At 47.6% G+C, this 90,512-nt stretch carries 81 protein-coding genes and 5 tRNA genes (1 of these 86 only partly in view); 16 read left to right on the top strand and 70 right to left on the bottom strand.

Annotated elements, in window-relative coordinates; all coding sequences use genetic code 11:
• Positions 1-177: 177 nt before the first annotated feature.
• The 9 genes from MMIC_RS03860 to MMIC_RS03825 all read right to left on the bottom strand — a co-directional run bounded on the left by MMIC_RS03860 (position 178) and on the right by MMIC_RS03825 (position 8,384).
• On the bottom strand, positions 178-441 hold the full coding sequence (locus MMIC_RS03860) for a DUF4143 domain-containing protein (RefSeq protein WP_507760695.1): 264 nt from the start codon (positions 439-441) through the stop codon (positions 178-180).
• Positions 442-446: 5 nt separating this feature from the next.
• Complete coding sequence (locus MMIC_RS12560; protein ID WP_143144870.1) at positions 447-731, bottom strand: AAA family ATPase; 285 nt, start codon at positions 729-731, stop codon at positions 447-449.
• 100 nt (positions 732-831) lie between these two features.
• Positions 832-1,125, bottom strand: a complete 294-nt coding sequence (locus MMIC_RS03855) for a cyclic nucleotide-binding domain-containing protein (RefSeq protein ID WP_072659129.1) — start codon at positions 1,123-1,125, stop codon at positions 832-834.
• Between the two features lie 43 nt (positions 1,126-1,168).
• Positions 1,169-2,302, bottom strand: coding sequence for an ATP-binding protein (locus tag MMIC_RS03850; RefSeq protein WP_227819338.1), 1,134 nt, complete (start codon positions 2,300-2,302; stop codon positions 1,169-1,171).
• Positions 2,303-2,386: 84 nt separating this feature from the next.
• The gene (locus tag MMIC_RS03845) at positions 2,387-2,851 is read right to left on the bottom strand and encodes a cyclic nucleotide-binding domain-containing protein (protein WP_072659128.1); all 465 of its coding nucleotides are present in this window, start codon (positions 2,849-2,851) and stop codon (positions 2,387-2,389) included.
• Between the two features lie 15 nt (positions 2,852-2,866).
• Positions 2,867-3,988 carry a dihydrolipoyllysine-residue succinyltransferase gene (gene sucB, locus MMIC_RS03840; protein WP_072659127.1) on the bottom strand — a complete coding sequence of 374 codons (1,122 nt, stop codon included), beginning with the start codon at positions 3,986-3,988 and terminating at the stop codon, positions 2,867-2,869.
• Positions 3,989-4,009: 21 nt separating this feature from the next.
• Positions 4,010-6,856, bottom strand: coding sequence for a 2-oxoglutarate dehydrogenase E1 component (locus MMIC_RS03835; protein ID WP_072659126.1), 2,847 nt, complete (start codon positions 6,854-6,856; stop codon positions 4,010-4,012).
• 119 nt (positions 6,857-6,975) lie between these two features.
• Positions 6,976-7,482, bottom strand: a complete 507-nt coding sequence (locus MMIC_RS12880) for an RNA-guided endonuclease InsQ/TnpB family protein (protein WP_072659125.1) — start codon at positions 7,480-7,482, stop codon at positions 6,976-6,978.
• Positions 7,434-8,384: an RNA-guided endonuclease InsQ/TnpB family protein gene (locus MMIC_RS03825; RefSeq protein WP_143144873.1), complete on the bottom strand. Its 951-nt coding sequence runs from the start codon at positions 8,382-8,384 to the stop codon at positions 7,434-7,436. The genes MMIC_RS12880 and MMIC_RS03825 overlap by 49 nt, the downstream gene beginning before the upstream one ends.
• Before the next feature lie 23 nt (positions 8,385-8,407).
• Between MMIC_RS03825 and tnpA the strand changes: the two genes are divergently transcribed.
• Entirely contained in the window at positions 8,408-8,836 is a 429-nt protein-coding gene (gene tnpA, locus MMIC_RS03820) for an IS200/IS605 family transposase (RefSeq protein ID WP_072659123.1), read from the top strand.
• 46 nt (positions 8,837-8,882) lie between these two features.
• Here tnpA and MMIC_RS03815 read toward each other — a convergent pair whose 3' ends face one another.
• Genes MMIC_RS03815 through MMIC_RS03795 form a run of 5 tightly spaced genes read right to left on the bottom strand, consistent with a single transcriptional unit; the run spans position 8,883 to position 12,015 of the window.
• Entirely contained in the window at positions 8,883-9,653 is a 771-nt protein-coding gene (locus tag MMIC_RS03815; RefSeq protein ID WP_072659122.1) for a YdcF family protein, read from the bottom strand.
• Between the two features lie 16 nt (positions 9,654-9,669).
• Positions 9,670-10,080, bottom strand: coding sequence for a CBS domain-containing protein (locus tag MMIC_RS03810; RefSeq protein ID WP_072659121.1), 411 nt, complete (start codon positions 10,078-10,080; stop codon positions 9,670-9,672).
• Positions 10,077-10,427: a P-II family nitrogen regulator gene (locus MMIC_RS03805; RefSeq protein WP_072659120.1), complete on the bottom strand. Its 351-nt coding sequence runs from the start codon at positions 10,425-10,427 to the stop codon at positions 10,077-10,079. The genes MMIC_RS03810 and MMIC_RS03805 overlap by 4 nt, the downstream gene beginning before the upstream one ends.
• Positions 10,428-10,465: 38 nt before the next feature.
• Positions 10,466-11,278, bottom strand: coding sequence for a DUF1538 domain-containing protein (locus MMIC_RS03800; RefSeq protein WP_072659119.1), 813 nt, complete (start codon positions 11,276-11,278; stop codon positions 10,466-10,468).
• The gene (locus MMIC_RS03795; protein ID WP_072659145.1) at positions 11,275-12,015 is read right to left on the bottom strand and encodes a DUF1538 family protein; all 741 of its coding nucleotides are present in this window, start codon (positions 12,013-12,015) and stop codon (positions 11,275-11,277) included. The genes MMIC_RS03800 and MMIC_RS03795 overlap by 4 nt, the downstream gene beginning before the upstream one ends.
• A 17-nt stretch (positions 12,016-12,032) precedes the next feature.
• Here MMIC_RS03795 and MMIC_RS12875 point away from each other — a divergent pair, with 17 nt between their 5' ends.
• The 7 genes from MMIC_RS12875 to MMIC_RS03765 all read left to right on the top strand — a co-directional run bounded on the left by MMIC_RS12875 (position 12,033) and on the right by MMIC_RS03765 (position 16,220).
• Positions 12,033-12,155 (top strand): hypothetical protein, encoded by a 123-nt coding sequence (locus MMIC_RS12875; RefSeq protein ID WP_265331363.1) that lies wholly within the window; start codon positions 12,033-12,035, stop codon positions 12,153-12,155.
• 14 nt (positions 12,156-12,169) lie between these two features.
• On the top strand, positions 12,170-13,249 hold the full coding sequence (gene argC / locus MMIC_RS03790; protein ID WP_227819336.1) for an N-acetyl-gamma-glutamyl-phosphate reductase: 1,080 nt from the start codon (positions 12,170-12,172) through the stop codon (positions 13,247-13,249).
• Positions 13,233-13,946 (top strand): hypothetical protein, encoded by a 714-nt coding sequence (locus MMIC_RS03785; protein ID WP_072659118.1) that lies wholly within the window; start codon positions 13,233-13,235, stop codon positions 13,944-13,946. Before argC ends, MMIC_RS03785 begins: the two co-directional genes overlap by 17 nt.
• A 29-nt stretch (positions 13,947-13,975) precedes the next feature.
• Entirely contained in the window at positions 13,976-14,485 is a 510-nt protein-coding gene (locus tag MMIC_RS03780; RefSeq protein WP_072659117.1) for a gamma carbonic anhydrase family protein, read from the top strand.
• A 1-nt stretch (position 14,486) separates the two neighbouring features.
• Entirely contained in the window at positions 14,487-15,428 is a 942-nt protein-coding gene (locus MMIC_RS03775) for a Ppx/GppA phosphatase family protein (protein ID WP_072659116.1), read from the top strand.
• 218 nt (positions 15,429-15,646) lie between these two features.
• Positions 15,647-15,949: a type II toxin-antitoxin system RelE/ParE family toxin gene (locus tag MMIC_RS03770; protein WP_072659115.1), complete on the top strand. Its 303-nt coding sequence runs from the start codon at positions 15,647-15,649 to the stop codon at positions 15,947-15,949.
• On the top strand, positions 15,942-16,220 hold the full coding sequence (locus MMIC_RS03765; protein WP_072659114.1) for an addiction module antidote protein: 279 nt from the start codon (positions 15,942-15,944) through the stop codon (positions 16,218-16,220). Before MMIC_RS03770 ends, MMIC_RS03765 begins: the two co-directional genes overlap by 8 nt.
• Before the next feature lie 87 nt (positions 16,221-16,307).
• On the opposite strand, the gene MMIC_RS03760 is transcribed toward MMIC_RS03765, so the two are convergent.
• From MMIC_RS03760 to MMIC_RS03700, 12 genes are all read right to left on the bottom strand, one after another.
• On the bottom strand, positions 16,308-16,949 hold the full coding sequence (locus MMIC_RS03760) for a lysophospholipid acyltransferase family protein (RefSeq protein WP_072659143.1): 642 nt from the start codon (positions 16,947-16,949) through the stop codon (positions 16,308-16,310).
• Positions 16,950-16,953: 4 nt separating this feature from the next.
• A complete protein-coding gene (gene msbA / locus MMIC_RS03755; RefSeq protein ID WP_072659113.1) occupies positions 16,954-18,726 on the bottom strand; it encodes a lipid A export permease/ATP-binding protein MsbA in 1,773 nt (590 codons plus the stop codon).
• A gap of 10 nt (positions 18,727-18,736) precedes the next feature.
• Entirely contained in the window at positions 18,737-19,963 is a 1,227-nt protein-coding gene (locus MMIC_RS03750) for an N-acetylmuramoyl-L-alanine amidase (protein ID WP_072659112.1), read from the bottom strand.
• A 73-nt stretch (positions 19,964-20,036) separates the two neighbouring features.
• Positions 20,037-21,449 carry a mannose-1-phosphate guanylyltransferase/mannose-6-phosphate isomerase gene (locus MMIC_RS03745; RefSeq protein WP_072659111.1) on the bottom strand — a complete coding sequence of 471 codons (1,413 nt, stop codon included), beginning with the start codon at positions 21,447-21,449 and terminating at the stop codon, positions 20,037-20,039.
• The gene (locus MMIC_RS03740) at positions 21,446-22,738 is read right to left on the bottom strand and encodes an NTP/NDP exchange transporter (protein WP_227819335.1); all 1,293 of its coding nucleotides are present in this window, start codon (positions 22,736-22,738) and stop codon (positions 21,446-21,448) included. Before MMIC_RS03740 ends, MMIC_RS03745 begins: the two co-directional genes overlap by 4 nt.
• 264 nt (positions 22,739-23,002) lie before the next feature.
• Positions 23,003-27,913, bottom strand: a complete 4,911-nt coding sequence (locus MMIC_RS03735) for a CotH kinase family protein (RefSeq protein WP_072659110.1) — start codon at positions 27,911-27,913, stop codon at positions 23,003-23,005.
• Between the two features lie 3 nt (positions 27,914-27,916).
• A complete protein-coding gene (locus MMIC_RS03730; protein ID WP_072659109.1) occupies positions 27,917-28,849 on the bottom strand; it encodes a hypothetical protein in 933 nt (310 codons plus the stop codon).
• A gap of 13 nt (positions 28,850-28,862) precedes the next feature.
• On the bottom strand, positions 28,863-29,879 hold the full coding sequence (locus MMIC_RS03725; protein WP_227819334.1) for a glycoside hydrolase family 113: 1,017 nt from the start codon (positions 29,877-29,879) through the stop codon (positions 28,863-28,865).
• A complete protein-coding gene (locus MMIC_RS03720; protein WP_227819333.1) occupies positions 29,872-31,374 on the bottom strand; it encodes a hypothetical protein in 1,503 nt (500 codons plus the stop codon). The genes MMIC_RS03725 and MMIC_RS03720 overlap by 8 nt, the downstream gene beginning before the upstream one ends.
• Positions 31,374-33,458: a cyclic di-GMP-binding domain-containing protein, MshE-related gene (locus MMIC_RS03715; protein ID WP_072659106.1), complete on the bottom strand. Its 2,085-nt coding sequence runs from the start codon at positions 33,456-33,458 to the stop codon at positions 31,374-31,376. Before MMIC_RS03715 ends, MMIC_RS03720 begins: the two co-directional genes overlap by 1 nt.
• An 8-nt stretch (positions 33,459-33,466) precedes the next feature.
• The gene (locus MMIC_RS03710; protein WP_072659105.1) at positions 33,467-35,899 is read right to left on the bottom strand and encodes a cellulose biosynthesis cyclic di-GMP-binding regulatory protein BcsB; all 2,433 of its coding nucleotides are present in this window, start codon (positions 35,897-35,899) and stop codon (positions 33,467-33,469) included.
• Between the two features lie 217 nt (positions 35,900-36,116).
• A tRNA-Asn gene (locus MMIC_RS03700) sits at positions 36,117-36,192 on the bottom strand.
• 205 nt (positions 36,193-36,397) lie between these two features.
• On the opposite strand from MMIC_RS03700, the gene MMIC_RS03690 reads away from it, so the two are divergent.
• Both MMIC_RS03690 and MMIC_RS03685 read left to right on the top strand, forming a co-directional pair.
• Positions 36,398-38,788 carry a serine/threonine-protein kinase gene (locus MMIC_RS03690; protein ID WP_072659102.1) on the top strand — a complete coding sequence of 797 codons (2,391 nt, stop codon included), beginning with the start codon at positions 36,398-36,400 and terminating at the stop codon, positions 38,786-38,788.
• Positions 38,785-39,594: a Stp1/IreP family PP2C-type Ser/Thr phosphatase gene (locus MMIC_RS03685; RefSeq protein WP_143144868.1), complete on the top strand. Its 810-nt coding sequence runs from the start codon at positions 38,785-38,787 to the stop codon at positions 39,592-39,594. The genes MMIC_RS03690 and MMIC_RS03685 overlap by 4 nt, the downstream gene beginning before the upstream one ends.
• Positions 39,595-39,763: 169 nt before the next feature.
• Here MMIC_RS03685 and MMIC_RS03680 read toward each other — a convergent pair whose 3' ends face one another.
• The 12 genes from MMIC_RS03680 to uvrA all read right to left on the bottom strand — a co-directional run bounded on the left by MMIC_RS03680 (position 39,764) and on the right by uvrA (position 53,588).
• A complete protein-coding gene (locus MMIC_RS03680) occupies positions 39,764-40,936 on the bottom strand; it encodes a deoxyguanosinetriphosphate triphosphohydrolase (protein ID WP_072659101.1) in 1,173 nt (390 codons plus the stop codon).
• Complete coding sequence (pyrF, locus tag MMIC_RS03675; RefSeq protein WP_227819331.1) at positions 40,936-41,625, bottom strand: orotidine-5'-phosphate decarboxylase; 690 nt, start codon at positions 41,623-41,625, stop codon at positions 40,936-40,938. The genes MMIC_RS03680 and pyrF overlap by 1 nt, the downstream gene beginning before the upstream one ends.
• Positions 41,625-42,764, bottom strand: coding sequence for a heat-shock protein (locus MMIC_RS03670; protein WP_072659100.1), 1,140 nt, complete (start codon positions 42,762-42,764; stop codon positions 41,625-41,627). Before MMIC_RS03670 ends, pyrF begins: the two co-directional genes overlap by 1 nt.
• Positions 42,761-43,072, bottom strand: a complete 312-nt coding sequence (locus tag MMIC_RS03665) for a LapA family protein (RefSeq protein ID WP_143144867.1) — start codon at positions 43,070-43,072, stop codon at positions 42,761-42,763. The genes MMIC_RS03670 and MMIC_RS03665 overlap by 4 nt, the downstream gene beginning before the upstream one ends.
• A gap of 13 nt (positions 43,073-43,085) precedes the next feature.
• Complete coding sequence (locus MMIC_RS03660) at positions 43,086-43,370, bottom strand: integration host factor subunit beta (protein ID WP_072659099.1); 285 nt, start codon at positions 43,368-43,370, stop codon at positions 43,086-43,088.
• A 121-nt stretch (positions 43,371-43,491) separates the two neighbouring features.
• Positions 43,492-45,330, bottom strand: coding sequence for a 30S ribosomal protein S1 (locus MMIC_RS03655; protein WP_072659098.1), 1,839 nt, complete (start codon positions 45,328-45,330; stop codon positions 43,492-43,494).
• A 97-nt stretch (positions 45,331-45,427) separates the two neighbouring features.
• A complete protein-coding gene (gene cmk, locus MMIC_RS03650) occupies positions 45,428-46,120 on the bottom strand; it encodes a (d)CMP kinase (RefSeq protein WP_072659097.1) in 693 nt (230 codons plus the stop codon).
• A 1-nt stretch (position 46,121) separates the two neighbouring features.
• The gene (gene aroA / locus MMIC_RS03645) at positions 46,122-47,465 is read right to left on the bottom strand and encodes a 3-phosphoshikimate 1-carboxyvinyltransferase (RefSeq protein WP_072659096.1); all 1,344 of its coding nucleotides are present in this window, start codon (positions 47,463-47,465) and stop codon (positions 46,122-46,124) included.
• Entirely contained in the window at positions 47,465-48,346 is an 882-nt protein-coding gene (locus MMIC_RS03640) for a prephenate dehydrogenase (protein WP_227819330.1), read from the bottom strand. Before MMIC_RS03640 ends, aroA begins: the two co-directional genes overlap by 1 nt.
• Complete coding sequence (gene hisC / locus MMIC_RS03635) at positions 48,343-49,467, bottom strand: histidinol-phosphate transaminase (RefSeq protein ID WP_072659095.1); 1,125 nt, start codon at positions 49,465-49,467, stop codon at positions 48,343-48,345. The genes MMIC_RS03640 and hisC overlap by 4 nt, the downstream gene beginning before the upstream one ends.
• Positions 49,468-49,484: 17 nt before the next feature.
• On the bottom strand, positions 49,485-50,636 hold the full coding sequence (gene pheA / locus MMIC_RS03630; protein ID WP_072659094.1) for a prephenate dehydratase: 1,152 nt from the start codon (positions 50,634-50,636) through the stop codon (positions 49,485-49,487).
• Positions 50,637-50,777: 141 nt separating this feature from the next.
• Positions 50,778-53,588, bottom strand: coding sequence for an excinuclease ABC subunit UvrA (gene uvrA / locus MMIC_RS03625; protein WP_072659093.1), 2,811 nt, complete (start codon positions 53,586-53,588; stop codon positions 50,778-50,780).
• Between the two features lie 202 nt (positions 53,589-53,790).
• Between uvrA and MMIC_RS03620 the strand changes: the two genes are divergently transcribed.
• Positions 53,791-54,246: a hypothetical protein gene (locus MMIC_RS03620; protein ID WP_072659092.1), complete on the top strand. Its 456-nt coding sequence runs from the start codon at positions 53,791-53,793 to the stop codon at positions 54,244-54,246.
• Positions 54,247-54,430: 184 nt separating this feature from the next.
• On the opposite strand, the gene priA is transcribed toward MMIC_RS03620, so the two are convergent.
• The 26 genes from priA to rfbF form a co-directional block, all read right to left on the bottom strand.
• Complete coding sequence (gene priA / locus MMIC_RS03615) at positions 54,431-56,584, bottom strand: replication restart helicase PriA (RefSeq protein ID WP_072659091.1); 2,154 nt, start codon at positions 56,582-56,584, stop codon at positions 54,431-54,433.
• Positions 56,585-56,594: 10 nt separating this feature from the next.
• Positions 56,595-58,517 (bottom strand): polysaccharide biosynthesis protein, encoded by a 1,923-nt coding sequence (locus MMIC_RS03610; RefSeq protein ID WP_227819329.1) that lies wholly within the window; start codon positions 58,515-58,517, stop codon positions 56,595-56,597.
• Between the two features lie 52 nt (positions 58,518-58,569).
• Complete coding sequence (locus MMIC_RS03605) at positions 58,570-58,851, bottom strand: ComEA family DNA-binding protein (protein WP_072659089.1); 282 nt, start codon at positions 58,849-58,851, stop codon at positions 58,570-58,572.
• Entirely contained in the window at positions 58,841-59,863 is a 1,023-nt protein-coding gene (locus tag MMIC_RS03600) for an O-antigen ligase family protein (protein WP_227819340.1), read from the bottom strand. Before MMIC_RS03600 ends, MMIC_RS03605 begins: the two co-directional genes overlap by 11 nt.
• Before the next feature lie 242 nt (positions 59,864-60,105).
• Positions 60,106-61,083, bottom strand: coding sequence for an MraY family glycosyltransferase (locus MMIC_RS03595; RefSeq protein ID WP_072659087.1), 978 nt, complete (start codon positions 61,081-61,083; stop codon positions 60,106-60,108).
• Positions 61,080-62,039, bottom strand: a complete 960-nt coding sequence (locus MMIC_RS03590) for an NAD-dependent epimerase/dehydratase family protein (RefSeq protein ID WP_083530419.1) — start codon at positions 62,037-62,039, stop codon at positions 61,080-61,082. The genes MMIC_RS03595 and MMIC_RS03590 overlap by 4 nt, the downstream gene beginning before the upstream one ends.
• 1 nt (position 62,040) lies before the next feature.
• A complete protein-coding gene (gene wecB, locus MMIC_RS03585; RefSeq protein WP_072659086.1) occupies positions 62,041-63,165 on the bottom strand; it encodes a non-hydrolyzing UDP-N-acetylglucosamine 2-epimerase in 1,125 nt (374 codons plus the stop codon).
• Positions 63,162-64,223 carry a polysaccharide biosynthesis protein gene (locus MMIC_RS03580; protein ID WP_072659085.1) on the bottom strand — a complete coding sequence of 354 codons (1,062 nt, stop codon included), beginning with the start codon at positions 64,221-64,223 and terminating at the stop codon, positions 63,162-63,164. The genes wecB and MMIC_RS03580 overlap by 4 nt, the downstream gene beginning before the upstream one ends.
• Positions 64,220-65,089, bottom strand: coding sequence for a dTDP-4-dehydrorhamnose reductase family protein (locus MMIC_RS03575; protein ID WP_072659084.1), 870 nt, complete (start codon positions 65,087-65,089; stop codon positions 64,220-64,222). Before MMIC_RS03575 ends, MMIC_RS03580 begins: the two co-directional genes overlap by 4 nt.
• A complete protein-coding gene (locus tag MMIC_RS03570; protein ID WP_072659083.1) occupies positions 65,086-66,318 on the bottom strand; it encodes a glycosyltransferase family 4 protein in 1,233 nt (410 codons plus the stop codon). The genes MMIC_RS03575 and MMIC_RS03570 overlap by 4 nt, the downstream gene beginning before the upstream one ends.
• Positions 66,315-67,691 carry a hypothetical protein gene (locus tag MMIC_RS03565; RefSeq protein WP_227819328.1) on the bottom strand — a complete coding sequence of 459 codons (1,377 nt, stop codon included), beginning with the start codon at positions 67,689-67,691 and terminating at the stop codon, positions 66,315-66,317. The genes MMIC_RS03570 and MMIC_RS03565 overlap by 4 nt, the downstream gene beginning before the upstream one ends.
• 56 nt (positions 67,692-67,747) lie before the next feature.
• Positions 67,748-70,177, bottom strand: coding sequence for a hypothetical protein (locus MMIC_RS03560; protein WP_072659081.1), 2,430 nt, complete (start codon positions 70,175-70,177; stop codon positions 67,748-67,750).
• A gap of 86 nt (positions 70,178-70,263) precedes the next feature.
• A complete protein-coding gene (locus MMIC_RS03555) occupies positions 70,264-71,295 on the bottom strand; it encodes a glycosyltransferase (RefSeq protein WP_227819339.1) in 1,032 nt (343 codons plus the stop codon).
• Positions 71,296-71,307: 12 nt separating this feature from the next.
• On the bottom strand, positions 71,308-72,021 hold the full coding sequence (locus MMIC_RS03550; RefSeq protein ID WP_072659079.1) for a class I SAM-dependent methyltransferase: 714 nt from the start codon (positions 72,019-72,021) through the stop codon (positions 71,308-71,310).
• 61 nt (positions 72,022-72,082) lie between these two features.
• The gene (locus MMIC_RS03545; protein ID WP_072659078.1) at positions 72,083-73,204 is read right to left on the bottom strand and encodes a glycosyltransferase family 2 protein; all 1,122 of its coding nucleotides are present in this window, start codon (positions 73,202-73,204) and stop codon (positions 72,083-72,085) included.
• Positions 73,201-74,736, bottom strand: coding sequence for an oligosaccharide flippase family protein (locus tag MMIC_RS03540; protein ID WP_072659077.1), 1,536 nt, complete (start codon positions 74,734-74,736; stop codon positions 73,201-73,203). The genes MMIC_RS03545 and MMIC_RS03540 overlap by 4 nt, the downstream gene beginning before the upstream one ends.
• A 182-nt stretch (positions 74,737-74,918) precedes the next feature.
• Positions 74,919-75,656 carry a cephalosporin hydroxylase family protein gene (locus MMIC_RS03535; protein ID WP_072659076.1) on the bottom strand — a complete coding sequence of 246 codons (738 nt, stop codon included), beginning with the start codon at positions 75,654-75,656 and terminating at the stop codon, positions 74,919-74,921.
• On the bottom strand, positions 75,649-76,368 hold the full coding sequence (locus MMIC_RS03530) for a WbqC family protein (RefSeq protein ID WP_072659075.1): 720 nt from the start codon (positions 76,366-76,368) through the stop codon (positions 75,649-75,651). Before MMIC_RS03530 ends, MMIC_RS03535 begins: the two co-directional genes overlap by 8 nt.
• 3 nt (positions 76,369-76,371) lie before the next feature.
• Complete coding sequence (locus MMIC_RS03525; protein ID WP_072659074.1) at positions 76,372-76,881, bottom strand: GNAT family N-acetyltransferase; 510 nt, start codon at positions 76,879-76,881, stop codon at positions 76,372-76,374.
• 21 nt (positions 76,882-76,902) lie between these two features.
• On the bottom strand, positions 76,903-78,078 hold the full coding sequence (locus MMIC_RS03520; RefSeq protein WP_083530418.1) for a class I SAM-dependent methyltransferase: 1,176 nt from the start codon (positions 78,076-78,078) through the stop codon (positions 76,903-76,905).
• The gene (locus MMIC_RS03515; protein ID WP_072659072.1) at positions 78,071-78,904 is read right to left on the bottom strand and encodes a phytanoyl-CoA dioxygenase family protein; all 834 of its coding nucleotides are present in this window, start codon (positions 78,902-78,904) and stop codon (positions 78,071-78,073) included. The genes MMIC_RS03520 and MMIC_RS03515 overlap by 8 nt, the downstream gene beginning before the upstream one ends.
• Positions 78,901-80,013: a DegT/DnrJ/EryC1/StrS family aminotransferase gene (locus MMIC_RS03510; protein WP_072659071.1), complete on the bottom strand. Its 1,113-nt coding sequence runs from the start codon at positions 80,011-80,013 to the stop codon at positions 78,901-78,903. Before MMIC_RS03510 ends, MMIC_RS03515 begins: the two co-directional genes overlap by 4 nt.
• A complete protein-coding gene (locus MMIC_RS03505) occupies positions 80,010-81,233 on the bottom strand; it encodes a class I SAM-dependent methyltransferase (protein WP_072659070.1) in 1,224 nt (407 codons plus the stop codon). Before MMIC_RS03505 ends, MMIC_RS03510 begins: the two co-directional genes overlap by 4 nt.
• Positions 81,230-81,781 (bottom strand): dTDP-4-dehydrorhamnose 3,5-epimerase, encoded by a 552-nt coding sequence (rfbC, locus tag MMIC_RS03500; RefSeq protein WP_072659069.1) that lies wholly within the window; start codon positions 81,779-81,781, stop codon positions 81,230-81,232. The genes MMIC_RS03505 and rfbC overlap by 4 nt, the downstream gene beginning before the upstream one ends.
• Positions 81,778-82,878, bottom strand: a complete 1,101-nt coding sequence (rfbG, locus tag MMIC_RS03495; RefSeq protein ID WP_072659068.1) for a CDP-glucose 4,6-dehydratase — start codon at positions 82,876-82,878, stop codon at positions 81,778-81,780. The genes rfbC and rfbG overlap by 4 nt, the downstream gene beginning before the upstream one ends.
• Complete coding sequence (rfbF, locus tag MMIC_RS03490; RefSeq protein WP_072659067.1) at positions 82,842-83,609, bottom strand: glucose-1-phosphate cytidylyltransferase; 768 nt, start codon at positions 83,607-83,609, stop codon at positions 82,842-82,844. The genes rfbG and rfbF overlap by 37 nt, the downstream gene beginning before the upstream one ends.
• A 128-nt stretch (positions 83,610-83,737) precedes the next feature.
• Here rfbF and alr point away from each other — a divergent pair, with 128 nt between their 5' ends.
• The 5 genes from alr to MMIC_RS03465 all read left to right on the top strand — a co-directional run bounded on the left by alr (position 83,738) and on the right by MMIC_RS03465 (position 88,176).
• Positions 83,738-84,805, top strand: coding sequence for an alanine racemase (alr, locus tag MMIC_RS03485; protein WP_072659136.1), 1,068 nt, complete (start codon positions 83,738-83,740; stop codon positions 84,803-84,805).
• Between the two features lie 9 nt (positions 84,806-84,814).
• On the top strand, positions 84,815-85,579 hold the full coding sequence (locus tag MMIC_RS03480; RefSeq protein ID WP_072659066.1) for an MlaE family ABC transporter permease: 765 nt from the start codon (positions 84,815-84,817) through the stop codon (positions 85,577-85,579).
• Positions 85,576-86,373: an ABC transporter ATP-binding protein gene (locus MMIC_RS03475; protein WP_072659065.1), complete on the top strand. Its 798-nt coding sequence runs from the start codon at positions 85,576-85,578 to the stop codon at positions 86,371-86,373. Before MMIC_RS03480 ends, MMIC_RS03475 begins: the two co-directional genes overlap by 4 nt.
• Positions 86,370-87,377, top strand: a complete 1,008-nt coding sequence (locus MMIC_RS03470) for an MlaD family protein (protein ID WP_072659064.1) — start codon at positions 86,370-86,372, stop codon at positions 87,375-87,377. The genes MMIC_RS03475 and MMIC_RS03470 overlap by 4 nt, the downstream gene beginning before the upstream one ends.
• A 61-nt stretch (positions 87,378-87,438) precedes the next feature.
• Positions 87,439-88,176, top strand: a complete 738-nt coding sequence (locus MMIC_RS03465; protein WP_171966446.1) for a tetratricopeptide repeat protein — start codon at positions 87,439-87,441, stop codon at positions 88,174-88,176.
• A gap of 126 nt (positions 88,177-88,302) precedes the next feature.
• Here MMIC_RS03465 and MMIC_RS03460 read toward each other — a convergent pair.
• The 6 genes from MMIC_RS03460 to lon all read right to left on the bottom strand — a co-directional run.
• A tRNA-Asp gene (locus MMIC_RS03460) sits at positions 88,303-88,379 on the bottom strand.
• A gap of 17 nt (positions 88,380-88,396) precedes the next feature.
• Positions 88,397-88,472: transfer RNA gene (locus MMIC_RS03455), tRNA-Val, on the bottom strand.
• A 69-nt stretch (positions 88,473-88,541) separates the two neighbouring features.
• A tRNA-Asp gene (locus MMIC_RS03450) sits at positions 88,542-88,618 on the bottom strand.
• A gap of 105 nt (positions 88,619-88,723) precedes the next feature.
• Positions 88,724-88,799 (bottom strand) — tRNA-Val (locus tag MMIC_RS03445).
• A 54-nt stretch (positions 88,800-88,853) separates the two neighbouring features.
• Complete coding sequence (locus MMIC_RS03440; RefSeq protein ID WP_072659063.1) at positions 88,854-89,126, bottom strand: HU family DNA-binding protein; 273 nt, start codon at positions 89,124-89,126, stop codon at positions 88,854-88,856.
• Between the two features lie 88 nt (positions 89,127-89,214).
• Positions 89,215-90,512: the 3' portion of an endopeptidase La gene (lon, locus tag MMIC_RS03435; RefSeq protein ID WP_171966448.1), read on the bottom strand. 1,105 nt of this gene lie beyond the right edge of the window; the window shows 1,298 of its 2,403 coding nt (coding positions 1,106-2,403); its start codon lies beyond the right edge, outside the window; the stop codon is at positions 89,215-89,217.

Below are 90,512 nucleotides of genomic sequence, written 5' to 3'. Positions count from 1 at the left end.
TTAATGTGCTTCATGGCCTGAGTTCTCCGTTCTGTGAATTTGCTGTCTGGATAACTACAAATTTACCATAATCGTTGGGAATTCAGGCCTGTTTTCTTGCTGCTAATTCCTTAACCGGACAGCAGTGTGACGTTTAATAGTTATTGGTTCTTTTGAATAATTCAGTCATCAATAATTTCAAAGACTGCTTATCTCTTCAATCACACCATCAATCGTCATCGCCATCACATTCTTGCCTAGAGAATACGTACAGTCCACTGGCGCTACTACATAACATTGATCAGGGCGTAAAACATCAAATGCACTCCAATTACCTTTACTGAGCTTGGGGCTGGTTGATGATTTAATTTCTATCGCAACTGTCTGTCCGCCCTTCTCCAGAACAAGATCAGCCTCGGCACCATTAGAAGATCTAAAGTAGCTCGCCTGCCAATGCGGCAATTGAACTAGTATATTTTCAATAATAAAGCCTTCAAATGATGCACCATAAACAGGGTGAGCAAACAAATCATTCGGCCCTCAAATTGTTGGAAAAAAGCTTCGGCATCGATCAACTTATTAAGGTCAGATGGTCGCTCCATATCCAAACACATAGCATCGGGAAACTGTTCGATAATCATTTCAGCAAGTGTGGATTTACCAACCTGACGTGCCCCTAGCAGCGCAACTGCAGGACTAGAGCGAAATCTCTCTGTTATTAATAGTTGATATATTTCTCGCCACGTATCCATGCATATCGGAACTCCACATGCTTTTTTACATGGTAAAAAGACTTTTTACCGCTGAATATGTATCATGACTTTCTTCAGATAAGTACGGCGCCCACTCAGCCTACACCCCTTCAGAATGGAACAACTGTTCACCGGTCAGGCGCAAACGCCGACTGATTTCACGGCCGATATTCATCTGGATAATGGTAAATTGCTCCAGATCATGCTGATAGAGTTTGAACAGACAGTGCTGGCTTATTTCGATCACCTGACATTCACTGACTGCTTTGACTGAACAGCTGCGGGGATAGAGGTCAAGCAGTGCCATTTCACCAAAACAGTCGCCCTGATTCAGTTCCTTGAACTGCAACGCCTCACCATCCCGACTTTCTATATTAATCAGAACTACGACCAAACTGAATCATTGTCTGCATTGTCTGCACCATTCGGAATACAGGTTATGCTGACAATTTTGCCAGCCAGTCGGCACCCTTTATTATCGAGACCGGCTTATGGTACTCCTCCTGTCGCAACTCCCTCACCAACTGAATAGCCTCGGCGTCTGGAAATGTCGCGGCAAACCTGCATAAGGTTGGTGAAGGGCGATTATCCGCATATTTGCATTCCATCAGCATTGATGGCTCGCCATTTTCACAGATAACAAAATCCACTTCCGCTCCTTCCTTAGTTCTCAAATAATGTAACGAAGTCTGCCTTCCAAACAGATCCTGTTGATAATGAACATGTTTAAGTAACATCGTAGCACAAGCGTTTTCCCACCTTATTCCTGCATCATCGGGGAGGTAACCTGTATCAAAAAAGTACACTTTTGGTTCTTTCAGGATGGCCCTGGCCACATTGCGATGGTGAGGCCGCACCAGGAAAACAACATAAAGTGCTTCCAGAATATCGATATATTTCGCTACCGTGTTCGGAGATAGCTGAAGGTCTCTTGCCAATGAAGCTATGGAGAGTGGACTTCCTACACGATGCCTCAACATCTCCACCAGAAGTCGCATGGCCCTGATTTCATGAATACGCGAAAATTCAACCACATCCTCACGTACCAGATCAGTAAAATACTGAGCACGCCACCGATCTGCCTGAACTGAATCATTCGCCAAAAGTGGCTCTGGGAAACCACCTCTCACCAGCAAGCGGTCGAGCGCATCGTCTGCGCTACAATCACTTGATTCGACCCACTCCCGCACCGAAAATGGGTGTAATCGCAAATTAAAATAGCGTCCGGCCAACGACTCTCCCGCCTGCCTGAACGTTTCCATGCGCGCACTACCAGTTACCAGCAGTGCCTGACCATCCATTCGTGAATCATATACACCTTTCAGATATGTCTTCCATTCAGGCATCTTGTGAATTTCATCCATCACTAGAAGATCCGCTTTTGTACTCCAACTCTGAGCAGTCAGGATACGACGGTCATCAATACTATCCCAGTTAAGATACATTGATTGGCCAAAATGCTCCTGCATCTCTTTTGCCAAAGTAGTTTTTCCCACCTGACGCGGCCCTGTCAGCAAGACCATTTTTCTACTCAGGTCGGATAATATGTTGTCGGAAAGATAGCGCTTCATAGTGACTATTTTCTATCAAATTGAATAATAGTCAAGACTATAGTGCAAACCATTGAATAATAGTCATACCTGTTCTACTGAAAATCACTTCGCCTCCACCCCTTCAGAATGGAACAACTGTTCACCGGTCAGACGCAAACGCCGACTGATTTCACGGCCGATATTCATCTGGATAATGGTAAATTGCTCCAGATCATGCTGATAGAGTTTGAACAGACAGTGCTGGCTTATTTCGATCACCTGACATTCACTGACTGCTTTGACTGAACAGCTGCGGGGATAGAGGTCAAGCAGTGCCATTTCACCAAAACAGTCGCCCTGATTCAGTTCCTTGATTTGCAACGCCTCACCATCTCTGTTTTTCAACACTGCGACCCGTCCGTCCAGCATGACAAACATCGAAGCCGCATTATCACCTTCATGGAAGAAATAATCTCCTGACGAGACGGTGCGGATGTCTGCCAGCTGCAACAGGAAATCGAGTGCCGGCTCACTGATGCCGCCAAATACCGGCATGGTATGCAGCAGACTACGTTGAATACTGTTCATGCAGCTTACGACAGATCAAAGATTGAGCGTTAAACCTGCCGGGTACTCGAGCGCCTCTTTCACAGCTACGAGAAAGCGTACCGCATCAGCACCGTCAATCAGGCGATGGTCATAGGAGAGTGCCAGATACATCATTGGACGAATGACCACAGCGTCGTTCTCAACCATAGTCCGCTTCTGGATATTGTGCATACCCAGAATACCACTCTGTGGTGGATTCAGAATCGGTGTGGAGAGCATAGAGCCGTAGATGCCACCATTGGTGATCGAAAAAGTACCACCCTTGAGGTCATGCGGAGTCAGGCCACCATCCCGGGCTTTGCCTGCCAGATCGGCAATACCCTTCTCTATCTCGGCCAGCCCCATCAGATGCGCATCACGCAGTACCGGCACAACCAGTCCTTTATCAGTGCTCACAGCGATGCCGACATCGACATAATTGTGATATACAATATCTTCCGCTTCGATATAGGCATTTAGCGCTGGATACTGGGAAATGGCCTGGGAAACCGCCCTTACAAAGAAGGACATAAAGCCGAGTTTTACACCATGCTTCTCCTGAAAACGGGCACCGTAACGTGTACGAAGGTCCATCACGGCCTGCAGATTCACTTCATTGAATGTGGTGAGCATCGCAGCTGTGTTCTGTGCACTTTTTAATCGTTCAGCGATACGCTTACGCAATCTTGTCATCGGAACCCGTTCTTCTACGCGCTGCGATGAGACTGGTGGTTCAGGGCGGGAAATAACTACAGCTTCGCTATTAGAATCATCCTCTTCATCTGTAAGCGTGGTTTCCACTACAACTGTGGGTTTGATTTTCTCCACCACCGGCTGAACAACCTCTTCGCTCACCTCTTCTGCTGTAGCTGCTTTGACATCAGACTTCTCTATTTGAACCGACTCATCAATGACTCCGATGACTTCTCCGGGTTCGACAATATCATCCACTTTTTTCAATACCGACTTCAAGACACCCGCATCAAGCGCAGTAATCTCCATGGTGATCTTGTCACTTTCGATTTCGGCCAGCACATCATCCACTGCAACTGCATCACCCTCTTTTTTCAGCCATGCGATTAAGGTCGCTTCAGTTTCAGATTCTCCCAGACTGGGAACCTTGATCTCAATACTCATTCCTGCCTCCTCGGCAAAACATCATCCCTGTAAACCATCTGTATTCTCTGCAAATGCAGCACTCATCAATTGTTCGAGTTCATCTTTATGTCGTTTAATTGAACCCACTGCAGGTGCTGCCGATGCAGGCCGCGTCAGAGCATAGATTTTCTGATTCTCCAGCAGGGCCTGCCTGATCAGACTATTCACCTGTAACCAGGCACCCTGATTTTGCGGCTCTTCCTGTACCCAGACCACCTCGACAACTCCGGCATAGCGCTGCAACTGCTCTTTCAACTCATCCATAGGGAATGGGTAAAGCCGTTCTACTCGAACAAGCCCAACATCCATAATTTCCCTTTTATTCCGCTCAGCCAGCAGATCGTAATAGACCTTGCCTGAGCAGATAAGCAGACGCCTGACGCCAGCCAGATCGATCTGTCTGTTTTTATCGGCCAACACGGGCTGAAAACGCCCAGTTGTAAAGTCTGCATAGGGTGAAAATGACAACTTGTTTCTTAACATGCTTTTCGGTGCCATCAGAATCAGCGGTTTGCGCGCTCTGGACATCAATTGCCGGCGCAACAGGTGGAATAGCTGTGCAGGTGTAGTCGGACTGGCAACCTGCATATTATTTTCAGCACAAAGCTGCAGATAACGCTCCAGCCTTGCTGAAGAGTGCTCGGCCCCCTGCCCTTCAAACCCGTGCGGCAACCAGAGCACCAGGCCGGACATACGATTCCACTTCGTTTCACCAGCTGCGATAAACTGATCAACCACCACCTGAGCAACATTGGCAAAATCACCGTACTGCGCTTCCCAGATCACTAGTGATCTCGGTTCGGCTACCGAATAACCATATTCATAACCCATCACGGCCATTTCAGAGAGCATCGAATCGACCACGATAAAGTGTGACAGGGTCCCGTTCTCGACCTGCTGCAGCGGAACCATGCCTTTACCGGTTTTCTGATCATAAACCACGGCATGCCGATGGAAGAAAGTACCACGGCCTGAATCTTCGCCGGAGAGGCGAACCCAGCCGCCTTCATGCACCAGTGTTGCATACGCCATGGTTTCACCACAACCCCAATCCACAGGTTGTTTGTCATCCATCATCTGAATGCGGCTGTCATAGATCTTTTCCACTTTCGCATGCATGGAAAATTCAGCCGGAAGGCGATGCACCTTGCGAGCCAGTGTGGATAACACATCTGCACTGACGCCTGTATCAGGTTCTTCCGCTCCGTCAAATACGAAACCTTCCCAGCGCCCCTGCAAACTATTGACCGGGCTCGGAGCCGGCCTGTTGGTCGCACGTCTGACTTTATCCAGACAATCACGGTAAGTCGCGATCATCTGATCGCTTTCCTCTGCACTCAAAACACCATCCCGGATCAGCCTGTCACGATATAACTGCTCAATGCTCGGCAACTCACCGATGCGCCGGTACATAACAGGCTGTGTCACTTCAGGTGAATCCGCTTCGTTATGCCCGTGTCTGCGGTAGCAGATCAGATCAATAACAATATCTTCATGGAACGTATTGCGATATTCGACTGCGACCTCGATTGCCAGACAGCATGCCTCGGGATCATCACCGTTCACATGCAGAATCGGAGCCTGCACAATCTTGGCAATATCCGTGCAATAGGTTGTTGAGCGGGCATCAAACGGATTTACTGTAAAACCGATCTGATTATTCACCACGATATGGATTGCCCCGCCAACTCTGAAGCCACGCAGCTTGGAGAGTTGCAGCGATTCGGCCACAACACCCTGACCTGCAAATGCCGCATCGCCATGCACCAGCACACCCATCACTTCCGTCTTGTTCTTGTCCTTACGCCTGCACTGCCGTGCGCGTACACTGCCAAGCACCACCGGGGTAATAATTTCCAGATGTGAGGGATTGAAACCCAGAGAAAGATGTACGACTCCACCGGGTGTCTGCACATCGGATGAGAAACCCATATGGTATTTCACATCACCCTGTCCCTGCGCACTCTCCTGCAGCTGCGCACCTTCAAACTCGGAAAAGATATCGGACAGTGATTTGTCCATAATATTGGCCAAAACATTCAAACGACCACGATGTGCCATACCCAGAATGATTTCGCGAGTGCCATTGCTGCCCGCTTTCTGAACCATGGCATCAAGCATTGGGATTAACGACTCACCACCTTCAAGTGAAAAACGTTTCTGCCCCACGTAACGGGTATGCAGGAAACGCTCAAATTCTTCGGCATGCATAATACGTCCGAAGATATGTCGGCGAGTATCGGTATCGTAATCGGCTTTGGAACGAATACGTTCCAGGCGCGACTGAATCCAGTGGCGACGTGCAGAATTGGTAATATGCATCGATTCCGGACCAATGTGTCCGCAATAGGTCTCTTCGAGAAGTTTGACAATCTCGCCGAGCGGCATCTGATGATCGCCGGTCAAATCTCCGGTTGGAAACATCTGATCCAGATCGGCCTCAGACAAACCATAATAAGCAAGATCAAGCTCAGGACTGCTAGGTCTTGGATTCAGGTGCAAAGGATCAAGTTCGGCATGCATATGTCCGTGCATACGATAGGCCTGAATTAGATAAATCGCCCTTGATGGATACTCGATATCCCCCTGCTTTGACAGCGTGGTAATATCATCATAGTGCTGTGTGCTACCTGCACTAATCTGCGGACGCATTCTGGCAAGCATGGCCTGATGGCCGGTCTGTGCTGATGTCTCCACATCCTTTAAGCCGGAGAAATACTCAGCCCACTCAGCAGGTACAGATTCCGGGGAACTATGATACAGCTCTTGCATGTGCTCCAGATAACTACTTCCGGCACTGAAGAGTTCATCCTGAACAGGTATATCAGATGGCTTGGACTGACTCACATGACCTCCAGATCGACTGCCCCATTTATAGACCTAATCAACTCGATTGGCTAGCACGACTAAGACTCAGTCGCTGCACTATTCATGTCCCTACACTTTTCTAATGAAATCTCCCACAACTAAACATTTGGCAATGTTTTAGTTGGGGTTTCTCGTTTCACCGACCGATGCGTGTTTGTGTTTTTAACACGTCCACGACTTACAATGGTCTCCACGAGCTTAGGTGTTTCCACCGGTTTGGAGTATCCCACCCCTACCTTTTTCGTGATGCTGCAGCCTTTTTTCGGTTTGGTTTTCCGGTCACCGGACAAGATCATATCGATTCCTTTTGCTGCGATATTGATTGCGGCGTTAAAGTCTGCATTTTCTGTGAACCCGCATTGTTGACAGATAAATACGGACTGCTTGAGCCGATTATCCTTGTGGGTAAATCCGCATACTGAACATTGTTGAGATGTAAAATGCGGTGGTACTTTGATTGTGAGCTTTCCTGCTCTGAGTGCTTTATATGCAAGGAACTCATCAACCCTTCCCCATGCTGAATTGAGGATTGATTTATTGAGCCCTGATTTCTGTTTTACTTTCTTTCCGGGAGCATCAAGAGTGCCTTTTGCAGATCGAACCATACTTGTTGTTTGCAACGCTTCGAGACAAACACGTTCACACCTGTTTGATCAACCAGTGTTCGGCTGGTTTTATGTGCAAAATCATGTCTGGTGTTTTTGGCATACCGTTTATACCGGGCTACTTTCGCTTTGGCTTTGCCATAGCGTTTGGATCCTTTTGTTCTTCGCGCCTGGATACGCTGCCAACGCCTGGACTTTCTTTCGTGCTCAAGCATTCGCTTCTTTTGAAGCCCGGAATAGTCGAAGGACTGGCCCGAGCTGGTAGCCACTTTCTTGCCTGTCGTGTTTCTGTCGATACCGATGGTTGATGCCTCAATATCTGGCCGAGACAGGCTGGCCACGTATGCAAAAACGTCTTCTTCTTTGGCTTCAGGCACACCATCATCGTATGAAAAGCTGAGGAACCATTGGCCTGCATCCACAGAGATATGGATTGAAGCTGGTGCATTGAATTCTCTATGCGCTTTAAATGGGATGCTACCTATAACTCTACTTTTCGAACCAAGTTGAACCGAGTGCTTTCCGTCCGACTCCATGAAGTTGAACAATTCAGATGTGATCCACACTGATTGACGCCCAATCCGTTTATGCAGCTTTGGCCTTTTGGCTAATCCATTGAAAAACCGCTGGTACGCTTGCTTCCACAATGTTGCACCATTCCGAAGCAGCTGACTCGGCGTATCTTTTAGCCAGACTGTTTCTTCAGAAATGAACTGTGCGTACTTCTGATCGACTGGCGTTTTCATGCCGGCCAACGACAATGACTGACGTGAGAATGACCTGAAATACCGATCTTCACGAACTTTTGCGTTATAGATAAATCGCTGACAACCAATCCAACGGTGCAGTATCTCCTGCTGCCTTTTATCCGGATAACACCTGAATTTATTGCCAATCTGCATACGCTGAGAATAGAATAGGCCACATGGATATGCAACCAAACAAATCAAGCTCTCATGCAGTATTTTCACTTAGGCTACATGTTGTCTTTGTAACCAAGTATAGGAGGAAGGTGTTAACGCCTGGCATCACGATAGAACTCAAGCAGATTTTTTCAGTGATCCTTGAGAAGTGGAAGTGCTCGCTGATTGAATTCGGGGCAGAAGAAGATCATGTCCATCTTTTGATTGAAATTCATCCAGCCTTAAATATCTCGACATTAATGAACAACCTGAAATCAGCAAGCTCCAGGCGTATCCGAAACAGGCATGCGGATTACCTGGCAACATTTTATTGGAAACCATACTTTTGGCACCGCGCTTATTACGTTGGAACTGTTGGTAACGCATCGCTTGAAACTGTCCGTAAATATGTCGAAAACCAAAATACTAAAGAGACAAAACCGCCCGCTTGACCCCCTTCTGGCTTCGCCTAGAAAGGGGAATGGCGGGCTTTATTGTTCAATACTTTAAACGATACAGGAGCATACCGAGATATTCATGTACTCCATCACATGAATCAGCGAACACATCCCAACGCGGAAGATAGCTGCGTAAATCATATGGTTCTGGCTCAACCACATAGAAACAGGGGGCTGGAATCACCTGCATTCCCTGAGCTTCAAACACCCACACTGAATGCGGCATGTGCCATGCAGAAGTCACCAGAAATACTTTCCGGATATTCTGCTGATCCAGAAGAAGTTTTAAATTCGCTGCATTTTCCCAAGTGTTCCTAGCTTGATCCTCAACGACAATTGAGGATTCCGGAACACCGAATTCAATCAGCCAGCGCTTCATCACCACACCTTCTGGCTCCGTCCTATCCGAGAGTACTGCTCCACCTGTTGCAAACACAGACATACCGCTCTGTCGTGCAAGGCGAGATGCATACAAGGTTCTCATCATGGCATGTTTGGATAAGCTATCGACACCACCATATTCAGGGGCTTTTTTATATACACCACCGCCGAGAAGAATAATGGCGGCATCTGCTGATTCAGTCTGCGTCAGCAACTCAGAGGAAAGAGGCGGGTAGCTGTCTTCCAAAGGTGACAGAATGGCATCACGTACCGGCTCGGTTGATAGTAACCAGAATCCGGCAAGTGATAAAAATATCAACAAACGCCCCATAAAACGCTTGTGGAAAAGCAGGCCCAATATCGCCAGGAGAATCAATCCTCCCGGTGGTAATAAAAGTTGCAGCAGTGCTTTGCCGAGCAATAAACTCATGCAGCCAGAACCTCAGTCACACCAAATTCAGTAAACCCTTCAACACCATGTCGGTATGACTGACGATACCAATTATATGCCCCTGATGATCAACCACTGGCGCGCGCGACAATCCAAGACGCGCAAACAATGCACTGGCATAGCGGATATCCATGGACGGATGAATGGTTGTCGCGGGTTTTGTCATTACCTCATAGATACTGATTCGATCCGGAGAACGGTTCGCTGCCAGCACTTCTCTGGCGATATCTGAAAGCACTACGATACCGTACTCATCATGTTCATGGCGTTTATCGACAATCAGACATTTGGTTTCCACATAACGCATCACTTCCAGCGCCTGACGCACAGTCGCAATGCCCTCAACCAGATCATAATTCTCTTTCATGACGTCTTTGACAGTAATCAGGGTTCTTTTCTCGCTCATAGCCGCTCCTCCACTTCATCCATCAGACACATAATCTGCCCACCGAGACCAATGGCATCTTCCACATTAAGCTGGAATGCAACGCCGGAGCCGGGGTTCTCTTCAAAACCGGCTTCTTCGGCAACTCGTTCCAGTATCTTGCGACTCAAATGCTCTTCAACCACAAACATCACCATATCGCGCTGTGATTCCAAGGTCAGGCCAAAAAAGGTCTTTTTCGGATTCAAGCCTTCACCACGGGCATCCCCCACCACCGTTGCACCAGTAGCACCGGCCTCACGAGCTGCATTCATAATTTGTTCGGTTTTCGTGTCTTCTACCAACACAATCAGTAGTTTAAAGCGCATCGTTCTCTTCCTCCTTCTCCCTCTTTCCTTGCGGACGACTATTCGTCGTCCAATCCGGCTGTCCTGCCGGATTGTCTATATTTATCCAAAAAGCGGATGGCCTGTGCATAACCCATCACACTCATGATTGGAAAAACACTGGCAAATGCAATCAGCCCGAAACCATCTATTAACGGGCTTCTGCCGGGTATCGTTGCCGCCAGACCAAGTCCCAGAGCCGCCAGTAGTGGCACTGTTACCGTTGATGTCGTCACACCACCTGAATCGTAAGCAAGTGGGATAATCATACTCGGTGCTCTGAAAGTCTGAGCAATCACGATGATGTAGGCTACGATAATATACAGCCAAAGGTCGGTACCGGTCACAATCCGATAACAACCGATAGATACGCCAATCGCCACACCCAGAGATACAGCCAATCGCAACCCCCAGGCAGACACCGCTCCACCTGAAACCTGTTCAGCTTTCATACCAACTGCGATCAAAGAGGGCTCAGCCAGCGTTGTGGCCAGCCCTATGGAGAAGGCAAATGCATACACCCAAAGATAATCATCCCAGCGTACGGTTTGTATTGTAGTAATACCCTGTGCATACAACTCACTATAGACAAAGGCTGGATTGGTGAGCTGTGAAGCCATGAGCTCCCCAAGCGGGAAGATGGCTTCCTGCAAGCCCATTAGGAAAAAGGCCAAACCGATCAACACATAGACAAAGCCGCGTATTACCCGCCACAGGTTGGCAATTTTCTGACGCAGCACCAGCAACTGAAATCCGACAAGTACGGCTGCAATCGGCAACACATCACGCATGGTTGATGCGAAGGTATCGATAAAAAGCTGTAGCATACTCATACCGTCAACATGCCATAGACCATAACAAACATCATCGGTATCAGAGAAGCAAATGCGATCAGTCCGAAACCATCCAGCATCGGGTTACGTCCGCGAATCGATGAGGCAAGGCCTACGCCGAGAGCCGTAACCAGCGGCACGGTAATTGTGGAGGTTGTTACCCCACCTGAATCATAGGCAATGCCGATAATTTCGTGCGGTGCAAAATAGGTCATGATAACAACGAGGAAATAACCCCCGATGATGCAAATATGCAGAGGCCAGCCTACAAGGATGCGCAGCACTCCCAACACGATGGCTGTGCCAACCGACAATGCCACGGTCATGCGTAAGCCAAAGGCGTAGTCATCCATCGCTGTTTGTGTGCTATCAATCACACCGCCCTGCGCGGCAATCTCGGCCGCCTTGCCTGCGACAGCGATCAAAGCCGGTTCAGCGACCGTTGTGCCGAAACCAAGCAGAAAAGCGAACAGCAGCAACCAGAATATATTACCTTTTTTGGCAAAGGCATGAGCCATACCTTCGCCCATAGGAAACAGGCCGATTTCAAGACCGCGTACAAACAGTGCCAGTCCGAACAGAACAAAGACCATGCCAACCAGCATCTCTTCCATGTTTGGAATTGGCTGTTGAAGTACAAAACCCTGAAAAAACAGGATCACAAAAATAATCGGAGCCAGATCACGCAGCGCCTCCAACAGAGGGCGCGCGGCTTTAAACCATGTAGATAAATTCAGCACTCAGGCTTCTCCTGATGGATAATACGACTCTCCTGAATAATGTTGATGTGAATCCGGCTTCAGCGACACGTTTTTCGCAGTTTATAGCACTCACAAATGCGCTGCAATGTGAGTTTGCTGCAACCTCGATATTATGAACCTGAATGTAATAATGACTAAATCATTTGATGAGACCGATGCATTGCGTAGCATGCCTGTCATGAATATTGCAGTCGCCATACTTGGAGCCACCGGATACACCGGTGCAGAGCTGATCAGGCTCATCGAATCTCATCCTCACTTTGAGGTGAAACATCTTGCTGCGCATTCTCAGGCAGGCAAACTGGCTGGTGATGTTCTGCCGGGCTGTGCGGGCAAAGTTGCCGCGATGAGGCTCGCTACTGCTGATGATGCCCTGCCTGAAAATGTGGAACTGGTTTTCACTGCCCTGCCACATGGCGCAGCAGCAACAAGTGTGTTTGCAGCACTTGAAGCAGGTAAAAAAGTGGTCGATCTGTCCGCTGATTTCCGGCACAAGAGCCATGATATTTACCAGGCAGCTTATGGTGCCAGTCACCCGCACCCTGAGTTGTTTGAAGAGGCAGTGTACGGACTGACCGAGTTTGCGCGCGCTGATGTCGCCAAAGCCAGACTTATAGCCAATCCGGGCTGTTACCCGACCTCCACACTGCTACCATTGGTTCCGCTGTTAAATGCCGAACTTATCGATACATCAACGATCATTGTCGATTCCAAATCGGGCACATCCGGTGCGGGAAGAAGTGCTAAAACTGATCTGCTCTATTGTGAGATCAACGAATCTGTAAAAGCTTACGGCCTACCGAGGCACCGGCATGCATGGGAAATGGAAGAGTGGGCGCTTGGCTTTGGACATCAGTCCATCACTGTACGCTTCGTGCCGCATATCCTGCCGATGAACCGGGGCATGCTGACCACACTACATTTGAATGGTGCATCAACACATAGCTGGCATGAAATCCTGACCGATCAGTTTGCTGATGAACCGTTTGTCAAAGTGCTCCCTGAAGGCCGCTTACCATCCACGGCCGGCATCTCCGGCAGTAACCGGTGTGACATTGGTGTAGCAGCGCTCAGTGACTCTGAAGCCGTGATTGTCAGTTGTATCGACAACCTACTCAAGGGTGCTGCAGGTCAGGCCCTGCAAAATGCCAATCTGATGTTCGGGTTTGATGAAACAGCGGGGCTTGCAACACATGCACTCTGGCCTTAAGGCGGGTCTGGAAGCACTGATTAAACCGCTTCAAATCTCCATCTTCTCAGACAATAGTGAACGGGCCTTTCACGCCCGACCTGTTACAATCATCATGCTTACGCTGCTACTATTGATCAGTGCAATGATTGCCGGCATCTCTTTGGCACCGCAGGAACCACAAACCGCCATGCTCTCGCAAATGGCTCACCTTCAACACGAAAAGACTCGGCTGAACAATGCCCTATCGGAAACTGAGGCACAGCTATCCCTGCGCGATGGGCAGATCGATGGGCTCAAGCAAGAGATGGAACTGATGCGTAGTGATAATAGCTCCATGAAAAAACGACTTGAAGTATTTGATGATGTACTGGCAGCCAGAAAGGTGAAAGGTGTTCATTTTCTCAGGCCTGTGATCGCCTGGAAAGAGAAGAATATTCTGGGCTACAAATTAATATTGGTGAAAGGTGAAAATTACCCACGCTGGATCAAGGGAAAACTGACATTCTCTACTCTGGATGCAGATGGAAATATTGTTTTACTGAGCACTACGAAAGCAAAAGATAGCCACAAGATCGAAATGACCACCCATGCATATATCGAAGGCGCGCTGGCCTGGAATAAAACCTGGCAACCGAAAACAGTGACTGTCACGCTGATCAATCATCTGGGTAAAAAATCAGCTACTATTGAAGTGGCTGTTTCCGGCAACCGCTGAGAAGAGCATATCGTTACGGAGTATCAATCATGATAAAATCTTATCTGCACTGGTTCCCTGAAATTGATGAGTCGGCATTCATTGCCGAATCTGCTGATGTCATGGGACGTGTAAAAATCGGTGCAGATTCCAGCATCTGGTATCAGTCCGTATTGCGTGGTGATGTACACGATATTGAAATTGGTGAGCGTTCCAATATTCAGGATCATTCGATCCTGCACACCAGCACCAATGTTTCACCCTGCATCGTCGGCAATGATGTCACCATCGGTCATGGAGTGATTCTGCATGGATGTGAAGTGCAGGACTTTTGCCTGGTTGGTATGGGTTCTATTATTATGGATCAGGCAGTCTTGGAAGAAGGTTGTTTTCTTGCAGCAGGCTCACTGGTCACCGAGCGTAAAATCCTGCGCGGTGGTTACCTCTATGCAGGCTCCCCTGCCAAAGAGCGCCGTGAACTGACAGATGAGGAGAAAGCATTCCTCAAGCGCTCAGCTGCCCACTACGTTGAAGTCTCCAGGAATCATAAGGGCGCCTGATATGGTTTATGCTGCCATCGACAGCGGCTCCAACACCTTTCGCCTGCTCATCGCCGAAGCAGCCGACTCATCTGCAACCAAACCCTGGAACATAATTCATTACGGCCACTGCATCACCCGTCTCGGTGAAGGACTGCATCACACAGGCAGGCTATCGGATGCAGGTATGCAGCGCGCCGTAGATGCATACAGGACTTTTGCCGCTGCGTTGAGAAACTTTGATGTACCCCCGGAAAACACGCTGGCCTGCGCCACTGCTGCTGTTCGGGAAGCATCGAATGGCGCCGACTTTATCACACGCGTGGAGCAGGAAACCGGTATCCGGATTCAGATTATCGATGGAAACACTGAGGCCAACTGGTCACTGAAAGGTGCTTGTGCCGTGCTGGATCAACAGATCGGCAGTGACATGCTTTTGTTTGATATTGGTGGCGGCAGTACCGAATTCATTCGTGCTCAAAACAGCATTCAACTTGATGCCATAAGTAGAAAACTAGGCGTGGTTAAACTCTTTGAGGCCCATTTACACTCCGACCCGCCATCGGCATCCGACTACCAATCTGTATTGACCGCTACAGATAAACATCTGGCCATCGTTGAGCAGAGCTGGCCAGATCATCGTGCGCCGAAATATATGGTAGGCACAGCCGGAACCGTTACCACACTCGCTGCCACAGCATTAGGTCTGAGCGAATATGATTCGGAGAAAATCAATAATTATCTTATGAGCAAGCCAGCCTTTTTCAGCTTGCGTGACAAGCTGTTAGCGATGACACATGAGCAGCGCGCAGCCATCCCCAGCATTGAAGCCGGACGTGCTGACCTGATTATTGCAGGACTGGCCATTATTGAAGCCATGATGCAGCGCTGGGGTTACGAAGAGCTGATCGCAGTCGATGCAAGCCTGCTCGAAGGTATCTGGTTAAAGGCCAGATATAGCTAGGTCTGCTTGCAGCAACCTGCAACCATTCCTGATCTGCTTAAGATAAACAGTTCGCACCTTTAGGACTCACCACGGGAATCCTAAATCGATTGGATAACTCTCATGGCATTGGAAAAACGGCTTTTTGCATTTGAAGGGTTGAATGTAACCTCACACACATGTGATTCCACCACCAATAGCTGTTGCATGACTGTATTCATTCGGATACAATTGAGGCTATGATCGAAGTTCGACAAACTGCCATCTATGCAAAGTGGTTTTCTCGGCTTCGGGACATTAGAGCCAAGGCTAGAATAGACATCCGAATCCGTAGGTTATCGCTTGGGAATCCCGGCGATGTAAAGCCAATAGGCGATGGCGTGTCGGAACTGAGAATTGATGTTGGCAAAGGATACCGTGTCTATTTTGTGCAACGAGGAAATCTGTTGATTGTCCTGCTTGCCGGAGGCAGTAAACAAAGCCAACGGAAAGATATTGAATTAGCCAAACAGCTTGCTAAGGAGGTTCGTGACAATGAGTAGCACAACATCACCTTGGGATGCCAGTGAGCACCTGAACTCCCCTGAAGCCATCAATGAATATCTTACCGCCGCATTGGAAGATGGAAATTCTGACCTCCTGATCGCAGTTCTAGGCGATATAGCAAGAGCTAAAGGAATGACACAGCTTTCAAAGGAAACAGGCCTTGGCAGAGAAAGCCTGTATAAAGCACTCTCTCCTGGAGCAAAGCCTCGCTTCGACACTGTTATGCGGGTAATGCACGGACTAGGCATCCATCTGGCAGCGCATTAGCTTGTTCTGAGCATTCTAAGGTGAAATCCAACTACAGAGTTGCATGCCTCCACCCGAAAGTGGGGTTAAACAGGTAAACAAACAGAGTTATTTGTTGAAATAGCGATCAGCCTTGCTTTGTGCTTCATCCATGGCCAGCTGCACACGCTGTAGCGATTCATCGAAATCATCTTCTTCAGAAACCACAACCGGATCACCGATCACAAACACACCACGGGTGAACGGCTTGGGAATATAAAACCGGTCCCAGGAGTTCACACGCCAGTAGCGGCTGGTGGCATAACATACCGGTACAACAGGCAGGCCGGTTTTCATGGCTAGCTGGATGGTCCCTTTTTGCACCTTCTCACGCGGCCCCTTCGGACCATCTGGAGTAATACCCAGATGACGACCTTCTTCCCTGACTGCTCTCACCATACGCAGCATGGCCTTGGCACCACCACGCGTGGAAGAGCCACGCACTGTCTCAATGCCGAGAAGATGAATGGTATCAGCAATAAACCCTCCATCCCTGTGCGAAGAAATCAGCATATAACCATGCCAGATGCCTCCTCGCGACATTTTCGGAATCATCAGCAGACGAGCATGCCAGAAAGCGTACAAATATCTTTTCGGATCATCCCTGGAATAATCTTCACCCACAACTTCCCAGCGAATACTTTTTTCCAGGAACAGAAAGATATATTTGATCAGGCGGGGAACTATCCAGGTTATAAAACGATCTTTCACGCCTTTATGAATCCACTTCACCATCGAGCAATACATCAGATGCATGGCTTTCAAATTGCAGATGATACAACTCTGCATACAGTCCACCCTCGCTCAGCAGTTCATCATGTCTGCCCATCTGCACCAGCTTACCCTGATCAAGCACAATAATGCGATCAGCATGACGAATAGTCGAAAGCCTGTGTGCAATCACCATCACAGTACGCCCCTGCATCAGACGATCAATAGCCTGCTGCACCAGTCGTTCAGATTCTGTATCCAGAGCACTCGTTGCTTCATCCAGAATCAGGATCGGCGCATCCTTGAGCAGCGCACGAGCCAGTGAAATACGCTGACGCTGACCACCGGAAAGAATGGCGCCACGCTCGCCAACCAATGTATTGTAACCATCAGGCAGCTTTTCGATAAATTCGTGTGCATTCGCAGCTCGTGCTACAGCTTCAACCTGTGCCAGATCAATCTCATCATGCCCATAAGCGATATTTTTCAGAATAGTATCGTTGAACAGGATGATCTCCTGAGTCACCAGAGCAATCTGACTGCGCAGCGACTGCTGAGTAAGGTCACGCACATCCATTCCATCGATCAGAATCTGACCGGCACTGGCATCAATAAAACGCGGCACCATGTTCACCAGCGATGTTTTACCCGCGCCACTACGCCCGACCAGAGCAACAACTTCGCCAGCGTGCACGGTGAAATTGATATCATCCAGAACCGGTTTTTCAGCCCCCGGATAAGTGAGCTGCAGGTTTTCAAAACGAATGGATTGAGCAAATGGCTTCATCTCAGCTGCATGCACTGCATCCTGAACCGCGACATCTTCATCCAGCACTTCAAAAATACGCTCGGCTGCTGCCAGCCCCTGCTGCACTTCATTATTGGCACGTGACAGACGTTTTACAGGTTCATACAACATAATGACCGCGGCAAGAAATGAAACCAGAGTACCGGCAGTTGTTTCACCGGAAGATACGCGCAGACCGCCATAAAGTAACACGCCTGCAATACCAAAACCTGCCAGCAGTTCCATAATAGGAAATGACAGCGCGTGCACTTTAAAAACCTTGAGTTGATGAGCTAGAAAATCACCGGTAAAAGTGCGGAAACGGCCCCGTTCATACTCTTCCATGCCGAATGCCTTGACCACCCGGATACCGCCAACCGTTTCTTCGAGCAAGCTGGTCAAATCACCCATGGATGCCTGACCATCCAGCGTAGCATGGCGCATTTTTCTACCGAAACGTGCAATCGGATAGATAATCGCCGGAAAAACCAGCATAGCGATCAATGCCAGCATCCAGTCCTGAATAAAAACCACAATAAGCAGGAATACAATGGAGATTGTATCACGCATCAGTGCGGTAACCGCCGTACTGACTGCGGCCTGCACCAGCGTCACATCATAAGAGAGTCGCGCCAGTAGCTCTCCGGTTTTACGATGGGAAAAGAATGCCAGTGACTGGTCGGTAAGCCGTTGATATAACAGATTTCGCAGATCAAAGATGACGCGCTGACCGATATAACCCATCGAATAGGCCTGACCGAAATAGGCGATTCCCTTGAGCAGATACAGTCCGATTATCATCAGTGGAATAAGATAAATAAGTTCTTTGCTTTTACCTGTCAGTGCCTCATCCAGCACCGGTTTCAGCATATAGGCCACCGCAGCAGTACAGGCAGCGAGAACAATCATGCAGACCACTGCAATAGCCAGGCGTCCTTTATATGGGGAGAGAAAACCAAGTAGTCTCTTGTATAAATCTGATGAAGACATGCCTATCCCTTTACAGCATTTCTATGATAAGTTGATTATTATCGGCAAGCATGGAATCAGCAGTGTCAGATGCCTTCTGCTGCGTAGTGTTCAAACGCCCCATCTTTCGGAAGAAATCAACACTTGCATCAAACAGGGTTGAAGCTAACAGCTTCTGATGTTTTCTGGTTCTTAATTTCTTTTCTCTTACCGGATTGGAAATATAGTCCAGTTCAACCAGAACACTTGGAATTTCCATCGCACTTAATACCGCAAAACGGGCACGTTTGGGTTTTGAATATTTAATCGGACCTGCACGCTTCAATTTACCAATCACAGTTTCAGCAAGAATCTGGGAACTGTTGATGCTATCAGTGCGCAGCATATTACCGAGAATACTGTTCACAACCGGGTCATCAATCTGATCAAAGGCCACGCCACCCACTTCATCAGCAGCATTTTCTTTGGCTGCCAGAGCTCTGGCCGCTTTATCCTGAGTGGCTCCGCGATCAGATAGTGTGTACACACTCGCACCTTTCACAGAACGTTCACGCACAGCATCTGCATGAATACTGATCATCAGATCAGCCTTGGCTTTGCGTGCCAGTCGCACACGCTTACCCAGAGAAACGAAATAATCACCTTTCCTGATCAGCACGGCATGCATACCCGGCGTTGCATTGACAATTTTGGCCAGCTCTTTGGCCACTGCCAGCGTAACCACCTTCTCATACAATTTGCGAGGACCAACCGCCCCGGGGTCTTCACCACCGTGACCGGCATCAATGGCAATAATTAATCCTTTTTTCTTCTTGGCTGCACCTGCAGTCATGGCCTCTTTCTTGGCCTGGCTCTGACGCATCAGATCCACGACCAAACGAGGCGGTTTACCCTGCGTCCGTTTAAGAGGGAATGATCGAGGCTGAACTTTTTCTTTTACATCAATAACCACCCTGAGTGTTCCTTCCTTGGAGATACCATGACGAATCCCTTTAACCACCGGGTCAGGAATGGGTAATTTTTTCAAATCGGCCTTGAGTTTAGTCTTCTGCATGTCGATCACAATCCGTTCGGGATTGTGCAAACGAGTCAATTTGTGCTCAATTTTCCCACTAAGATCGAAGACCAGACGGGTATGATCAGGAGCCGTCCACAAACGCACATCCCGAATCGTACCACTGGCCGCCACTGCAGCATTGGCAAACAGCAGCAGCACGAGCAGCCCAATCATTTTGGAAAACAGCATATTCAGTCGCATGATAGGCAATACTCACAGAGGCCACTGTCTTTGCAAGGTCTGAACATTACCCTCGAAGGAGGAACCGGTTCAATTACCTTGCACGACCATAGGTATCTTCAAAGCGCTCAATATCATCCTCATCCAGATAATCACCCACCTGCACTTCGATCAACTGCAATGGCATTTTCCCTTTATTCTCAAGGCGGTGTACTTCACCGATTGGAATATATGCGCTGCCATTCTTGGCAACGACTTTCACCAGATCCCCACAGGTCACTGTGGCCGTACCTTTCACTACCACCCAATGCTCGGAGCGATGCTGATGAGACTGCAGGCTGAGCTTGGCTCCGGGATTAACTTCGATACGTTTAATGGTGTAACCGGTAGCACCACCTTCAAGGATCGTGTAGCTGCCCCAGGGCCTGCGCACAGTAACATGTTCGAAATGATATTTGCCTTCGCCTAGTTTCAACTCATCAACGATATCTTTTACACGCTGACTTTCACCTGCCTTACATAGCAGAATAGCATCAGGTGTTTCAACAGCGATAACATCTTCCAGACCAACTGCAGCAATCAGGCTTTTTTCACTACGCAGTAAGGAACCTTTGCAATCAATCGCCAGCACATTACCACTGATATCGTTGCCATGTTCATCATGCGGTGCCATCTCATGCACAGCATCCCAGCTACCCACATCGGACCAGCCTATATCAGCTGCGACCAGTGAAACACGTTGCGATTTTTCCATAATGCCATAATCAATGGAGATATTCGGCATCTGATCAAACGTGGTACGAATCACTTCCTGCCAGGGCTCGCCGCCATTCCAGCGCTTGCGCATAGCATCCAAAAGCTCCCACACTTCCGGAAGATGTTCGCGCATCTCTTCCAGAATCGTGGATGATTTCCATACAAACATGCCGGAGTTCCAGAAATAGTTACCGTCATCCAGCATTTTTTGTGCATTCTCAAGATTCGGTTTCTCGACAAAACGCAAAACCGGCATCACATCGCCATCAGAGGCTTGTGTCTGCACATAACCGAATCCGGTTTCCGGATGGTTGGGCACTATGCCGAAGGTCACCAAACGCCCATCTTCAGCAGCACTTACCGCCTTTTTCAAACATCTCTGGAAAGCCGCCTGCTTACTGATGATATGGTCGGCGGGCAACACCACCATAACAGGATCCTCGTTTGTCAGGTCCTGAAACAGGGCTGCAGCGATTGCGATAGCGGGCGCAGTATTGCGACCGCAGGGTTCAAGAATCAGGTTCAATCCATCGAGCTCGGAAAATGCTTCACCGCTGGCATGTGTATCACCGGTTACCACCCATGCGTCTTCTCGACTGATCAACGGGCTTGAACGCGAAATCGTTGCACTGAGCATTGAATCCACACCGTTGATATTCAGGAACTGCTTGGGCAGCTGCTGCCTCGACAGCGGCCACAAACGCGTACCTGAACCTCCGGCCAATATAACTCCCCTGATCAACTGACTCATGCCTGACCCTCTCCTTTAACGTCTGCTTCAGCTTTTAGTACTGCTTCCGATTTTTCAGACCAAATTTTAAAACGCCTGCTGACATTGAATGTAACAAACAGCCAAAGCAGACACAAAGTAATATTTACCCCGACCAGAAACATGGTCGGCATCGCCAACATGGAGATCACAACGAAAATGACACCGCCCTGAATCAGATCACCAAAACGGGTAAAAAATGTATTAATGGCCAGCATACCTTCATAACGCGTAAAGCGGTCCAGCGGCAGAAACAGAATCTGCTTGGTGGTATTGGCTACGGAATAATCAATACTGTTGTCAGCCATTTTCACAATTGCAAACCATGCCAGCACCGGGAAAGCCAGCACAGAGATATACATCGCAAGATTAAATACGGCCAGACTGATCAAAGCGCCGCCCACACCAATCACCTGATACATAGGCCGAACCACGAAAGCCTGCAACACCAGCGTAGCAATATTCACATAGAGGTAAAACGTGGCATAAAATGCGCCGATTTCAGCACCACTTTTCTCACCCGTCACAAAATCGGCCAAAATAAATTCACCCGTGGAATTAATCAGGTTTAACAGCACAACGGATGCCGCAATCCAGCGCAGATAAGAATTATCAAACACTTTTTTCAGTCCACCGAGCAGATGTGAAATGGACTCATCATCGACATGATCATGATCTTTTCTCATCGCTACATTCGCAGTCGGTATCACCACGGCAATCGCCAACATAATCATCGCCAGTATCATCAACCCGTCAGCGTCTAACTCCAGATACAGGAACTTGGCAAACATGGAACCAACCATCGCCCCTAAAGAGCCACCAATAGCAATATAGGATGTCAGTCGTTTACCGCTTTCCACGCAGTGATAGTCACTAACCATGGTCCAGAATTGGGAAATCTGCAAAACGGAGAATATGCCCAGCCAGATAAAGAACGGCACACCGATGTCATAACCTGCCCTGTACAGGAAGTAGAACAACATAATGTTGCTGGCCAGGAAGATCGTAACTGCGTGGAACAACTTGTTCCCTTGCAGGTGCTTTATAATGTGCCCGTATATCGGCACCATAATCAATAACAGGGCCGCCTGACCGGCCAGGGCAAAACTTCGTATCTCGGCACTGCCACCATCGAGAATAAGACCTTCTCGCACAGGTTTCATCAGATAGTAGGCAAAAAGAATCAAAAAAAGGCGGATAGCAAACTGGAACGTCGCTTTGCCTTCAGGGCTTTTCATATCATCCCAGACTTTACTGATTAAATTCGCCAAAACATCCCCACACTACAAACGTACAACAGCAAAAACTGTATCTTCCACACATCACTGACAGCCATATCAGGTGTGGTAAACATGCAACCGAAGAACCTTAGTATCGATTAAATTCGAAAAAAAGTCACTTTTTATCACCGCATCACCAGATAGAACGCGGCATTACAGAGATAATCAGAAAAGATGCTGTCCCCCAAACAGGGGACATCTGTTACCTAATTAAACGCTACGAACTGGACACTCTGATAGACACTGGCCTAACAATCAGAACGGGCTGCAGGCTACAAAGCGATGATTACGTCCTGATCTGAGCGGTACACCTCTGGCTGTCAGTGTATTGGAATATTCATTCACTTCGGTTTTCAGCGGTTTCCAACGGTTACCATCATTCATCCACAACTCAAGCCTGTCCTCGTGTACCGTCACCGGCACCTCGGTTCTGCGCGAGTTTTCCTGCAAATACTCAACCATAAGGTCACCGCTTGTGGAAACACCAGAGCCTACCGAAAGCACCCATGAACGCTGGACACATCGCGCCGATGACTGTCCTGATGGCAGATATTTCGGCTTCTGGCCACCTTCAACTTTCATGTTTACCGCAGTTCGGGTTGCCACCGGATGATTCAGTACCAGGTGCCCTGCAAACAATCCCCAGCCTGCATCGGTCATATAAATGGAATCGCGACCTGCTTTGATCACACCCTTACCATGAAGCTCAGTCGGCAATGGCCAATCGAATATCGGAGCAGCGTCAGGATCGGCTGGCGTCCACTTGTAAGAGCCAAACAGCTTCTTATTCAGGAAGTGGTCATGTGCAGTGACATAATACATCAATGCCTCATAAGTTTTTCTGAAGTCATCCTCGCCATAAACGATAAAGTTATCCTTATACAGCTCCTTACCGATAACCGAAGCAAGGTTACCAATGCGAGCATGCATGACTGTAGGTGAGAACCAGCCGAATGTATCTTCCGGACCATTGGCCTCCAGTCCCAGAAGATGTCTGATCTTCTGCATCAGGCGATATTTCAGACGCGGATTGGTCAGTGCCTTGTCTTTCAACGGATTACTTACACCTACATCCGGTGGATAATAATACTGGAAGTTATCGTTGAAGATTTTATATGGTTTTTCAGTAAATGGATCGTAAGTGCGTCCGAACGTCAGATTGTAATCCCATGGAATAATGGTCCATTTGTTTGCTGTCGGATCACGGTACAACCAGTAGTTCTTGTTATAGGTGTCTCCATCGGTTACCAGAGCATTCACAGCAATCCAGTTAATCACAGACTCATCTTCAAAATGTCTGGCCAGTACGGTATGCATCTCATCCACGCGTGCCTGACTGACAGCTGTCGCCATATCACTGAGTGAACTGTAATCCTCATCCTGCGGGGTGATTTTATTGAAGCAGACATCCAATCTGTCGGTGCTCTTCAGATCTCCGCAGTATTCGGAATCTTCCGGCTGGTAAAACTCACCCCTGATATCCATATTATTGGCCGCCAGGAAGTTGGTGCCCATCCATTCAATCGACAGATAAAGACCAACGCGCCGACCTTCATTAAATGTAACCCTGACCAGATGCACTTCAGGCACTTTCATGCCCACTGCAGCCATCAACTTCCATGCCATCCACTCACGCATCATTGCCTTGTCCGATGCCATGGAGCGCAGCGCAATCCTGCGATGTCCGTACCAGCGACCACCCTCTTTATCCAATTTAATCAGCAGGGACTTCTTGGCAAATACACGAGTCGAACTACCAAGCACATTCACTGTGCCCAGCAGTGTTTTATTCAGAGTATGTCCTTTGGTCCTCATTTCGATATCGAATTCAGAGCGATCATAGGTACCCTTTTTGAATACCGCGTCCAGATAGCCTTCATCCATATTGATGTACAGCTCTTCAACCGGAATTTTATACAGCGCATGCTCCAGAGCCGCATACGAGAAGTTGAATGTTTCCCCGTGTGATATCCGTTTCTTATATTGATCTACATTATGTTTGGTAATGACGTGTTCTGGACTTACTGGCTGTACAGCTGGTTTAATTTCCTGAAGCAGCTCAGATTTCATCCATCCTGCATCTTTTCCATCATTCTGTGGATTAACACGCGCCCAGCCATCACTACTCTGCAGTATCGCTACAGTCTCACCCTTTGCCACCCAGCTATTAATTTCAGACTGTTCCTGGGCATGAACACGCAGCGTTGAGGTTTTTGTTACTTTATACAGCTTGCTGTTCGCATCAGCCTGCTTAACAGGTGTTGTTTTACTTGCAGCTTTGTTGCTGGCTACAGTAACCACCGGCGTGGTTTCAGCCCGTACCAGCGCGCTGTTAAATACCCAGCCGATTCTGTTGCTCAGCGTCATACGCACTTTGCTCCAGCTGCCCTTGCGCTGCAGCTCAGAGGCTGATTCATTGCGTGCCCCCCAGGCTACAACATCATACTTTTTGTCCGGACCTGCCCGCAGGTTTGTAGTCTGCTTAAAGAAATACAGAGGGCCTGTCTTATGCTCAATCACTGGAACCGGCTCAACCTCTACCTGCGCATCATTCGCTACAACAGTTGAGGGCGTGGCTGCGCTCGCCAACTGCATGGAGCTCTTGTATGCCCAGCCAATACGTTTGCTTTCCTGCATCTGAACCTTGAGCCAGTCACCGCGCGAATCCAACTGGTTAGCGTAAGCATCAATGCCTGCCCAGGTCACAACATCATATTTTGCATCAGGGCCAGCACGCAGGTTCGCCTTTCTGGTAAAACGCATCAGATTCTTATCAGGCGATTCATTTGCCGGAACTGCTGCAGCATCCATCTGTACAGGTGCGACTTCTGGCTTGGCTACCGGCTCTGTTGTAACCGGTTGAGGTTTCTCTACTGGCTTTTCAACCGGCTTGGATTCAACAACTTCTGCTTTCACGTCAGGCGAGGTACTTACAGGCGTTGCCGCCACCTGTTGCGGTACTGATGATACTTGCTGAACAGATGTTGAATCAATCCAACCGATACGACCACTATCAGCCATGCGCACCTTCAGCCATGAATCCTGTTGCTGCAAAATCACAACCATGGCACCGCTACCAGCCCAACCCAGCATCTCGGACAGAGCGCCAGGTGCGGAACGGATTGTAGTGGTTTTAGTTAGCTGTTTCTTCTGTCCGTCAATAATCGGCTCTTCTGTCATGGTCTGAACTACAGGCGGGGCAACTTCAGCTGCGACCACCTTGTTTTCTACTGGCGATACTGCGGTTGACGTTACTCTGACCGGCTCAGCTTCTGTCTGAGGTGCAACTTCAACGGCCTGTGGTTCTGGTGCGGGTGAAGCAGCGATGTCCTGTTTGACCGGGGCTACTGCCTGTGAATCCACGACAGTTGTACTCTCTTTAGCTTTCAGTGGTTCAAGTTTCGCAGAAGTGGTCTGGCTCGTTTCAAAAACAGTAACTCCATTTTCAGAAGAGTGCGGCGTTACAGGTGCAACTTCGGTAGGCACAGGTTCAGGCTGTGGTACAACTTCGACTACAGGTGCGGGATCAGAAGTAACTGAGACCTCCTGATTCATCGCCGTTTGAGGAACACTCTTTTCTACAGGCGTCTCGGCAGTTGGAGCAGTAGCCTCTGGTTTGGCTTCAAATACGGTAACTTCATTCTCGTCGGCTTGTGTATCTAGCGGTGTAGTTTCTACAGCCATCGGTTCAGGTTTTGATTCAACCATATCCATTTGCGGCTCTGAGCTTGCATGCATGGCATCAGCTTCAATCCAACCGACTCTGCCACTATCCCTCATGCGCACTTTCAGCCATGAACCCTGCTGTTCCAGTGTCTCAATCCGGGCACCGGTTCCTGCCCATCCAAGCACATCATATAGTGAGCCCGGCCCTGAGCGAATGGTTGTAGTTTTCACAACCTGCTCTTCTGCTCCGGCAGTATCACCCGGCAACATTGAGGCTTCCTGAGTTGAAGCCACTTCCTCGACCAGGGGCTCATCGGCAGTTTCTACTATCTCGTCGGCCGCCACAGCTTCGGCAGGAGCATCAACAGCAACCCTGGCCATAGATGTTTCATCAACTGGCGCAGTCTCATTGACAGGTGCGACTGCTGATTCAGGAGCTGCTTGTTCAGCAGTAGCAGGTTTCTCTTCAACTACAGCTTCATGTGCAATCACTTCAACAGGCTCTGCTACAACTTCATTCGCTGAATCATTCTGATCTATCGTTTGTATTGGCTGCTGTTCTGCAACCTGCGCAGGTGCAGTCTGATCCTTTTTAGTATCAACAAGCTGAACCTGTTCAACCGACTGCTCCGGTTCAGCTTCGGCAACAACATTCTGATTAATCACTTCAAGCGGCTGTTGTTCTGAGACCGGCTCTGCCGTATCAGCAAGCTGTACGGGTTCAGCTGGCTGAGCAGCTTCAGTCATTATTTCCTGATCAATCACTTCAACCACTTGCTGTTCTGAGGCAGAATCTGCTGAATCAGCAAGCTGTACCGACTCAGCAGGCTGATCAGCTTTAGTCATCTCGCTCTGATCAATTGTATCTACTGACTGCTGTGATGCCGGCGTGTTTGTCACCTCTTCAGCAGCAGCTTCAACAGCTACCGGCTCTGCAACATCAACCTCTCCAGCAGTTTTACTCTGTACAGTTTGATTGGTTTCCACAGGTGCATCTTCGATCACCCTGACCGACTGCTCTCCATCAACTGCATCCAGCCCCTTAACCGGGAGTACGACAGGTTCATCCAGATCAAAGGCCACCACAACGTCACCCTGAGCCAGGGTTGCAGAAGCAGCCTTGCCAGCCAGATCAGTTTCAGTCGCAGCCCAGCTAGAGTCAGCCCCCTGTTTGGCACGCGACTCCACATCATTCCATTGGCCGCCTTTCGCCTGCAAAGATGAAGGCACAAGATCCAGTGATGACGTATATGTCCAGCCAACGTCACCGCTCTGCAGAATGACTTTTTTCCAGGCGCCTTTACTTTCCAGTTCCGTTGCCCGCTCACCCCGTTGTGCAGTAGCCACAATATCAGATGAGTCATCAGGACTTTGATGCAAGCCGGATGAGTTCATCATTTGATAAACATCGCCCTCTGCCGCAAACAGCCAGGCACTGGCTGAGACCGTCATCATTGACAAGGCTGCCAGATGGACAAATAAGGATTTTCTATCAGCCATTATTTAATCTCTCCACCTATAACTGGCACCAAGCCCTGTATACCACGAAATCGGAGCATTACGCCCGTACAGGGCCTTGCCGAACAGAATATTTGCACTCCACCCTGTACCGATAAACGAGTGGGTGTAACTGATCTGAATAGAGGTTTGGTCCGAACTGGTAATGCTACCCACAGCCTGATTAACAAAAATTGCATTCTGTACGCCTCTGTTGGCAAAGCCGATACTGTTTATCAGACGCAGATCAAAGTAATCACCGGTTCTGACAAAGTCAGTTTCTGTTACCGCGTACTGAATAGCCGCATACGAGCGCAAAGTATTACCTTTACCACTGAAGAAATAGGTAAACTTGGAACCGGCCTTCCAACCCCATTTCCTTGAATTCACCCGCCAGGTTCTGAACGGGAAGTTATGACTCGGATCAGATGAGAACAGGACGCCCAAACCTGCACCAAGCGCTCCCTTACCAAGCGCTGATGGCCCATTATTATATCCTGTAGGAATAATCAGGAATGCCTCCCATGCAGCACTGTCCAGATAGTGCCCGGAAAAACGAGTTCTCACACCCAACTCAATATCTGCCAGACCCTTTGCATTACCTGTAACCAGAACACCGGGCCCGGGAAGACCACGTTGGCCACATCTGCGATAACCCATGCCAATGTTGGCATAAACAGTATGAAAGTATGACCAGCCGTACTCATAACCCACTGTCGCACCAAAATTCCTGGCTTTACAGATGCTATCAATCGTATTGCGCGAAACGTCCCAGTGTTTATCGGCAGCAGTAAAATTCAAATTACCGGTGATGAGATGCTCTCCCTGCTCTAGCATACCGACACCCGCATCGGCTTTTCCCGATATGGACAGAATAACGGTGAGTAGTGCCGCCAGCAGCGTCAATTGCTTTCTGTTGTTTCCAGTCACTCGACTCATAGTGCCCCTTCCCTCAAGACTTCCAATAACGTCTGATCATTTTTTCTGCCGGCTTGTTTTGCGGTGTGTAATCAGCATCTTGCGCACCGCCAGCTCCAATATCGCTGTACCACGCCCAGACAAACACCCCATTCACCCAGGCTTGATCAAGTGATCTCAACCATAGATCCAATGCATTTTTTTGTAAGCTCAGATCAACTTTCGCACTTTTTAAATTGTGCCACTCCCAGGGCCGGGCAGAAGCACCTGCGGCTGAAGGCATGCCAATCTCCAGCACCCACAATGGGAGGTTGATTTCAGCTACAGCAAGGCGGAGCTCTTCCACCGTCTGATCTATATGTAACTTCATCTCTTCCTTGCTACCAGAATCACCTAATGAGGGGTATAATGTTAAAGCAACTGCATCCAAGTCCTGCCAATACGGAAATGCTTTCAAACCGTCAATATTATGCGCCGCATAAGTCAGGATAATTGGCTTGGGCAGGATATCACGCAGCTGGCGTATCAACCTGGGCCAAGGCACATGCCTGGCAGCTTGTGATAACTCCGTACCAATCACAAATGAATCAACACGCAGTTCAGCTGCAAAACGTGCATGTTCAATTATCCGCTTGGAATAACTATCGAACCATGCCTGCCAGCTATGTTCATCCTTATGTTTGATTGCGCCTGCCCATGAGCCGGGAATGAGGATCTGCGGTTTAATCGTTACCTTCAAACCGTATTTTTTCGCATGGCGTACCGCAGCACGCAGTTGCGCATCTGTCACTGCTGCAGACTTACTGATTTCAAGTGAACTCGCACTCTTCTGTTCAAGAAAGGGGATAAAAACAACAGCATTGGATCCCATTGCCGCAAGTTTTTTTACTGATTTTTGCGCCCGGGCATCATCCCATGCAACATTCTTGTGCTGCAAGGCATTAAAACCGCGCAACATACGATCATTCTTCAGTCCATCGCCGGCACAGCCAATAACAAGCAATGAGACCATCACCGCTGTTATCGCAGGAAAAATAGCCGGTCTAGCCACTGACTTTCCTGTATACGCGCCAACCGAGATTATCATAGACAAGACGGAAACCATCCATGCCATGGTCATAGAGGTGAGGATAACGAATATTTATCCAGTCACGTCTTCCCGATATGGAATGAGGTTCAGGAACTGCAATCTGTCGCACATTCGGGTGCCTTTCACGCATGGCAGATTTAAAGTCATGGGAAAAAGAGAGTACCAAACCTTCAGCATCCCCTCGGGCAGCGACAACCTTGAATGCACTTCTTTCATAGACCAGCGTTGGTAATCTGTTGTTTTTCAACCACAAACCAACCTGCAGATCACCATCTTTACTGGCATCAGCAGTATGTTTTCCGGTGAGCGACTGAACCCATTGCGTCATCTGCGGATTTGCAGTTTCGATAAATAACCACCAGCCACCCACGACACTGACAACCATAAACACGATCAGGAAAAAAAACTCCCTACGAGTCTGCATTCGCACATAGGTCAACTCAGCCATCAGGCCGGCACTGATCAATGCCAGTATTTCAAATGGATGTGTCAGGTAATACTGACTCGTGGCAATCGCAATCGCGATCAACGGATGCAGCAGCAGCACGAACGAAGCACGGAAACGGTAGTTATTGTTGATGGTATCCAGCAACAGATATACCGACACCGGATAAGCAATCAGCAGATAACCCGTAGCAGCAAGCAGTGGTTTAAAGAACTGGCCGCCATAATCCAGCAGCCACGGATACTCATTGGTATACAGCATGCCCCCAAGAAAGGCTGAGTCTGCATGCTCAATAAAGTGCATGAAGGAACCTTCAAAAATCCAGTTCAAATAGGCCCAGGTTGCAACAGCAAAGGCAAAGGGTGTCCCCACAATCAGATAGAGGCCCACAGGAGATACCATGATGGTGCGAAGCGGAGCAATCACCACCAGCAGCGGGATCAGTGCCACAAAAATAAATACCGCCGAGCCATCGATAAAAAAGAATGCTACGAATGTGACGGCTAGTGAAATATAGGAGTGAATATCGTGGTCTGAAATAATATGCTGGAATCCACGGTAAAGCAGATAAAATGCAACCATGCTCAAAGCAATATGAGAGCCTGAGGTTGCCGCCCACAAGAAGCCCGGGTGAATAACCACAAGTACAGCCAGCATGGCGAGCCTGGTTTGACTCAGCTCCACTTCCCGCAAGTGATGTGCCCAGAGAAAGAGAAGAAATGCAGCAGCAATGATCGACAGCAAATATGGCGCACCGCCATCTTCAAGCCCTGGAATATAATAAAATGGAACCAGAAGATAGAGCGGCAAATGCGGCGCCAGGAAGGTGAAATTCTCCAACACCACTTCCTGGGCTCCCAATGCTGCAATGACTGTAGCCCAGCGCTCGGTAGCACTGTCTGAGATAAAGCCGTTGGCAAGCAACCATATCGTCACTATCGTCAGTGCCAACGTCAGAAGAGAAATAAAGAATCTCCCTTCCAGACCCGTTCTATTCAAAATCTGTTGCACTATTTCGCTCCAGCGCGTGACGGCGCAGGCGTTCGAACCGGGGTTTTACTGGCATCGATATCGTGTGTTACCTCAAACGTGGTCAATCCGTGATGGGTTTTCTCCCAGTAAAACGGATTATGAATCAGCTGCCAGAAACCTTTGTAACCAGCCCATGACTGTAACAGCCAATACATTGGTACCGTCAATGCCCATGGGATCAGTGAAAAATACCTGCGCTTGAAGCCACTAAGCATAAATAGATAAATCAGGAAACCATTGGCAATCAGCAGATTAAACAGCGTGATATACAATACGATCGGCGGAAAATAGGGATCAAAGGCTGTCGTGCTGGTAGCCAGCCAAAGGATATACATCAGGAACATAACCGGTGTAAGCAAGGCACTGACAATCGTGCCGCCAATGAAAAACTGAAAGCCCCAAAAACCGACGTGGCCCAGTTTTCTATACAGCAGAATTGGACTACGCATATGAACAAGGTAGCTCTGCATATATCCCTTCAACCAGCGGGAGCGCTGACGAATCCAGTTCGGAATCGAATTGTTCGCCTCTTCAAATGTTGTCGAGTTTAATACACCCACACGATAACCGGCCTGAGTCAGACGCACACCAAGGTCACAATCCTCTGTGACATTATAAGGATCCCAGCCCTCCATTTCCCGCAACACATTCATTCTAAAGTGATTGGAAGTCCCACCTAATGGAATAGGAATACGTAAGGCGTCCAAAGCTGGCAGGTAAAAGTCAAACCAGAGCGAGTACTCCATGGTGAACATACGGGTAAGCCAGTTCTCTGCAACATTGAAATAGTTCAATCTGGCCTGAATAACTGCCGTATTCTGAGGTGCTTTTTGGAATGCAATTACAGCTTTTTTGAGCTGATCAGGCTCAGGTGCATCTTCACCATCGTAAATAGTTGCCAACTCACCGCGGCAAAAATGAAGTGCGTAGTTACATGCCTTGGGTTTGGTTTTGGGTAGTGAATCAGGTACCCGGATAATCTCAAAAATACCCTCTAAGCCCAGCTCTTTTGCTGTCTCAATCGTTTCATCATCATCGTGCTCGAGAATCAGCTTGATATCGAGTTTGGAGAGTGGGTAGTCAAGCGAACGTAGTGCCTGAGCAATATTAGGCAGGGTTGCCGATTCATGATACATCGGCAACAAAACTGAATAGACAGGCAATGTGCTTTCATCAACTGCCACAACTTCCTCATCTGTCACCAGATTATCGAAGTGTTTGTCTCCACCCACCCACGTCAGCACAATGCGCAAACCAAAATTGAGCAGCAGAAACACTGAAATAATCACATTGATAATCACAAGCGAATTCACAGGCCAGTACGATATGGCAATAACACTCAGGGTCATCGAGATAAATAGAAAAATAAGCTGTTTAACCGTAAACACTTCAGAAGCTGAAAATTCAGGTTTACTGTTTGCCAGTTCATGTACCGCTTTTTCAGTATAGAACTGGTTACCGATTTCCTGTAAGACCCAGATAATGTCGAACTTTGATGTAATAACAAAATCAAAGGGTTCATCTACTATCTCGTCCACCATTTCAAGCAGCTTCGGATTCACATCCGCCACAGCCACCTTAAGCAGACCGCCTTCGCGGCGCCACGGCACAAACAGGTTCTCGGAATAGGTGGATAGATCATTACGATTAAGCAGTGACTCATCGAGTCGGTCTTTCAGCAGATCAACATTTGGTTTATCAAAATGCTCTGCCAGTGCCTCTCCCATCAGATAGGGTTTCACCCAACCTCTGGCCAGAATAATATCACCAAGCCGGGTCCCCCAGTGTTTCTGGGTTTCAATCGCTTCGAGCAACTGCCTTTCGCTGATCAGTTCCCGTTCAACCAGCAGATCGCCAATTCGACCCTTACGGAACTGATCAGTAAGAACACTGTAAAAGTCAACAGCAGTCACCCAGCGGTTCGCCAGGATAATATCGCCTAACCTTCCACCCGCTGTTTTCTGATGAAGAAGCGCCTGCTCTAATTGGTCGTTGCTGATGAGCTCCGCGCTCACCAGCAATTCACCAATTCGAGGCTTAGCCCCACCTCCGGACTGGCCCATAGCCGCTACTACCTTTTCTCATCAAGATGATCCAGTGAATCACCCGGATGAACGGTATGATCCTCATGCATATACGCGGCAGCGCCACCCTGCATACGCTCTTCCTCAGCCTGATAGAGCGCATCGTCTTCTTCACGGGCAACCTTGTTAGCTCTGGACATACGATAGAGGTATACCACAACCATAGTCAGCAGGAACCACAACAATACCATCAGCCAGAAGCGGTACTTACCCAACACATCGAACCAGTCTTCCACGTCAGGATAATATACCTGCGCCAGAGATGGCTCCCTGCTATTCAGGGTTTTGATCACGCCCATAGAGTCAATAAAAGCCACATCATCTTCGGTCAGATCCAGCCTATCCATAACAGCGATATCAGATGCACTGGATGGATTTACCCAAAGTCCATACGCTGCCGGAGCCTTAACAATTTCTGCAACCGTAATCTTGGAAAGTTCGCTGACATCAAAATAGGTTTCACCATTGGGCGAAAGAATTTTCACTCGACCCTTATCAAAACGAACCGGCGCCTCCATATCATCTGCAAGAGCGAAATTACCCACAGCTACAAATGGATTGCCCGGGCTGAGCACATCGCCGGGACCCGCAAAGGTAAGTCTGGTGTGATCAATCAGCAACGGGAAGTCGGCAGACAGACGTGCCAACAGGTGCAACGCACGCTCCGGATTCTGCAGGTATGAGGTTTCAAGATATGTATCGAAACCCTGCGAGAAATAGTTGGTCAGATCAGAGAACTTAGCAGGTGCTGCATCTTCGTTCTTTTTCACCACTAGGGCACTGTCCGGGGTAATCTGAATGTAATCGTGAGGCATTACACCACGGCAATCACCCTGCTCCACATCATGCTGCACAACAACTCGAATATCATTGTATTGTTTCTGATATTCTGAGGGCAGATTGACTGTAAAGTTCTGCATCAAACCGTTGTTTTCCAATCGTGCTGACTTAATCATAACGTCATTCAGGAATACGTACATTTCGTAAGTCGGGTCATTTTCCCAACGCACCGGCGCAATGATATTAAGACTCAGAAAGTCAGGTCTGGTACCCACTGGCAGTGTAAATGGAGCAATAACCATCTGCCAGCTTGCTTCACGGGTAATGTATTTAACGCCGGGTTCAAACCCCAGCTTGGTCAGTGGCAAGGAGTAATAACCGGCATCGCCCTCTGTACCGAGAAGACCCAGCTTGATACGCAGATCATCGGGTCTATACACACGATATTGCTGGCCCGCACTGAGTAGTTTCCACTCATTACTCAACAGATACATAGGCTGAACATCGTAAGGGTCAGTCACAACAATGGCAGACCTGTTCTGCAGCCTGATCAGCGCAAGATTACTGACGTGATCAAGCGCCCGCCCCATACTTGCAACTGTTCCGCCTTTACCCACAGTCAAGCGCTTCAGGTCAATAAGTCTTTCCAACTCGGTCTTCGGAGCGACAACGATATCACCTATTTCAGGCAGACGCTTAATAGAAACCTCTTTACCACTCTCAACCAACAGCGCCATCAAACCAAGTGTTGATGCAAACTGACCCTGGCTCAGGTTACCTTCAGAAATACTGATCGACACTTTTTGCGGCAGCATACGCCACGCATCACGGATCGAACGCTCAACCGACTGGTAAGCGATGGTCAGAGATGATTCAGGTAGAATATGCAGGAACGCACCATTGATGCGGTCATCAAAACAGCGATCCTCTGTCACAAGCAGCGTGCTACGAACTGTAACCTTCGCATGCTCACCACGGAACGCAGATGCCGGCAGCATAATATCAAGCTCATGCAAACCGCCATCGCCGGAGAGCCCCACCTGTTTGTATGGTTTGCCATTTACAGAAACGCGAACATTGGCCTGCTTGTGAATGTCTGGAGAGGCACGATACAGAAGCCTGAATCTGCCATTTACAATCCTGCTATCCAGTGGCGAATCGAAGAAAAATGAATGCTCATGCGTGCCTGCTGTGCCTTCAAACATCACGCCATTTTTAAAGCCTTTATCGAGCAGGGAAACCTGCCTGGAGGTAGACATGATATCAGGTTCATTGACTGCGACAGCAACCGTCTTGGCAGAAGACCTGGCGGAAGAACGTCTGGATGCTTTCCTGACCACCCGCTTCGCAGTTGCCTTATGTACCTGCGAGGAACGAATCCAGCCTTGTGCACCAGTGCTTTTCACTGCCACAAAGACCCATGAGCCCTGACGCTCCATCTCGACCATCTGATCGCCACCACGCAAACTGACCAGGCGCGAAGCAGTTGTTGATGGTCCGGCATATAATGACGCTTTTGAAGGCGTTACCTTCAAGCGGTCACCAATCTCCGCCTGTGCAACAGGCACATTGCACACAGCAAGCAGCAGCATTGCTGCAAGCATCGGTTTTATTTTATTTATTGAAAAATAAATATTCATCGTACACCCCAGCCACTTCCCTGTCACAGTGAATCAAATAGATACAATTTCGGACAATAACGTATTAAATTTTGTTAATCAACATACTGAACTGTATGGTTTGTTTAGCAATATCGCCCATAAAGGCGAGAACCATATAGACTGACATATTTATTTTATGTCTGCCCCCAAGCAGGGTACAAAAAAAGGGCCGGTAAAAACCGACCCTTTTTATATATGGCTCCCCGAGCAGGACTCGAACCTGCGACATATGGATTAACAGTCCACCGTTCTACCAACTGAACTATCGGGGATTAAGCGCGGCGAACCGTACGGAGCAGCAATGGCCCTGTCAATACGTCTCAGTGCACTTTTTTTTCATCGGCGTGATTTTCAAATAGCCACACCCGCTCATCCCCAGTTTATTGACCGGAGCCTATTGCGCCGTCAGGACAATATTGACAATATAGCTGATTGTCTGAGCACAGGTATAATCATCAAAACGGAGGGGATTATCCATTGAATTATGGCGCGATCTGGAAATCAGACTGGTTTATAAGCGTCATTATTTCCGTGTTGTTTATTGCAGCATATACCAGCGACTTTTCATTACTAAGAAAAATGGAACTGAATGCTTACGACCTGGCCATTCAGACCAACTCTCACCCCCCCGGCGGCAATATTGTTTTGCTCAATGCAATCGCAAAAGATCAGAATCAACTACAGTCTCTCATTGCCGAATCAGTTCAAAAGCTATCCGACGCCGGAGCACGTTTTATTGCCATAGATACCCTGTTCAGTGAACCTGATGCGAATGGGACGAATCAGCCCAACAGACTGAGCAGGGCTGTCAAGCTCTCAGGCAACACACTGATGCCGATGTTCTTTGATTCAGGCAGCAGCAGTAACTCAAGCAGTATCGCACTACCCAACTACGTCAGACGGGCCACCCTCAAGCAGATCAATCTACTTGATGTAAATGCCACGCCACTACCGGCCATGAACCTGCGTTATCCTTATCGCGAACTAACTGAAGCAGCAGCTGGACTGGGCCACATGACCATTGTGGATGACCCTGATGGCATAGTCAGAAGCGAACCACTCATCATTGAGTATGCGGGCCAGTATTTCCCATCCATGTCACTGGCCCTGGCTGCCAAGGTGCAGAATATTCCATTAGACGATCTTCGAATCAATCTCGGGGTAGATATTGAACTTGGCGCGGCAAATATTATTATTGATACGCGTGCGCGAATTTTTCCGCCATTTTACTCAGGCATCGATAATTCTTTTCCCACATATACGCTGCAGGATCTACTCAGCGGAAAAATATCCGACCATCTTTTCAAAAACAAAATCGTACTCATAAACTCAGGTCAGGAGTCTGGTAACAGATTCTCTACGCCTTTGAAAAGTGGTGTATCCCGTAGTGAATTCAGTGCCCATGTGCTGGAAAGTATTCTTAACGAAGAATTCGTCAAACGTCCCGCATGGGCTACGCTGGGTGAATTACTATTGCTCTTACTTGTCGCTTTCTATATGACCTTTATTCTACCTCGAATCCCCATAAGAGCAGCCATTACTCTATTGATAGTGCTGTTCATACTCATCATGGCAGCAGGCTTGTTCCTGCTAACCAGTCAGCTGATATGGATTCAGACCGTCACTGCAGCCCTGCTACTCAGCTTCGGTCATATGGCATACGCGTTAAAACAGTATCTGACGATCAAAGATCATCACCACAGCTTTGAATCCAACCCTGATGAAACCAATAAAATGCTTGGCCTCTCATTTCAGAGTCAGAACATGTTGGAGAAGGCTTTCGAAAAGTTTCTTATCTGCCCATTGGATGAATCCATGTTACCCGTGCTATACGACCTGGCTCTGGCTTTTGAACGCAAGCGTCAGTATGGCGAAGCAGTCAATGTGTATCAGCATATCAGCAAGTTCAACGCCTCCTATAAAGACATTCAAGCGCGCCTGATCAGTGCCAACAGCGCCAAAGACACCGTTTCAAATGCCGACTCAAGCATCGGTTTATCTACAATCCTGAAAAGCGGTGGCACAAGCCCCACCCTGGGACGCTATGAAATAGTCAGTGAACTGGGTAAAGGTGCCATGGGTACGGTTTATCTGGGGCGTGATCCGAAAATCAACCGTCAGGTGGCCATTAAAACAATGGCCCTGTCTCAGGAGTTCGAAGCCGATGAACTCGAAGAGATCAAGGAACGCTTTTTCCACGAAGCTGAAATAGCCGGCATGCTCAACCACCCCAACATCGTCACGATCTTCGATGCCGGCGATGAGCACGACCTGGCTTATATTGCCATGGAATATCTCAACGGCATTGACCTTGTACCCTACACCAAGAAAGGGAAGTTATTACCTCTGGTGACCATACTTAAAATTTCAGCCAAAGTGGCCGAAGCTCTGCAATACGCTCATGATCACGGCGTCATCCATCGCGATATTAAACCGGCCAATATTATGATTCTGAAAAACAAAACCGTAAAAGTAACAGACTTCGGCATTGCGCATATCAATGATTCAAGCAAAACCAAAGCAGGGGTAGTACTCGGAACGCCGTCATATATGTCTCCCGAACAGCTTTCCGGCAAAACACTTGATGGCCGATCAGACCTGTTCTCCCTTGGCGTCATGCTCTACGAACTGGCCTGCGGAGAGCGTCCCTTCCGTGCCGAGTCAATCAGCAAACTGATGTATAAAATCGCCAAAGAGCCACATATCAGTGTACTGAAACATAAACCCGAGATACCCGCCTCTGTCGCCATATTGATTGACCAACTGCTGTCCAAAAAGGTGGATCTACGCATCCCTACTGCCAGCGAAACCCTGGCAAGAATTCAGCAATGCCTGCGTGAAATCGGCAAGCAGGAGAAGGGTCAGTGATACCGCTTGAAATGCATGCCATGACAGATGTCGGCAAAAAACGCCAACATAATGAAGATTATGTTGGCGTCTCCCTGACTCACGGCGTGGCTGTCCTGGCTGATGGCATGGGCGGCTATAATGCAGGTGAAGTTGCCAGCCGCATGGCTGTTGAAATCATCACAACAACAGTGCAGAAAAAAATCCTGCAAATGCCCACAGCCCAGATTAATGAACATACAGGATTCACCGAAGAGTCTGTACTGGTGCGCGATGCTATCCTGCAAGCCAACAACTCCATTTTCAGCACTGCCAGCACACAACAAGAATGTGCAGGCATGGGCACCACAGTACTCGCAGCAGCCTTTTATGGTGACCGCATCACTGCAGCACACGTTGGCGACTCACGCATGTACAGACTCAGAGACAATATCCTTACGCATGTCACTGAAGATCACTCACTCATCCATGAACAGGTTCGTCGCGGACTACTCACCGCGGCAAATGCGCGCAACTCTTCAATCAAAAACCTGGTCACCCGCGCGCTCGGCGTGGAGGCAAATGTCGAAGCTGATATCGTTGAAGATATGGTTTTCGAAGGAGACCTGTATCTGATGTGCTCAGATGGGCTCACTGACGTAGTTTCCGATGAAGTTATTCATGCCACACTGACGCATTATTGGGACAATCTACCCGCTGCAAATCAGCGTCTGATTGGTCTGGCAAATGAAGCAGGAGGCCCGGATAATATTTCCGTCATCCTGATCAAAGCACCTAAAGAAGAAAAATCTACAAAAGGTTTTTTCTCACGCTTATTCAGAAAATAAACCGTTACCAGAGATCGCTATGCTTCCCCAAGCAGAAAGAACAGTAATAATCTTACCCCTCACCCTCTTTTAGTCAGAACCCAACAAAACACGGATATATCGAAAAGCTGTAGTACATTTGATGCGGGAAATTATTTTCTTCGCACTGAACAATCAATGCGGACACAAATTATGGACGGACGTTCACGTTAAACAATCGCTCGTGCTCTTCCAGGGCATAACGATCAGTCATGCCGGCAATGTAATCTGCAATGATGCGCGCCTGGCGAACATCGGTCAGACCACCAACTATTTTAGCCATGCGCATTTCATCCTGCTGATTTTCCGGCAACATGGCAGGACAATCCATGTACACTTCAAAGATTTCGCGAATCACCCGCTCTGCCTTATTGGCCATGCGTGCTACGCGGTAATGACGGTACATATTCTTATACAGGAACTTCTTCAACTCACCATTCATACGGCGCACATGTTTTGAGAAACCGACCAGTGGTGCCGGAGACCTGCGTACATCCTCAAAGCTTTTAACATTCAATTCCCTGATACGATGGCGGGTTTCTTCAATGACATCGACAATCAGATCATTAATCATATGACGTACTGTTTCATTCACCTTCAAACGTTCAGATGCATCAGGGAATTCTGCTTCCACTTTTTCATAATTACTACCGAACAGCTCAAGCTTAATCAGCTCATCAATAGAGAGCATGCCGGCCCTGTAACCATCATCAATATCGTGATTGTTATAGGCAATCTCGTCAGCAAGGTTTCCTATCTGTGCTTCCAGCGCTGGCTGTTCATGCAGATTATAATGTGCCAGATCAATGTTCTTCGGCGTGTCATAAGCTGAATGGTGTTTCACAATGCCTTCGCGGGTTTCATAGGAGAGATTCAAACCGGTAAAAGCCGCGTATTTATGCTCCAACTCTTCTACGATGCGCAGTGACTGGCGGTTATGCTCAAATCCTCCGTATGGCTTCATCACTTCATCCAGAGCATCCTGACCAGAATGACCGAAAGGCGTATGGCCAAGGTCGTGTGCCAATGCCACCGCCTCGGCCAGATCTTCATGCAGATGCATAGAGCGGCAGATAGAACGGGCAATCTGAGCCACCTCAATGGAGTGCGTCAGCCGCGTGCGATAATGATCCCCTTCATGGTTTACAAATACCTGAGTCTTGTATTCCAGGCGGCGAAATGCCGTAGAATGAATGATACGGTCACGATCACGCTGAAAAGGGTTGCGGTGCGGGGATTCAGGCTCGTCATATACACGTCCGCGAGAATCAGCTGTACGACAGGAATATGAGGCTAGCGTTGATTCGTAATTGTTTTGACTCATCAGGCAGTCACAGACTCCATCATCGCCAGAGCTTCCAGAGCTGCATCACGCGGGTTCGGCGCATGCAGAATCGGACGCCCTACCACCAGGTAATCGGAGCCACCCGTAATTGCAGAGGCAGGATCGGCCACCCGTTTCTGATCCTGAGTATCCTGTCCACCCCAGCGGATACCCGGGGTAACAGTAATAAAATTGGTGCCACATGTTTGTTTAATCGCGGCAGCTTCATGCACACTGCAGACAATGCCATCAAGGCCTGCATCATGCGCCAGCTTTGCACGCTCCAGTGCCACAACCCGCGCCTGCTCTTTCGGCATCGGATCACTAGTCAACACAGTCACTGCGATCAACTTCATATCCGGAAAATTGGCTGCGGCTTTTGCAGCAGAAGCGAGCATCTCTTCCCCACCACCGGCATGCACATTGATCATATCCACACCGAGACCACCGGCACTTTCGACAGCCTGAGCTACAGTGTTAGGAATATCGTGAAATTTCAGGTCAAGAAACAGCTTATGCGACGTATTCAAGTCACGAACCAGCTCGGGCCCCTCAGCCACAAACAGGCGCAGCCCCACTTTCAACCAGCCTACTGAATCACCAAGCTGATCACGCATAGCCAGTGCTGCATCGCGGTGGTTAACATCCAGAGCCACCATCAGTCTGTCTTTCATTCTGTTATCCGGCATTAAATACTCTCCTCGGACTTCGGATGCAGCGTGCCCCATGAATGGCATTGAGGGCACTGCCAGCGCACCTCTACCACTTCAACACCACATTGCTCACAGGCATAGTTCTTGGCGCTTTTACGCCACTGTCTGGAAAACCGGGCATGTGCATCGGACTCGTCACCAAGAACTGCATTCAAACGCAGTGATTCGCGCAGTGAATTGGGCACAAAACCTAGTTCTGCGCACAAGGCCTGCGCTTCCGCGCTTGAGCGATCCCGCCCTACAGCCTCCATCCATGCCAGAGCAAGCTCTGCATCCCTTCCCTGTTGCCAGAATGCATGCAGCAGATTCACACCTTCTGAACTGTAATAATCATCATATTGAAGTAATATCTGAATAATCAGAGGAAAATGCTCGCGGGAGTGTTCCCTGAGTGCAGAAATACCGACTCCGGCTTTATCAAAATCATGATCCCTCAGAGCCAACTCAATCTCCACCATTCGGGCAGGTGCACACGACTGGTCCAATGCCATTGCCTGGTCAGCATAACCATGTGCACCTTCATAATCAGATTCGTTACAGCATTGCCTGGCCATCTCGGAAAACAGATAGGCGCGGTGAGATCCATAAGATTCCCTGCGCACCTGCTCCAACCGCGATAATAGCTCTTCAGCAGCAAGCCACTCGGAACTCTGCTCGCGAATTCGCAGGCTTGCTTCCAATGCGCCAGCATGATCAGACTGAATATCAAGCGCTTTGCGATATTGATACAAGGCTCGATCAAGCAAACCACCAGTCTGAAAATCGATAGCCAGAGCCAGATGTGCCTGTAAATGCATCGACTTTGGCAGATCCGGACGTGCCAGCAGATTTTGGTGAATGCGCACTGCACGACCTATTTCACCTTTGGAGCGGAACATTTCACCGAGTGCCATATACACATCGGCAGCCTCCGATCTGAGACGAGCCACCTGTACCATCTCCTGTAATGCGCGATCCGGCTCATCGGACAATAGATAATTGATACCACGTAACAGAGGAGAGATGCGTTCATCTTCTTCCTGCTCAGGCTTGGCTTCTTCTTGTAATGGGCGCAACACCAGAGCCAGCAGCACCACCAGTGCGATGGCGGTAATCGCCAGTAATAGTGTATTCATACGTCGTCTTGCAATGGGATATTGCGCAAATTATCCACTTCCTGTTGCAAGCGTTCATTTTCATCCCGCAAGCGAGCGATCTCTAGTTTATGCTTGCGCCGGGAAAAACTCAGAGACAATACACCGCCGAAAAAACCGAGCATGAATGCGATAAAAACCGGCACATAGATTGGAATAGATGCGCTAGAAACGCCAAGAAACCTAATATGAACAGGAGTAAGATTGGCCAGAGCAAACATCGTCGCAAACGATGTCAGCACAATGACCAGGAGTACGTTAATCCAGTTGACTGAATTCAGACCACTCATTGATGAAGGGATTTTAAAGCGCGCGATCAACTCTCTCACGCAGATCCTTACCCGGTTTGAAATGAGGAACTACCTTAGCAGGAACCATAACCGATTCTCCGGTTTTCGGATTACGGCCAAGGCGTTCATTGCGTTCTTTCGTGGTAAAGCTGCCGAAGCCGCGCAATTCTACATGCCCGCCATCTGAGAGAGCATCACCAATCACTGAAAAGATCGTGTTAACCACAACCTCAGCCTCGCGCCGGGTAATACCTTCCTGTTTCTCTGCTATGATATCTACCAATTCAGATTTTGTCATAACACCCTCCAGGCCAGCCTCTCTAAAACAGCGAACCATGATGGAACAGCATGGTTCACTATCTCCCTAGCTTAGGCAATCAGGCCCGAATCGCAAGCCGATCCGGGCCTGATCAGTCCTTTTATTTCTTCTTGGCAGCCTTTTTAGCCGGTTTTTTAGCTTCACTGGCTTCGAGCATGCGTTGCAATTGCAATGCCAATGCAGATGGTGCCGATTCTTCTGCAGCCTGCTTGGAATAGTTGCGCATCGCATCACGCTCTTCATCGCGTAACTGCTGACGGATGGACAGATCCACCTGCCTGCGCTTGTGATTCACTTCGATGATCTTCGCTTCCACTTCGTCACCGACTTTCAGCTCCGCATGTTCACGCGGTACTTCGCGCCTTGGCAAAAATGCCTGCACACCCTCTGCCAGATTAATGACCGAGCCACCCTGATTCAGTTCAGCAACTGTACCATTCACACTGTCACCACGTTTGACGCTGGACATAAACAATTCAAACGGATCACCGGAAAGCTGTTTGATTCCAAGCGAAATACGCTGTTTTTCAGCATCAACGCCAAGCACGACACATTCTACATCCTGACCTTTACTATATTCAGCCAGTGCCTCTGCACCTTTCTGTTCCCATGACAGATTTTCCATGTGAACCAGACCATCCATACCTTCAGCAACAGGTACGAAGAAGCCGAAATCGGTTACATTCTTGATTTTTCCAGTGATGTGCGAAGAGATGGGATGATCAGCCAACCAGCTCTGCCATGGATTATCACTCACAGCTTTCAGACTCAGACGGATACGACGGGCGTCAGCATCAACTTCGAGCACTGCAACATCAACCACATCGCCTTCAGACAAGACAGATGCAGGTTTTACATCATTCTTCGTCCAGCTCAATTCAGAACGATGGATCATACCTTCAATACCGGGTTCAATCTCAACCACAGCACCGAATTCCAACAGGCGGCGGACCGTTCCGGTCAAACGCATGCCAGCCTCATAATTAACAGCTACATTTTCCCATGGATCGGATTGCAGGGCCTTCATGGACACGGATACTTTACCTGTTTCCGCATTCATCTTAACGATTTCAACCGTCACACTCTGTCCGACAGCCAGCATCTCGGATGGGTGTTTAATGCGACGCCATGAGATATCAGAAACATGCAACAGGGCATCCACACCGCCCAGATCAACAAAGGCACCGAAATCAGCCATGCGTTTAATTTCACCACTCAGTTTATCACCAACGGCTTTGCTTTCAAAAAATACCGCACGCTGCGCATCACGTTCAACAGACATTGGTTTTTTACGTGAAACCACAATGTTTTCAGGTCTGCGACGTGCTTCCAGAACGGCCACTTTACATGCTTTACCAACCAGCTGATCAGCACTGACATGCATATCAGTATCAGCTTCCGAGCGCGGCATAAATGCATTCAAACCGGAAAGATTAACACGGAAGCCACCTTTCACTTCGGCTGTCACAATAGCATCAATCGCTTCACCATTTTCAGATGCAGTTTCAATCGCAGTCCAGGCTTCACGCTGTTTTGCAGCCAGAACGGACAACACCACTCCGGAACCACCGCCAACCGACTGAACCATTGCATCAATTTCTTCGCCGACGGCAGGCACATCAATGCCAGCCTGGGTAAATTCTGCGACGGGAATAGTGCCTTCACCTTTGGCACCCACGTCCATCGTCACAGTGTCTGCATTAACGCTGACGATCATTCCTTTGATCATTTCACCACGTTTTACAATGGGCTGCTCTTTCAGTGAAGCCTCAAACATCTGCTTGAATGACTCTTCTTCAGCTGTGTCCTCTGCAGCTGCTTCCTCTGCTACTACTGGCGTTTCCTCTACCGCTGCAGGCGCTTCCTCTGCCACTACAGGTGTTTCCTGTGTATCTACAGTTGTTTCCTGTACTTCTTCCAAGTTCTGGGCTTCACTCATTGTTCTATCCGTCCTAGTTCAATTCTTCTATAGAATTGTTATTCAGTTTTGTGTTAATCCGGCAGCACTCATTCACTGCCGGTGTTTCGTTTCTATTTCACGCTGCTGCCTGAATCAGCCCTCGCCGTTCAAGCACTCCGAGCATACGATCAACCACATCATCGACGCGCATCGTCGTCGAATCGATAGTAATAGCATCCGCAGCCTGACAGAGAGGGGCATGCTGACGTTCCCGGTCTCGTTGGTCACGCATTTTCAGTTCATCCACCACGGCTTCAAGTGTGCTCCCACCATCATCTTTAAGCTGTGCCCAACGACGACGCGCTCTTTCGCGTATAGATGCCGTGAGAAAAAACTTGGCAGGAGCATCAGGTAATACCACCGTCCCGATATCGCGCCCGTCCATGATACAACCGGCCTTGGCCAGCTGATGTTGTAGAGCCAGCAGTTTTTCACGCACTTCAGGCTGAGAAGCGACCTTCGATGCAGCCTCCCCTACCTGTTCACTACGCAGACTGCCGGTAATATTTTCACCATCCAGGAAAACACCTTCCACGGTCCAGTCGATCGACATCAACAGTTGATCCACCAGATCAGCCAGTGCATCTGCACTATCCAGTGCAACATCACGACTTAATGCGACAGAACCAACCAACCTGTACAGCAGACCTGTATCCAGAACAGGCAGGCCAACCTCATCAGCCAGCATTTTTGCCACCGTCCCCTTACCACTGCCTGAAGGTCCATCAATGGCAATTGTCAGTCCGCTTATGGCTTGCCAGCTGGACATATTATTGCTCATCCGCCCAGCGCACATTCATACCTATGCTCTGAGCCAACGTCACAAAGTTTGGAAAACTGGTCGCAATCGCAGCCGCATTATGGATACGGATCTCACCTTCAGCCCGTTGTGCAGCCACTGCCATTGCCATGGCAATGCGGTGGTCTCCCAGTGCATCGACATCGACATCACCCTTGAGACTGGCAAGCCCGTGAATCACAGCCCCATCCGGCATCTCGGTAATATCAGCACCCGCTGCAGACAAAGCATCAGCCATGGCAGAAATGCGATCCGACTCTTTCACACGCAGTTCTTCAGCATCTGCAAGCACAAATTCACCATCAGCAAGCGCTGCCGCTGCAAACAGAACGGGGAACTCATCAATTGCATCAGGCACATCATCAGGATTAACAACCATGCCGTGCAGGCCACCTGATCTGACACGTACATCCGCTACAGGTTCCTCACCGACACTGGCTTCATTTTCCAACAACAGGGCAGCGCCCATATCTGACATCACCCGACGCCAGCCATCACGTCGATCATTGATGCCTATACTCTTCAGTGTGACATCGGAGTCTTTCACCAGGCTTGCAGCCACAGCGAAGAAACAGGCAGAAGAGGGGTCTGCAGGAATCACCACATTATCTGCAGGCGCCGTCAGTCTGTCTGTCGGATGCAGTGAAATAGTACCATCAGATGCCACTTCAACAGGCTGTCCAAACAGTGGCAGCATACGTTCAGTATGATCGCGAGTCGGTTTCGGCTCATTAACCTTTGTGATGCCATCGGCATAGAGACCAGCCAGCAGCACACAGGATTTTACCTGCGCACTGGCAACTTCGGAAACATGGTGTATGGCTGTAAGCTTGCCACCAGTGATAGTAATCGGCAGAAGATTTCCAGCCTCGTTTCCTTCAACAATTGCCCCCATTTTACGTACCGGATCCACAACGCGTTTCATCGGCCGTTTACGCAGCGAGGCATCACCAGTCATGGTGGAAGAAAAGCTCTGACCGGCAAGCACACCGGTCATTAAACGTACACATGTGCCTGCATTGCCTGCATTGAGCACAATATCCGGTTGCTTCAGACCATGTAGTCCTACTCCGAAAACGCGCAACGATGTTTTCTCGTCATTCAGCCATTCGATACGAACGCCCATATCAACAAACACCTGAGCCGTGGAAATATTATCTTCACCGGGCAAAAAACCATGAATTTCTGTCACACCATCAGCCAGAGATGCCAGCATCACAGCGCGATGTGACATCGATTTGTCACCGGGAACGACTATATCCCCTTTCAGTGGCCCCTTCGCAGGACCTGCAATCAGTGTTCCACCGATCTCCATTATAAACCTTCCCCATGTTTGGCAAGCCAGTTATCACGTGCTTCTTTAGCCGCACCAAATTCGTTTAACAGTCTCTCATCGTCGTCAGCCAGAAGCGCTTCACGCAGGCCATTCAATTCAACCTGAAATAGCTCAATCTGATGCAACAGTGCGTCCCGATTACACAGGGCAATATCACGCCACATTTCCGGTGATGAGGAAGCAATGCGGGTAAAGTCACGAAAACCACCAGCCGCGAAACGGAATGGGTCCTGCGTCTCTGTTGCCTGTTTACTGACTGCGTTGACCAGTGCGAAAGCTGCCAGGTGCGGCAAATGACTGACGGATGCGAGAAACTCATCATGATCAGATGCGCTCATCACCTCTACCCTGCTGCCAGTCTGCTGCCACATCTCTTTCACACGTGCCAAAGCTGCCGCATCCGAATCGGATTCGGGTGTAACAATACAGAGGCGTTGATCAAACAACTCAGCAAACGCGGCTGCCGCGCCTGACTGTTCCGTACCCGCAATAGGATGTGCTGCAATAAATCGTTCAGGGTTCGGTAAAATCTGTTTCGCTGCCGCAATAGCCGTCTGTTTGGTACTGCCTGCATCAGTCACCACACACCCGACAGGCAGGTGATCTGCCATCGCAGCAAACAGGGACTCGTAAGCATTCATCGGCACAGATAACAGAACCATATCGGCAGATGAAACAGCCCTGGCAACATCGTGCGTCCAGTCATCCACCACACCGAGTTGCTGAGCAAGTTCGAGGTTTTCACGACTGCGTCCTACACCTGTGACACGATGAACCACCCCGGCCCGTTTCAAGGCAAGGCTGACCGAACCACCAATAAGCCCGGTGCCAATCACGACCAGATGTTGAATAGGGTTCACGATGCAGAACTCTCCTGATCCGACAAACTTGTCATTATTGTTTCAAGCTGTGTCAGAAATTCCGCATTTTCCTCAGGCAGGCCAACTGAAATACGCAGAAACTCAGCCATACCATAAGGCGCCAACGGACGAGGGATGATGCCGTGATCTTCAAGCCTGTGCAAAATTTCTCCACTCTTGCTGTGGCGTAGCAACACGAAATTGCCAAAGCAGCGGCCACCGGACAAACCCATCTTTTCCAGAGCAGATTCAAGCCTCTCCCGTTCGGCATTGGTTTCAGACACACGTGCCATGACCCATGCCCTGTCATCAAGAGCTGCCAGTGCAGCACTCTGAGCTAACAGATTCAAATTGAATGGCTCACGGAAACGATTCACCAAAGCCACAATTTCGGCGTTAGCTATCGCATATCCGATACGCACACCAGCTAATCCATAGGCTTTGGAAAAGGTACGGCTGATAACCAGACCCGGATGATTCAGCTCATGCACCGAATCACCCAACGCATCAGCAACAAATTCGTAATAGGCCTCATCAATAATTACCACAACATTGCGCGGCAACTGGTCAAGAAAAGACTGAAGCGCCGCATTGCTATGCAGAGTGCCGGTCGGATTATTCGGGTTGGCAATACAAACCAGTTTTGTTTTTTCATTGACTGCAGCAAGCATGGCATCCAGATCATGGGAGAGGCCGTCTGATTCCGGCACAGCTATACCTGTCGCACCTGCAGCCTGAGTAGCCAAGGCATACACGATAAATCCACGCCGGGCATACACCACCTCATCATCAGATCCGGCAAAAGTTCGGATCATGAGCTCCAGCACTTCGTTGGAACCATTGCCCAGCAATATTTGATCGCGCGAGACCCGGTGAAAATCAGCCAGTTTTTCTTTCAGGCCATTGGCATCGCCATCAGGGTAGCGATGCACTTCGGATGCGGCAGTCTGCATAGCTGCAACCGCCCTGGGAGACGGACCGTACGGGTTTTCGTTCGATGCCAGTTTAATCGCCCGGTTCAATCCCTTCTCACGCAGAAGCGTCTCTACCGGTTTACCCGGCACATAAGGATACAGCCCTGCAGTTTGCGGCACTGTCCGTGCCATCCAGTTTATCGACATCTTGTTTCCCTCAGAAACTATAGTGGTTTGGATACGGGATAGGAGCCCAGAACCTTGATAAAGCCACCCGGCTTGGACTGAATCTCATCAATCGCATCTGTCACAGCCACATCATCACGGTGCCCCTGTACATCGGCAAAAAAGACATATTCCCATAGCTTCTTCTTCGACGGACGCGATTCGATACGCGTCAAGCCAATGCCTCGCCCGGCAAATGATGTCATCAGATTATGCAGAGCTCCCGGTTCATCTTTAATCGACATCACCAGAGATGTTTTATCTTCACCCGATGCCGGTGAATCATGCTGACCTATGACAAAAAAACGGGTGGTATTATCGTGAAAATCTTCAATGTTTCGTTGCACAAGTGACAACTCCGACTTGTCTACAATCGAGTATGGGCCAATGACTGCACACTTTTTCCAGTCCAGCGCACCGCTTTCACTCACTCTGGCTTCATCCACAATCTGAGCTGCACGCATCGTGGAAGATGATTCCATCAGTTGTGCATTCGGCAGATGAGAGGCCAACCAGTTACGGCACTGCCCTAATGGCTGAGGGTGCGAAATCACGACTTCAATATCATCAAGGCTTTCTGCATAGGTGAACAGGTGATGATGAATGGAGAGTTGCACCTCAGCACAAATAAATACATCCCGTTCCATATCTGCAAACAGGTCCAGTGTCGGTGTCACAGCACCTTCGAAAGCATTTTCTACCGGCACCACGCCATAAGTGGCTCGTCCGGCCTCCACCTCATCGAATACCAGTTCAAGCGAACTGCACGGCAGATACTTCGGGGTAGCTCCGAACTGACGCGTAGCTGCAGTATGGCTGAATGTCCCTTCAGGACCGAGGTAAGCAATCGTCATCGGATGCTCAAGAGCCAGACATGCACCGATAATTTCACGATAGATACCGTGAATAGCTTCATCGGGAATTTTTGTTTCGTGGGAAGATTCCGCGGCATTGGTATTGCGCGACAAAAGCCTGCGAATAATCGATGCCTCACGGCTGGGCACATAAAATGGAACATTGCCCTTATTCTGTTTGGCTTCGCCCACCTGACCGGCAAGACGCGCTCGCTTGCGGATCAGATCCAGAATCTCGTCATCAGCCGCGTCAATCGCAGCCCTCAATTCACTCAGTTTTGCTTCCAAATCACCCATGCCAGCAACCTAGCAGCGAGACCTTGAGCAATCCATTCAGAATTACAGGATGCTCTGAAATGTCAGGGTATCCAGGCAGGCTATGGATGGCCTGCCAAAATCATGCACCCTTAGTGGCTGATTTTGTATGCAAAGGAATAATCACAAATTTGCTTTCAGGTAATGACCTGTATGCGAGGCATCACAGGCAGCCACCTGTTCCGGTGTGCCAGCCATCACCACTGTGCCGCCCTTATCACCACCTTCCGGCCCCATATCGACAATCCAGTCGGCGGTTTTGATCACATCAAGATTATGTTCGATGACAATCACCGTATTGCCACGATCAACCAGCGCATGCAGTACATCTAGAAGCTTGGCAACATCATGGAAGTGTAAACCGGTGGTCGGCTCATCAAGAATATACAGCGTATCACCTGTAGCACGACGGGCGAGTTCTTTGGAAAGTTTCACACGCTGGGCTTCTCCACCAGATAAAGTAGTTGCTGACTGGCCGAGCTGAATATAACCCAAGCCCACCTCATTTAACGTGCTCAGGCGGTTCTTCAATGCAGGAATGGCGGAGAAAAGCTCCAGACCTTCTTCAACCGTCATATGCAATACTTCGTCTATCGTTTTACCTTTATAGCGGATATCCAGAGTTTCACGGTTATAGCGTTTCCCCTGACATGATTCACAGTGCACATAAACATCGGGAAGAAAGTGCATCTCCACTTTGACAATACCATCGCCCTGGCATGCCTCGCATCTGCCGCCCTTCACATTAAAGGAGAAACGACCAGCCTTGTAACCACGTGCACGTGATTCAGGCACTTGCGCAAACAACTCACGGATGGGCGTGAAAATGCCTGTATAGGTAGCCGGGTTAGAGCGCGGTGTGCGCCCGATCGGACCTTGATCAATATCAATGATTTTATCGATCAATTCGTCCCCTATCAGCGCTGAATATTCACCGACTCGTTCGGTTTTCAATCCCTTGGATTTTGCCAGCGCACGAAACAGTGTGTCGTTGGTCAGGGTGGACTTACCAGAACCTGAAACGCCTGTCACACAGGAGAACCGTGCCAGAGGAAAGCGGGCCTTCACCTGCTGCAGATTGTGTTCACATGCCCCATCCACACCGATCATATCATGCTTCTTCAACACCTTCCGCCGTTTGGGAACCTGAACTTTTTTGCGACCCGACAGGTAATCAGATGTCAGTGTTTTAGCTTTCAGGATATCTTTCAAATGCCCCTCAGCCACCACTTCCCCTCCGTGTTCTCCAGCCAACGGCCCCATATCTATCACCCAGTCAGCACAGCGAATCGCATCCTCATCATGTTCAACCACGATCACACTATTGCCTAGATCTCGCAGTCGCCTGAGCGTGGCAAGCAATCGATCATTATCGCGCTGATGCAGCCCGATTGAAGGCTCATCAAGAATATATAATACGCCGACCAAAGCCGAGCCGATCTGGGTTGCCAGCCTGATACGTTGCGCTTCACCACCTGAAAGCGTGCCTGACGTACGCTCAAGGCTGAGATAATCCAGCCCGACTTCGACCATAAAACCGAGACGTGATGATATCTCTTCCAAAACCTTGTCAGCTATCGTGCGATGCTGCTCGGAGAGTTTTAAACCCTGCACCCACGCCTGCCCTTCACGTAATGGCATGGCGACAATTTCGGGCAGTGATTTACCTGCAATGCGCACGAACCGGGCAGGTTTCGTCAGTCTGGAACCTTCGCAGACCGGACAGGCAATCGTATTGATATATTTGGACAGCGCTTCGCGCACATCATCTGAAGATGTTTCACGATAACGTCGTTCCAGATTGGGTATCACACCTTCAAACGGACGTTCAACCGTACGATTCTGACCCGGTGTTTCATAAATAAACTGAATTTTCTTGCGCCCTGTTCCATAGAGCATTGCCTTTCTGGCTTCAGGTGAAAGTTCATTGAATGGTGTCTCCATACTCGTACCAGTATGGGATGCCACTGCCTCCAGAGTCTGGCGATACATGAAGGTTTCACGACCCGCCCATGGCTCAATCGCACCACCAATAATTGAGAGCGAATCGTCAGGTACCACTAACGACGGATCAAATACCGTTTTGCTACCCAGCCCATCGCAGGAAGAACATGCGCCAACAGGTGAATTGAATGAAAACAGGCGAGGTTCGATTTCCGGATAGGAGATGCCGCAATCAGCACAAGCGAAACGCTCAGAGAAAACATGCTCTTCTGCTCCAATGAGTGCCACCATCAGACCTCCACCATAACGCAGAGCAGTTTCCACCGAATCAGCCAGGCGCGTACGAATACCATCGCGAATCACCAGTCTGTCTACCACCAGTTCGATGTTGTGTTTGATGTTTTTCTGCAGGGCAGGCACATCTTCGAGCGCCATCACCTCACCATCGATGCGCACACGTACAAAACCGTCTTTGCCAGCCTTTTCCAGCTCTTTTCTGAATTCGCCTTTTTTACCACGCGCGATGGGTGCCAACAGTTGCAACTTGGCTCCCTCGTCCAGAGATTCCAGCTGATCGATAATCACAGATGCCGGTTGAGAAGTGATTGGCTGACCGCAACCATAACAGTAAGGCTGACCAATTCGGGCAAATAGCAGGCGCAGATAATCGTAAACTTCGGTGATTGTACCCACAGTAGAGCGTGGGTTTCGGCTGGTCGTTTTCTGCTCTATCGAAATGGCCGGAGAGAGCCCTTCAATACCATCCACATCAGGACGCTCCATCATGCCGAGAAACTGACGTGCATATGCCGAAAGCGACTCGACATAACGCCTCTGTCCTTCAGCATACAGCGTATCAAAAGCCAGCGACGATTTCCCGGATCCGGACACACCGGTGACAACCACCAGCTTATCTCGCGGAATATCCAGACTGATATTTTTCAGATTATGTACCCGCGCCCCTTCGACACGGATGATATTTTCACTCATATTCACCCTCAACCAAGAAGCCGATATTACATACTACGCCCAACAACAAAACCCTGTCAGAAGTATATATCCAGGCTCAGAGGTTCAGGTACTACCGCACAATTCAATCGATTAAGCTGCAACGGCTGGAAGAACTCTTTCACTACTCTCCAGTTCGCGTGCTATCATGAACCCATAAACACAGTTAAGTATTGGAGGAAATATGAACATCATGGCCACCCTTAATGCATTTAAAGGAAAACAACTCAATGATGAACTTATACAGTTGATTACAAGCGTATTTGATAAACAGAACAGTAAGCTTGAGAAGCTGAAAGAACAAAATGCCAGCCTGGAAAAAAGTGTCGCAGACCTCAGTGTACAACTTGAGAGAAAGGTAGCCCCACCCCGGCCAGTTACTACAAGCAATCAACTATCTGAAGTAGAGACTGCTGTCTTATCCAATTGTATCGATTCAGGCATTTCTGGTTTTTGTTCAGAAGATATGGTTACTTCACTCTCATATGGCAGGCTTGAAACCATTTCAGCAATTGATCAATTAGAAAGAAAAGGGTTACTGCTAATCGGGCCTCTAGCCCCTGAAGGCACATTTTATTCGATAAGCGATAAAGGCAAAAAATATGTACACAAAATTGAAAATGATGATTACTCATATTAACACCTGATTGATCTATAGCAGAACAGCCGGGTTGGACTCGCTTAAGCGAACCCGAAGGATGTAGGACCACACGAAGTGCCTACAAAAAGGCAGGAGCAAGTAGCGGCGATCCCGCTACGCGATAGTTCATTTAATTTGGACGGGCTTTAGCCCGCCTGAAAGGTAAGACCCAGGAGGGGGCGAATCACATCATATCCTGCGGATCAACATCCATGCGCACACGCACATCGTTTGGTACCTGCATGACTGCAATCAATGGCTCCAGCTTCCAAGGCAACAGCTTGCGCGAAATATCCCGCAACACCACCTCGATGCGATATTTACCTGCCACGCGCTCCATCGGACATGGCATCGGCCCGCCAATTTGAAGACCCTCGATTTTTTTGCATTGACCGACAATAGCTGTTGCCACCTGTGTAGCTCGCTCAATCTTTGCTGATGAACAAACGATACGTACCCAGCGTGCAAAAGGTGGAAAGCTGAGCATCTCCCGCAACTGCAGCTCTTCGCTCAGAGTGGATTCAGCCTCGGATTCAGAGATACGGCTTAACCAGCCGGCTTCCGGCATACGTGTCTGAATCAACACTCGTCCCGGCTTATCACCACGACCAGCGCGTCCCGTCACCTGTGTCATCTGCTGCCACCAGCGTTCCGAGGCACGAAAATCAGGAAGGCTGACGCCGAGATCAGCATTGACCACACCAACCAGAGTCACATTGGGAAAGTCATGCCCTTTGACCAGCATCTGCGTGCCGATCAGGCAATCCAGCTCGCCCTTCTCAAATTGTTCCAGTGTTTTTTCTAGTCGGGAATGGCTGGTAATCACATCGCGATCAAACCGGGTGAAGCGAAGATCGGGAATATGTTCATGCAACCACTCCTCCAGCTTTTCCGTCCCCTCACCCAGAGGCAAAAATGCGGCTTCTCCACAGGACTCACAGGTCTTGGGCGTTCTGCGCCTGTAACCACAAGTATGACATCTCAATGAACCGGCGCGTCTGTGCAGCGTCAAGCGCATCGAGCAGGATGGACATTCAGGCACATCTCCGCAGGCCGTACATTGCAAAGCAGGCGCATAACCGCGGCGATTTAGAAACAGGATGGATTGATCTCCGCCGGCCATGGTTTCCTGAAGTGCAGTCAGCAGGGTATCAGAAACCGGTGATTCAATATCGCGCATATCAACCACTTGCGGAACAATCTGAGCATTGTCAGTCACAATGCGATCAGGCAGATCAAGTCTCTGATAAAAGCCGCTCAACACTTGTCGCCAGCTTTCCAGGCTTGGTGTTGCAGATCCCAGCACAATCGGGATTTGCAGCTCCTGTGCCAGCAAAACAGCCATGTCACGTGCCGAATAACTCATACCTTCCTGCTGTTTGAAACTGGCATCGTGCTCCTCATCTACGACGATCAAGGCCAGTCTCGGCAGCGGCAGAAACAGAGATGAACGGGTACCGATAAGAATGTCCGTTTGAACAAGGTGCTGGCGAACGACTAAACGCTCTTTCGCAGTCATGGCCGAATGCCACAGGGCTACTTTCTCAAAGCGCTGTTGCAGTCGTGCCAGCCACATCGGAGTAAGGCCTATCTCGGGAACCAGCACCAGCACCTGACCGCCGGATTGAATCACCGACTCGGCGGCATTCAGGTAGACCTCGGTTTTACCCGAACCTGTTCGCCCGAAAAGCAGGGAAGGCTGAAATCGCTGCTTTGCCCCGATGATTACTTCAATCGCCTGCTGCTGGGCATCCGTCGGCTTTAACCCGGCCATCGAATCAGAATCATTCCTTTGCGTAGCCCACATTGGATCAGGAAGAACTTCCTCAATCAACTGATCTGCGCAGGCCCGGCTGATAACATGCCGGATACCTGAAGTTTGAGTGGTCCTATCTATCAGGGTTTTCAGTGAAAGCGCTGCACGCGTGCGAAACAGCCCGGCCAGTTCGGGACAAGACTGGCTAACTGCTTCTGAATCGGGACAGCGAAAGCGGCGAATATCATCCTGCGATGCCCAGCCCAGCGCACTGCTCCACAGATCTCCCGGTTGCGCCAGATAGTAGCGACGCACGCGCTCCAGCCACTGCAGCCGTTTTTCATCAAACAGCGGCTTTTCATCCAGACGATCCAGCACTTCTTTATATGTGATAGCGGCTTCAACGCTTGCATCAATCGAAGCAATAATACCGAAACGTTTGCCTCTTCCGAATGGCACCTGAACCCGAATTCCATTTACAGGCTCTCCCAGACTCTCAGGCCAACGATATGTAAATGTTCCGGCAAGCGGTGAAAACACTGCGACTTCTACATACTTCTCTTGCAGGCATTCTATTGTCATTCCGCTGATCTCAGCTGGAAATATCGGAAATGGCTTTCCCGTGACTCTTTTCAAGAGAATCAGAAACAAATTCCGGCACAAGCACTTTCAACTCCCGATACAACCTGTTCACATCGCGGCTGGCACATGACTCGCCCAGATTAACCAGCACATGCTGGATCTGTTGCCAGTCTACTTCCCGGCTTGCTGAAAGAAGAATCTTCGGATGCGATGTTGGCTGCAAAACCTCAGACTCATGGAACAGCTCTTCATACAGTTTTTCGCCTGGCCGCAAACCGGTGAATTGAATCTCGATATCTCTGCCCGGCTCAAAGCCAGTAAGCCGAATCATCTGCTCAGCCAGTTCAACAACTTTCACGGGTTCGCCCATATCGAGCACAAATATCTCACCACCCTGCCCCATCGTTGCCGCCTGAAGAATCAGACTCACCGCTTCGGGGATGGTCATGAAGTAACGGGTGATCTCAGGATGCGTAACTGTAATTGGTCCACCGGCTTCAATCTGGCTGCGAAACAGAGGTACTACGGATCCGGCTGAGCCCAGCACATTTCCAAAACGGGTGGTAACAAATGCAGTTGAGTCCGTTCGAAGATTCAAGTTCTGGCAATAGATTTCAGCAGTTCGTTTGGTCGTACCCATCACATTGGTCGGATTTACAGCTTTATCGGTAGAGACCTGAAGAAATTTCTTTACACCGAACTCAACCGCCAGATCGGCAATCTGGCATGTCCCCAACACATTTGTTTTCACTCCTTCAGCCGGATTACCTTCAACCAACGGCACATGTTTATAAGCAGCGGCATTAAACACCACATCCGGTCTGAAATGTTCAAACAGCCAGCGCATTCTCGATACATCTCTTATATCACCCAGCACGGCGTGCATCTTTACATGATCAGCCGTACCAACAGATGAAAGCTCTTTATCAATCGTATACAAATTGAATTCGCCATGATCGAGCAGAATCAGCTTAGTCGGGTTGTAGCGCAATACTTGCCTGCACAGCTCCGATCCGATGGAGCCACCTGCCCCTGTCACGAGAACAACCTGAGCAGCGAGAAGGTCATGGATACCTGACTGGTCCAGTTCAACAGCTTCACGCCCCAGCAGGTCTTCAATCTGTACCTTACGAAGACGTGATACCTCAACCTTGCCGTCCGCCAGATCAGATACAGATGGTAAAGTCCGGCAAGGAATCGCATGTTTTTGACACTTACTTAATACGGATTGAATGACCTGGTGTGGTGCAGAAGGCATGGCCAGCAAGACAACTTCCACGCCGAAGTTTTGAATTGTTTTTTCGATAGTCGAGAGACTACCAACTACCCTGACACCATGAATCTCCTGACCCTGCCTTCGCTGGGAGTCATCAAGAAACCCGACAGGCTGATAAGGCCCGTTTTTCAAAAGATCACGAACCAACAATTCTCCTGCCTGACCAGCTCCAACCAACAATGCACGTTTACGAGAAAACGTTGTGATATTCAGGTTTCTGTCCTTAAGCCAGCGGTAAACCAACCTTGGAACAGCCAACCCTATAATGAGAATTGAGGGGTATAGCAGTAGAACAGAACGAGGTATTCCCTCCATGCGCTGCCAGACAAACAGGGCAATAAAACACAGTAATGCTCCAATAAGAACAGCCTTGAGAATACGTAACAGATCCGGAATCGAAGCAAAGCGCCAGATGCCCCGGTATAGACCAAAAAACCAGAAAGTTACAGCTTGGAGCGGCAGACTGATAATAATCAGAACTTGCAGGGGCCTGACATATTCAACTGGGATAACATCAAGATTAAAGCGCAGCCAGAATGCCAGCCAAACTGCAAGCGGTATCCACGCAAGATCGTGGATCATAACCAGCAGACTGTTTTGTAATAGCTTGATCTTACCCATGGCTTGCCATGCTTCACAAAAAAGAAGGCGCGGCAATCATCTATCCTGAGTTGCCACGCCATTTTTCATTTTCATTTAATTCGTGGTGTTAATCGTCCTGATTACCAATGGTCAGTGAATCTTTTATTTTGGCCAGTTTTTTCTCGCCGATACCTTTCACATGCAGTAAATCACCAACTTTTTTATATGCTCCATGTTTATTGCGATATGCGACGATTGCCATGGCTGTTTTATCCCCAATGCCCTTGACTTCCTGAAGTTGTTCAGCTGTTGCACTATTGATGTCTACCATATGATCACCAGCGAAAACCGGTGTGCTTATCATCATGATGGCAAGAAAAAATGACGCTAAGATTTGTTTAAATTTCATCACTTCCCCCTGTGCTTCTAGAGTTCTCACTACTTACTGACATTGCTGTTGCCAGCAGTAGTACAGCTAGTATAGCAGAAAAATGTTCTTCCATACTGGAGGATGACAAGGCATGCAGCGCCAGAGCCAACCCAGATAAGGTACTTAGAGGGGCAACAACAGAGTGTTGCCAGTCTACCTTAAACCCTTCTCTCATCCAGACTGACAATAAGGCAAGAAGCAATATAACTCCAGCCGGCCCCCATCGCGTCAAATTAAGAATATATTGATTGTGGGGATGTGCGAAAGATTCAGCAACAGTAATATTTTCAGTCAAACGAAAGCCGCTTTTCAGGTCACTAACTGCATGCGGCAAACCGCCAGTCCCTACACCAAGCAAAGGTTGTTTTTGCCAGATTTCAATACTTGTTTTCCACATGTAAAAACGTTCGAGAGTCGCCAGAAAAGCATAATCGGTATTATCAAGCGAACTAGCCGATTTCAGCTCATGCTTCTGAGTCAATGCCTGCCACGTCCCTTGCAGGCGCTCTTTTCCTGGTCCAATACCAATCGCTAGCACAACAATCAAACAACCAACCGAGACAGGGATAATGACCTTCCAGCTTTTCAAGTCGAAAACCCATTTGTAAAGCACGCATAACATCAGGGCAATAGCAATGAGATAACCACTACGCCCCTGCGCAGAAAACACCATGACATACGACCAAGCTGCTAGCCCCCAGAAGATCAGGCGTAGTCGCCCCTCCCGAATCAGCCCCAGGTGTAATAACCAGGCAGCCCATATGCCGTAGACAAGTCCAAAGCCAATGTGGCCAATATGACCAGTAGCATCTTCAGCATTTGATCCACCAGTTGTCACCTCAACATATCCATACATCTGCATCACACAATAAACCAGATTCAGTGTTAATCCTGATGACAATGAAAGAAGAAATAATCTTCTCGCTTTGGTCTCGCCAAGAATAGAAACGGCAACTGGTAACAACAGCCAGAACCAGTGCCTGCCCAACACATGCAAACCCCACCTGAAGTCCAGAGTCCACAACAAACCAAACACAACCAGAATCAGATAAGCACTTAGAATGACACTCAATAGCCTGTAGTTTTCCCAGCAATGTTTTGCCCCCTGCCACCAAAGCCCTGAAACAATACCTAGCCCCAGAAACACGCCAAGAGCAGCATTTGTAGCTGCAACTGAGAATGGAAACAACAGCGCTGAAACACAGAGAAAAAAAGTAATTATAGCTGGCATCCTCATTCAGAGAATCCGGACTCATGGCGGTGAATCCACCCTGCTATCAATAAATAGATCAGACTCCATCCGGCCAGCAAACACGCAGTAAGCACAGTATTATCATAATGCAGTGCTGCTAGAGCAGACCCCCCGCACAATATCATCACTCCATATTCAGCCAGAACCGTCTTCTTATGCCCCCAGCCAGCTTGTACCAGCCTCTGGTAGTAATGAGAGCGATGAGCTTCCCAGATCCGCTCACGATTTAGAATTCTCCGAATCAGAGTCACCGTTGCATCAGTAACAAAAGGTGAAAAAACCAGTAGCGGGAACCACCATATAAATATTTCACTCTGAATCCCCCACAGGCTGAATGCAGCTGCGAGCAACCCAAGAGTAGCAGAACCCAGATCTCCCATGAAAATTTTTGCAGGTGGAAAATTCACGCATAGAAAGCCGAGAGCCGCTGCACCAACCAATGCAGCATACTCTGCATATTCATTCGCTCCCTGTAGCCAGCCGGCACCAGCAAGAAACCCGAAGCCAAATAACGTCATACCTCCGGCAAAACCATCCATTCCATCCATAAAATTATAAAGATTTAGCATCCAGACTATGGCAAACCATGTGAACAACATCCCTGTCACACCATCAAATACAAGTAAACCACCAGCGATCAACACGCTTGCAGCCAATGCATGCACCAAAATACGTATTAGCGGGGAGAGCTCTTTCAAGTCATCAACAAATGATATCCCGGCCACAAGTATCGCTGCGACAGAGATCCACCCCATCGTTTCCGGCATCTCATACAACCAGGATTGAATTACCCATGCTGCGAAAGTGGCCAGAATGATGGCGACACCACCAGTGCGGGGGGTCGGTATTTCATGCAACGAACGGTCATTTGGTGAATCAAAAATCTTTAACGGTGAGTGGCGTGATAATAGAAGCAGGCAGAGCATCAATGACAAACCAAATGAGAGCAACAGAATCATCCTGTAGCCCCGAGGTATCTGATGATTTCCGGCAATGCCTCTTGTAAATTTCTCTCTGCTTTATAACCCAACTGCTGTTCAATCTTTTCGGAAGAGTATTCTGCTGATCCGATTAATTTCTCCAAAGCATCAGAATCGAAAACAAATCTTTTCCCACGCATAGTTCCAATAGCATCACCAACCTTTGCCAACAGGTTCAGTACAAAAAGAGGCATGCCCCAGGCGGGTACGGGCTTATGCAACGCATGACATATCCACTCATACATCTGGCGCGTAGAGTAGGCTTTTCCATCAGTAACAATGTATATTTGACCTTCCGCCTCAGCACATTCAGCTGAGAGCAAAGCTGCTTTCACCACATCTTCAACATGCACCATGGAACGGGAGTTATGTACTTCAGGCAGAGGAGGAAATTTGCCATCTCGAATAGCTTGAATCATTTTTGGAAGGTTCCCCTTCTCCGTATTACCATAAACCATAGAGGGCCTGATCACTACCGGGTGCGGCACATAGCCACCTTCCAGAACCAGCTTTTCTGAGGCTCTTTTTGACTGTCCATATGGCGTAACAGCTGCTGAAACAATAGTTTCGTCCATTATATTCTGACTATCACCTACAGCTTTTACGCTGCTAAAATAGATAAATCTTTTGATCCCATTTTGTTTACAAACTTGCAAGAGCTTTTCTGTTGCCACTGTATTAATGCGAAAATATTCATCCGCGCTCTGTTTTGTCTCAGCCAGTGCATGTGCTTTTCCCGCCAGGTGAAAGACTGTATCAATGCCGGATAGAACTGACTCATCAAGGGCTTCCTGCATATCCCACAGGTGAAACTGAGCATCAACATTCGGGACCGTGCGCCCCAACACATGCAAATCGATATGTTTTTCTAGCAAAGCCCTGCACAAACTTTGGCCGATGAACCCCGTCGCCCCGGTTACCAGAACCGCTTTCAACTCAAGACTCGCGCCAGACAGTCCGCCGGATATAATCGGTGTAACTCTGGATCACTCTTGCCACCTGAACAGAAACATTACCGCCTTGATAATCTGGGACTACAGCTACCATCTCATCTCTGTCATGCTGATCCAGGACGAGTGCGACAGCATCGATTAATCTGCCAGGAACAACATCAGACATGACTAGCGTCCCCTGGTCCATTCCTTCTGGCCGTTCATGGGCCTGACGAATGGTAACTGCAGGAAAGTCTAACAGTGAACTCTCTTCTGCAATGGTTCCACTATCAGAAACCACACATTTAGACTGCTTCTGCAGATAGATATAATCGAGAAATCCCATCGCTTTCATAAATTGGATACGTGCATCTATATTGCCATGGGCCAATTCATCAAGACGCTTGCGTGTCCGCGGATGGACAGAAAAAATGATCGGCATATCGTAGGATTGGGCCAGTGCATTCAGGGATTCAAGCAAGCCAGTCAAACGCTCAGGGGTATCGACATTCTCTTCCCTGTGGGCGCTGACAAGAAAATACTCTCCAGCCTTCAATTCCAGTCTGCCAAGAATACCTGAACCATCTATCTTCGGCGCGTAATACTCCAGCACTTCCTGCATGCAGGAGCCGGTTTTGATAATTGTTTCAGGCCGAATGCCTTCGGAAACAAGATAGTTACGGGCATGTTCGGTCAACGGCATATTGATATCGCTTATATGGTCAACGATACGACGGTTAATTTCTTCCGGAACACGATCATCAAAGCAACGGTTTCCTGCTTCCATATGGAAAACCGGAACTTTTCTACGCTTGGCTACTATGGCAGCCATACAGCTATTGGTATCACCATATAACAAAATCGCATCTGGTTTTTCAAGTGCAATGACCCGATCTGATTTCTCTATCACCTGTGCAATAGTGCTGGCAGCTGTTTCAGCGGCCGCATCCAGATAATGGTCAGGTTTCCTGATTTCAAGATCCTCAAAGAAAACACGGTTCAGCTCATCATCATAATTCTGGCCGGTATGAACCAAAACATGGTCAAAACAGCGATCCAATTCCGCTATCACCCGTGACAGTTTGATCAGCTCCGGACGTGTGCCGACTATTGTCATCACCTTCATCATGCCAGCAACTCTCCGCCCTCAGCTAATTTGACCGTACCGGGAATCAGATTATGTTTTTTTAGTAACGCCAGCGTTCCATCAAAATCAAGCACAGTATCTTCAGAACTAAACTCCTTGGTCAAAGCACTCGGCTCATGTTCAGGACTCAGTTCTGGCAGCATCGGACGAATCGCGTAGTAGTCACCACGGCGGGAGGTATGAAAACACTCCTCTTCGGATACCATAATCTCATGCATTTTTTCGCCTGGTCGGATGCCTGTTACCTTGATCTCAATATCAGAATCACCGATCAGCGCTTTGGCGATATTAATAACTGTCGCGGCTGGAGCATCTGGAACCAGAGTCTCACCCGCCTTTGCCGTGGCAAGAGCCGCAAATACCGTATCAACGGCCTGATCGAGAGTCAGTAGAAAACGGGTCATATCCGGTACTGTTACTGTCACTGGTCCGCCATTGGCGATCTGATCATGGAAAAGAGGGATCACAGAGCCTCGCGATGCCAGCACATTACCGTAACGTACGCATATAAAACGCGTATCCGGATTCAACACATTGGCAGAGGTAAAAATGCGCTCCTGGATTGCCTTAGTCATGCCCATGACATTCACAGGTTTGGCCGCTTTGTCAGTACTGATGCCGACAACGGTATCAACAGGATAATCATTTTCACGAATTGCCCGCACTATGTTCATAGCACCGATACAGTTTGTCAGGACGGCCTGGTCGGGAAAATATTCACAGGTCGGAACCTGTTTCAATGCTGCTGCATTGATCACCACATCAGCACTTTTCACTGCCGAGCAGACATCGCCGAAATCGCGAACGTCACCGATACGGAACTCCAGAGCCTGCTGGAAATTATTGAAAATAACCTCATCAGTCGTCACCGTTTTATGGAGATAAGCCATGCGCATATCATGCTGTTTACCCTCGTCACGGCTCATCACTATCACCTTCTTCGGTGTCCCCATCTCTCCTGAGAGTAGGCGTCGAACCAGGACCTTGCCCAAAGAGCCAGTGCCGCCAGTCACCAATACGCTTTTACCCTGCAAATTCATTCAGATCTCTCCCGTATCTGCACTGCCTGTTCCGATAGCATCTCATCCCATGACGGTGGCCGATATCCAGTTTCTTTGTTAAATTTTGATGCATCCAGACTGCGTTCGCAACAGAAATTGGCATCTTCTAGCAATCTAATATCTGCTCTGCCCATAAACTCAGACAGTTTCGATAATAATTCAAACTTATTAATCGGGTCGCTGGCTACATGCCATAAGCCTGACAAGGCTTTGTGTTCAAGCAACACGTTTTCAATGATTCTTGCCATCTCCATAGTAGTAAAACCGCTATAAATCGCTCGAGAAAAACCATTGACCTGACCACTTTGAGCCAGAAACCATTCAATCAGGCTTTTGTTTCGTGCCAGCTCCAAGCCTATAATTGATGTACGTAGCGTAACTGCCTGCACATCATGAACTTCACCAAGGAGTTTACTTCGTCCGTATAAATCTGAGGCATCTTCCAGATCATTCTCGGTATACATGCCTTTTAAGCCGGAAAACACACAATCCGTACTCATATGGATCAACCGGGCACCGACCTCTCCACACAGCTGGCTCAAACGGTGCGGCAGCAATGAATTAACCTCAAGACTTATAATTGCATCCTGTGCTTCTGCACGCTGCTTGACGATACCTACTGCATTCACAATAGCATCTGGCTGGAATTTGCTGACCGTTTGTTCAATTGTATTGAAGTCGCGGACATCCACACCATAAAAGGAATTGGTATCATGAAACAATCCATAGTGATCATAACTTCGACTTTCCCCTCTCAGGGTTACGCAAACTTCATGGCGATCGCTCCATGATTTCAGTAGCTGGTGGCCCAGCATCCCATCACCGCCAAGTATCAGAATTTTCACTTATTCTCCTTTACCAACTGCTGCATCCATCCTTCAAGACGTTTCACCAGCATATCACGCTCGAATTCACTTTCATAATAGGTTCTTGCAGAACAACCCATAGCTTCACGAGCACTCACTGGCATACGATATAGCTCAAGCACCGCATCCGCCAAAGCCTCCTCATCCTCAGCGCCAACTGCAAGCCCTGCACCGGCATCCTGAATAACTCTGGCTCCCTCACCGTTCAATGCAGCCACAACAGGCTTGGCACAGGCCATATATGTCTGCACTTTGCTCGGGATAGTCTGTGCAAAGACTTCATCAGCCTTCAGGGTAACCAATAGCGCATCCGCCTTTGCAAAGAAATGAGGCATCTTTTCGGCTGGATAAGAACCGAGAAAAGTAACCGTACCTCCAAGATTCAACCGTTTCACCTCCTGGCGCATCCATTCTGCCCGCCGACCATCCCCAACAATAACCCATTGGATGGCAGCCTCATGTTTTAACCTTTCAGCTGAACCAAGAATAGTTTCCAGCGCTTGCGCTTCACCCAGGTTCCCGGCAAACATTACCCGAAATCCTTCCGGAACAGCGATGTCTTGCAGCTTTATCTCAGAGACTGGCAACGGCCGGTAAAATGATTCTGCCCAGTTTGGATAATACAATGTATCCTCCAGCACTGCACCTGCTCGCACCGCAGGTTTCACAAAAGCCTGTGATTGCACCAGCACCTTATCGCAATGGCTGTATATCCAACGCACCATGCTAGCAACAGCGTTCAATATAGCTGGCGAATTTACCGCGCCGGCAGCTGAAAGACTTTCCGGCCAGAGGTCCTGCACCCAGAACAACATCGGCGTTTTTTTCAATCGGCGCAGCAACATGCCAGGAATAGCAACTGTAAATGGCGACGGCTCATAAACAAAAATAACATCGAAGTTTTGTTTTCTAAAATACCACGGAGCTAACAGAGAGCCAAAGAGCACAAATGAGAGGTAATTCAATGCCAGCTGCCAGCCGCGCCCCTCCCTTCTCAGAAACATAGGCGTGCGATAAACGGGAATCCCATTCATCTTGTCATAGCGTTTCTTCCACCAGCTATACCCCTCAAACAGTTTACCTGTCGGGTAATTCGGCATGCCGGTAAGTACGGAAACATCATGCCCACGTTGTTTTAACGCCTGCGCCAGATCATTGATTCGAAACTGTTCAGGCCAGAAATAGTGGGAAACGATCAGAATATTCATCGGCTTTTTCTATCACACATATACTGCGCTATCTTTTCAGCAACAAATATGATCACCAGATTCAGATAAATGGTGCCGAACAGCATATAGCTTCGCGCAGGAACGTAGCCAAAACTCATATAACGATAGGCTATAACCTGGGCTATCAGAGCACAAAGAATCACATTCCTGCCACCCATTTTATAGGCAGACAGCTCCACAAACGCTGCAAATAAACCTGCCAGCACAATGCTTATAAACAGAAACAGATAGGATCCAGGATAGAAACAAAAGGCGATAATTCCAGGCAATGAAACATAATGGTGTTTGGACGTATCCATATTCCTGTATGGTGATGTAATCAATTCCTTGTCAAAAAAACTAGTTTGATTCACATCGAACTTCTCATCCCAGGCCGTACCCCACAGATCCCACCCCATCGAAGAACTACTAGCCACAGCCATAACACCTTCTATTCCAACCCAGCGATCAAGAATCAAATCTGCCAATTTATTTGAACTATTATTCTCAACCACCTTATCTACAGTGATATTAGCTATTTCCTGACCGGCTCGTAAGTGATTCACCACGAAAACGGAGGATACAAATAGAATTCCAAATATCGCCGCAACTATCAAAAGCGTGCGAATATTAGAGGTTGTCGAGTAGATTCGAAGGCTTCGAAGAGCACCGTAAAACAATGCGCCACCATTGAGTATCATACCTCTACTCAGCATGGAAACATTACTTAGAAATGTTTCCAGCAAGGCCAGCATGGCAATCAACAGGCTTGTACTCTTTTTCAATGCAAATTCAAAATGAAGCATTAAAGCTGAAACTGAGGCTAAGCCAAACAGCAACAACCAAGTATAGATGCCACTCAAACCAAATGGAAGCACAGTCCTTGGCACCTCTCCACGTTGGTATATGCCGAAGAAAACGTTCGAAACTGCTACTAACACAACTACACAGACGAAGGCCGTTAGAATATAGTTTCGATACATCTGATAAAATGCAAACAAGCCACGCATAGATACAGCGTTCATCTTATCCGGATAATTAAAAATAAACCTTTCTCTGATTATACTTGCAAGCAAGAAGCCTGATAGACCACAGGCAGAGATCAACAAGGCCTGGTCAAATGCGGCCGGCGAGCCATCAAACATCCCAGTCGGTTGTCTGAACACACCATCCAGAAAGGCAATGCGAACCGAACTCTTTAGCCAGAACCCGAGCCACAATAACAAGCCAATAAACGTATCAAAAAAAATGGCTTTTTTTCTAAACCCAAAATACAGTAACAAATTCGAAACAATTGTAAAAAGAATATACACGTATCCTTGCCCAGAATACTGTAGAAATGCTTTAATGGATAAAGCACAGATGGAGCCCACGATTAGAAATATGAACAATTTATACGGCGTAACAGCTCCAAAATGAAGATTCATCTTCACTGTACATCCATTTTTTTTGAGAGTTTCAAATTACCGTTACCCGCTTCCGATAATCTACTAAGCAGAACTCCCCATATAAAGAATATTATAATTCCAGGATATGGCTGCCGCAAAGAAACATTAAAAGAATTTTCTATCAACAGGAAAAACAGTACCAGTCCCGCTAAAGCAAGGGAAGAAGATGAAAGTGCAGGATCCTTGCGCTTATTGTAAAGCTTAATCACTGTAAAAATTATTAAAGATCCAAGTGGTATTAAAGCCATAAAACCAAAGTTATAAATTAATCCCAGGTAGTAATTATAAGCACTCCTGACTTCCAGCTGATCAGGTTGCTGGCTATGACCAAACAAGAAAGTTGGAAAGTCCTCTGTAATACCTTTGGTATACAATTCCCAGTGTTTTAATCTACCATCCATCTCCGTCTCATTATTAATTCCAGCTTGTTCTATGGAAGCAGTTACTCCCTGTAAATTTGAATCCGGCCGGGCTATGAATGCAACTAACAGTGATACAAATACGAATCCAATAGCCAACTTTGAAGTATTTAGCTTTGAAAGAACAAAAGGGGCCAAAGTTCCGCCTACGAACAATAGTGTAATTGCGCCCAGCGAATCTGAATAAATTACATACACACCCATAAAAGGAGAAAGCCATAACAGCACCTTGCGCAAACTTGGCTCATCAAACTCAGAGTACAAAGCAAGCAAATATCCACTCACAAATATCACCGGGACATAATCTAAATGCTGGTAAATACTTATCACATAAAGATAGGGCGTTAAAATATTGTGGCCTTGAAGTAGCGTAGCTAAAAGTTGCAAGGGAACCACTACAGCCAAGATATATAAAAATATAGCTTCAAACCGATAGCTACTATTTTCCGGCTGCACATAACTCTGCCCCAGCACTAAAGCAAAAAGGGGTAATATGTATTGCATTAACAATATGAACTTTCCTACATTCTGCTCTACATCAGCAAGATTGAAAGCAATAACCGAGGTCAATAACATGCAGGTGAAAACAACAAATAAAACGCTTACCGAGAGCCGAACACGATCAAAGTTAACCAATAGGGCAATTGCGACAAAGCAAACTATTGCCGCTATAGGCAATGGAAGGTCAAACAACATACCCTTTGCATCAAACAACATCACTGGAGAATTGAAAATACGACCACTCAGCTGAAAAAATACAGGTATAAACATTAAAAACAGTAACCAAGCCTGCCTCGAATGATGATGCAACCGTGTCAATTTATATCCATTTTCTCGATCCTGATTTCTATCAGTCCAATGGGTAATAGCAGGTGACAGCGCATAGAAAACATATGCAAGTATTCCACTCCAGAAAAACAGAGCAGATAGTGACTCCACGCCAAGTAAAAAATAAATAAACGGTATCGTGGCAATCAGCAATACATTCGAGAGGACATCCGGGACGAATGCACTAATTTTAAGGATTTGCAACATGTGAATGCGGTGATGCTGGGCTAGAATCATTAGACCACCACCCATAAACGAAAACCCTATTGTTTGGATAAATAGCTTTGTTTCATCAATCCAATCAAGGGTAAATGCACTAATAATTACACAGAACCCTACAGCAAGTAATATGATTACGGTCAATCGCAAAGCATCAGGTACGGCATTGCTGCTTGATTTGGCTTTCAAGGCCTGACTTGGACCTATAGCATATGTATAAACTGCGTTTAGCATACCCCCAATGGCATACGCAGAAATCAACATCCCTCCCACAACTCTCCCTGCCATTAAGATAATAAGCACCCTGAAAATATAAGTGGAAATAGCTATTGCCCAGCTTGAGCCAAGATGTGGCAAAAATGAACGCATTGAAGGCAGAGAAGATGATTTCACCATCCTGATGAAAAATGGCATGGATTGAAGAATGGGGGTTGCTGCCCAAATTCCAAGTGCCAGAATAAAATCCTGACCGCCATTTATTAAGGGGGAAGCAATCAACAAAGTTAAACTTACAAACTGAAATAAGATGAATCTGAACGCATATGGCATGTCACCATATTTTTCCCGTTCACTGATATGAAGTTCTGCCATCCATTCTGCACAGCGTCGTAGAATCAGCATGACAGTTACGACTATTGTTGACTCCACCATAGTATTACTTAGAAAAAATACGACTACGGCCAGCGGTAGTAATAAAACCACTCGGAATCCAAACTGTTCTTTTATTTCAATATCAGTTTTACTGGCAAGAATCAGGTTTCTTGCATTGGCAGAAAATGCCATGAATGCAGCCAACAAGGCCCCTTGTATAACCCCCACATCTGCAGCCATCTCAGGATGGCCTGTCACACTTAATGCGATTAAAAAAAATGTCATCGCGAACATATTGAATGCTATTGCCATTGAAAAAGCATTGTTTTCAATTATTTTGATTAATTTAGCCACTAATTCCCCGACACGACGCTAGCCTTGAATGAGTATAGTCCATTCAACATAAATTAGATAATGTGATCAATAGCACGGGAAGACTATTATTTTTTAAACACTGATAATAGGAATTGATCAGGAGTACTCATTGGTTTCGGAATAGATGCAGGATTATAAGTAAACTTTGATACTGCGGATGCAATATCTTGTGGTGAGTTAGGATCAAACGTTGCACTTGCAATGATAACATCATGCACATAATCCAGGTCAGCTGCCAACACAGGCAAACCTGCATGGGCAGCTTCAATGAGAGGCAACCCAAAGGATTCAAACAATGATGGATAGATCAAGGCTCTAGCCTTACCATACAATTGCGTTACTTCATTTTGTGACAAATCATATTTGAACTTAATGTGCAAATCGTACTGATCAGTTTTCATCCGAATCCAGTCATATAATTCAAAGAATTTATGTCGATCCAAAGTTAAACAAAGCGAAGGAAATTGGCCAATCTTAGCCAAATCTACCCATGCCTGAATTAATACTTTATGATTTTTATGTGGTTCACCGCTAGCCACATACAAATAATCGTATTGAGTTTTCTCTATCGCTACTGATGAATCAGCAACTTCAGGCAATTGAAAGAATGGAATAATATCTGCATTTCTACTCAAGTGTTTTTTCAACCGCAAAGCCATTGAGTTCGTTTGAACGATAAACCTATCAATAGAACCAGCACGAAATCTCAACCACCATCTTTCCATCATAATTCTTGCACGAACCAAAGAAGGAAACCCAGTTAATGGCAACTGATCAATTAGATAACAATTCTGTATAAAAACAGTTGTTTTTCCACCCTCTGCCATCAACGGCGGCAAGTTTCCCATACACAACGCATGCGAAGTCGCTGTAAATAGTTTTCGCAACTGAAACTCAACATTGAGTCTGGAGAAAAACCCAGGGTGAACTATCAGCAACGTGCCCACTGGCTTCCAACTTGCTGGTAAAATAAGTCTTTCATCTAAAACAAATAATATACCATCTGTATTTTCCAGCGATTCCAGCAAAGGTAGCAGCAAAGTCCTACCTCCGCCCTGATGAATATTCGGCGCATAAAGGATTTTTGTGAAAATCACATCATTCAACGGCTAACACTCAGGTTTTGCCAAGACCATCAAAGTTTCACCACCAAGAAGCCTAGCTCCAATATCTTTGTTTAAAATATAAACTAGCCTTCGCAACAAGCCAAACAACTTAGTTTTCAAACCTCGTTGTGGAGCAGAAAAAGCAGCATCAGTATATTGCCAGTCAATCACTTCCAACCCGCACTCTTCCAACAACTCCAATGCAAGACCTTTTGTGAAAAACTGAATATGCCCTACTTTTCGCCGAACATGCAAAAGGGGGGTTTCACGCAATACGCTCAATGCAGACAGATCTAGCGGAAAATGTATGACTACATGGTCCGCATATGGCCTAAGCTTCACTAAAAACTGATGTGGATCGGCTACATGCTCCAGAACGTCCAGTAATAGAATTACATCATAATTCCTACTGTTAAGTGTGAAGAAATCTCCTACATTCAATTCCACGCCCGAATCTCTGAGTTCACCCCAGAACTTCTCTGCATCTGGAGCAATATCATATCCAGTAAAGTCAGCCTTTGGGAAATCCCCCTTCATGGCTCCAAGCACTCCACCTGCTCCACAGCCAACCTCGCAGATAGTCTTTGGCTCAATGGCAAATCTCTTCAACATAGCTGCAACCTTGCCAGCCTTCCACGGACTATCTTCCATATCCCATTCCGGGTTATGCTCTAAATAATCACTTTCTATGTAGCGTCTTGAGATGGGATCATCCATCAAAAAGCCCTCCCCAGTCTACCCAAAGTAAACTCAGAATTTGCACTCACCTGTTCTGCATTCAACTCTTGTTCCCAACCAGTGTTGCATCAAGGATATTGTCAGCCTTCCATGTTTTTTTCTTACGACGATCTCGCATATTGGATAGCAAAGCTATTTCACCAAGTTTTCTGATTAAATAGCATTTAATATATGTTAACAGCAATGGTACCTTGGGGATTTGATTTTGCTTCATATATTCAAGAATCGCTTTGAATGTTTCATTATTTCTTTTTTCGTAAGGCAATCTCGCAAAATCAGACAGACACATTTTTGCATATATTTCAGGTGTCATTTGATAGCTGCTTAGTCTCCCATCAATTTTCTTTCGCACACGTAGATAGTCATTATATACAGAATTATGAAGCAACTTGGTCTCTTTAATCGGCACGCTATTCACCACAATGTTTGAATAATCGCCTTTACCGAAAAACTCAAAAATATCTTTTTTCTTTTTTAGCGATTGATCTGCATTACTGAGCTGAAAATATCCGACAAGACCAAGGTTTTGCTGAATTATACTCAATTCTTCTGTATAACCTAGCTGGTAAAATGCGGCACATAAGTCAGGTGAGAGCAGTGAGAAAAAGTTATCTACTTGAGGGTGTGAATTAATTTCATGAATCAATTGATGTGAAGCACAGGAATTGAGCATTCTCGGAAGACAACGCCACACGCCAGACAAATCATTCACATAGGCATGAAGAATATCAACCGATGGTATTGTATCGACACCGAAACCTTCGGATGCCTGATATGCCAAGTTCAAATTATCATTATACACATCCCACCCCCACACAACTACTTGAGAGTTATTGTCAGAGATAACCTGTGCAATAGTTTCTAGGGCATTCGGGTAATATGCCTGCTTATCTTCGAGTACGGTGACATACTGACCTCGTGCTTTCGACAAAGCAAAACTCCAGTTCTCGACCATATTCAGCGAACCTGTTCTGAAGTACCTGAGGCGTGGATCTTCAAAATCACACAGAACTTTTTCAGTAGCGTTACTATCATCATTATCAACCAAGATGATTTCAAAGTCCTCAAAACCCTGATTAAGAACACTCTGAATTGCATACCCAACGATATGGGGCCGATTCTTTGTTGGAATCAGTATTGAAAAAAATGGAACCGAGCTCATATTACTCCCCTACTCATCAAGGTTTTCTTTAGAATTTTTCGGACCTCTGGCAACACCATTATCATGGCCACCATTGATATAAAACCAGTTGAAATCAACATCGCGGCTAATTCCCAACGGCTGAATTCATTATTGAACAGTAAGAATTTCAATACCAGCAAGAGGGAAGTTATAAGCAAAACAGGTACAAATATGTTTGATAAAATCCATGTCTTCCATTGCCCTTGGAGATCCTGTTTTAAAATCAGTGGCATTCCTATAAAAACATATCCAAGAGTTACCAACAACCATGCACTAGCTGCGCCTTCCATCCCATATGATTTAGCTAAAACTAATACCAGTGGTAAAAAGAAGCATAGTGAGATCGCATTAATAATAACTGTTAGTTTTAATCTTCCAACAGCTAACTGGAGAGAATATGGAACCAACATATTTGCATGTAAAATTTTCGCAACAGCCATAATAGACAGAGCCAATGAGGCATTAGCTGCAATCTCAACTGAACCTGTATACGAATACAAGACTTCATAGGAGAACACAGCAAGCATCAAACCTAATGGCACTACAAGTACGTTAACCGATTGAGCAGAAAGGTGGAAAAAAGTAACCATCACACTTTTTTTGACATTTGCTCCAACCATCTGAGCCATTCTAGGTGAAATCGCATTCGAGATAGGGGCTGCTAACAAAATAACGGCCTCAGCCATCATTGATGCCAGAGCATAATACGCAAATATTTTTAGAGGCACAATTGCACTGAGAATCAACTTATCTGCCTGTAACAAAATTGTCCCAATAATCGCGTTAGCAGCAACTCCAGCTGTAAATGGCAACAATCTTTTTATCAACTTCCATGAAAAATGACCATGCATAAAGCCTTCTGGCATATGGAACCATGTCAAACACAAGAATAATACAGCTGAAATAATTGCAACCAGCAATTGCCACTGAAAGAAAACCTGGATACTTGGTTCATATGCCCAGAGGATTAATGCTGCCCCTCCCCAGTTTAGCACTGAAACAACGACTAGAGCTACATTCATCGACACTTGCTGTTGAAGACCACTTAATGCTCCTGAGTAGAGTCCAACTGGCCATTTCATTGCAATCACCCAAGCCATAATCAACACAACGTCTTCCAGATATGTCGCTGAAAACTCTCTAGAATCGAGCCAGCCTGAAGCAATCACTGGTGCAGATAAAGACAGTAAAAAACCAATCAACAAAGCTATGCACCAATACGAAATTTCTAAGCTACGCAATGTATCAAGCATTTTTTGGAAGGCAGGCCTACCTTGCCCGGAGCACCTAGCCAACTCGCGATTGCATGTATAGCTTAGTCCTAACTCCAGAAAGCTCAAAGCTGCCTGTAATGAAACATAGAAACCAATCAGCCCATATGCCTCAATCCCCAGCAAGCTGATATATATCGGAGTAAACACTATAGCAAGTAGGGTAGACACTACCCTGCCAGTCATATTTGCTATAATATTACTAAATACGTGAGGTGAGTTTGGGTTTCCCTTAGCCATGACAACTACAAATTTCTATTTATCAAAACTGATGTAATCAGGCTGGGTCATATTGTCGTCGCAAAGCCTATTGAGTCATTTCTCTTCCGGGCTTGAGCAGTGATGCTAATTTGAACCCCTGTTAAAGATTTAAAGTCCTCAACTCCAATGTTTGACTTGAAAACAGACAACTGATCCATTGCTTAATCTTTCACACATTTGAGATAACCGTCTGGTGCAACAGAAATAAGAATTTTATTCTCAATGCGACTATCAATTTCAAATCGATCATTCTCCTTTAGGAACTGCCACACAGCTGTTTTAGGATTATCTCCCTTGTCCCAAGGCCTATTTGGAAAAGAACCTGCCGGCATATCTTCCACAGCAGTATCCATAACAACAAGATAACTACCCTGCTTCACTAGCGGACTATACATTTCAAGTTCATTAATCACATGTTCATGGGTATGGTTAGAGTCAAGAATAACCAGAACCCTTTGCTTAGATTTGGCCACCTCAATTACTTGCTGCACTATTTTTTCATCAATTGAAGAGCCTTGGATCATACTGATGCGTTTGGACATTGGATGCCTTTCTATTTCTGCACGGTTATGTGCGCGAATATCAATATCGATGCCTAATACTTCTCCATCGCCACCTAGGAGTTCGAGCATCGATGCGGAAAAAATTAATGAGCCGCCATGCGCAATACCCGTTTCTACTATTAAATCCGGTTTAACAGTCCAAATCAACTCCTGAAGGGCAATAATATCCTGAGGGGTTTGAATAATCGGGCGCCCCATCCAAGTGAAATTGTATGTATAACCATGAGCCCCAGCCGTCTGAAGCCATTGAGAAGACATTTTTTGCAGCTCTTTGTCATCACCTAAACTCGAAATGTTCTGTTCAACTTCCTGAGCAAACTTATCTATCTCATTCATTTATAAAATCCTTCCAATCTATTGATTTTGATGCGATATATGAAGATCCATCACATCCTAAATTTGCTATTAAGTCCAGAATTGAGACATAGGGCGTAAATTCTCCATAAAGTTGCTTATATGGTCGCATCTCGTAATCCATATACCCTACACTTACCTGGTTCGACTCAAAAAGTTCATGATCCAGGTATTTTTTTGCACCGTGCCCCGTCACATAAAATCCACCGCTCATACAAAGCACAAGATCGAGAACCCTCTGAGAACTTGCACCTTCCACACTCAATTCAGAAGAGCGTAAAAACTCTCGACCTTCCGTAAAACCGAAATAATCACATACAGTCTGCACGCTCAATATAGTTATTTCGGACAAACTGTTTTCAGTACCACTGTAAACAGACTCTACTAAGTCCATCATTTCATTAAAAAAGGGAGCTTTTTCATAACAACGTCTGAGTTGTTCCTTATGCTTCATTCGCCAATCGACTTGGTCACTCACCTCAATTTCATTAATATTTTGACCCAATCTAAGCTTCTTCAGCGGAATGGTCATCCATTCCGATCCTTTCTCATTCTTTAACTGTACGCGATTAGTAAAACTTCCTTTGGAAAACTGAACATCATCATAATAAAGAAATGTGTCAGCTAACCTGATTTGTTCAAAAATGCCTACCCATGGGAAAAGCATTGGCTGGGATATCACGACAGTTCTCATAAGTTATAAAAATTTCTCCATCAAGGTCACATCTTGGAATTTACCTAATTGAAAAACGTGCTGTTTCCACACACCAACCTCGTCATAACCTGACTTCAAGTAGAAAGCTATAGCTCGGCGATTATCGGAAAGCACCTCTAATGTCACTTTCCTGATGTTAAACGTATTTTTGACATAGCTTTCAAACAAATCCAAGGCTTCCTCGGCATAACCAGCTCCAATATAATCAGTCCCCATGCAAATACCCAAACTACCCGATCTACTTACAAGGTCGATGTTCGCCAACTGAATAAAACCACACGCTTCGTTACTTTCCTTATCTGCGAGCAGAAAAAACAGAGTATTCTCTTCAGAAAGTCGCTTCTCAATCCATGCAGTCACTTTTACCATCGAATTCGCTTTAGGTCTGGATAATAATGCAAATTGCAAGTCAAAGTTGTTCCTCAACGCATACAAAAACGCCACATCCCCATCACAGGGAGGCCGTAATAACACTTTATTTCCGAAGATCATAACTAATGCCCCCGATATACATTAAAGATAACAATAACTGATATTCCGATCAGCCAGACAACCAACAGATCGAATACTCTCGCGAGCGATGGTTGGATTCAATCCCACATACATAACTCTCGTCTCAACAGGCAACTTTTCAGGCGAAACAATATCTTTTCCAAATAGTTTCAATCCCTGTCGAAATGGATTTTGATCAACAAATGCGACCACTTTTTCCATATCAGTCAAACATGAGGCAATATATGTTCCATAGAAACCTGAACCGTAGATAGCTACCGCCCCCTCCAAGTCATTCTGTTGCTCAAACTCCTCTATTTTCCGGGAGATACCACTCCAGAACTCAGACAATTCATTCACAGCACTAGCCAATGATTCAGAAGAAGGGAAGTCATAGTCCAAGTTAGCACTATCCACTTTCTTTGCCATGATGACAAATGCTCCATAATGAACATCCTGATCTATCTCTAGCACTTCAAAACCGGTTCGGACCAACAAAGCATGTATCGACAAAACTGAAAAATGATTAACGTGATCTGCTACCACAAAATCAGCCGTATTGGTAAATGTGTTCGGAACAATACAGTAAAAAAAACCTTGATCTTTCAACAGAGCATGGACCTGTTTCATCATTGCAACGGGTTCGCTCACATGTTCAAGAGAGAAAAAAGATGTAACAACATCTAAATTACCTTTCCAATCAGGCTTAGGATCAAATACCGCCCAATTCTCTGAATCAGCAAATTTGTCCCAAAACGGAAGGTAATTTTCGCTCACATCAAAAAGATAAGGTTTCAAATCTGTTCGACGTTCACACATTTTCCGCAGCGTTGTACTTTTTGCACAACCATAATCCAAAACCTTTGCATTTAGGGGAATGTCCATTTTATCAAAGATCGTATCCACCTGAAGTTCAAATCTAAATATTTTGCTGCCATCTGGGAAAGATACGAGTTGATCTTCTTCTTCACTATCAATCAATATTTGATAATCTTCAGAATAATAAGCTTCAATATTTTTCATCGGCGATGTAAGAACATGACCGCATCGGCGGCAGAAAAAAACATGTGATGCAGTAGGAACCAATTCACAGAGAGAAGTGATTGACTTTTCTCCTACTGTTGAAAAAACAGGATCTGCCAAAGAGTCTCCACATACATTACACACTTGTTCTATCATCATTACCTCTTCAATCAAGAATATATTCCGGCAATATTGCCTTCACATCCACGCCCGCAGAATATGAACCGCACCACCCCAACTTGATACCCATTTCGTTATCAAAATTAAAATATCTCATCTGCATTGACCATCGGGAAGTTTGAGCAATATTTCGTCCGGATCTATGCAGCACATGCCAGTCAAGAACCACCAAATCCCCGGGAGAAGTCAGAGGGGCAACTAACGGATATTTAGCTAAATATTTTTCTTCATCAACAATGCGGACGCCATACGCGCCTGTCTTCTCAGGATCGTCAGGGTCTGATGTCCGAACAGGTAACACCCCCTCTACCTGAGAGCCGATGGAAAACTCAACAGGTCCCAACTCTTCTGTAATATTCACCAAAGGACTCCAATAAACCACCCCTTCCATGCTGCGCAGTTGGCTTAAAAACTCCTGATGCCAAGAAGCGCGAAAACGCTCCTCATGGGGATTATCAATCCTGATGCCGTAACCGGCAGCAGCAATACCCGGAAGTTTTGTATCAAACAATTGTGAAAAAATTAGTTCGTGCCTTTCGTTCGCAAGCAGCCTAATGAAAGCCGGGATCTGTTTAACAGCATCATAAATCTCAGAACCACAACCTCTGTTCATCCCAATTAGTTCATTAAAACCAGAATCAAAAGTATCGGAAGAAAATGGCAGCTGCTTGATTGGAAACCCATTCTTACCTATTACGCGACCAATAATCTCATATATTGCATGTTGAATAGGCTTTATTTCCTTTTCGAGATCATAGAACCCTCTGAGAACTAGTACACCATCCTTTTTGAACTTGGATTTATCTTCATCAGAAATCATACTGAAATCCCCATGCCATTTCTAACAATAGCAATTACCCGATCCATCTCAGCCTCACTCAAATCATGATATGAAGGAAGATTAATTGCCTTATGGTACAAGCTATAACTAACAATATTTTCGGGTTTGCCATCAAACATTGGCAACATGCTTAGTGGCCAGAAGAAAACACGGCCATCAACATCATGCTTCTTGAATTCCGCTAACAGAGCTTCCCGTTCAAATCTCACTCCTTCATTTACAACTATGGTTGGCATCCAATATCCATTCTGAGTTCCCGGCAACTCTGGATTCATCGTAACCGACGAACCACCAAGCCCATTAGCATAGTATTCAAACACCCGTCGCTTGGCTGCAACTAAATCATCTATGCGCTCTGTTTGGGCACAGCCAATTGCAGCTTGAATATTACTGATCTTGTATTTAAATCCGATCACGTCAGGCCAGAACTGTTTTACCTGGCCTTTTGCACGACCATGGTTACTGAGAGTCAGAACCTTCTCATACAGAACTTTATCCTGCGTGACAAACATCCCACCTTCACCAGTTGTCATGGTTTTCGTACCATGAAATGAGAATGCGCCAAATGCGCCTATCGAACCAGCTCGCTTCCCATGCCAAACAGAGCCAATAGCCTCAGCCGCATCCTCAATAACCGGGATTCCATGTTTTTTTCCAAGCGCAAGCAAAGCATTCATATCACATAGATTGCCGTAGAGGTGCACAGCAAGGATGGCTTTCGTTTTTGGTGTAATTGCGGCTTCAGTTTTGATTGGGTCAATACACCATGTGTCGGGCAGCACATCGACAAACACTGGCTTGGCTCCCAAATAGGTGATTGGGGCTGCAGAAGCAATCCAATTGGTATCCGCTAGGATCACTTCGTCATCGGATCCAATCCCTAGTGCCGCCATCCCCATATGCAACGCACCAGTACAACTGGATGTAGCAATAGCATAATTGACACCAAGATGCTTGCAAAACTGCTGCTCGAATCGATCAATATACTCATAGCAACGCTCACCCCAACCATTTCTGGCCGCATCAGTTGCATATTCGACTTCAAGCTCTGTGATGGATGGTTTTGTGTAGTGAATGCGTGATGTCATATCAGCTTTAGCTCCGGCACCGCGACCACGAACTGGCCGCCCCAATCGCGAATGCATGCATTCCGCATCATTACTTCATCAGCAATATTCCAAGGCAGAATAACTACAAAATCCGGCTTCTGCTTGGCAATCTCATCCGGTGCCATAATCGGGATATGACTTCCGGGCATAAATTTATTCTGTTTGGCCGTTGCTGCATCACAGACAAAAGAGAGTAAGTCAGGTTTCACACCAGCATAATTGAGCAGTGTATTACCCTTGGCCGCAGCACCATATGCCGCCACTGATTTACCTGCCCTCTGCTGCTCCAGTAAAAAATCCAGCAGATCATTCTTCACCTTGTCGGCATGTTTCTGAAACGTCTGGTATACTGACAGATCTCGCAAACCTGCTGCACCTTCAACATTAATAATGCGAACCACTGCATCACTGGCTGTTTTTCCGGAACCGACATGACAGCCATATACTCGCAGGCTTCCCCCGTGAGTAGGCAGTTGCTCAACATCGTAGACCATTAGGCCTGCAGCAGCGAAAACCTGCTGAACCGTATACAGTGAAAGGTAGGAGTAGTGCTCATGATACACCGTATCAAATTGATTGAGCTGAATCAGATTGAGCAGATGCGGAAACTCCAACGTAATTGTTCCAGCCGGTTTCAAAGCCGCTTTCAGTCCCTTGGTGAAATCATTGATATCCGGCACATGGGCATAGACATTATTACCCAGAATCAGATCCGCCTGTCTGCCTTCACTGACAAGCTGAGCCGCTAGCGACTGGCCGAAAAACTCTCTCCGCACCGGAACACCCAGAGCTTCGGCAGCCTCCGCCGTACTATCGGTCGGTTCAATGCCGAGACAGGAAATACCGATTTCGACAAAGTTCCTCAGCAGATAGCCATCGTTGGAGGCCACCTCAATCACAAAGCTGTCGTCACCCAGTTGCAGGCGATCAGTAATCATGTCGCAGTAATTCCTGGCGTGTTTCATCCAGCCAGATGAGGTGGATGAAAAATAGGCATAATCGGAGGTAAATAGTTCATCGGAACGAGAGTAATCCTCAGTTTGCACCAACCAGCAACGGTCACAGACATGCAACTTCAGTGGAAAATAGAGCTCTGGCGCATGCAGGTCTTTCTGGTTCAGATAAGCATTCGATGGCGGCGCAAAACCGAGATCCAGAAACTTATGCTGCAGGGCTTTGCCACAATGCCGGCAATTCATAATTCAACTCCACAATAATCTTCGTTTATCAGGGTATGTGTTTTATCTCGAGTGGAGATATCCATCATTTCAAGTGGCCAGTCGATATTCAAGACAGGATCATCATGGCGCACCCCTCCCTCCAACTCCGGCGAATATAACGCAGTATGCAAATAAAGCAGTTCGCTCTCTGCTTCGAGCACCTGAAATCCGTGAGCACAACCTTCAGGGATAACCATCATCAACTCATTCTGTTCAGAGAGTTCAACCGCATGCCAGCGTAAGAAAGTTGCTGAGTTCTTGCGCAGGTCAACTGCAACATCCCATACCCGCCCTTTCAGGCAACGCACCAACTTCATCTCAGCCTGCGGCGCATGCTGGTAGTGCATGCCGCGAACGGCCCCAGCCTGGGAAGTCCGAGAATGATTGATCTGAACAATATGCCGCCCCCCAAGCACTTCAGACAGAGCCTGCTCGCAAAACAGCCGTGCAAACGCTCCCCGGTGATCAATAACCCGCGAGGTTTCAGCCACCATGACTCCATCAATGGGTGTGCAAGTTAACTTCATGAAATCACCTGAGACTGATAATCACTCAACTGCTGCAGTGAGAGTTCAGTCATATCTGCTCCGTCATGCTGGTTGCGATACCAGTCTGCAATCCACGCTATCGCCTGTTCAAGTTTCAGCACAGGCTGCCATGCCAGTTCAGCTCTGGCCCTGCTACAGTCCAGTTTAAGCAGATGGGCTTCATGCAGGTTCTCATTGTCAGCTTCGACTTTCCACACTGCATCTCCCCATGTGGCAACAAACTGCTCCACAACCCATGCTACATCACGCGCATCTGAATCTTCCGGTCCGAAATTCCAGGCACGGGAATACTGTTCAGGCTTTTCACACATGCGCTCCAGCAGCAACAGATAACCGTGCAGCGCCTCCAACACATGCTGCCATGGACGAATAGCTCCAGGATTGCGAATCACAACTGACTCACCGGCAGTGAATGCACGCACCATGTCCGGGATCAAACGATCATCAGACCAGTCTCCACCTCCAATCACATTACCAGCTCTGGCAGTGGCAATCCCCACATGCTTTCCGTTTTCAAAAAAACTCTGCCGGTATGCTGATACCACCAGTTCTGCGCAACCCTTGCTATTCGAATAGGGGTCAAAGCCCCCCATTGGCTCTTCCTCGCGATAACCGGCTTCTCTCTCCTGATTTTCGTAACATTTATCGCTGGTTACAACCAGAACACTTTTCACCGAATCACACTGACAAACGGCTTCAAGCAGGTTTACGGTGCCCATCACATTCACGGCATAAGTTTCGACAGGATGACGATAGGAATACCTCACCAGTGCCTGGGCTGCCATATGAATCACTATTTCCGGCTGGGATTTTTCCAGCGCATCTTTCAATTGTTGCTCATCGCGAATATCTGCAATGATCGAATGCATGCCTTCAGACACAATAGCGGATTCGAATAGGCTTGGACTCGTTGCAGGCTGGAGGGCATAACCTGTCACATCAGCCCCCAGAGATTTCAGCCACAGGCAGAGCCAACTGCCTTTAAAACCGGTGTGGCCGGTTACAAACACCCGCCTGCCCTTCCAGAATAGAGGGGTCACTACCAAACCTTCCAGGGTGCCTTGCTGCTCTCCCATAATTCTTCCAGATGCACTTTATCTCTTAAAGTATCCATAGGGTGCCAGAAGTCACTGTGTTGAAAGGCAGAAAGTTCGCCATCAGCAGCCAACTGTTGTAAAGGAGCTGATTCCCAGGTGGTTTGATCACCATCTATATAATTGAGGACTTCAGGAGACAGGACAAAATATCCACCATTCACCCAGGAACCATCGCCCTGAGGTTTCTCATCAAATGCACAAATTTTACTACCACTAAGATCAAGTGCACCAAATCGCCCTGCCGGTTGAATGGCCGTTACCGAAGCCAGTGTTTTCTGAGAACGATGAAACTCGATAAGCTGGGTCAAATCCACATTTGACACACCATCACCATAGGTAAAACAAAAGTCTTCATTATCCAGATAAGGTGCAATCCGCTTCAACCTGCCACCTGTCATCGTTTTCTCACCCGTATCAACCAGAGTGACAGTCCAAGGTTCAGAAGCATTCTGATGAACCTTCATCGAGTTATCGCGCATATCAAATGTCACATCTGATGTGTGCAGAAAATAATTAGCGAAATATTCTTTAATCAAATACCCCTTGTAACCCAGACATATCACAAAATCATTGATACCGTGTGCACTATAGGTTTTCATGATATGCCATAAAATCGGCTTCCCACCGATCTCAATCATTGGCTTAGGCTTCAAATGTGTTTCTTCACTGATCCTCGTACCCAAACCACCGGCCAGAATTACCGCTTTCATAGAACCACCTTATAACTTGCTAAGCGAATCATCACAGATTGCATATACAGCGACAACTACTAATCGGTAACCCTTAAACAGGAAAATAGGGGTTTCTAGTTAAAATAAATTAAGCCATGATTCACAACATGCCCCGCCCTGCAATTACCCATATCCACTTGGACAACCTTCGACACAACTATCGTTTGCTCAAAAGGACTGCCAAAGATTCCGAGATCATGACCGTCGTGAAAGCTAACGCTTATGGACATGAACTGTTTCTTGTTGCTCCTGCTCTGCTCGAAGAAGGGTGTACCAGTTTTGCAGTGACTGATGCTACAGAGGGGTGCGAACTACGCTCTATTCTCGGGTTTTATAAAAAAATCGAAATTGTACTTTTATCAGGTATCTTTGATGAAGAGGATGCTGAGCTGGCCTGCCAGCATCAACTCACCCCGACCATTTCAGAGCTGCAACAGGTTCATCTTTTGAAGCAAGCCGGATTCAACGGCAATGTGTGGATCAAAATAGACTCGGGCATGAATCGCCTGGGGGCTAAAACTCCCAAACAGATTCTTGAAGCCTGTTTTCAGGCTGAAATCAATGTGTGCGGCTTAATGTCCCACCTTGCCTGTGCAGATGAGCCAAATCACCAGATGAATCAGAAACAAGCCGTAGCCTTCAATGAGATGTGCGATCAGATCTCACCCGAACTACCCAGATCTCTGCTTAACAGTGCAGGAATTATTTCCATGCCTGAGCATACATATCATACCGTGCGTCCGGGCATTGCACTTTACGGTGCCGAGCCTGTCGCAGCGCAACCCATTGGCCTGAAACCAGTCATGACTCTGACAGGAGAGATCATGCAGGTTCGCGATATTCCTGCTGGTGTTTCGGTTTCCTACGGGGCCACTTTCACTGCCGATCAGGCCATGACAATTGCCGTAGTCGGTCTTGGTTATGCCGATGGCGTGCCACGCTCCCTCTCCAATCACGGGCATGTTTTTATACATAGCCAGAAGCTTGCTATCGTAGGACGTGTCTGTATGGACTATACTATGATTGATGTGACTGACACGGACACCAAACCGGGAGATGCTGTGGAATTCTGGGGAGAGAACATACTTGCCAATGATGTAGCCAGATCGCTGGATACAATCAGCTATACACTGTTCACCGGTGTCGGCGAACGGGTAAGAAGAAAAGCGGTGTAAGCAGAGCTGATGCTAACCGCCACCGGCAGACTCGTAGAAAGTCTCTGTATTCGCCTAGGCCTGTACGCCTCAACCTTTGCCGGTGCCAGCAAACGTTTGATCTCAAGACCATGGCATTTCCGCATGCTGCTTCAGCAAGCCGAAGAGGTCGGCGTACAATCCCTTCCGGTGGTCATGCTAACCGCCCTGTTCACCGGCATGGTACTGGCACTACAGTCGTACATCGTATTCCACCGTTTTGCTGCCGAAAGCCTGACCGGCCTTGTCGTTTCCATGTCCGTAGTTCGAGAGCTCGGGCCTGTACTGGTTGGTCTGATGGTTGCGGGCAGGGTTGGTGCCTCCTTTGCAGCAGAACTCGGCACCATGCGTGTCACCGAACAGATCGATGCCCTGTGGACACTATCAACTGACCCGGTCCGCTATCTGATTCTACCGCGCCTGATTGCAGTCACACTGATGATGCCATTATTGGTTGTCATTGCAGACTTCATTGGCATCTACGGCGGTTATGCCATCAGCGTACACGTTCTCGATCAGAACCCCGCGGTATATATCGAAAACACCACCATCTATATGGAGTTACCGGATTTTTACTCCGGTCTCATTAAAGCTGCATTCTTCGGCATGCTGATTGGCCTGATAGGCTGCACAGAGGGATTTAACTGCAAAGGTGGTGCAGAAGGGGTTGGCACAGCGACAACACGCGCAGTCGTTATCTCCTGCATGAGCATCCTTATCTCAGACTATTTCCTTACCGCCTGGATGTTCGGATGAACAACACAATACCACGCATCAGCATCAAAGGACTCCACAAACGCTTTGATGACAAGATCATTTTAGATGGTGCAGACCTGGATATCATGCCGGGCCAATCCACCACGGTTATCGGTATGTCAGGAACCGGCAAAAGCGTATTAATCAAATGCATCCTGGGCCTTATTAAACCTGACGCCGGTGAAATTCTGATCGATGGAGAGAACTGGCTCGCATTGCCTGAACATGAACAACTGCAGCGTATGCAACGTGTTGGCATGTTATTTCAAGGTGCCGCCCTGTTTGATTCGCTTTCCGTTTGGGAAAATGTCTCCTTCGCACTGTTGCGCCGAGGCCTCAGCCAAACAAAAGCAAAAGAGCGTGCAATAGAAGTGCTTGAATGGGTAGGCCTGCATAGTATCGAAGACAAAGTGCCATCTGAACTTTCCGGCGGCATGGCCAAACGCGTTGGGCTTGCACGCACCATCTGCCACAAACCTGATATTGTTTTTTTTGATGAGCCCACCACCGGCCTTGATCCGATCATGTCTGATGTCATCAACAAACTGATCGTACGACTGCATAAAGATTCCGGCACCACGATCCTCAGTATCACCCATGACATGAAAAGTGCGGCTATGATCAGTGACCACATCGCCCTGCTCTGCCACGGCCGTGTACATAGGCAAATCCCGGCCAATGAACTAGACTCTGATCAGGACCCTATGCTCAGACAGTTTATTGAAGGAAAGGCTGAAGGACCTATCAACTGCAGCATCTGGGGCAAACAGATAGAGGAGGCTATCCAACGATGAATCCACACGCACGTCTCGGTGCCTTTGTACTTGCCGCCCTTTTATTGCTCGCTTTTGCTACCGGCAAGATTGGTGACATCGCATGGCCGAAACAGGATAATAACATTGTAGAATCTTTATTTGACGACACCCTCGGTCTGGATATTCAATCCCCCGTTCTCATGGCTGGCGTCAAGGTTGGTATTGTTCAGGAGATTGGCTTAAGGGGAGGACATGCATTGGTTCGGATTGCCCTGAATCCGGATGTAAAACTGCCCTCCTCAACTCGTGCATCAATCATTGGTCGAGGCCTTGTCGGTGAGAAGAACCTTGCCCTGACAGCTGACCCGAATGATACCGAATTACTCGCTGAAGGAGCCATCATACCCTCTGACCCATCCGGTGATATCAACACTTTTATTGCCAAGGCATCGGGTATTACAGATGACATTCGAGCCCTCACAGGCGCCCTCTCGTCAGGCATTGGTGATGGAAAGGGTAAACAGAGCCTGCAACAGCTGATTAAAAACAGTGGAAATGCTGCTGAAGAACTCGCATCCATGATCAAAGAAAACAGGCAACAGATCCGCAGTACAACTGAGTCGATGAACAAAACCATGCATACTCTGGAGGTGGAACTTCCCGCCATCCTCAGAGAACTTCGACAAACCAGCCGAAGCATCAATCAGCTGGTCAGCAGCCATCGCAAAGATCTGGACGCGTTCGCCTCCGAACTACCTAAAACAGCCAAAGCCGGTCGTGAGTTTTTCGAGAGTGGAACCAAAGCAACAGAAGCTCTCAATGCATCCATGATCGACAACCGGGAAAACCTATACAGAACGTTGTTTGAGCTGCGTCTGGCATCGGAGAATCTCGAAGCATTCTCTGATGATATCAGACGCAACCCATGGAAGTTGATGAAAGAGAAACCTGAAATCAAGGCCAGCAAACGCGCCAGACAGGAAAAGATGGAAGAGTTGCTGATGACCACAGGCAGGATGGGCATTGCTCCCTCAAGCAAATAACAATCTGTCCGAGGCAACATCGATTCAATGCATTGCGATGATTGTTGTCGCCCTTGTTACAATGACTACCACTATACCCGCCCGTGCGGAAACTCCTTTTCAGGCTGCCCTGCAATATATTGAGTCAGGTCAAATCACCGAAGCTCGACGCGCGCTTGAATCCGAATTAAGACTGCGTCCGGATAATCTTGAGGCCCGATATAATCTGGCCATCCTTCTGGAACGGATTGGCCATCGTGATGAATCTGAGACACTATATAAGACAAATATCAACACAGGTCGACACCTGCCCAGCGTGATCAACCTTGCCGGCCTTCTTCAGGACAAGGGCCACTTCAATGAAGCGACCCATCTGCTTGAATCGGCAACCAGGCAATTCAAATCGGAAGCGACTCCGTGGTATCTGCTGGCGCAAATGGCTGAAAAGAATGGTACCCAGATCGAAGCCATTCGACTGTTTCAGAAAGCACTGAAAGCTGATCCCCTGAATGGTTTTGCTTATCTGGCTTTTGCCGATTATCAATCACGCCATCATATGAAGGGATCAGGACTTAAACATGGCGCCAAAGCATCTAGACTTTTATCCACATGTGCACCCTGCTTAAGAAAATATGGTGACATCCTTCATCGAGCCAAAAAAGATAAAGATGCACTCATCGCTTATCAGCATAGTCTTGCCATTGACCCGAATGATAAAACCCGCCAACAGCTGGTTATCGCTCTTCGTTCGCTTGGTCAGCACAGACGCGCTGAGCACATTCAGCGCGGATTGGATGCCAGACAAAAAACATCGGACTGAAGAACAATATCAGCTTTTATAGTTGTGATATTGCGGACGGAATTACCGCACCTTCCGCTCCTGATAGAAATAGCTCAAAACTACAGCATAAAAAAAGCCCCAGACTTATGTCTGGGGCTTAGTGTGTGGCGGAGCGGACGGGACTCGAACCCGCGACCTCCGGCGTGACAGGCCGGCATTCTAACCAACTGAACTACCGCTCCATGCGGCATTGTAAAAATGGTGGGCGCTGCAGGGCTCGAACCTGCGACCTACGGCTTGTAAGGCCGTTGCTCTCCCAGCTGAGCTAAGCGCCCATCTTCAGCAGAAAATGGAACATCCTGCTGGGATTAAAAAAGAGCCCCCGCGAACAGGGGCTCATGATGTGGCGGAGCGGACGGGACTCGAACCCGCGACCTCCGGCGTGACAGGCCGGCATTCTAACCAACTGAACTACCGCTCCAGCGGTGCGGGGCGCAAAGTAATTACTCAGCCCCGTAAAATCAACTATTTTAATAAGCTGATTCGAAAAAAGGCTCCGCATAAAAGCACAGAGCCTTTCAATAAATGGTGGGCGCTGCAGGGCTCGAACCTGCGACCTACGGCTTGTAAGGCCGTTGCTCTCCCAGCTGAGCTAAGCGCCCGAAAAAAACAAGGGCCTTAGCCCTTGCTTCTCGAAAGATACTAACTCTCAGCTGTTACTTAACAGCGTCTTTAAGAGCTTTACCAGCTTTAAACTTAGGAGCTTTAGAAGCTGCAACGTCAATGCTCTCACCAGTACGTGGGTTGCGAGCAGTGCGAGCTGCGCGCTCAGCTACTGAGAATGTTCCAAAACCAACCAGGCTAACTGAATCTCCGCCAGCCAGAGCGCCTGAAATACCGCTCAAAACCGCTTCAACAGCTTCGCCAGCTGCTGATTTACTGAGATCCGCTGATGCGGCTACGTGGCTTACCAAATCTGCTTTATTCATTAATTCCTCCCGATGAATTCAATGGGTTGCGAACTATAAGCAATGGACCCCATATCCTGTCAACCGATATTTTTGATTTTTTGTAACTTTAATGCGCCACCGTCGAGCTATCATCAAGATAAATGTCGCCAACGCTCCCCGGCACAAAACTTCCGGATATACTCATCCCTGTAGGCAGCCTAGTCAAGGCATGTTCTAACACTTTATCCATGTGTGACACAGTGTGAATTTTGACACCCTTGAGAACGTCCTCATGAATGTCTTTCAAGTCCTTGGCATTCTCTTCGGGAATAACTGCCTCAGTCAGCCCGCCACGGTGTGCAGCCAGCAATTTTTCCTTCAGACCACCAATCGGCAATGCCTTACCCCGCAGCGTAATCTCGCCGGTCATGCAGACATTCTTTTTGACCGGGATACCTGTTAAAGCTGAAACAATGGATGTTGCCATACCGAGTCCTGCTGAAGGCCCGTCTTTTGGTATGGCACCTTCAGGAACATGCACATGAATATCCACTTTCTGGTGAAAATCCGGTTTCAGGCCCAATTGTGATGCACGTGAGCGCACATAAGTCAGTGCAGCCTGAATCGATTCCTGCATCACATCACCGAGCTGGCCTGTAACAGTCAGCTTGCCTTTACCCGGCATCAGTGCTGTTTCAATCTGCAGCAACTCACCACCGACTTCAGTCCAGGCAAGGCCGGTAACAACACCGACCTGATCTTCCTCTTCAGCCAGACCAAACCGGTATTTACGTGCACCGAGGTACTCTTCAACATCAGCAGCAGAAAGTTCAATAACATCCTTACTGTCGGATTGCACGATTTTGCGTGCGACCTTGCGGCACAGCTTGGCCAGTTCACGTGACAGACCACGAACACCGGCTTCACGCGTATAATAACGCACAAGCTCCAGCAGTACGTCATCATCGACATTCAGGTGCGAAGCTTTCAGACCATGGTTCTTCAGCTGCTTCTCCAACAGATAGCGGCGAGCAATCTCCAGTTTCTCATGCTCTGTATATCCGGAGATACGAATAATTTCCATACGATCCAGTAAGGGACCAGGAATATTCAGGCTGTTCGCTGTGGTAATAAACATGACATCGGAAAGGTCATAGTCCACTTCCATATAATGGTCGTTAAACGTGTTATTCTGCTCGGGGTCAAGCACTTCCAGCAGCGCAGCAGAAGGATCACCTCTGAAATCGGCACCTAATTTATCAATCTCATCAAGCAGGATCATCGGGTTTCTGGTGCCCGCCTTCTTCATCGACTGAATCACTTTACCCGGCATAGAGCCAATATAGGTACGACGATGACCACGGATTTCCGCTTCATCGCGCACCCCGCCCAAACTCATGCGCACATACTTTCGTTTCGTCGCAC

Origin of the sequence: Mariprofundus micogutta (assembly GCF_001895085.1) — a bacterium.
GTDB lineage: Bacteria > Pseudomonadota > Zetaproteobacteria > Mariprofundales > Mariprofundaceae > Mariprofundus > Mariprofundus micogutta.
The sequence above is the reverse complement of the archived record's forward strand: the minus strand, read 5'-3'. Positions and strand labels throughout refer to the sequence as shown.

What these genes read in the sequence shown, in the direction of transcription:
- MMIC_RS03775 (WP_072659116.1), top strand. Translation starts at nt 14,487, where the DNA reads ATGGTTTATGCTGCCATCGACAGCGGCTCCAACACCTTTCGCCTGCTC.
- MMIC_RS12880 (WP_072659125.1), bottom strand. Translation starts at nt 7,482, where the DNA reads ATGGTTCGATCTGCAAAAGGCACTCTTGATGCTCCCGGAAAGAAAGTA.
- MMIC_RS03530 (WP_072659075.1), bottom strand. Translation starts at nt 76,368, where the DNA reads ATGAGAACTGTCGTGATATCCCAGCCAATGCTTTTCCCATGGGTAGGC.
- MMIC_RS03525 (WP_072659074.1), bottom strand. Translation starts at nt 76,881, where the DNA reads ATGATCTTCGGAAATAAAGTGTTATTACGGCCTCCCTGTGATGGGGAT.
- MMIC_RS12875 (WP_265331363.1), top strand. Translation starts at nt 12,033, where the DNA reads ATGGATAATACGACTCTCCTGAATAATGTTGATGTGAATCCGGCTTCA.
- MMIC_RS03595 (WP_072659087.1), bottom strand. Translation starts at nt 61,083, where the DNA reads ATGATTCTGTTGCTCTCATTTGGTTTGTCATTGATGCTCTGCCTGCTT.
- MMIC_RS03480 (WP_072659066.1), top strand. Translation starts at nt 84,815, where the DNA reads ATGCTAACCGCCACCGGCAGACTCGTAGAAAGTCTCTGTATTCGCCTA.
- MMIC_RS03850 (WP_227819338.1), bottom strand. Translation starts at nt 2,302, where the DNA reads ATGAAGCGCTATCTTTCCGACAACATATTATCCGACCTGAGTAGAAAA.
- MMIC_RS03780 (WP_072659117.1), top strand. Translation starts at nt 13,976, where the DNA reads ATGATAAAATCTTATCTGCACTGGTTCCCTGAAATTGATGAGTCGGCA.
- MMIC_RS03660 (WP_072659099.1), bottom strand. Translation starts at nt 43,370, where the DNA reads ATGACAAAATCTGAATTGGTAGATATCATAGCAGAGAAACAGGAAGGT.
- MMIC_RS03550 (WP_072659079.1), bottom strand. Translation starts at nt 72,021, where the DNA reads ATGGATGATCCCATCTCAAGACGCTACATAGAAAGTGATTATTTAGAG.
- MMIC_RS03535 (WP_072659076.1), bottom strand. Translation starts at nt 75,656, where the DNA reads ATGAATGAGATAGATAAGTTTGCTCAGGAAGTTGAACAGAACATTTCG.
- MMIC_RS03470 (WP_072659064.1), top strand. Translation starts at nt 86,370, where the DNA reads ATGAATCCACACGCACGTCTCGGTGCCTTTGTACTTGCCGCCCTTTTA.
- rfbC (WP_072659069.1), bottom strand. Translation starts at nt 81,781, where the DNA reads ATGAAGTTAACTTGCACACCCATTGATGGAGTCATGGTGGCTGAAACC.
- MMIC_RS03745 (WP_072659111.1), bottom strand. Translation starts at nt 21,449, where the DNA reads ATGAGTCAGTTGATCAGGGGAGTTATATTGGCCGGAGGTTCAGGTACG.
- MMIC_RS03545 (WP_072659078.1), bottom strand. Translation starts at nt 73,204, where the DNA reads ATGAGCTCGGTTCCATTTTTTTCAATACTGATTCCAACAAAGAATCGG.
- sucB (WP_072659127.1), bottom strand. Translation starts at nt 3,988, where the DNA reads ATGAGTATTGAGATCAAGGTTCCCAGTCTGGGAGAATCTGAAACTGAA.
- MMIC_RS03540 (WP_072659077.1), bottom strand. Translation starts at nt 74,736, where the DNA reads ATGGCTAAGGGAAACCCAAACTCACCTCACGTATTTAGTAATATTATA.
- MMIC_RS03750 (WP_072659112.1), bottom strand. Translation starts at nt 19,963, where the DNA reads ATGCGACTGAATATGCTGTTTTCCAAAATGATTGGGCTGCTCGTGCTG.
- MMIC_RS12560 (WP_143144870.1), bottom strand. Translation starts at nt 731, where the DNA reads ATGGATACGTGGCGAGAAATATATCAACTATTAATAACAGAGAGATTT.
- pheA (WP_072659094.1), bottom strand. Translation starts at nt 50,636, where the DNA reads ATGGGTGATTTGGAAGCAAAACTGAGTGAATTGAGGGCTGCGATTGAC.
- MMIC_RS03580 (WP_072659085.1), bottom strand. Translation starts at nt 64,223, where the DNA reads ATGAATTTGCAGGGTAAAAGCGTATTGGTGACTGGCGGCACTGGCTCT.
- MMIC_RS03710 (WP_072659105.1), bottom strand. Translation starts at nt 35,899, where the DNA reads ATGAATATTTATTTTTCAATAAATAAAATAAAACCGATGCTTGCAGCA.
- hisC (WP_072659095.1), bottom strand. Translation starts at nt 49,467, where the DNA reads ATGTCGATAAACTGGATGGCACGGACAGTGCCGCAAACTGCAGGGCTG.
- MMIC_RS03765 (WP_072659114.1), top strand. Translation starts at nt 15,942, where the DNA reads ATGAGTAGCACAACATCACCTTGGGATGCCAGTGAGCACCTGAACTCC.
- MMIC_RS03570 (WP_072659083.1), bottom strand. Translation starts at nt 66,318, where the DNA reads ATGAATATTCTGATCGTTTCCCACTATTTCTGGCCTGAACAGTTTCGA.
- MMIC_RS03510 (WP_072659071.1), bottom strand. Translation starts at nt 80,013, where the DNA reads ATGACATCACGCATTCACTACACAAAACCATCCATCACAGAGCTTGAA.
- rfbF (WP_072659067.1), bottom strand. Translation starts at nt 83,609, where the DNA reads ATGAAAGCGGTAATTCTGGCCGGTGGTTTGGGTACGAGGATCAGTGAA.
- MMIC_RS03620 (WP_072659092.1), top strand. Translation starts at nt 53,791, where the DNA reads ATGAACATCATGGCCACCCTTAATGCATTTAAAGGAAAACAACTCAAT.
- MMIC_RS03440 (WP_072659063.1), bottom strand. Translation starts at nt 89,126, where the DNA reads ATGAATAAAGCAGATTTGGTAAGCCACGTAGCCGCATCAGCGGATCTC.
- tnpA (WP_072659123.1), top strand. Translation starts at nt 8,408, where the DNA reads ATGGATATGCAACCAAACAAATCAAGCTCTCATGCAGTATTTTCACTT.
- MMIC_RS03735 (WP_072659110.1), bottom strand. Translation starts at nt 27,913, where the DNA reads ATGGCTGATAGAAAATCCTTATTTGTCCATCTGGCAGCCTTGTCAATG.
- MMIC_RS03785 (WP_072659118.1), top strand. Translation starts at nt 13,233, where the DNA reads ATGCACTCTGGCCTTAAGGCGGGTCTGGAAGCACTGATTAAACCGCTT.
- cmk (WP_072659097.1), bottom strand. Translation starts at nt 46,120, where the DNA reads ATGTCCAGCTGGCAAGCCATAAGCGGACTGACAATTGCCATTGATGGA.
- MMIC_RS03815 (WP_072659122.1), bottom strand. Translation starts at nt 9,653, where the DNA reads ATGAGTTTATTGCTCGGCAAAGCACTGCTGCAACTTTTATTACCACCG.
- aroA (WP_072659096.1), bottom strand. Translation starts at nt 47,465, where the DNA reads ATGGAGATCGGTGGAACACTGATTGCAGGTCCTGCGAAGGGGCCACTG.
- MMIC_RS03655 (WP_072659098.1), bottom strand. Translation starts at nt 45,330, where the DNA reads ATGAGTGAAGCCCAGAACTTGGAAGAAGTACAGGAAACAACTGTAGAT.
- MMIC_RS03605 (WP_072659089.1), bottom strand. Translation starts at nt 58,851, where the DNA reads ATGAAATTTAAACAAATCTTAGCGTCATTTTTTCTTGCCATCATGATG.
- rfbG (WP_072659068.1), bottom strand. Translation starts at nt 82,878, where the DNA reads ATGGGAGAGCAGCAAGGCACCCTGGAAGGTTTGGTAGTGACCCCTCTA.
- MMIC_RS03770 (WP_072659115.1), top strand. Translation starts at nt 15,647, where the DNA reads ATGATCGAAGTTCGACAAACTGCCATCTATGCAAAGTGGTTTTCTCGG.
- MMIC_RS03680 (WP_072659101.1), bottom strand. Translation starts at nt 40,936, where the DNA reads ATGAGTCAAAACAATTACGAATCAACGCTAGCCTCATATTCCTGTCGT.
- MMIC_RS03515 (WP_072659072.1), bottom strand. Translation starts at nt 78,904, where the DNA reads ATGATTTCTGATGAAGATAAATCCAAGTTCAAAAAGGATGGTGTACTA.
- wecB (WP_072659086.1), bottom strand. Translation starts at nt 63,165, where the DNA reads ATGATGAAGGTGATGACAATAGTCGGCACACGTCCGGAGCTGATCAAA.
- argC (WP_227819336.1), top strand. Translation starts at nt 12,170, where the DNA reads ATGACTAAATCATTTGATGAGACCGATGCATTGCGTAGCATGCCTGTC.
- MMIC_RS03845 (WP_072659128.1), bottom strand. Translation starts at nt 2,851, where the DNA reads ATGAACAGTATTCAACGTAGTCTGCTGCATACCATGCCGGTATTTGGC.
- MMIC_RS03810 (WP_072659121.1), bottom strand. Translation starts at nt 10,080, where the DNA reads ATGAGCGAGAAAAGAACCCTGATTACTGTCAAAGACGTCATGAAAGAG.
- MMIC_RS03665 (WP_143144867.1), bottom strand. Translation starts at nt 43,072, where the DNA reads ATGAGTGGTCTGAATTCAGTCAACTGGATTAACGTACTCCTGGTCATT.
- priA (WP_072659091.1), bottom strand. Translation starts at nt 56,584, where the DNA reads ATGACAATAGAATGCCTGCAAGAGAAGTATGTAGAAGTCGCAGTGTTT.
- MMIC_RS03800 (WP_072659119.1), bottom strand. Translation starts at nt 11,278, where the DNA reads ATGAGTATGCTACAGCTTTTTATCGATACCTTCGCATCAACCATGCGT.
- msbA (WP_072659113.1), bottom strand. Translation starts at nt 18,726, where the DNA reads ATGTCTTCATCAGATTTATACAAGAGACTACTTGGTTTTCTCTCCCCA.
- MMIC_RS03715 (WP_072659106.1), bottom strand. Translation starts at nt 33,458, where the DNA reads ATGGGCCAGTCCGGAGGTGGGGCTAAGCCTCGAATTGGTGAATTGCTG.
- MMIC_RS03505 (WP_072659070.1), bottom strand. Translation starts at nt 81,233, where the DNA reads ATGAATTGCCGGCATTGTGGCAAAGCCCTGCAGCATAAGTTTCTGGAT.
- MMIC_RS03465 (WP_171966446.1), top strand. Translation starts at nt 87,439, where the DNA reads ATGACTACCACTATACCCGCCCGTGCGGAAACTCCTTTTCAGGCTGCC.
- MMIC_RS03730 (WP_072659109.1), bottom strand. Translation starts at nt 28,849, where the DNA reads ATGAGTCGAGTGACTGGAAACAACAGAAAGCAATTGACGCTGCTGGCG.
- pyrF (WP_227819331.1), bottom strand. Translation starts at nt 41,625, where the DNA reads ATGCCGGATAACAGAATGAAAGACAGACTGATGGTGGCTCTGGATGTT.
- MMIC_RS03670 (WP_072659100.1), bottom strand. Translation starts at nt 42,764, where the DNA reads ATGAATACACTATTACTGGCGATTACCGCCATCGCACTGGTGGTGCTG.
- alr (WP_072659136.1), top strand. Translation starts at nt 83,738, where the DNA reads ATGCCCCGCCCTGCAATTACCCATATCCACTTGGACAACCTTCGACAC.
- MMIC_RS03475 (WP_072659065.1), top strand. Translation starts at nt 85,576, where the DNA reads ATGAACAACACAATACCACGCATCAGCATCAAAGGACTCCACAAACGC.
- uvrA (WP_072659093.1), bottom strand. Translation starts at nt 53,588, where the DNA reads ATGAGTGAAAATATCATCCGTGTCGAAGGGGCGCGGGTACATAATCTG.
- MMIC_RS03805 (WP_072659120.1), bottom strand. Translation starts at nt 10,427, where the DNA reads ATGCGCTTTAAACTACTGATTGTGTTGGTAGAAGACACGAAAACCGAA.
- MMIC_RS03825 (WP_143144873.1), bottom strand. Translation starts at nt 8,384, where the DNA reads ATGCAGATTGGCAATAAATTCAGGTGTTATCCGGATAAAAGGCAGCAG.